The sequence below is a fragment of the Pantoea sp. B550 genome (assembly GCF_024158165.1).
GTDB lineage: Bacteria > Pseudomonadota > Gammaproteobacteria > Enterobacterales > Enterobacteriaceae > Pantoea > Pantoea alfalfae.
Map to the genome: position 1 here is coordinate 345,692 of NZ_JAMYXI010000001.1, position 115,343 is coordinate 461,034.

A 115,343-nucleotide genomic window follows, 5' to 3' on the forward strand; every position below is an offset into this window, starting at 1 on the left:
TTTCATTCCCGTAAATACATAATTTTCAGCCTGTTAACGAAAATTTTTCTGCAATTCAGGCTTTATAAACTCAGCGAACTCTGTCGACAATCGCATACTGGTTTAATCTTTTTTCCAGCATAATCATTAAGATAAACAGCTTCATATGACGGCTTATCTCAATACTGGCTTACTGTTTAATTGGGCAATATTTTATTACATTTGCTGTGTGTTCATATCTTATGCTGGTGAGTAAGACTACTAATTCACTATCGTTATCGGCTTCGACTTACTTTTCATTATATCGTAATAGCATGACACCGACGTGGGTATTAACCCACATTCAAAATGGTCGCTTAGCTCAGAGCAGATGAATAAGGATAGGTGGGGGAAAGTTACCTGTAATGTTCGTGGTCATAAAAGGATAAATAACGATACAGGCTGACAATGAATATTAGCAAAGGTAATGAGTCCCAAAGTTGTAAAACTGATAAAGCTTTTAATTATTAACGTTTAAATGTGTGCACAGCTGTCAAATAATGAGGTTTCTTAATGACCATTCATATCGTCATCCCAGATGATTATCAGTTTGCCACTCAAAAACTGGATTTTCTACATAGTGATAACAGCTTTCATTGCGCTGCTTTGGGCAATGTCAGCATGGACCCGATGGCAGAGAAATAGCTGTTATCGGCTGAAGCTTTGATATTTATCCGCGAAAGGACGGTTATTGACGAAGCCTTTCTGCGACGCACGCCACCTCTTAAATTGATCAGTCAGACGGGTAAGCTGACGAGAAATGTCGATAGTGATGCCTGCACGCGATCGGGTGTTGCCATTGTGGAAGGGAGTGCCTCACCGGTTGCGCCTGCTGAGCTAACCTGGTTGTTAATCATGGCTTCCCGCCGAAAATTTGTCTCGTCGGTGAATGCAATAGCCGAAGGGCACTGGCAGACAGAAATCGGATCTGCGATTCACAATCAGGTCATCGGCATTCTGGGCTATGGAAAATTGGTAAACGGCTTGCGTCCTATGCTGCCGTTTTTGGGATGCAGGTGCAGGTGCAGGTATGGGGAAGTTCGCGTGCGCAGGAAGAGGCACGAGCAGACGGATGGACGGTTCCCGAAAGTCGGGAGCAATTTTTCGCCACGCGCGATGTGTTAACCGTGCACCAGCGGCTGGTGGCTGCGACGCAAGGCAACATCACGCCAGCCGATCTCGCGCTGATGAAAACTGATGCGTTATTCGTCAATATCAGCCGGGCTGAACTGGTTCATGACGGCGCGTTGCACACTGCCCTGACACAGGGGCGGCCTGGATTTGCGGCGTTGGATGTTTACGAAGAGGAACCGCTTTACAACACCCGGCATCCTTACCTGCAGATGCCCAATGTACTGTGTACGCGGCACCTGGGATATGTTGAAAAGGCCAGCTATGCGCTCTATTTCAGAACGGCATTTGATAATGTTGCGCGTTATTTTAGCGGTGACAGGTCGCATGTGATTAATTTCTGACTCCTTTGCGAAACTTCAGGGTCTGACTCTTTGAAAAAAATTGCCAGTTCAGGGCCAGATAATTAAGCAAGTAACAGAATCAAATGCACAACGCGCCAGAGCGCCATTCTCACGCTTTCCATACACCTTTTGGGCAAAAACTGCATAATTTACTTCGTAAAAAGAGGTGAAAGATCTTTCACATCTCTGGCGCTCAGTCTTACTAAAACTCACTCTCTTATGGCATCCCTCTTCTATTAATAGTCTCTTCCCCAGAAATTATTGCGCCTCGCATGCTTCCTTACTGCAATTTTCATGCTCGCTGCCGATAAAGACGGAAGGGACCAGCGAGCCACAGGTGCGGAACGTCGGTAATAACTTAATAAATCAGACGTCGGAGTGTTCAGCGATGAGCAACAAAAAAACAAAATTAAGCGTTATGCTCACCGCAGCATTTCTCACTGTCATCTTAGCGGGCGTTTTTGTAACAGGTTTTGCCGGGTTTAAACTTAATACCGCCAGCGAACAGCAGGCGTTGACCCGCGCGCGCCTTGGCGATCTTCAGGCACTTCAAACGCTAAAAGATAACCTGACTCAGCAGGCGCTTCTTTTAGTCTCTGGGGCTGCAGGCACTCAGCCCCAGACAGAAGAAAAACTTAAAACGCAGTTTTTTGTCTTACAGACCACGAATGACAATACCACTGCGCATTTCCGGCAGCTGATCAACGGTGCTAAAAGCATTCCTGGAATTAATCTTGCTGAAGTTGAAGAGGCTTCCACGCAACTCAATAAAATTGAAGTAGCATCAGGTCCGCTTCGTCAGGCTGAGCAAAATGTGTTTACGCCAGATGCTATTGCGTTCCGGGATAAGCTTCGGAGCGAACTGATTCCTGCGCTTACTCAATATCATATCGCAGTGGACGGCATGGTGAATTATCAGGCGCGGGTTACAGGTAAAACGGCGGAAACCTCAACGCAGGCGCTCTCGGGTGTTTATGTAACGCTGGCGTTTCTGACGACCCTGTTTGTCATTTTGGGGTTTGTGATGAGTGGCCTGATTACCCGCTGGCTCAAGGTTCAACTGGGTGGCGAACCTTCTCATGCGCAGGGCCTGGCCGCCGCGATTGCTGCAGGGGATCTGACAACGACGGTGACACTTCGTCAGGGGGATACCGTCAGCATGATGGCGTCCCTGGATAGCATGCAAAATAATCTGCGCAAGTTGGTCTCCCATATCAAAGACTCCTCCGCTTCGGTAGCCATGGCTGCTGATGAAATTTCCCAGGGCAATACCGAACTTTCCTCCCGTACAGAACAGCAGGCTGCCGCGTTACAGGAAACTGCCGCCAGTATCGAACAGCTCACCGTCACGGTAAAAAGCAATGCAGCGGGTGCGCAGCAGACTGCGGACTCTGCACGCGAAACCGCTACCCTGGCGCGGTCGGGCGAGCACGATATGCAGCGGATGTCAGAGACGATGAATGATATTTCCAAAAGCGCAGTGAAAGTCCGGGATATTACTGCCGTTATCGAAGGAATCGCCTTCCAGACCAATATTCTGGCGCTCAACGCTGCGGTAGAAGCCGCTCGTGCGGGCGAACAGGGGCGGGGTTTTGCCGTCGTTGCCGGTGAAGTCAGGACGCTTGCTCAGCGCAGCGCCACGGCTGCCAGAGATATCAAACATCTGATTGAAGAAGCCGTAGCACAGGTTGAAAGTGGTGTTGTTGTCGCAACCGGAACAGGCAAGAGCATCCTTGATATCAATGCTATGGTCGGAAAACTGGCCGACGCGATGGACAACATCTCACTTGCCTCAGCAGAGCAGATGCAGGGCATTTCTCAGGTCAGTATTGCGGTCAATGAGATGGATGGCGTCACGCAGAATAATGCTGCACTGGTTGAGGAATCCTCTTCGGCATCGCAGTCACTTTCAGCCCAGGCACATTCGTTACGTGAAGCAGTGAATGCCTTTCGTCTGTAAGCGTCATGGTTTGAGTGCACACTAATTAAAGCCCTCTGACCGAGGGCTTTTCTCCGTGAGCATATTCAGGGCCGCTCAGAGAACTAAGGATCACGGTTAAGTAGAGTTATGTTCCCCGACGCATTTCCGCCAGCAGCCATAGCCTGAAAGCCTTTAGCGCCTTTTGTTTATGCCCGTTTAAACAGGTTTCTCTGAACAATACTTTTGCTGAGAGAGGCAGATCCAGGCCAGTTCCCGGTTAGCTCACCACCATCCAGCGCTGACTTTCACGCCGTACTCGCCCGCTAATGCCATGGCGGCAGTTGTTTTGCAGCGTTTTTACACTTCACCAGCCTCTTTTTACGCCATTTTTACGGGCCTCCCGGTTTAATTGACGGCACCGGGCGCTTGTGCGCCTCTTATCGGAAAGCCGTGAATGAAATGCATTAATAAGCCCTGGTCCATACCGGGCTGCCGCGAGGCGGCATTAGCCGATCTTGCTGAGCAGCAGCGCCTTCGCCTCATTTCGCCCCGCAAGTGGTTCCGGGATGCTATTGAGGCCAGTACCGATCCGTCACTGCTGAACTATCGTCTGGTTGCGCAATGGCTGGGCACAACGATACCCGACAGCCGCGCGCTGATTCTGGCCCTCAACAACAGCCTGTGCTTCGGGCTTTATCGTAATGGCCGACAAATCGGTTTTGCCCGGGTTGTAACTGACATGGCTGAAACCTGGGTAATCCGGAATCTGTTTATCTCGCCGGAGTATCGCTTTGTCGGGCTTGGATCCTGGCTGCTGCACTGCTGTGTTTCTCATCCGGGCACCAGAGGCTGCCGCCGTATTATTGCAATGGGTGAACCCGTGCCGGATTTTTTTGAGCGTAACGGATTCATCGCCTTTCCCTCACTGCCTGGCGTCTGGGTGACGACTCTGCACGATGGGATTAATGATTCAATCTGCGCCAGAAGCGCCAGCAGGCATTAAGCGGACAGGGCGCGCACTCATGAGCGGTTTTCTCCAGTTTATCCTCCGACCTCAGCTTAACAGCCGCAGGCTGCCAGGCTTGATCGCCTGTCCACAGCCTTCAATCAGGGAACACACCATGTCAGGCCTTATCCTTGTTTCTCATAATCAATCGCAACGCTCGACGCTTACTGCAGTTTATGACGGGATACTCTCCCGGCTGGGCGGCCTCTGGATTAGCTGGAATGGTGAAAGCACGGTTATCTCTCAGGATGCGTCAAGAGCCGATGTTGCGAAGCAGCACGATCGGTATGAAACCGTGACCTTCCCCTATACGCCGGGCGAGCTTAATGAGGGATACCATAATTACATTCATAAAGGGCTATGGCCTGTTTTCCACCAGCGTCCGGACATGGCCCGTTTTTCCACCAATGGTTTTCAGGAATATAAAAACATTAATAAAGCCTATGCGCGGGCCATCTGTGAAAATGCCACACCAGACGATGTTATCTGGATTCAGGATTATCACCTGCTGGGCTGTGCCCGCTACATCCGCGAAGAGGGCCTGCCCAATTCAGTCGGCATCTTTCTGCATCAGCCTTTCCCGGCTGGCAGAATGTTTGAAACCATACCCGAGTGGCGCTGGTTTACAGAGTCGCTGTTGTGTTGTGACCTGATTGGCTTTCAGACCGTGCAGGATATGAATAACTTCCTCGTCTGGCTGGAGAGCGAATTCCGGCTGGAATGGCTGGAAGCGCACAGCTTTCGCATTCATGGCCGGATCATCAACGTTGGTGTGTTCCCGGTCGGGATCGACCTCGACGATGTTGAGTCTCTGCGTGAGAGTAACAGCTGCGCCTATATGGAAATGCAGTGCCGCGAAAGTCTGCCCGAAAATAGCGTACTGAGCGGCGGCCATCTTGATGAGAGTTCAGGACTACCTTATCGAATCAGCACGCTGGAGGTGCTGCTGCGGAGGCATGATTGCTACCAGAAAAATATCACGCTGTTGCAGCTTGCGCCGCCAGCAGCCGGACACGCACATGATGCGTCACAACTCGGTCACGCTCTGGAAGCGCAATGTGGAGAACTCAATGGTGTGCATGGCACCATGAACTGGTATCCGGTGAACTATCTGACTCACGCTTACAGCCGGGAAGAGCAGGCCGGTATCTATCGTGCCTCACGCGTTGCGCTGGTTACGCCGCTCATGGCGGGCATGAGCCTGATGGCCAAAATGTACGTCGCGCTGCAGGACCCGAAAAATCCAGGGGTACTTATCCTGTCGCAGTTTGCCGGTGCCGCCGGGCAGATGGAAGGTGCCATCATCGTCAATCCTTATGATCCTGATGCCATGGCCAGTGCGGTCCATCGCGCCCTGCAGATGCCGTTACACGAACGGCGCTGTCTGCACGCCCGTCTGATGAAAGGCCTGCATATGCACAACAGCCATCACTGGGCTGCGTCATTTTTGCGGATGCTTAACAACGTGCCTGCTGACCCGGAAGCGTTGCCGCCGCCCGCGGCTTTTCCACGACTGAGTAGTAGCCGCGCGAGGTACTGAGTTGTCAGATTTCATAAAAACCAGCACTTCAGTAACCCGATCTTCGGACGTCAAAAAGTGAGCGTCACCGATGACAGCCAAAAGGTGATGTCCTTAGAACTTTTCCTGAAATAAAAGTGACCTGTTTTGTTAGTCCGTTTCAGGCAAGGTTCCTCATCGCAATGCGATGCAGGAACGCCATTTTGCTCAGCATCTTCAGGCGGACATCCGTGTCGCAGATTGCAAAGCAAATTAGAGAAATGTGTGGTTTCAGACAATTTACGTGGCTACGACTTCCCTGAACCGCCTCTGACGCCAGGCCTGAAGGCGTGCTTTTTCGCACGCCAGGCGATGACAAACGCAACAGCCATAAAGGCCAGAAGCGCCCAGGGGAATGACTCAGCACCGGCATTATTGAGCAGCAGCCCGCCAACGACCCCGCCGCTGGCAATGGCCAGATTCCATGCGGTAGTCACCATCGCCTGAACGACATCGACATAATTGCCCGCCGAGTCGGCAGCGGCCGTCTGCATCTGAGTTGACGCGCCGCCAAACGACCATCCCCAGACGATGACGGCCAGAAAGACGAGAACCTGTTGCCGCATGCCTGCGGCGAGCACCACAGAGACAACCGCCAGGGCCGCAAGGCTGAGCAGAACCAGATTGCGCAGATAGCGATCTACCAGCATTCCGGTAATCCAGATGCCGATAAGTGCCGCAATGCCAAAAACCAGCAGGATAAGTCCGACGTTTGCAGCCAGTCCCGACAGCTGCAGGAACGGGCCAATAAAGGTGTAAAGAATGTTGTGTGCCGTCATCCACAGAAAGATAACCGCCAGAACGGGTGTGACTCCGGGCATCAGTAAAACGTTCCACACAGGGAGGCCACGGCCTGACTGCTGCCCCGGCAGATCAGGAACCACGATCCATGTCCAGATGAACAGAATCACGGCCAGGGCTGCCATGATCCCAAAGGACACTCTCCATCCTATCAGGCTGCCCAGCCATGCGCCTGCCGGCGTACCTAGCGACAGAGCCACCGGTATGCCAACCATAGCAATAGCCAGTGCGCGACCCTGTAACGCAGCAGGAACGAGGCGGCGTGCATAGCCTGCCAGGATCCCCCATGCCAGTCCGGCTGCCACACCCGACATAAAACGGGCCGCCATCGTCAGCCAGTAACTGGACGAAAGGGTGGTCATGGTATTGAAAATCAGAAAGGTGCCGACGGCAAGCAGCAGAACTTTTTTACGCCGCCATGCACCGGTCAGCACCGTTAACGGGATCGCCGCAAGCAGCGATCCCAGCGCATAAATACTGACCAGCTGGCCCGCCATCACCTGAGTAACACCCAGGCCTTCGCCGATTTCCGGAAGCAGACCTGCCGGTAGTGTCTCTGTCAGGATGGCAATAAAGCCCGTCATGGCAAAGGCCAGCAGGGAAGCCAGAGGCAGACCCCGCTGGGGGGTGGTTTCATGGAATTCTGAAGTGGTGTGCACGTGAGCCCCTTTTTAAATCGTTGATAGCGTGAAAACCCTTGTGGCAGAAAATTTTCTGATTAATGTATCGATTGGTATATATCTGAAGCTATAGACCGGCCTGAGCCTTGTCAAGCACATATGTATCGATTAGTATTTAAATCTGACAGGTAAAAACAGGAGCGGATATGGCTCAGATGGGACGTCCACGGACATTTGATCGTGATGAGGCAATTCGTCAGGCGATGACCCTTTTCTGGCAGTATGGCTACGAGTCCACCTCGCTTGCCATGCTTAAGTCGAACCTCGGTAACGGTATTACCGCACCGAGTTTTTACGCTGCGTTTGGATCAAAAGAGGCGCTGTTTGAGGAGGTGGTTGAATGCTATGCGTCGACTTACGGCCAGGTTAACGATTGCCTGTGGGATGACACGTTTGAGCCTCGCGAAGCTGTCGAACTGGCATTGCGCCGTTCGGCAAAAATGCAGACAGAACCGGGGCATCCCAGCGGCTGCCTGATTGCGCTGTCCGTGAATACCTGTTCACCCGCTAATGATCACATCCGTGAAATTCTGACTGTGCAGCGCGAACGGACAAGGGCGGGATTTTTGCGATGTGTCACGAGAGCGAAAGAGGCGGGACAGCTGGCTGCCAGTACAGACGTGCGGGCGCTGGCGGTAACGCTCCACAGTTTTGAACTCGGCCTGTCAACGGAAGCCCGGGATGGGGCAAGCGGTAAAGAACTGGATGCGGCGGTATCCGCCGTGATGAAAGTCTGGGATGCGAATATCTCTGATGCTAAGAATTGATGAGTAAGATCGTTTTTAGCACGCAGCACGCGTGTAAAAGGTGCAGCTATACAGATGCGTAAAGCCGTTTCCCCCATCGACTTGATCTCCACTTCATTCCGATTATCGGCTATCTCAATGACCTGATCATCGAACCATCAGGCATCATGCTGGTGGTGCATCTCATTCCAGCCGAAGTCACGCATGAGCATCGGGAAAGCGCAGTGCAGGCCAGCAGAGGTCCTGTCAGTCGCATAACGGCGGGAGTATTTATCGTGATTTGGATAATTTGCGGCATCTTGCTGGTCAGCAGCGGATACGATTTTATGCCGCTAATCAGTCAGGCCATTGCAGAGATTAAGGCATGTTTTTTCTGAAAGCACGGTAATCGATTTCCCAGCCATTCAGTTTGTTGTATAACGCTGTTCGTGAAATGCCCAGCAACTGGGCCGACTGACGCAGATTCCCGTGTTGATCACTTACAACCTGTAAAATATGCATACGCTCAAGATTTTGCAGTGAGGATGGCATATCTTCGGACACATCACTGGGTAAATTCTCCTGCAGCGATTCCGGCAAATCGGATCGGGTAATTTCAAATCCTTCACTCAGGTTAACGACACGCTCAATAACATTTTCGAGTTCGCGCACATTTCCAGGCCAATCCCAGGATTGCAGACATGTCATTGCCTCGGGCGCGACCACCGGTGGAATACGCTTCAGACGCGTGCAGAGTGCCTGAATGAAAATGTTCACCAGTTCCGGAATGTCTTCACGACGATCGCGCAATGGTGGGATTTCCAGTGAAATCACATTCAGACGATAATAGAGATCGCGCCGGAACGCGTTTTTCTCTACGGCTTCAGGTAAGTTGCAGTGGGTTGCTACGATAATGCGCACATTAACTTTCACCGGCTGCGCAGCGCCAATACGCAGCACTTCGCTCTCCTGTAAAACACGCAATAAGCTGGTTTGCGCTTCAAGTGGCATCTCACCAATCTCATCCAAAAAAAGGGTTCCGCCGTCAGCCAGTTCAAATTTGCCCGGTGAACCGCCACGACGTGAACCGGTAAAGGCGCCATCGGCATAGCCAAACAGCTCGCTTTGCACCAGATCACGCGGGAGTGCGCCGCAGTTCAGAGCGATAAAGGCTTCCTGATGGCGTGGACTCGCATTATGAATGGCCTGAGCAAACAACTCTTTACCGGTGCCGCTTTCGCCGCTGAGCAGCACTGTGCTGTCGGTACGGCTGCTGACGCGTGCCTTATGGATCGCCTGCTGCAGGCGTGATGAGTGGCCGCGGATCATTTCAAACGTGTAACTGGCGTTCACACCCATTACACGTCGTGTAATCGCGCGGATACGCTGATTTTCACGCAGTGACAGCACGCGTCCGCCATCCGGAGCGGGCATTAACGATATCAGGCAGGAGAGGGGAGCGAGGCCTGCTGGCCTGAACTGCAGCTCAAGGTCATTACAGAAAGGCATGGTCAGCAGCGATCCGGCCTGCGGTCGCAGCAGTTCATCAATCGGAGTATCGCGTGGTTCCAGCCCGCTGAAAATCTGGCGCGCATAGCGGTTAAGCGTTTTGATGCGTCCCTGTTTATCACAGACAATAACGCCTTCATTCAGCGTCTCCAGAATGGACTGTTGTTCAGCCAGCAGGCGTCGTAACATCAGTTGCTGCCCGACAGCTTCCGCCGCCGCCTGAACCGTACCCAGCGTGTGGGCGTTAAAATTATCCGGCGTGGCGGTCAGGGTCAGCACACCAATCAACTCTCCATTTTCATTGCGGACCGGTGCCGCAGCGCACTGTCGGCGACGTTTGCGCAGATCAAACTTCCAGTTCTCACCGCTCAGCACGTACACCAGCCGCTGTTCAATGAGGCAGCGCGCGGTACAGTTAGTGCCCAATACCTCTTCACGCAGAATACTGCCGACCGGTGTCAGGTCGGCCCCGCAAAAATGGAGCGTTACCCCCTGTGCGTCGGTGAGGTTAATGTGCCCATCCGGATTATAGGCGAGCAAATTTTCCATGATGCTGCGCGCAACAAGAATCAGTTCTGCATTGTTTTCGAGAATTGCCGTCAGCTCACTGGCTGGCGGGGCGGTATAGATAAAGCAGTGCGGATCGATAGCGTACTGCTGCGAACGCTGCCAGGAATGCAGAATAGTTTGTCGCAGCGCAGGAGGCTGTTCGCCTTGAATGAAACGCTGCCAGCTCTGCCATAACAGCGCATCCCAGCCGTCAGCGTCTTCCCTGTCCGGCAGGCTGAAAATTGCTTCGCTCTCATCGCGTAATAACAGTTGCTGACTCACACGCCACCTCACGGGATCAAATGCCCATTTTATGGACATGTTAAGTTGACATGTAAATTTTGTTGCCAATTTGTGAGGTGGGGCTGTGGCAGCGCTCACAAAATTTCCCGGATTTCGGTTGGCATCACCTTTGCAACTGTGGATGCAGTTACCTGAACCAAACAAGCGAAGGGAAATAAGTTGTTATGTGCAAACATAATTTACGGCTGATTCTGTTTATCTGCGCCATTGCTTCACTCAGTGGCGTCATTCTGGGTTATGACGCTTCCGTTATCTCCGGCGTTATCGAGCCGCTGACAGAACATCTGTACTTAACCCCGTGGGAGAGTGGCTGGGCAGTATCGAATGTCATTACTGGCTGCATCGTTGGCGCATGGGGCGCGGGCTTCATTTCAGATCGTATTGGCCGCAAATCAACACTGATCCTCACCGCCATACTTTTTTTGCTCTTCGCAGTAGGTGCTGCGCTGGCGAGTTCTCTGACCGGGTTTGTTCTCTGGCGGCTGACAGGTGGGCTGGCAGTCGGGATGGCATCAGCGATTACGCCGCTTTATATCGCGGAGGTTTCACCGAAAGACTGGCGGGGCCGCATGCTCGGCCTGCAGCAGATGCTGATGGTCGGTGGACAGGTAACGGTCTATATCGTGAATTACCTGATTGCACGCGGTATGCCGCATCAGTGGATTGTCAGTGAAGGCTGGCGCTGGATGCTGGCCTCCGGCGTGGTGCCCTGTGCGCTATTCCTGCTGCTGGTGCCATTTATGCCGGAGTCGCCGCGCTGGCTGGCGCTGAACGGTAAAAAAAATCGCGCCCTCGACGTGCTGACCCGTCTTTCAAATGCCCGGCACGCCGAGCGACTGTTACAGGAGATCCTGACGTCACATCAGCATGACAACGCCCGGGCCAGCCAGCCCGGCATTCTGCGGGATGCACGGGCACGCTATATCCTGCTGATTGGCTGTGCCATTGCCATTTTGCAGCAGATCTCCGGTATCAACATCCTGCTCTATTACGCGCCGTCACTCTTACAAAACATCACCGGCAGTACCCAGTCTTCCCTGTTTCACAGCATTTTCCCTGGACTTGCGCTGCTGGCTGGTGTGGCCGTTTGTCTGAGTACCATCGATCGTCTGGGCCGGACGCTGCTGCTGCGCTGGGGGGCACTGGGATGTGTGCTCTCTATGGTCTTCACCGCCTGGGCATTTATCGCCGATGCTGGAGGGATGTTGCCAGTGATGGGGCTGTTAGCCTTTGTGCTGATATTTGGCCTGTCATGGAGCCTGGGTGCCTGGCTGTTGATCTCTGAAATCTTTCCTAATCGTATCCGCGCCGTAGCGATGGGCTTTGCGTTTGCCTCAATGTACGTCGCGAATTTTATCGTTACGCAAAGCTTCCCGATGATGAACCGCAGCCGGGTGCTGATGGAACACTTTCATGGTGCCTTCCCGCTGATGCTGTGTGCGGTGGGATGCCTTATCGCGTTCTGGTTTGTCCGTCGTTTTTTACCGGAAACCCGCGGCGTTTCGCTTGAGCATATTGAGCCGCTGATGCTCTCCAAATCCCGTCGTTTCGCCGCTGATGCGCAACCATCTCATCAACACCCGTCCTCGCCCGCCTGGGCTAAAGCGAAATAATAAGGAGTTTTTATGAACCATCAAACAGTGCGTGTGGGTTTAATTGGCGCAGGCCGCATGGGCAGTTTTCATGCCGAAAATCTGGCCTGGCGCGTGCCTGGCGCCACCCTGGCAGCCGTGGCCGATCCGTTTCCTGGCGCGGCGGAAAAGCTCGCCAGCCGGCTTGGGGTCAGCAAAGCGTACAGCGATCTGCATGCGCTGCTGCAGGATGATGAAATTGACGCTATCGCGATTGCGGCTCCTGCCCGGACACATGCAGAGTGGGTGATCGCTGCGGCTAATGCCGGCAAACATGTGTTCTGTGAAAAGCCAATGGCAGTGACGCTGGAGGAGGCCGATCGCGCTATCGCGGCGGCAAAACAGGCCGGCGTGGTGTTACAGGTAGGCTTTAATCGCCGCTTTGATTCCGGCTTTGCTGCGGCGATTGCGGCGGTGAAAAACGGCGAGAATGGTACGACGCAGCTCAGCCGATCGGTAACCCGTGACCCGGGCCTGAACGATCCCGCCCCGATTCCGCAGTGGACAATTTTCCTTGAAACCCTCATTCACGATTTTGACACCCTGCTGCACTTCAATCACGGCGCGAAGCCGGTTGAAGTCTATGCGCTGGCCGATGCACTGGTGCGGCCAGACTTTAAAGATAAAGGCCTGCTGGATACCTCGGTTGTCACTATTCGCTTCGACAACGGCGCCATCGCGATTGCTGAGGCAAACTTTCAGGCGGTGTACGGCTACGACGTGCGTGGCGAGGTTTTTGGCAGCAAAGGCATGCTTCAGGCGGGCCACATCAATGCCAATCACTGCGTGCGTTATACCGCCAGCGGAATTTCGGTCGATACGTCAAGACTGGATTCAGATCTGCTGCGCGAAGCGTACGTGGCAGAAATGAGTGAGTTTGCTCACTGTATCCGCAGCGGTGAAACGCCCCGCGCCACCGGCGAAGACGCGCGAAACGCGCTGGAAATCGCGCTGGCCTGTATCGAATCTGTGCAGCGCAACCTGCCGGTTAAGCTGGGAGCTCGCTGATGGCCGTTTATCAACTTTCCGTATGCGCTGAAATGGTATTTCTGGAACTGCCGTTTGTTGAGCGCGTAAAACGCATTCACGAACTGGGTTTTGGCGTCGAAATCTGGGGATGGGCCAGCAAGGATATCGATGCGCTGGTCGCGACCGGTGCGCGCTTTACCTCTATGACCGGTTATCTGAGCGGTAATCTGACGGATGAGACGGAAATCCAGCAACTGCTGCAAAGCGCTGAAGCGTCGCTGGCCGTAGCTGCACGTCTCGGCTGTCCGGTACTGAATCTGCATGGCACCGGGCTTGACGATCGCGGTCTGCCGGTAAAACCCGTGACAACGGTAACCGGCGCAATGTGGCTGAAGGCCGCCGATACGCTGCGGCAGGTTGCGCTTCTTGGCGAACGAGCCGGACGGGTTTTCACACTCGAGAACCTTAACCTGCCGGTCGATCATCCAGGCACACCCTTTGCCCTGGCGTCTGAGACGCTGGCGCTGGTCGAGGCGGTCAATAGCCCGGCGCTGAAGATGAATCTGGATCTCTACCATGCGCAAATTGGCGAAGGCAATCTGATTGAACTGCTGCGGCGCTGCGGTTCCGCCATCGGAGAAATTCAGGTTGCCGATGTACCTGGCCGCCAGCAGCCGGGCACCGGGGAGATCAATTACCGTGCTATCGCCCGGACGCTGCAGGAGATGGGTTACAGCGGCACAGTGGCTATGGAGGGCTGGGCCAGTGGCGATAGTACAGCGGCTATCCAGCAGTTCCGCGATCACTTTACGTTGTAAGCGCAGTGCGTCGGATATCTGCCTGTTGCCCGACGCAAAATAAAGTTAATGAAAACAATAACAACCTCAACCCTACAGGAACACACTATGAACATCAGAAACCTCCTTCTTTGCCTATGCGTCCTGCTGTTTAGTGTCAGTGGCAACGCCAAAACCCTTACCGTTGGCGTCGCACTGGCTAACTTCGACCTTAACTTTGTCTCTATACTTCGTAGCCGCATGCAACAGGAGCTGAAAGCCAGCCAGCTCAACAGCCAGTTTGTCGATGCCAAAGGTGATGTCGCGCTGCAGGTGCAGCAGGTAGATGACTTTATCAACCAAGGCGTAGACGCCATTATTCTTAATCCGGTCGATACCCAGGGCGTCTTGCCGATGATTAATGCGGCAAAAAAGGCCGGTATTCCGCTGGTTTTTGTGAACCGAAAACCGGAAGTGAAATTGCCCGAAAACATGGCGTATGTCGGCTCTGATTCGGCGCTGGGCGGCGAAATGCAGATGGAAGCACTGGCAAAAAAAATGAACTACAAAGGCAATGTGGCCATTCTTATGGGGGCGCTGTCGAATGAAGAGGCTCGGGAACGTACCCGCGCGGTAGAAGCCGTTATCAGCAAATATAAGAACATGAAAGTCATTGAGAAGCAGACGGCGAAATGGCAGCGCAATGAAGCGGTAGATGTCGTGTCAGGCTGGCTGCTGAATCAGCGTCCGATTGATGCCATCGCCGCAAATAACGATGAGATGGCAATCGGTGCCATCATGGCGTTAAGCCAGGCGAAGAATGAAAAAATTCTCGTGGCCGGTATCGACGGAACACCGGACGGTCAGCAGTTCATTAAAAACGGCAAGATGGCGTTGACTATTTTTCAGGATGCCAGAGGCCAGGCCACAGGTGCGGTCCAGGTGACCAAAGCGCTGCTGGATAAGAAGAAAGTTGAGACGCTTAACTGGGTGCCTTATCAGCTGATTACACCCGAAAATTACCTGACGTTTTCTGCTGAGCATGCCGGGTAGTTTTTCATCCAACGTAGCTGTACACCTTTGGTGCTGACGAGAACTTAATCACTCTTTATAACCAAAAATCATGATGCGCGCGAGTTCAGAACGCTTTCAGTAAAATGGGGGAAAACGGATTGTAATAAGCGCGCATATCGTGTTTGTTTGCGGTTCCCGTGTTTATTTGCACTTATTTATCTCTGATAGCATTGCTGATCAGATTTGGTCCTCTATGAATATTTCCCACAGTGCTTCAACAGCCCAGGACATTCTTGCCGCGTGTCTGAACAGCCTGAGCTCCAGGGGAACTCAACGCGCGCGCTCCTTATTAGCCTGATTTACAATCCCACCAGCGTAATATGTTTTTTCAGTGTCAGCGCTTTATATAACGCGTTCGCCAGGCTGCCTGACGCTATTTCAGGGTGAGCACCGTCTGAATCGGTCCAGAATGATTTAATACGCAGTAGGGTATTAATGCTGGTGACGCGCTCCATCTCAAGCACAGCCAGCACAGGGTAGCGCATTTCGCCAAGTTGCTCTGTTGTATCTGCCTCGATCACCGCGGCGCGGGACGCCTGACTATCAAAGATAACGTGGCATCGTGCGCCGTTCAGGTTGAGTATGTCGATAACTTCGTAAAGGCACTCAACAGCCTCTGCACTGTAGGTTGCGGGTACGTTAAACATAGCAAATCCCTCTGACGCAAAATGTCGTGAGCAGCCAGCATAGGCGAACTCTAATGAGAGGAGAAGTTACTGTTTTTGCATGAGAAATGTAGAGTTCTAAGGTTACGGTAACGCGCGTTATTTTTACTCTTATTTACGCTGGTACTAAAGTTAAGCGAGGCGCAAGCGGGTCATGGCGGCAGGGCGCGGATTTGACTTAAAGAAACATTCGCACAGGGCGGGCTAATCGTTCCAGTGCGGAGTGTATTTATGGCGGCACGCAGCGCGTCAGCTGCATGCTTTCGCCATTTTACAGGATGAACATCAGGTTAAGTTTAAGATTTATCGCTGTGTTAAATCATAAACTTCTTATACCCGCAGCGCTGAATGTTAAAGGCGTAATGAACTAAAAAGCCTGATTAGCCTTAGGGATTAACGGGATATTCATACGCATGAATTTGCTCAGTGGGTCTGCAGGACAAGAGGAAATCGAATGCTGAGCGCCGCAGGCAATATGTCAGCGGCAGGCACTCTTAACCACAGGCTATCTCTGTGGCACGTAGCTGATCCTGCGTTGCGTTTGAGGCAGATTGGTCCTTATCAGCCTGTATCATTAAGCCGTGTGGCCTGTCATAACGCGCCAGTAATCGCTTAATAAACATCTAATAAATAACTGGTATAGTGACGCAAAAAATAGTGACGGAAGTTTATCTATGCTGAAGAAATACCGGGGTTCGCAAATTCTTTTCCACTGGCTGACGGTTTTACTGATTATCGTCGCCTATGCCACCATCGAACTGCGCTGGATGGCAGAGAAGGGAACCTGGCAGCGAAATGCAGTGATGATCACCCACTTTTCCGCAGGCTTCTGTGTCATGATCCTGATGATAGCCCGCCTCTGGCTGCGTACCCGTGCTGTAACGCCGCCGATTACGCCGCCCGTGGCACGCTGGCAGATCGGTCTTTCACATCTGGTGCACACACTGATTTATGCGCTGTTTGTGGTCTTACCGATTCTCGGGCTGAGCTCGCGTTACCTGCGTGGCAAAGAGTGGGCCCTGTTTGGGATCAATATGCCTGTGGCGACATCGCCCGATCCCGCCACGGCCAGTATGCTGATTGGCTGGCACGAGACTCTTGCCCCGCTGGGATACTGGTTAATCGGTCTGCATGCGCTGGCGGCGCTGTTCCATCACTATTTTCTGAAAGATGACACGCTGCGCAGGATGATGCCGTAACTGCGTCTGCTGACATCCCGGAGCGGGACGATTGTAAACGGTCCGGCACTCAGGTGTCGGATGAACAGGAATATTGAGAACAATCAGGCTCTGGCTGATATCGAAATATGCTATCACGGCTTTTATGGTCGTGCTGATTTCAGAAGCGGCTAAACGTAGCGATCGCTTGGGCGGCTTACTTGCGGCCTGACCTCTGGTTACCGTGCTGGTGCTTATCTGGATGAAGGTAGAAGGACAGACCCAGGCAAAAATTAGTGCTCATGCCTGGTACACCTTCTGGTATGTGGTGCCGATACTGCCCATGTTTATTCTGTTCCCTTTTCTCTATCAGCGCACCGGCTTCTGGCTGACGCTGCTCATCTCCTGCGCTATCACTCTCCTGCTTTTCGCACTCTGGGCTTTGCTTCTGAAACGCTGTGGTATCGTGCTGATGTAGCGCTAAAGCCGCTAAGGTAAGCAAGTCGTCCTTATTCCATGCAAGCAGGCTAAAAACCGCCTCAGAGGGCGGTTAAAAGCATCTTACCGTGCGCTAAGCGGGCCGGACTCTGGCCTTTGTTGGATGCCCGTCACGCCCGTCATCATGGGTGTGGTCCGGGTCAGGCTCAATGATAACAATATAATCTTTGCCAACCCCGTCACGCGTTAACGTCACTAAATCGCCGGCAACAGGTTTGGAATCAAAATCATGTTCCTCTTCGACGCCAGTATCTTCAAATATCACACCGAATTTCATATTTCCGTCCTCTTTATGATGAGTCGCGCCGTTAACTCGGTTTTATGCTGACGCTTACCTATTGAATTCTAGCCTGGACTGAAAATGCCACTGAGCTCATTGGATTAGCGTGTCGCGATCTGGAATGTAAAAACGGGCGGGAGTCAGGAGACGCAAGGCCACCCGACGGTCACGTTCTGCCGTCATTAATGCCAGGGGCTTCGCGATTTTTCACTGTGGCTGGTTTGCCTGACTCTCTTTATGATGGATTTTCCCGGGTGATTATCGGGAACAATCAATGACTTAGGGAAGTACTCTTGCTATGACCTTATTAAATGACCTCGATCTGCGTCAGCTGGAAGCCTTCCCGGCCGTAATTTCTGCGGACAGCGTCACTGCGGCGGCCAAAGCACGGAACCGCTCGCAGCCCGCCGTCTCTCGCCTGATTCAGGAATTAGAGCAGTCGCTGGGTTATCCGCTGTTTATTCGCAATGGCCCGCGTATCCATCCGTCAGAAGAGGCGTTGCAACTGCATCAGTATGTGCAGAAAGCGCGGCTGTCATTGCACCAGATTCGCTTACGCGCACAGGCGATCGCGCATCAGCAGCATCGTCCACTCAGCATTGCTGCGACGCCCGCACTGGCTGCTGGTTTATTGCCGCAGGCACTGGCTGCGCTGAATGTGCAGAATAAAGTGCAAATCATCAGTGAATCCGCCGTACAGACGGCGCATGCGGTGATCACCGCAGAGGCTGTCATCAGATTATGCAGCTCGCTGCTGGAGCATCACGCGGTCGGATGCCGGCATCAAACTGCTGCCACAATATCCGTCAGCGAATAATCGACACTCAGTTCTATCTGAATGTCCGGAAAGCGTTTCAGCAGAGGCTTTAGTCGGGGCCAGAGAATGGAATCAATAGCGTGATCGTGCGCGGTCAGGATTTCAGCTGTCATTGTTGCATGCCCTGCACATAAGCATTCAGTTTTACCTGGCTTATCAACCAATCCTGCCAGGCCTACACTTAAAAAGTGCCGGGCGTGATGTCCGCGTCCGGCTTTTCCAGCTCTGGAAAACGGAGCCTGCATGAAGAGACTTGCCAATGCTGCAGTGTCCCTGGCACTGTCTGTTTCAGTCACCTACGCAAAGGAGATCACCCCGATGATTACGATTATGCAAAGCGGAGCAAAACCCTCCGTAAAAGGTTCGCCAGACTATTTCACCGGAACGGTTCGTATCGATTCACCTTTTCAGGGCACTGAGCCTGCGCGTATCGGCGGGGCTACCGTGACGTTCGAGCCTTCTGCCCGCACGGCCTGGCATACGCATCCGCTTGGTCAGACGCTGATCGTGACGGCTGGTGCTGGCCTGGTGCAGGAGTGGGGTGGTCCCGTGCGTGAAATCCGGCCCGGCGACGTGGTGTGGATACCGACCGGCGTTAAGCACTGGCACGGGGCCGCACCGGAGACTGCCATGACCCATATTGCCATCGCCGAAGCCCAGGACGGCAAGGTCGTTGACTGGATGGAGCAGGTCACGGATGAGCAGTACGCCTCAGCAGACAGGTCATGAACGTAACCTGATGAAACGGGGTCTCTGCTCCGTTGTCGTGCTGTGCGCTGCGCTGGCTGGAAAGGCGGTCAGCGGCCCCCTGTTCGGGTTTGCTCCGGCTGCCGACGCGTATCTGAAGACGTATCTTTTCGGTGATATTTTCAGTCGCGACGACCTGGACTGGAAAAGCCGCGAGCTGGCTACCATAGGGATGCTGGCCGCCATGTCCGGCACTGAGCCGCAGCTGAAAGCGCACCTGAATATGAGCATGAATGTCGGAGTCACGCCGTCTCAGCTTGCTGAACTGGTGGCTTTCTTTATGGAGAATGACGAGCAGGCAAGCGCTGACCGGCTGCAGGCCGCTCTCGATTCAGTCCCTGCCGGTTAAGTTCTTCCGTGTTACAGACATTTTGTTTTTGTCCGGATCCCCGGCCGGAAAGTGTTACAGGCGGTGTTACGCAGGCCAAAAGAACTGCTGATCGTGAAGGATGCAACGCATGTCGATTTATACGATCGTATGGGTAAAATTCCATTTGCGAAGATGACCGACTTCTTCAATCAATACCTGAGTTAGTAATCAGTGAGGCATGCAGTGTCTGCATGCCTTCACCACCGGGAATTAGCATCAACACCGGTCTCTTTTCTGCCCTCTGAAAAGGTCCTGCCGACAGTTACGGCAAAAACATGCAGCCTGACATGACAACGATGACCTTACGGATAACGGGCAAGGCACCCTGTCGGGTTAAGGACAGAGATGTGATCAGTGCTAATTTGAGCATGTCTCACTCAGGAATATCAGCTAATACGCTGACTCTGCTCACGGCGATACTTATGATAATCCTCGTCGCATTCAGCTGAGCAAAAAGCCGTTTCGGCCACGACAGCTTCATCTTTGCACCAGACGCATAAACCGTTGGGACTTATAAGTTTGGTCTTACGGGCTGCCAGAGAAGCGGCGAGATGCGCTTCTTCGCGCTCCTGGGCCAGATCAACATCATCCATAAAATTTCAGAGCCTCATCAACTTTCAAGGATTAAAACACAAACCGTTATGTACAGAGAACGCGTTTGTGTAAACGAATACGTAATTATACAGCAAATCAGACTCATACTTAATCACAGCGCTATATTTCCAACATCTTACACTGACTTTCAGAATTATCAGGAAACAGTACGCCTGAGCCCGCCATTTCTTACTTACTTCCATTAGAGGAAAATATTAATAGCTTCTGCTGAGCCAGCTGGCTTCACAGAAATAATGTTTCAGAGATGACTGTTAAAGCATTCAGTATTTTATTTGCGAGTTGACTCACTGATTCCGGATTATTAATTGTTGTGTAACTATGCAAATAGCCTGAAAGAGTCGCTTAAAAAGCGCGTCAGAGACAACGTTATAATTTATTGATCTCAGCATCAGGTGACGACTGTCTGCATAACACTTTGCGCTGACCTGTTTGACACTTTTCATGATTCAGCATTGAACCCACACCGGTACATTAAAAGTGTAAGAATTAATGCTTAGTGCAGGATTTTCACCTGATTTTAACTACAGTTGTTATCACTCCGATTAAACCACCATGGTTTTACGATGCCGACATCTTTAACCTCCACGCTTTATGCTCGTTTGAGACTGCTGATCTCCATCACTGCCGGACTGATCTGTTATTTTCTGCTCTCTGATCATCCCGGGCAGATGCAGCGGTTACTGATTAGCTGGAATGTCTGGGCCTGGCTCTATCTTGGTATTCTCTGGTTTCGCATGCTGCGTACCGATGCAACGGGCATCAGGCGCATTGCTCAACAGCAGGATCAGAGTGCTGCACTGGTGCTGGGCATTGTGATCGTGGCCTGTATCGTCAGCATTGTGGCCATACTGAGTGAACTCCCCACGCTTAAAGGTCTCACCGGCACGCCGAGACTGCTGCATTTATTGCTGACGGCACTGACGCTGATTGCATCCTGGGCCATGTTACCCAGCGCCTTTGCGATGCATTATGCCCATCAGCACTATCTTTACCGGGATAACAGCGTGAGTCCGCTGAGATTTCCGGATAAAACAAAAAATCCTGGCTACTGGGATTTTCTCTATTTTTCATTCACCATTGCGGTTGCCTCGCAAACGGCGGACGTCGCCACCGGAACAACAGAGATGCGTAAGCTGACGTTATTGCAGTCTGTTATCTCATTTATTTTTAACCTGGCTATTTTGGGTTTATCGGTCAATGTCGGTGCCAGTTTGCTTAATTAGGCTGTTGTCATCAATCGACAGCCGGGCAACGTTTATCCGACGTGAGCTTCTGAAATAATCTGGTCACCTGTCGTGATTATAACAATGTGTAATAAGGTGTTAGCTGCCTCTTCACCAGACACCCGCTGCCGTGTAAGTTCGTGGGTGATTTACGCTATTGGCCCCCAAATCCGATAAGGAGGAATAGAGTGAAAGCCACCGCCATGATCACTACAAGCCTGTTAATGCTGATGAGCAGTGCTCACGCTAAAGGTCTGACGACATCAGCAGAAGGTAACAAGCTTTCCGTCAGCTTTGGTCAGCCCACCATCAAACAGGTTCTGCACTATCGAAAAATGTATGACAAAAAACCATTTCCGGATGCGGAGATTTATTACTACGATAACGGCACCTATAAGATCATTTCTCAGGGTGAAAACCATTACGGCGTTTATGTCATGCAGGGCAGGTTTGAGGATGAAACCTTCACCGTACGCTTTATCTCACTGCCTTCATCCGACTGGGGCAATAAAACGGCCTTTCACCAGTTAACCTTTATCAGAAATGAAAAGCAGAACGTTTTTATTCAGAACGCGATTGTGGATACCGGCGAGGCTATCGCGCAGCAGAACGGCACCTATACGCAGGAAAAAAACAGCGTAACCAATCCGGTTTCAACAAGCTGGGAAAAAAAATAAGTCTCGCCTGGCATGTCTGTCACGCTTCCAGTTTTGACCGGCTGCAACATGGCCGGTCACAATTGTTCATCAAAAGATGAGCAGCCGCAGCGTAATGCCCTATGCTTTTCCTCTCAGTAGATGCCCCTGATGCGCTATTCCGGTTGTGTTTAAGGGCAGGGAAGTACACTACCGGTAATCAGTCTGTGAGTCATAACGCCCGCTTTTTACGGATACTAAACTCCAGTCATTCTGAATTTTGTCAGGCCCCGAGGCGTAAATATGGACAGAGCTTTGCCCCTGCTGGCTGTGCAGGATGTGACTTTTTCGGTTGGGGACCGCCAGTTACTGCGACCGGTATCTTTACAGTTAAATCAGGGCGATTATGTGTTACTGACCGGTCCATCCGGCAGCGGAAAAAGCACGCTTCTGAAAATCCTTGCTTCACTTATTACCCCAACGACAGGTCAAATCCTTTTCAGGAACAGTGACATCACCACGCTAAAAGCCGAGACCTATCGTCAGCAGGTTTCGTACTGTTTTCAGACGCCACAACTGTTCGGCCAGACAGTTTATGACAATCTTGCGCTGCCCTGGGAGATTCGCCGTCAGAATCCACAGCGGGACAAGCTCGTTGCTGCGCTGGAAAGCGTTAAACTTTCGCCTGACATGCTGGAAAAATCGGTTGAACAACTTTCAGGCGGAGAAAAGCAGCGTGTCGGACTGCTCCGCAATCTGCAGTTTATGCCTGACGTACTGTTACTGGATGAAGTGACCAGCGCCCTTGATGAGGAGAACAGGCTGGCTGTACTTTCACTGATTAACCGGATCGTAGCTGAAGAAAAGGTGGCCGTGGTACGGATCAGTCATGATGTCAGCGATATTCAGCAGGCCGGGCACGTGCTGCGCCTTGAACCGTCAGAGAAGGAAAACGAGCGTGAATCAGCATAATATCAGTGACACTTCGCTGTTGCTGTCACTGACGCTGGTCGTCATCGCGCTGTTGATCAGCCAGAAAGAAAAACTTGGCATGGGCAAAGATATTGTCTGGAGTGTTTGTCGGGCGATTGTTCAGCTGGTCATCGTCGGCTTTGTGCTGAAGTCGATTTTTGATGTCAATAACCGCTGGCTGACAGTATTGATGGTGCTGTTTATCTGCGTGAATGCCGCGATTAACGCCCGCAAACGCAGTCAGAATATTGATAACGCGTTTGCGATAGCGCTTGTTTCAATCTTCAGCGGCACCGTCATAACACTGACGATTCTGGTACTGAGCGGCGCGATAGCGTTTGTGCCGATGCAGGTCATTCCCATTACAGGCATGATCGCCGGGAATGCCATGGTTGCAGTGGGGCTCTGTTTCAGCAACCTGAATCAGCGCTTCAGTGACAACCACCAGAAAATTATGGAGATGTTGAGCCTGGGTGCATCGGTGAAGCTCGCCTCAGGCCGGATTATTGCTGACAGCATTCGCACAGCGATGATCCCGACAGTGGATGCAGCCAAAACCGTCGGACTGGTCAGCCTGCCCGGCATGATGTCCGGACTGATTTTCGCCGGAATCGATCCGCTCAAGGCGATTAAGTATCAGATTATGGTGACGTTCATGCTGATAGGCACCGCCAGCCTGTCAACCATCATCGCCGTCTGGTTATCCTATCGACGTTTCTATAATGCCAGGGCGCAGCTGAAGATATCGGGTACAAAGCAGAATTAATCGTGCTGATGGCTGTGGTAAATATTGCAGTCATTGAATACATCATTTTTTAAAATCAGAATTAAACATTTAAGCGTGCGGATGTGATCAGGACTATGGGAGATATTGGTTGCCTCCGTTTACCCGATTAAGATTGCTTTTATAAAGGACAGGGATTCTCCCGAAATGCTGAACTAATCGCGCTGGGTCAGCCATTGAAATTAGTTACATCATACATAATGCCGTGCTTTCAGGAGCGTTCCAGGCGGCTATATCGCCTGGAAGTAAGTCAGACGTCTGTAAACAGGGTTTAGCAGCCTGCCAAATTTAGTACTGTAGTGAAAATTATCTGGCCCGATTTACCCGCCTGCGGTCGTCTTTTCGGGGCGAGGAATAGAGACGGATTGCGTCTCAATCTTTAAGAACTGAGTTAACAATGGTCATGCCTGCCGCATTACTACGTTTGGTAACACTAAGCATTCCTCCACCAAAATAATTTCCCGCAGGTTCGCACACTTTAATCCGTCTTTGCAGATCTGGATCGTTAACATCTACGCCAGAACAGCTGTTACGACTGCCAGCCGAAAACTCGCTATATGCCGTATAGGTGCTGATGGTACCCGGAAGTAGCCAGATTAGGGTGGTGAGCAGCATGTAACCTAAAAAGATAACCATCAGAACGGCACCTGCGAAAAGTTTGATGTTATTCATCATGCCTTTCACAGGCTCCCCCTTACCCCATTTTTTTATGATCAAAAAAACGGACAGTCCCAGAGGGAGAACGGCGCACCATAGTGCTTTAAGTACGGGTTGTGCCAGAAAGGTAGTGCGGTCGATTTCATTGAGCCACACAAAAAAAGTAAATATGCAGCCCAAAGCACTGGTGATTATCAGCGCCAGACGAGGTGTCGAACAGGAATTCATCTGTAACTCTCTCCATGAGTCAGTTTTAAGCAGTACGAGTCACGAGATTAACGCCGCGACTGGCACATTCTCTGAACCTGCAGGTAGTAAGGTGGGGCATGGATCAGGCGAAATTATTTTGCGGTTAAAGATTATCATGTTGCTCTTACCATAGACAAAGAGCATAAACTTTTTTTATGTTTTATATCGTTCCACAACATGAGGAGAGCGAAATGATTGTCAGAACATGGCACGGATGCGTACCGCTCAGGCATGCGGAGGGCTTTGCGGCTCACCTGCAAAAGACCGGTGTCGAACATTCAGAAGGGACACCAGGAAATCTGGGAGCCTGCGTGCGCAGGGAAACGCAGGGTGAATGGGAGCATTTTTTTCTTGCTACATACTGGGAAAACGTCGAGGCGATTAAAGCCTTTGCAGGCGAAAAGTATCAGATTGCCGTGACATATCCGGATGATGAGCAGTTTGAACTGCTCTCCGATCCCTACGTTTTTCAGCATGAGGTGCAGAAAGTAATGCCTTTATAATTATTTCCCCGCTGCCGCCCGGCGGCGGCTTATGTCTGATTCAGCAAATTTTCTCAGAAGACGTATTGGCCTGGTTCAGTAAAATCAGTCACTTTCCCCCCGGGCGAAGAACATCCCTCCGAGTTGACAATCTTTAGCCTTTTATTCAGAGGATCGCCCGATTTTATTCTGCGTTAACGTAACCTCCTCACTTCTGGAGGAAATCATGAATAACAGAAAAATCGTCTTTTCTCTGTGTATGGGCATGATGATTTTTTGGGTTAGCGCATCTGAAGGTAAAACATTTAAGCAAACCGATGATCAGATTCGCCAGCTCATCATAGAGGATTCAATCGACTCATACCCGGGTGTTTGTGCATGCCCCTTTAACTCCGCACGTAACGGCAGTAGCTGTGGCAGGCGCAGCGCATGGAGCAAGCAGGGCGGATATGCACCGATTTGTTATAAAAAAGAAGTCTCAAAGGAGCGAATTGAAGAGTGGCGTAATAGCCACGACGCTTAGGCCGTCGAGCGAATACATCTCAGGGAAGGAAATAACGTAATAGTCAGCTAAGAACATACCTGAATAGCCGGTTATGGTTTAAGTCTGCTACTGTTATTTTTTAACGAGTCAGTATAAAAAGAATATTGCCGGTCAACGTGGCTCCTTTTACACCTGATAAATCTGAAAGATAATATCCCGCAAACTGTCAAACCTCTTATCTGCTATTTTATAAAAAAATTAGTCTTACGCGATTGCCGGACAACAGCGTGTCCGGCAATCAGCTATTTTACATCAGAACCAAAGCTCAGCTTAATTCTGCGCCGGCTGATTTTTCTCGGCCTCTTTCTGTTTTTTCTTCGCCATATGGTGACCGACTGCGCAACCGGCTGCGGCCCCGGCAACACCATGATGATGAGCAACATGACCTGCCACGCCGCCGACTGCGGCGCCTTTCAGACATCCTTCGGCGTTAGCCTGTAAATTCACAGACAAAAACAGACCGGTAGCCATAACAATAACTGATAATTTTTTCATCTTTTTATATCCTGATAGTCATAGTTGCAGGTTGAACTCCGCTGAGCATAGCCAGGCTTTGAGATGTTACGCTCGCCAGGATACACGAATCACGAAGTTAGTTACCTGTCGTTACGCTTTTAGGGCAATGACCAGGGCAATGACAAATGCAGGTGATGCATTATTAATCATGAAGTCAGGCTGGCATCATTTTCAGATGGGATATAAGCGAGAAATGATGCGCATCAGGACAAGATGACGGGGTTGAGCACAGGTTGACTTGTTTTAGCATCGGGCAGCCAGAAAGAGAATCGCGTACCGTTTAATTTGTTTTTTTCGCAGCAGACTTTTCCACCATGGGCCAGCACGATGGCTTTTACAACCGCCAGACCCAAGCCTGTCCCGCCACTCAGGCGTGAACGGGAATCATCGGTGCGCACAAACGCATCCCATATCGTCCTGGCAAAATCCTGATCGATTCCCGGCCCCTCATCGTCTATGTGCACAGCGACGCCTGCTGCATCCTGCTCACAGGAAATCATGACAACGCCCGGGATGGAATAGCGGCGGGCATTTTCCAGAAAGGCCAGCATCACCTGTCGGAAGCGTAAAGCATCGCATTCAATAATAGCCGGATTCACTTTCAGCACGAGTGAGTGGTGACTGGCTTTGAAATCCTCTTTCACCAGTTCAGCTAACGATTCAATCTCTCTTTTGATATTCACGCGCTCATAGTGAATATGCAGATGTCCCGACTGCGCCAGACTCAGGGTTCTGAGATCCTCAATTAACCGCGTCAGACCATCAGTCTGATGAATCAGATTAACGAAGAGCTTATGATCGGGCGCAAATATGCCGTCCGCTAAGCCTTGAAGTCTCCCACGCAATATCGTCACCGGGGTTCTTAACTCATGAGCGATAGCGGCGTTCCAGGTCCGGCTATCATTTGACAGGGTTTCCAGTGTTTCCGCCATGCGGTTGAAGTCTTTGACCAGCGCATTAATCTCGCCAATTTCTATGGCACCTTGACTGGCTCGCGCGCTTAAATCCCCTTCAGCCACGCGTTTTGCACTGTGAGTCAGCGACTCCAGCGGAACGATCATCTGGCGCGCAAAGCGGGCAGAAAAAAACACCGAGACGGCTATCGTTAACAGCGTCGACACCAGCGTGGTAATCCAGTCGCCGGTTGTCCCCATGTCTAAGTCGAGTGGCAACAGCTGACCTGAAAATAATCCGATAACGGTCGGGTAAAGTGAATAGGTGGCAAAGGAGGTCAGAAAAGAGTAGATCGTGACTTTGACGATGAGCCAGTTCAGTTGCCCGCTAAGACCACGTTGCTTCATTTACTCTCTCCCAGGCGATATCCGAAGCCTCTCACATTCTGCAGCAGTCCTGACGCACCCGCATCATCGAGTTTCTTGCGTAATTTACTGATATGGCTGTCAACAGTTCGCGGTAATGTGTCACCTTCCGGAAAACACGCTTCCAGCAGTTCATCCCGGCTAAATACCCGGCTGGGTTCGCGCACGAACTGGGTGATTAGCCTGAACTCGGTTGTTGTCAGGCGTGAGGCAATATCCACCCCGTCAGGTTTAACAACAACGCTGTGCTGCTGTAGGTTAATGGAAAGCGATCGGGTCGAGTAAATATCTTTCGAGCGTGTGATAACCTGGGTACGTCTTAACACGGCCTGAACTCGTGCCACCACCTCAGCAGGATTAAACGGCTTAACGACGTAATCATCGGCTCCGATGCGTAATGCAGAAAGTTTATCCACATCATCGTCATTAGCCGTGAGCATAATAACCGGGATATTTCCCCGGCGACGCACTTCGGCCAGGACCTGCCAGCCGTCCATAATCGGCATACGGACATCCAGTACGATCAAATCAGGTGAGGATGTTGCACAAAACGCTAATGCTAACGCTCCGTTTTCCGCATGGCTCACCGTGAAACCTGCATTCTGCAGATAGGCGGTTAATATGGCGGCTATTTCGACATCATCTTCGACGATTAAAATCACGCTGCTATTCATCCTTATCCTGTCATCGATCTGAATCGGCCCGGACGGCGGCTCAGCGCTTATTCTGAAGAGCGCCGCCGGGTGCGCTATAAACGCTATTGTGTTACAGCCGTTGCCATCATGATATCAGGTCTGTGAAACAATAATTCAGACGAGATACCCGCTTGAAGCGCAGTTTGCATATCATTTTTCATGAGTGATCAGCTTATTTCGCAGAGTCATCACGATGACAAAAAACAGCGGTATAAAAATAACGGCCAGAATCGTAGCACTGATGATGCCGCCAAAAACCCCGGTGCCGATAGCATGCTGGGTTTCACTGGCGGGTCCGGAGGCAATGATTAACGGGACGACGCCCAATCCGAAAGCCATTGACGTCATGATAATCGGACGCAGACGCATTCTGGCCGCGGTGATTGCTGCTTCCCGCAGGCTCTTGCCCTCCTGGTATAACTGTCTGGCAAATTCAATAATCAGCACGGCGTTCCTGGCCGATAGCCCGATAACAGTAATCAACCCGACCTTGAAGAACACGTCATCAGGCAATCCGCGAATCATCACGGCAGCGACAGCGCCCGCGATCCCCAAAGGAATCACCATCAATACGGAGAGCGGAATGGCCCAGCTCTCATAGAGCGCAGCTAACACCAGGAAGATCACCAGGATGGAGAGCACCATCAGCATAGGTGCCTGTGCAGCAGACTGCTGTTCCTGCAACGACTGGCCGGTCCATTCAACCGCGAAACCCGGCGGCAACTGTTTTGCCAGCGCTTCCATCTCTTTCATAGCATCACCACTGGAAACACCCGGCGCAGCACTGCCTGAGAGCCTCATCGCGGGATAACCCTGATAGCGGACCTGCTGGAGAGGCGCGGATGACCATACCGGTGTAACGAAGGCTTTCATCGCGACCATCCGGTTTTCACTGCTTCGGACATACAAATTGAGGATGTCATCAATCTGCATACGATCTTTCGCCTCAGCCTGAATAATCACCTGCTGCATTCGACCTTTATTGGGGTAATCGTTGACGTAGAGCGAACCCATCGCAGCGGAGAGCGTGTCGCTGATGCTGGTGAACGAGACACCCATGGCATTGGCCTTTTCACGATCGATATTCAGCCGGACAGTCGTTCCCGGCGGCAAGCCGTCAGGATAAACCTGCGTGACTTTGCTGCTTTTAGCGGCAAGCTGCAAAAGCTTAGTCTGTGCAGCTTCCAGCGCTGCATAACCCTGATTCGCGCGATCCTCCAGCCTCAGCGTAAAGCCTGAAGAGTTTCCCAACTCCTCGATAGCCGGGGGCATCATCGTCATGATGGTGCCTTCCGGTGAGTCGCGCATCGCCTGCCCGACAAATTCAACTTCCCCCCGGGTGGTGTTATCACCGCGTTCCTTGCCCTCTTTCAGGACGGTGAAAGCCAGTGCGGTGTTTGCCCCAGCGCCGGAAAAGCCAAAGCCAATGATGGATTGATTAGTTGCGATGGCGGGACGCGAACTCAGGGCATCTTCATATTTTTTCACCACAGCCAGTGTCCGCTGCTGCGTTGCCTCCGCTGGAAGCTGAAACGCCGTCATGAAGTAGCCCTGATCTTCTTCGGGGAGAAAAGCGGAAGATAGCTGACTGAATGCCAGTCCGGTTCCTGCGCACAGTGCAATAAACAACAGCATCATTCGGCCGGAGCGTTTCAGGGTAATGGCTGTCCAGCCGGAATAGCGGCTAGTCAGTCGATCAAAGCCGCGGTTGAACATGCCGAAAAAACCGCGCCGGGCATGATCGGAAGGCATTTTAAGCAGCGTGGCGCAGAGTGCGGGGGTCAGTGTCAGCGCCAGCAATGCGGAAAACAGAATTGCGGTCGCCATTGAGAGGGCAAACTGACGGTAGATAATGCCGACTGAACCGCTGACGAATCCCATGGGGATAAAGACCGCCGTGAGCACCAGCGTAATGCCGGTGATGGCACCCGTTATTTCGCGCATCGCTTTTGAGGTCGCCTCGCGGGGGTTGAGGTTCTCCTCACGCATGATGCGCTCAACGTTTTCAACCACGACAATCGCATCATCAACGATGAGGCCGATGGCGAGCACCAGTCCAAACATCGTGAGAACATTGACGGAGAAGCCAGCGAGCAGCATGACGGATAGCGTGCCCAATAAGGCAATCGGCGCGACAATGGCGGGTATGAAGGTATAGCGGATGTTCTGTAAAAACAGATACATCACCACGAATACCAGCACCATCGCTTCGAGAAGGGTGTGGATCACCTTCCCGATTGAGAGCTTTACGAAGGGTGCGGTATTGAAAGGGAGCGCGTAACGAATATCCTCCGGCATCGACAGACTCAGTTCTTTCATCCGGGTCGACACCGCCTCTGCGGTCTTTACCGCGTTGGCACCGGGCGCCAGCATAATCGCTGCACCCGTTGAGTTCTGACCATTTTCACGCATCAGCATGCTGTAACTCTGAGAACCGGTCTCCACTCTTGCCACGTCAGAGAGCTTGACGCTGGAGCCATCCTGATTCGCGCGCAGCACAATGCGGCCGAACTGCTCAGGCGTGGTTAGCTGACCCTCCACCGTTAAGGGAAGGGTAACCATCTGACCGGGCAACGCGGGCTCGTCACCGACCCGTCCCGGGGCGATTTGGGCATTCTGCTGAGTGATGGCGGCAGAAATGTCGTTCATCGTCAGGTTGAGTGAAAGCAGTCTGGCGGGATCGATCCAGACGCGTAGCGCGCTTTCCGCGCCGAACAGCTGAACCCGTCCTACGCCAGGCAGTCTGCGCAGTTCTTCAACCACATTTCTGGCCATGTAGTCACTTAACGCTTCACTGTCTTTTTTCCCGGCTTTGGAGGTCAGACTGACAATCATCAGGAAGCCGGTGTCAGCCGATTCAACCTGAAGCCCATTCTGCCGCACCGTCTGCGGCAGGCGGGATTCCACCGTCTTGATGCGGTTCTGTACATCAACCTGAGCCAGTTCGGCATCTGTGCCTGGTTTGAATGTGACCGTAATGGTCGCCTGACCCGAGGTGTCCGTGGATGATTCAAAATAGAGCAGATTCTTGACGCTGGAGAGTTCGCGCTCAATCAGGCTGACGACGGTGTCGTTCATCGTCTGCGGCGAAGCGCCTGCCCAGGTCGCGGTGATGGTGACATTCGGTGGTGCAACCGAGGGGTAACGGGCCACCGGCAGTTTGGGGATCGCAATGATCCCGAACAGAATGATGAACAAGGCGACAACCCAGGCGAAAACCGGGCGCCTGATGAAAAACTCAGCCATATTACTCTCCGGCCTTCATGGTCAGATTTGCAGGGGAGGCAGTTGAAATCACTGCCGCGACTTGGGTGCCGTTGCTGAGCTTATCCATGCCCTGGACAACAACACGGCTGCCGGCAGGTAATCCTTCGGCAATGCGATAGGCGCCATGGATTAATTCCCCGACGTGCACGTTGACCTGACGGGCCTGTTGCCTGTCGTCAACTACCCAAAGCGCAGCGTGACCCTCCTGAAGTGATACAGCCTGCTGGGGAACCAGCAGCGCATCGTCATAGTGCTGACGCAGGATCTCAACCCGAACAAACATGCCGGGCAGGAGTTCGCGGTCAGGATTACTCACTTCAATGCGCACCATAACGTCACCCGTTGCGGGATCGACGCTCATGCCGGAGAACAGGATCCTGCCTGGCTGGTGATAGACAGCGCCACCGGGTAACAAAATCTTTACCGGCACGCCTGTAGCGGCATTCTGCTGACTCACTGCCTGCTGGCGCAGCTGGTGGTAAACGTCAGCGGGCTGGTGGACGTCCACATAAATAGGGTCTGTCTGGTAGATGCGAGCCAGCGGGGTGCTATCACTGGCTGTCACATACGCCCCTTCGGAAATCAGAGCCTGATCAATACGTCCGGATATCGGTGCTTCAACGGTGGCAAAACTCAGATCAAGCGCTTTGCGCCTGAGCGCAGCGCTGGCCTGCGCGACATCTGCCGCCGTCTGGCGGGTATTCGCAATGGCTTCATCAAAGCTCTGACGGCTCACTGCGCCCGTTTTCATTAGTGGTCGCAGACGCGCAGCCTGCTGCTGGGCTTTGTCATTGCCGGCTTTGGCACGCAGTAAACCGGCCTGAGCACTGGCAACTTCCGCTTCAAAAGGCGCCGCGTTAATCTGGAAGAGTGGCATGCCTTTTTTAATGTCTGCGCCCTGTTCAAACAGCCGGCGCTGAATAATACCGCTGACCTGCGGCCGTATTTCTGCAGTGTGCAGCGCATTAACGCGACCTGGAAGCGTCTCGCTGACCGATAAAACCTGTGGCTGGATCACCTCAATGGCAACCTGAGGAGCAGGGGCTTCAGTTTCCATAATCGCTTTTTCATCGCAGCCCGTCAGCGCGGCAATCAGGGCAACCAAAAGTAAAGGCAGCGAAAAAAGTTTGCGGGATAACATGGATTTCTCGTCTCTAAAAGTGATAACCCATGTTATCGGACACGCGTTTATTCTCAGTTGAGGGTGTGTTGAGATTGTGTGTAGACGCTAAATTATTTAACGTTTAAAAGATGATTGCATTGCCGGGATGAAATTCAGTTTGCAATGCAATCACCTAAAAGGATCTCGCTTCAGAATAGCGTACGGCCTGAGGGCATAATATCGCACCACTGTTTTTTATAATGCCAGCCTGGGTTGTAAGCCCCCAGAGAAAAAATAAATTTCTTATCCGATGACGCCGCTAACGCTCTGGCGTGCTGAATGTTTTCCCAGAGTAAGACAGAACCCACCCCCATCGATTTAAACTGCGGGTCAATTCCGCCATTAACGTCCTCGAAATAAAACCATGATGGGCATTCAACTTTATAATTGAGGTCAAAAGCGCAGGGTGAGTCATTGATGAATAAGACTTTGCCGAAAATCATATCTCTGAACGTAGTGAACGTCTCAGTCAGGATGCTGGTGTCAGTACACTTAAGGGTGTTTTGCCACCGCAAATCGAACAGGTGCTGATAAATAGCCGACAATTCAGCAGGGGAAAAAGAGGAGACATCTTCGACTGTTCCACCCGCTTTTCTGAATCGCCGTACCTCTCCGGTACGCTTCTTAGCGGTTTTCATGGAAAAGTCGGACTTGATGTGAGCTATTTTTTTCTTAAACAGGTTGTGACGGATGCTGTTAAAAATTACGCCCTGAGAATGGGGCGATAACCGTTTGGTTTTAAAAGGGAGGATAATTTTCTCACCCGATTTAATCGGGAGGATTAAATCATCAAAAACAAAGGGAAGCTTTGATTTTTTATATTCCAGAGAGCCATTAATTGAAAATACCCCAGCAATGGGTTGTCCATGTCGCCTTTTTATATAGTACTGAATACAGACGCCTTCACGCTCAGAAAGATAGGCGAGAACACGGGGATGGGTGCATACGCTTCCCCCAAATGCAGTGTAAAGCTGAGCATAAGCAGAAAGGGTGCACTCTTCCCAGCCGGTATTTTTAAGTTTTAAGTGTGTTGTAAACATGCCTGTCACCTGAAGTGCAATGCGAGAATGCGCCGGAGAGTCTGCCCGGAAATATTTTATAACGGCCAAGGGTGTAATTGATGAACATTAAACAAGGGATAAACAAGTGCAGGGATTTATATGATAAACCGTTTTTGTTTAGCTTCTACACATGTTCTACACACAGTCTGAACTGACTCTCCATAAATAACCCACCAACAAACTTCATTCTTTAAATTTATAATAAGTTCAGGAAAAAAATTTTAAATAAATCTTGATCCCAAATGGCAAAAATTGTTCAAATCAGATCGTGAGTTCAACAGAGGGTGTAAATATTTAAAGGTGGCACTCTGATCATGGAATATAAACAGAATCTAAATGAACAAGTTTAATGAAATATCTTCAGTCTTGTTGAGCCTGACGATAGTTATTACCTTTATACTGGTCTGGTTCTCAGGCTGAGAAGTGTTTAAGTCGTCAGTTTAGGATTTGGCGTCAAACCTTAATTTATCTTTAAGACCACCATAAATATGGTAACCACAATAATTTTTCCTGTTCGGGAAGCGTTCTGTTAATGCTTTCCTTTGATCAACCAGATTAAATGGCACTATCATGAAAAAAATCCTTATTACCGGTTCTACAGGTTTTTTAGGCGGGGCTGTCGTCGCAAATTTATTACAGAACAGCGTTAAGGATCGACTGCTGCTGCTGGTCAGAGGCGAGACCGTTGATGAAGGGTTGAAGAGGCTTACAGCCAACCTGAAGAATTTTGGCTTAAAGGAGTCAGTAATCAATTCGATAGCACCTGAAAATATTATCCTGGGTGACCTGGCATTTACGGATAATTTTATTCATGACTCACGACTTAATGACGTTACCCATGTCATTAACTGCGCCGCCGTCGCCTCATTTGGTAATAATCCTGCCATCTGGAAAGTGAACGTTGAAGGCACGTTCCGGTTTGCCGAACGAATGAGCCGGGTTGAAGGCTTGAAAAAATTTATCCACGTTGGAACCGCTATGTCCTGTGCGCCGGAACCTGGCTCACTGGTGACTGAGGGCGGACTCAACTCCAGTCGGGATCAGCATATCGTTGAATACACATGGAGTAAGGCTTCGATTGAAAAGCTGATGACAGAGAAATTGCCAGGCCTGCCACTGGTGATTGCCCGTCCGTCGATTGTGGTGGGTCATTCCGATCAGGGATGCCTGCCTTCAGCCAGCATTTTCTGGGTATTCAAAATGGCACTGGCGTTGGGTAAATTCACCTGCGACCTTGACGATCGTATTGATGTGGTTCCGGTTGATTACTGCGCGGATGCACTGGTTCTGCTGCTCGACGCAGATAACGTCATTAATGAAGTCATTCACATTTCTGCCGGAACACACAGCAGTGTTACGTTTGCAGAAATTGATGAGGCGATGGCCAGAGCGTCAGGAAACAAGGCGCTGGGTGTGGATTATCAGAAGGTGTCCTATAAACAGCTGTCAGATAGCAGAAGAATGTTTAAGGATCTGTTTGGCCCCTGCAATGAACGCATCATGCTGCGCGCGATGAACCTGTATGGGCACTTCTCAAACCTGAATGTGGTGTTTGATAACACCAAACTGCTGCAGCTTGGCATGAATAAGCCTTCCAGATTCACCGAGTATCTGGATCGCTGTGTGCTGACAACACGTGATTCAACAATTGCCGAATTGATGCAGGTCGATTTTAAGTAGTTGGGAACGAAGTAAGGGAAGAGGGTTGTTTTTCCTGAAAAAAGCGCTTCCGGCTGGAGGCGCTTCGGTTAATTAAAACGTCATGGTCAGACCCGCATAATAAGCACGGCCTGGTTCGTTATAGGTCGATGCCCCATCTGCTTCCCGGTAGAGTTGCTTATCCAGCAGGTTATTGATGCCGGCGTTGGCCCGCAGATTTTTGGTAATGTCATAATTGAAATTAACCCCGAATACCGAGTAAGCCCCGACTTCCCGAGTCGACATTGAGCCATTTTCTGTGCGGGATTCCGCATACTGCCTTGGTTTCTGGCGGCCATACATTGTCCAGTTCAGGTTGGTAGAGAAATCCTGCGTCACCTGCCAGTCCAGCATGGCGTTGATGGTGTATTCCGGAATAATCGACAGCGGATTGCCGGTCTTTTTATCCTTTGACTGGATCATGTAAGTGGCATTAGTCCGCCACTCAAGTTCGTCACGGACCAGCGGTATCGTAACATTACCTTCCAGACCTTCAACCACCGCTTTGCCGCCGTTGCTCCACTTCAGAATGTTGTTGCCATTAGAGGCGTAACCCAGCACATCGGTCCCGGCGACGATCTTGTTCTTATAATCATTGCGGAACCAGGTAAGACCCGCCACATATCCACTCTGACTGAACTCAATACCCAGCTCTTTATTGACGCTGACTTCAGGATCAAGATTTTGATTGCCCAGCAGATAGCAACTGCCACGTGTAATGTTGACCGGACAACCATTACCTCGTGTAGCCAGTAAATAGCCTTCGCTGGACTGATAGAGGTTAGGGGCTTTAAATGCACGGGCGATACCGGCTTTCAGGGTAAAACTTTCTCCCAGCGCCTGAGAAATATTCAGCGACGGACTCCAGTTAGCCCCAAAGGTATCGTGATAATCAAAGCGCAGACCCGGGATCACCTCAGTACTGTCGGTCGCGGCGATATTATCTTCGAAATAGAGCGAACTCAGCGTCGCACTGTTTTTACTGTTGCGGCTGCCCGCATCACCACTGATACCGTCAATCGAAACGCCTGGCGCACTGGTGCCATTCATGGAGTTGGGATCGTTCAGCTCATCACGGTTCCACTCGGCGCCCAGCGTAACGGTCTGTTCACGCAGCAGTTCCAGCGGGAAGCTGACTTCACCTCCTGCCCGGTAACTTTCAAAGCGGCTGGTCGAAAACGTACTGCTGTTGATTCGGCCTTCGCCCGCGCCCGCGGTGCCTTCGTTCAGACGGGTGTTATTGGTCTTCTCATAGTTAAAAGTCAGTTTTGACTGTCCCCAGTCCCAGATGCCATTGTGCGAGAGGCCCCAGGTCTGACGGTAAAGACGATTAGTTTCCGAGCCGTCGAGAGATTCGATAAGCTTATTACCGGCTCCGTTACTGTACTGGGTATCCCCGGCGTAAATATTGCCCTGACGACTGTAGCCATAGCTGAAATCCAGCACCTGCAATGGCGTAATCTTCCAGGACAACACGCTATTGATGTCTTTATTGCGAACGCCTTCACGACCGGCCGCGCCGGAGCCGTTATGCGACTGATTGATATCGAAAGCATCGCTGTCGGTTTTATTGATGTTGCCATAAAGCCGCATAGTCAGTGCATCACCCGCCAGCGGGCCACTCAGGTTAAAGTTGGCGCGTCGGGTTGCCCCTTCTTTATCATCTTCCGGCTGGTTGGTGTAGAGCGACAGCGATCCGCTCCAGTCATTTGTCGGACGTTTGGTAATGATGTTAACCACACCCCCAGCAGCGCCTGAACCGTAACGGGCTGCCGCTGGTCCACGAATAACTTCAATCCGTTCAACCATTTCCGGCGGTACCCAGTTGGAGTCGCCACGGGAATCACGCTCGCCGCGCCAGCTGTAACGCACCGAATTGCGAGAGGTTGTTGGCACACCGTCGATCAGAATCAACGTGTTTTCCGGTCCCATACCGCGAATATCGATTTGACGATTGTTACCGCGCACACCATTGGCGCTGTTACCGGTAAGATTGACGCCCGGCATTTTACGGATGATGTCGGAGAGGTCGTTGACCGGCGGATTCTTTTCAATGTCCTGTGAGGTAATCACTGAAACACCGGGCTGCTGTTTTAATTCCTGCTCCGCGGTGACCAGCATTGTTTCATCATCAGCCAGCCTTTCTGTCTCCTCCTGAGTAGCGCCGTTAGCAGAAGTACTTAACAAACCTGCCAGCAGCAGAGCGGCAGGGCGCTTATGGACACGCATGGTTACATTCACTTAGAAAATCTCCCTGAATTATTAAGGTCTGTAAACAAATGCGTATGATAATGATAATAGTTATCATTGTATATCTCGTTAAGGCATTTTTTACATCCCCTGACAGTGGGCTTTTTATTCATCAGTCTGATCACGCAGATGAGCAAAACAGCGCATAAAAATGCTTCTTTGTCATGACCCGAAAAGTTTCTCAGAATGGCTCAGAATACGTCATTGTGACTCCAGACTTATTAGGTCTGGAGTCATAACTTAACGATGGGTAGAATGGCGGCTTTTAAACGGGCAACAGGTAATAATGTGATAACAGATTCGACAATAACCACAGCGCGTTCAGCACATGTTGGCCGTCATGTCCTTATCTGGCTGGAGCAGGTTAAAGCGGCTTCGCTGAGCGAACTGGATAATTTTGGCGATGAAGGCACGGTAGAGCAGGTGATGAAGGTCTGGGTAAAACTGTCACTGTTGATCAGCCGGCGGCGTCCTGAGATCGCCATTTCGTCTCTGCTGAAACATGTTCTGCCCAACATCGGATCGCAGCCGCTCAAAACGCTGAACCGTTTGCGCCTTAACCGGCTTTACAACATCCTGATTGCCGACGGTAAAAAGGAGGAGGCGCGTCGGGTGTTCGCGCTGACCAAACAATTTCTCGCCTGGGCCGAGATGCAGGGCTATCTCGATCATTCGCCTATTGCCTCGATGAAAAAACGGGATGTCGCAGGCCGCGCTACGCCACCGCGCAATCGGCAACTCACCGATGCGGAAATCTGGGTTTTCTGGCACGGTCTGGATAACTGGGCATTATCGGAACAGGCACGCTGGGCGCTGCGCTTATGTCTGGTCAGCGCCCGACGGCCGGATGAGATTGTGCAGGCGCAGAAAGGGGAATTCGATCTGCAGTTAGGATTGTGGATGCAGGGCACCCGTAATAAATCACAGCGCGAGCATGTGTTGCCGATTTCACCGCTGATGCGGCTGTGCATCGAAGCGTTACTTAATGCTGCCGATCCGGATTCGCCCTGGCTGGTGCCCGCACCACGCGATCCCCAACAGCCGCTGTCAAAAGGTGCGCTGAATCAGGCGCTGCGCCGGATGATCCGCGCTCCGCGTGGGCTGGGACTGGAGCCGTTTACCCCACGCGATCTGCGCCGAACCGCCCGATCAAAACTTTCAGCCCTCGACACGCCTAATGATGTCGCCCGCAAAATCATGAACCATGCGCTGGAGGGGATTGATCGGGTCTATGACACCCATGACTATCTGAGCCAGATGCGTAGCGCAATGAATACCTTTTCAGATGCGGTTAAGCAGATTATTGAATGCGAAAGTTATCATCTGCTGCGACATCGCTATGATGGCGAGACCCTCACTTTGAGCAATCTCTCCATCATGTCGATGTCACGCTAAGGCTGCGGTTTTCACGATCAGAAGTGGTAGCGCAGCCAGGCAAAATAGACGTTACCGTTATTATGCGTACCCGGTATGTAGGTCATCTGGAAATCGAGATCGCCATAGCCGATTGAGGCCAGCGGCAGCAACGCAGGCACCGGTATATAGTCCCAGTTATGCCGGGCGGTAACGCCTGCCGTGTAACCTGCACCCCAGTGAAAATTCTGGTCAGCCAGCGGACGCCATGTGGCTACCCAGCCATAACCTCCAAAGGGCTCCCATTTATTGAAGGAGTCTTTGAACGCCATTAAATAGATGCCGTTCCAGTTGCCTTTTTCATCGTAGCGGGAAATCCCCCCGCCTGCGCCCCAGGGCCTTTCATTATATTTATTGATGTGTTCCCGATCGTACGTGGCACGGTTGTGCCACGTAATCGCAGGCAGATAAAAGTCGATTCCCTCTGGCTGCTGCCATGTTGTGGCAACCTTATCACTGAAGCTTTCCCAGCCTGCGCTGACATTCTGAACCAGTGTGGCGGAGTGAGCTGTAAAAGCAGTGAGAACGGTGGTTGTCATCATCAGCGCTTTAAGAGTTGAAGTTTTGCGCATGTGCGAATACCTGTTAAGTCTGGTGTTAAATAAGGAAATAAAAGCTTTAAGACGAGTATTGTCGCACAAAGAGTGGCAACTTAAGGTCAATGAGCGGTTGATGCAGGATTTTATAATTAATAAAAGCGATGTGGCATTTCTGCTGCTCAGATCGTTCGTTTATCCATCGGCTATTTTAAGACTCTCTCCTTAATAGCAGGCTTTGAAAAAGCTTAACGTGCAGACGATATCCTGAAAAAACTCGCATTATTTGTTAACAAAATCTTGCAATGATAATCGCAATGCGTATATTTCTCATTTGCTTTGAAAGTTCATCACACCCGCGCACAGGCGCTCACGGAAAGGGTTTCTGGTTCCTCAAACCCAAAGCAGGGCAGCGATGCCCGCAGGATGCAAGGTCGTGACAGTGGCAGCATAAAAACATAAAGATAATTGAGGAATTAATGAACGCTTTCGATCTTCAGGACCCCAGGGCTACAGGGGCGTCTGCGCTGCAACGCCCATTCCGATTCTCCTTACTGGCCGCCATCATCGCCTCGTCGCTGACGCATAACGCCGCCAGTGCCGCAGAAACGTCCACACCCGCTGCCAGCGATGGTCAGACGCTAACAGTCAGCGCGTCAGCCGACAATGCCGTGACAACGTCACCGCAAACGGATTACAGCGTTCCGGTTACCCGTGCTGGCACCAAAATGCTGGGCACCGTACGTGATGTGCCGCAGTCCGTCAGCATCGTCAGTACTCAGCGTATGGCCGATCAGCAGCTCCAGTCACTGAATGATGTGCTGTCCAACACCACCGGCATTCATGGTATCAGTGGCGATATGGACCGCACTAACTACTATGCGCGTGGTTTTTTGATCGACAACTACATGGTTGATGGCATTCCTACCGCCTTTGCGGAGCGCTGGAATCTGGGCGATGCTCAGACCGATATGGCGCTGTATGAGCGCGTTGAAGTGGTACGCGGGGCGACCGGGCTGTTGACCGGGCCGGGCAATCCGTCTGCTGCCATCAACATGGTGCGCAAGCACGCGGACAGCAAAGCGTTCGGTGGCACCGTTTCCGCCAGTTACGGCAGCTGGAACAAACAGCGCTACGTGGCCGATCTTTCCACGCCACTCAGTGAGTCCGGCAATGTTCGTGGCCGCATGGTCGCCGGCTGGCAGGACAACAACAGTTTCATTGAGCGCTACGGTGCTAAAAAACAGTTTTTCTATGGCGTGATTGATGCCGATCTCACCGATTCTGCCACGCTGTCGGTGGGTTATGAGTTCAGCCAGGTCAATACAGACTCGACGATGTGGGGCGGCGCACCGCGCTGGTACACCGACGGCACGCAGATACATACCCGACGCGGCTATAACACGGCGCCAGACTGGGCCTACAACGATAAAGAGAACCGTAAAGTCTTTGTGAACCTGAAGCAGGACTTCGACAACGGCTGGAACCTGACGTTAAACGGCACGCACACCGATATGCGTCTGGACAGTAAGCAGATCTATCTTGATGGCTATTTTGATCGTAGCACGGGTGCGGGCGTCTCTTCCTATGCCAATTATCCTGTGGTGGGCGGAACCGGTTATAACACCGGGAAGCGCAAAGTAGATGCCGTCGATGCCTTTGCCAGCGGCCCCTATGAACTGCTGGGCCGTCAGCACGAGCTGATGGTGGGCGTCAATTATACCCGCCAGGATAACAAGTACTTCAGCACCTTTGAGAATATTTCCTCTGAGTCGCTGGGCAACTTCAACGATTTCAATGGCCAGTACCCGGAATCTGACTGGACGCCACGTCTGCCCGCCAGTGATACCCAGCTGGTTCGCCAGAAGTCGACGTACATGGCAACCCGACTGTCGCTTGCCGATCCGCTGCACCTGATCCTCGGCGCACGCTACACCAACTGGAATCGTGAAACGCCAGGCGGGGAAGCGGAAGAAAATAACATCACCCCGTATGGCGGGCTGATTTATGACTTTGCTGAAAACTGGTCTGCTTATGCCAGCTATACCTCGGTGTTCCAGCCTCAGGATTATCGTGATGCCAGTGGCGCTTATCTGTCACCGGTTATTGGGAAAAACTACGAAGCCGGGCTGAAATCTGACTGGATGGACAGTCGCCTGACTGCCTCTGTTTCTGTATTCCGCACTGAACTGGATAACGCTGGCGAGGCGACCACCCAGACCATTCAGGGTTCAGGTGATGTGGCCTACATTGGCCGTAAAGGCGTAGTGAGTCGTGGCGTCGAGTTTGAGGTCAATGGCGCATTGACCGACAACTGGCAGATGACCTTTGGCGGCACGCGCTACATAGCGGAAAACCGGGACGGCAGTACCTTTAATCCACAGTTACCGCAGACCAGTTTTAACCTGTTCAGCAGCTATCGCCTGCCGACCCTGCAGCAGCTTACGCTGGGCGGCGGCGTGAACTGGCAGACACATATCTGGAACGACGTCGGTGGACCGGAAGGCAACGGCACATGGCGCGCCCGACAGGGCAGCTATGCACTGGTTGATCTGTTTGCCCGCTATCAGGTGAGCAAAAATCTGTCGCTGCAGGGCAACCTTAATAACCTGTTCGACAAAGAGTATGACACCAACGTCGCCAGCTCCGTTGTCTACGGCCAGCCACGCAACTTCGCGGTAACCGCCAGCTATACCTTCTGATTTATCTGCGGGTAAGCCTGTGAAAAACGCCTCGGTTGAGGCGTTTTTTTTATCCAGCCAGCTATCTCTCGCCTCTGTTGGCACAATTTTTCCAGAAAAGATTTCAGAGCACAGGCAGGATTATCGTCCGACAGAAAACTGCAATGTTGCCTGTGCATTTCGATGATTCTTATCAGTAACCCTTCATCCATTCTCATATTGGTGAAGCTTCTGCCAGATTTTTACATCAGCTTAAGGCGCATTAAGTACTCGGGAACCAGCAGGTTTCTGTGTTTCCGGCTTGTCAACGCTCAGCCGTTTTGAGAAGATGGTTTCCATAATGGAAACATTCAGGAGCCAATGGAATGCATGTTATTTCATGCGTGCCGTTTGACGAGGCGGCCAGAAAACATCCCAATGCAGCGGCAGCACTGGATCTGCTTTACCGTCACCTCAGACAGGGCAATTTCAGTGGTCCTGACGATCTCAGGGCGCTTTATGCAAGCCTTGATCGTATGAAGTATCGCGCTAAATGGTGGGTCATTGACGTCAGTGGCAACCATTTGCGCGTGATATTCTTCGCGGATTTTGAGCGCAGCAAAATCTTCATCAAACATATCTGCACGCACGCTGAGTACGACAAGCTTGTTAAGAAATATCGGGAGGTAACCGAATGAATACTGAAGCTATCAGGCTGTCAAACCAGCTGGCAGAAGCGGTGCCGCTGCTGGCCGGCAGCAAACAGCGACATGATTATCAAGAAGCACTGGAACTGGTCGAATACCTTATTGAACATGAGCCGGATAATCCGCTGGTAGATTTGCTTTGTGCCCGCATTGCTCATTATGAAGATAATGATCCTGCGATGGCCGACTTCAATAGCCGCCAGCGTGAAATCAGCACCGGACCTGGCGTTCTGAGGGTATTGATCGAGCAGCACAACCTCAGCCTGAGTGACTTCGAAAATGAAATTGGCAAAAAGTCGCTGGTCAGCCGAATCCTCAGCGGCGATCGTCAGTTGACCGTGTCACACATACGGGCGTTGTGCGCGCGATTTGGCCTGTCACCATCGTTGTTTTTTTGATTTAAGACGACGCCAAAAGTCATTATGACTTATCACTCCGATTGATAAAAAACGCCTCAGCCGAGGCGTTTTTCATCACAACGCAGGCCCGTGCTTCACGTAAAACGCAGGGCCAGATTAAATCCTTCACCTGACTCCACGACAATCGCCTCAGGGTGCTCCTGAAACGCAATATCACCTGCCTGCAATGCGATTCTGACCTGCGCGAGATCGCCAGTCTCAAAGCCCAGCGCGACCATGCGGGCGCTACCATCATAGTCTTCGGGCAGCGGACCAAAGCGACGTTGCGCATACTCTGCTGATGCAAACCGAACTGTGGCGGCACCGGCGCGCAGGACAAAGGCGCCTTCAGGGCAGGCAAGCACTGTTGCGGCACCAAAGAGACGACTATAGACCTGAGCCGAGTGCGCCGGGTCCTGCGCCACAATGACAAATTCACTGATGTTCCTAACGCCATTGGGATGGCGTTGCCAGGCAGGCTGCCATACCGCTTCAGGCGTCAGGTGCTGGCAAAAAAAGCTGCGGCCATTGGGTATCAGCGAAGGGCGCAGCCGCACGGTACGAAAGCGCGCTTCAGTTACCGTACCGTCGGGCAGATCGACCGGGCGATGAAAAGAGGCGGGTGGATCACCATCCAGATCCTGACGTTCCAGATGCTGAAACTCACGGTCGGCGTCACTGCTTTTCCATACCAGGCCACTCAATCCTAATGGCGATTGCCAGAGATCGGCGCGCTGGCTGCCTTTACCGGATTCATAACCAAGTAGTTCAAGATAATTTTCGCCAAAGATGGCCAGATGATTGCTCGAACCCAGCGAATGATGACCGCGTTCTGTGAGCTGAAAGCCAAGCCGCCGGAAGCGCGCACTGGCGCTGTCGAGCTGGTCGGCAACGTTAATCACCGCGTGATCCAGAATCGGTTGCGGAACCGGAACGGACATCGCTACACTCCTTTTTTTGGTCATTGCGCCGCCACAATCTGCAACGCGCGCGGGACCAGCTGCGTGAAGTATTCTACTGCCGGGCCGATCAGTGCTTCGTCCGGATCGAAGGCGGCGTGATGCAGGCCAAATTCGCTGGCGCTGCCGATACTGACAAAAGCGCCCGGCACCTGTTGCAGATAGAAGGCAAAATCTTCTCCGCCCATCTGCGGTGACTCAGCATGCTCCGCGAGATAACCGCTCTGCTGTGCGATTTCCAGTGCCAAATCCACCCAGCCTGGGGTGTTAATCAGGGCAGGTGGCCCCTCGGTCCACGCCAGCTCCGCGGTCGCGCCAAATCCGGCGGCGATGCCCTGAATCAGCGAGCGGATGCGGTGTGGGATCTGCGCCCGGATCTCACCATTGTGGGTGCGCACGGTGCCTTCCAGCTCAACGCTTTGCGGCAACACGTTCCAGGTATTTCCGGCGGTAAAGCGCGTCACGCTCAGCACCACCGTCTCCAGCGAGCTGAAAACCCGGCTCGGCAGCGTCTGTAAAGCGGTCACAATATGGCTGGCAATCACAATCGAATCGATGCCCTCCTGCGGTCGTGCCGCATGCGCGCCTTTACCTTCAACGCGGATCACAAAGCGATCGACGTTGGCATAAAACGCGCCCGCCCGACTACGCAGTGTACCGAGCGGCAGGTCGGGCGCATTGTGCAGGCCAAATATTGCCTGTACGCCTTCCAGCGCACCGGCATCAATCAGCTGACGTGCGCCATCAAACGTCTCTTCGGCGGGCTGAAACAGAATCCGTACACGGCCTGGCAGCGAGGCTTCCTGCTGTTTAAGCTGCAGGGCAACGCCCAGCATCACCGCGCTGTGAAGGTCATGACCGCAGGCGTGCATGACGCCCGGCGCCTGAGATCGCCACGGGCGATCGGTGATTTCATCAATCGGCAACGCATCAATATCCGCGCGCAGGGCAATCAGTGATTCACCGTGACCAATTTCTGCCACCACGCCAGTTTTCAGTCCCAGCGGCAACAGCCGGATACCCGCCTGTTCAAGCCAGCCGGCAATACGCTCAGTTGTGGCAAATTCATGGTTTGAAAGTTCCGGATGCTGATGCAGTTCGCGACGCCACTGCACCAGTTGTTCAGTTAAAGGCAATGTCATGTTTATCCCTGTTTTTCCGGCAGAAAAGGCTCGCCCAGCGTCAGCATCAGGCGATTGGCCCAGGCAAAGAAGGCGGTGGACTGAATCAGGTCGAGCAGGTCGAGCGTATCCAGGCCCTGCTCACGCAGTGCAGCGATCTGCGACTGGGCAGGTTGCGCAGGGGTCAGCGACAGCGCTGCCGAAAAGGCGATGATCGCCTGCCAGCGGGCAGTGTGTCCGTGGGATAACACTGCGCCGGGCGCAACATTCAGCAGCTTCTGTACTGCGTCATCCTGCTTCGAAAGCTGGCTGGCTTTACGCGCATGAACCGAGGCGCAATAAATACAACCGTTGACCTTACTGACCACCGTGGCGGCCAGCTCACGCTCGGCGCGCGGCAGCCCGCCAGCGCTATAGAAAATGCCTTTGTCGGTCAGGGTACGCTGCTCCAGCAGCGGCAGGTTACGCCCCAGCAGACGGAAATAGTCGGAATCGGTGTGACCGAATTTTGCCAGCGTCGCCTGCTCCTCCTCACTGAATTCAGCCAGCGGTCTGGCGGGCAGCCACGGTTCCCAGCCGAGTTCCAGCTGCGTAAACGCGGTCAGCGCCGTTTTGCCGCTGGCGGTCTGCAGTGCCTCATGCCAGTGACCGGCGACGACCGGTGCAGCTTCAACCGCTGCTTCATGGCCCTGCAGGCTGCGCAGGCCTGTGATTAAACGGCTCTGAAAACTGACGAACGCCACCAGTTGCGCCAGCGTGACAATGCCACGCGGACTCCAGCCCGCCTGCTTCAGCGCCTCCAGATCGGCAGGTGTGGCGGCAACCGGCTCGAAGGTGAGGCGATGCGCGAAATTCAGCGCGGCACTAATCCGATCACTATCGGGCACGGGCTGCTGCGGCTGATAGTGCGCCTGCAGACCAGGCTGTCCATGCCAGTCTGCGACCTTTGCCGCCAGAAGGCGCCGCTCGGTTAACGGAAAATCGTCATCGCCCTGGCTGAACAGCACCTCGTAGCTGCCCTGGGCATGGCGCGTCGCGGCGTGGCGTGTCTGGCGCGCGTGGGCCAGTCCGGAATCGGGGTCGATATCCGCCAGTGTGGCAATCAAATCGTCAGGTTGACTCATGAAATTCTCCTGTCTGGTTCGCCAGCAGCACGAAGTGCGGGCGCAATATGTCCGGCAATCAGCTCAATCGAGCGCAGCGTATCGGCATGCGAAGGCTCTGCTGAATGCACCTGGAATGAGATGTCGGTGACGCGAGGCAGCACGCTGTCCTGCACCAGCGAGCGCGCGACCTGATCGATGCCGCCAACATGGGCATCAAACTGTGCCAGCAGGTCATCAAAGCTTTCCCCGCGTATTTCGCCACGGTACTGAGCAGCCTGCTTGCGAATGCCCGGTTCAGCGATCTGACGCGCGTAGTGGTCTGAATCCGCGACAAATGCAGTGCGGGAGGCAAGAATACGCGGCTCAATTCCCGCCGGAAGTGCCGCGAGATAGGCATCAATCAGCGGATTCTGCAGCGCATCGAGCGGAAGTCCGGCCTGGCCTGCTGGCCGTGGCTGGGTGCGCGACAGCATCAGACCGTGTCCGCCCTGGCCGGCACGGATTGCGCCCTCAACCGAAAAGGTGGCGATCCACACGCGTCCGGCGAGCTGCGGCGCGGCAGGATAAAGATGATTATCAGGATGACCCAGCGAATCACCGCGCCAGGCACTAAGCAGCGTATGCAGATTCTCTGCAAATGCCGCGCCGCGTTCGCCAGACGTCAGCCCAAAGGGTAAAAACGAGTCCGGCGTGCCGCCCGAACCCAGCCCGATCTCCAGCCGTCCGTCCGACAGCAAATCCAGTACTGCGGCATCTTCTGCGACCCGTAGTGCATTTTCCATCGGTAGCGTGATGATGGCAGTGCCGAGCCGTATGGTGCGGGTATGGGCGGCGGCGTGCGCCAGAAAAACCAGTGGCGAAGGCAGTCCGCCCTCATCCTCATGAAAGTGATGTTGAGCAATCCATGCCGTATCAAAGCCACAGTGCTCGGCATGCTGAATCTGCTCAGTGGCCAACTGATAGCGCTGTTTAGCCGGGACGTTATCCAGCAGTCGGGTAAAAAATCCGAGACGTCGGCTCATGCTGACTCCTTATGCGTTAACGGAATGAGCGGAGGAATCGCACCGATCAGTTCGCGCGTGTAGGGATGCTGAGGTGCGCTGAATATTGTGACAACGTCACCTTGCTCTACCGCTTCGCCCGCTTTTAATACGGTGATGCTGTCGGCAATCTGTCGCACCGTCGCCAGATCGTGCGTAATAAAGAGATAAGTCAGCCCCAGTTCGGCCTGAAGCTGCTGCAACAGGTTGAGGATTTGTGCCTGCACCGTGACATCCAGCGCCGACGTCGCCTCGTCCAGCACCAGGATTTCAGGCTCACAGATCAGCGCTCGCGCCAGGGCGACACGCTGCCGCTGACCGCCCGAAAGTTCATGCGGCTGACGTGACAGCAGAGAGAGCGGCAGTGCCACCCGCGAGGTGATCGCTTCCACCCGTTCGCGGCGCTGGCTGCGGTTCAGCCGGTCAAAGTTACGCAGAGGTTCTTCGATAATCGCATAGACCGTCTGACGGGGATCGAGCGAGGAAAACGGGTTCTGATAGACAACCTGGATCTTACGGCGCAGTTGACGCATTGCCGCGCCGCGCAATCCATTGACTACAATGCCGTTCAGCGTCACTGCGCCTCTATCGACGGTTTCAAAGCCCAGAATGATACGTGCCAGCGTCGTTTTTCCGGATCCGGATTCGCCGACCAGCGCATGCGTGGTGCCACGTGCCACCTGAAAACTGACGTTATTCAGCGCCTGTAACCGCTGCTGTTTACCCAGCGAAAAGCTTTTCATCACGCCGGTTGCCCGAATTGCCGGAGCAGAAAAACGGGCGGCCGCAGGTTTTACGCGGGCCGGTCGCTCTGGCGCAGCATCGTTCAGTAACTGACGGGTGTAGGGATGTGATGGCGCGCTGATGACCTGGGCGGTGCGTCCCGCTTCCTGAATTTCACCGTGGCGAAAAACAATGATGCGGTCTGCACGCTGTGCTGCCAGCGCCAGGTCATGGGTGACAAACAGCACGGCGGTATTAGACTCCTGCCGCAGGTTATCCAGCAGATCGAGAATGCGCTTCTGCACCGTGACATCCAGTGCGCTGGTCGGCTCATCCGCAATAATGATCTCCGGCTGCAGGGCGAGGGCGATAGCGATCAAAACACGCTGCTTCATGCCGCCTGAGAGCTGATGTGGTAACTGCCTGACCCGCTGTTCCGGGTGGCTGAGACCGACGCGGGTCAGCAGATCAATGACCCTTTGCTTGCGCTGTGCTGCCGGTAATCGCAGATGCAGGCGCAGGATCTCCTCCACCTGTTCGCCGACAGTTTTAACCGGATTCAGTGAGTTGCCGGGATCCTGCGGCACCAGGCTGATGCGCGCACCGCGCAGCGAGTCGACGCGCTTCTGTGACCACTGGCTGATATCAACGCCGTTGAGCCGGATTTCGCCCGCTTCGCGGCGGCCGTTTTCTGCCATCAGGCCCATAATGGCCTGTGCCGTGGTGGTTTTGCCGGAACCGGATTCGCCGACCAGTGCCACCATCTCACCGGCGTGCAGTTCGAAGCTGACGTTATTCACCACCGGCTGCCACTGGTTGCCGCGGCGATAGCTTAACGTCAGGTTGTTGACGGCGAGTAACGGCTGAGCGCTCATCGGCGTCCTCCTGAAAGTTGCTGACTGATGCGGTTCGCAGCGAGCACGACAGCCACTACCACCACACCAGGAAATGTGGTCAGCCACCAGGCGGTAGCCAGATAATTACGGCCTTCAGCGATTAACAGACCCCATTCCGGAATCGGCGGCGGCGTGCCGTAGCCGAGAAAACTCAGGGTCGACAGCGCCAGAATAGCCTGACCAAACTGCAGGGCGGCATAGGCGATCACCGGCGTCAGTGCATTGGGCAGAATGTGACGCCACAGCACGCTGAAAAAGCGGCCGCCACTGCCATATGCCGCCTCGATATATTCACTGTGGCGAATGCGCACCACTTCGGCCCGCGCCAGCCGGGCAAAGCTGGCAATGGAGGCGATGCCCACTGCGAGCGCGGCATTCAGGGTGCCGAAGCCGAGCAGAATCAGCACGCTCAGTGAAAGCAGCAGGGACGGGATCGCCAGCAGCACATCCACGGCGCGCATCACGATCGATTCAGTTTTGCCGCCCGTGGCGCCTGCCAGGACGCCCAGCGCGGTTCCGGCCAGCAGGCCGATGGCCACTGACATGACGGCGGCAGAGAGGGAATGTGACGCGCCGTAAACGATGCGGGCAAAGAGATCGCGGCCGAGTTGATCGGTGCCGAGCCAGTGTCCGGCCTGCGGTGCCAGCCGCTGTGCGCCCGCGATGCCTTCCAGCGGGTTGGCCTGGGTAAAAAGGGCCGGGAAAAGGGCCGCCAGCACGGCCAGCACCATCACGAATAGGGCCAGCCACAGGCCCGGCGCGAAGCGGTAACGCCTGGACGGGACGGATTGCCGGGCGGCCGCGTAATCAACCAGACTCATGTTGCACCTCTTAAGAGCTGTAAGCGCGGATCAAACAGCGGCATCAGCAGATCCACCAGCAGGTTGATCACCACAAAACCCAGCGCGGAGATCATCACCACCGCCTGCAACACCGCCACATCCTGATTGTTCACCGCCTGCTGCGTCAGCTGACCCAGCCCCCCCAGGCCAAACACCGTTTCGGTAATCAGCGCGCCAGCAATCAGTTCCCCGAGCAGCAAACCCGCCACGGTAAGCACCGGCAGCATCGCGTTACGCAGGATGTGCCGCCACAGGACATAGTGCTCGCTGGCGCCTTTGGCACGCGCCACCGCCACGAAAGGCCGGGTGGAAACCTCATCAATGCTGCGCAGCAGAATCTGTGCCAGCGGCGCTGAGATTGGAACCGCGACGGTGATAATGGGCAGAATCAGTCCCTGCCACGGCGAGGGATTGATGACCGGGATCCAGCGCAGCTGGAATGAGAAGAGCTGAATCAGGGCGATGCCGAGCCAGAAGGTCGGCACGGAGATAAACAGCGCGGGCAGGGACTGCAGCAGATTCCGCAGGAAGCGCAGGGCGGGCAATCTGGAGAGGGTCGCCAGCACAAAAGCCAGCAGCGTTGCCAGCAGAAATCCGCACAGCGCCAGTCGCAGCGTGCCGGGCAGGTTGCTGATCAGCAGTTCACTGACCGGTACGCCCGCCTGCACCGAATAGCCGAAGTCACCATGCAGCATCGCCGCCAGCGTATGCAGATATTGCTGCCACAGCGGGCTGTCTGCGCCATAGGCCTGACGCATTTCAGCAATCTGCTGTGGACTCAGGCCGAGATCCGGATTCTGAAACTTTATCAGCACCGCATCACCCGGCAGCACCTGCAACAGCACAAATGACAGGGTAAAGGCAGCCCAGAGTACCAGCAGTCCCAGACCGGCGCGTTGCAGCAGATAGTGGCGCATCCTCACCTCCGGTTACTGTTTTTCCAGCCAGGCACCATAGAGTGCCGGACGGCCTACCGCCTCAAAACTGACCCCCTTCAGCCAGGGCGCGCCCGCATAAACCTGCGGCTCTTCAAAGATCGGAATCACATAGGCCTGGTCCAGCAGATAGCGCTGAACATCACCGGTCAGCTGCAGTCGTTTTGCCGGATCAACTTCGGAGGAGACATCCACCAGCAGCTGATTGAGTTTGTCATCACGGAAGTTTTTTACTTTGTCGCTGGAGCCGCCTTTCTGCAGCAGGTTGTCGCGGTTAGCCGGGTAGAAGCTGCTTTTAATCACGTCGGGATCGGCGCGGCCAACTTCCGTGACATTCAGCGGCGTTTTCAGAGGATCCAGGTTATCCAGCGTTTTGCTGCCTGCATCACCGGCTTTCACAGTGAGGGCAACCCCCGCCTGTCGCCACTGCTGCGCGACCAGTTGCAGCACCTCTTTGTTCTGCGGCTGCGGCAGGGACTCATAGACGGTTAACGCCAGCCGCTGACCCGCTTTCTCACGGATGCCATCTGCGCCGGGTTTCCAGCCTGCCTGGTCAAGCAATGCCTTCGCTTTTGCCAAATCAAACGTCAGTTTGTCCGCCAGATTGACGTAGCCGGCAGCGGTGGTCGCGACGACCGAGGTTGCCTGCGGATAGTTGGGAGAGAAGAGCGTTTCAACCACCTGCTTCGCATTGGTGGCGTGCAGCAGCGCCTGACGCACCCGGATATCACTCACCAGCGGATTATCAGGACGGAAGCTCAGGCTGTCGTTGACGCCACGGGTCGGCGCGGCATAAACCGGGAAGTTCTGATCTTTCGCCTGCTTCTCATCATAACCCTGCACCTGACGAATCAGTCCCGCCTGGCCCGCCAGCAGCGCACCGATGCGCACGCTGTCTTCCGGCGTCACAATCACTTTAATTCCGTCGAGGTTAGCCGGACCCTGCTGCCTGATGTTTTTCGGGCCCCACTGGTACGCTTTGCGCGCCACCAGATCCACTTCGCGACCGAGCTTCTCATCACTGACCACAAATGGTCCGGAACCAATGATATGCCGGGCATCACCCAGCTGATCGAAACTGCGCGCCAGGGTACTCAGCGACACCAGGCCGGAGCCAATGGTGGCGGTGCCCTGCAAAAATCCAGGCGAGGGTTTTTTGAAATAAAACTTCACCGTCAGCGGGTCAATCACTTCACTGTGGTCGTAGTTATTAATCACTTCCGAAACCGGCAGGCGCAGCGCTTTATTTCCCAGCCCGTAGGTATCAAAGTTTTTCGCCACCGCGTTGGCATCTAATGGTGTGCCGTCAGAAAAAGTCACACCCGGACGTAATTTAAAGGTGTATTCCGTTTTATCGGCATTGGTGGTCCAGCTTTCCGCAATCCAGGGTTCAACCTGTAAAGTTTCAGGATTCTGCCAGGTTAATTTATCGGTGATCTGATTGAGAATGCCGCCATTAGGGTAAAAGCCCCCGGCTGGCGGATAAAGGTTGGTATGTGCCTGCTGTTCAAGATAAATCAGCGTGCCGCCTTTAACCGGCGCGGCCACTGCATTAAAGGTGAGAATCCCAGTAAGTAAGGTAAAAACCAGCGTCTGTGCGCGTGGTTTAAGGGGAAATAACGTCGTCATGGTGAATTCCTTTGTTATCAATTGCCTCAGCAGGCGGAATCATCATCGAATGACGCAACTCACAGATAAAGTAACGATTTGGTCAAAGCTTATCTGAAAATAATAAATGCGGGAGTGGGTGGGTTTTTATGAATGTTTAATATGCGGAATGGCAAATAAATATCTGCCATTCCGCGGATTTATATTTTCTTAACGACATGCAGGGGCGTCATTACAATTCGGCACATAATTTACGTTGTCCAGCACGCAGGAACGCACTCACCAGTCCCAGCCACAGCAGCCCGCAGATCAGGTTCACCAGGCTAAAGCCTCCGGTTCCAAAGCTGAAATATGCGGTTTTGGCGGCTTCAATGCCCAGCGCAATAATCAGGATGCTTACCATACCCAGCATTGCCGCCACGCTGCCTTTTCCGGCGCTGCTTGAAAACAGCGTCATGCGATACAGTCCGGCATTAATCAGCCCGGTGCCGAAGCCGTAAAGACTCATTCCGGCGGTGAGCCATAGATAACTTTGCGGATCCAGCAAAGTAGCGACCACCGCAATAGCCAGTCCGCAGACCACGGGCCAGGCACCAAGCCGTACCGGCTGTTCAATCGGCAGACGGCTGGACAATCGCCCCAGCATCAGATTGCCCGCAATCATCGCGGCAAAGACCGGCAGCTGAAGCAGGGCATAGTGGATGCGGCTAAGTTGCGCGCCGTGGATCAAAATCACAGGTGATAGCGCCACCCAGGCGATGCAGGGTACGGTGACCAGTCCGATAGCCAGTGAACCACGCATCACCTGACGATCCTTCAGCAACGCCGCGTAACCACTGATGATCGATCGCAGCGACAGCGGTTTCTGACGATCGCCCGCCGTTTCAGGCATGGCATACCACAGCCCGGCCAGCGCCAGCGCCGCAACCGCGCCAATCAGCCAGAACAGGGTGCGCCATTCTCCCACGGTCAGAAAAGCCGCGCCTGCCAGCGGCCCAGCCAGCGGGGCGAGCAAGGCGACGTTGGCCATCAGCGCCATCATTTTGATGCTCAGCGACTCCGTGAACGCCTCCTGCACCGCTGCGTAACCCACCGCACCGATAAAGCAGAGGCTGATCCCCTGCAGAAACCGCAGCAGGACAAACTGCTCAATGCTTTGCACCCAGTGGGTCGCGATGCAGGAGAGCATAAAAAAGGCCACGCCGCTGAGCAGTACCGGACGCCGCCCGATGCGATCCGAGAGCGGACCCAGCAGCCACTGCAGCAGTATGCCACCGAACAGATAGGCAGTGAGCGAGGTGGAGACCCACTCTGGCCCGACTTTAAATTCCTGGGTCACCAGCAGCATGCCGGGCTGGATCATGTCATGGGCGATATAGGTAGCGAACTCGAACAGCACCAGAGAAAGCGGAAAGATCAGATGTCGCCGGGTCAGCGTTGCCAGCGGTTGAAAAGAAGCCATTAAAGATTCCTGCAATAAAACCATTAAAAAAAGCGGCCACCAGGGTGACCGCATAATTATTAAGTGACAGTGTAACGGTTAACGCCAGCGGGCAATCGGGTTGACCAGCGTACCGGCGAACTTAAGGTTCTCGGCGGGATCGGAAAGGTTGATCATCTGCTGGTTATTCGCCAGCTGCAGGCGGTTCAGGCAGGAGCGGGTAAACTCAGGCGCGAACATGTCATAGCGCGCGAACTTAGTCGCATGCTCCGGATGCGCCTGCTGGTAATCCTTCACGCACTGCGCCACTGCCTGCCAGAAATCGTCTTCCGGCAGCGTCTCTGACTGATCGAGAATCGCGCTGATAAAGCGGAAGATGCAGTCAAACACATCGGTGAAGATAGAGAGCAACTTAAGCTCCTCCGGCACCTCGACGGCCAGGCGATGCACGCCTTCCGGCAGCACCGCGTCAGGGTTCATCACGGCGATCTCTTCGCCGATATCCTTCATATAGGCGCTGACCGGCACGTTGTTTTCCAGCAACATGATCAGGTTTTCACCGTGCGGCATAAACACCAGATCGTGCTGGTAGAAGCAGTGCAGCAGCGGGCTGAGATAGCAGGTCAGATAGCGTTCAATCCACTGCTTCGCAGGTAAACCGGAGTCCGCGATCAGCGCGGGCAGCAGTGGCTGCTGGTGGTGATCGACGTGCAGGAAAGAGGCCATCGTCATCAGACGCTGGCCTGGTTGCAGGCTGGCGGCTGGATTATCGCGCCACAGCGCAGCAAACATCTTTTTATAGGCGGAGTCGCCTTTGATGGCCTGCTCGTAGTAGCGGTTGTGATAGCCAACCGACGCAACTTCACGCAGGATGCGGAAATCACAGCGTTTCAGCCAGTCATCGCCCGCCACCAGTTGTTCCAGCCAGCCGTTTATCGCGGGTGTTGTCGCCATGTAATAGGGCGACAGGCCGCGCATAAAGCCCATGTTAAGTACTGACAGCGCGGTTTTCACGTAACGCTTTTCAGGCTGGCTGCGGTTAAAGAAGGTGCGGATGGACTGCTGCGCCTGGTATGCGTCGTCGCCGGTGCCGAGATAAACAATATCGTGACTGGCAATATCGGCCGCAAACACGGTCAGCAGTTTGTTCTGCCACTGCCACGGATGCACCGGCATCAGGATATAGTCCTCCACCGCCAGCCCTTTGTTCACCAGCTGCGCATTGAACTGTTCCACGGTAGTGTCGCCCAGCTCATCACGCATCAGCTGCTCATAGCTCAGCTCGCTGAGGCTGGAGAAATGGGCGTTGCGGCGGTGGACCGCGACCCAGATAAGATGCACGGGCGCGGCCGCTTCCGGCGCATAGGCCAGATAGTCCTGTGCATCGAAGCCAATACGTCCGTTGTTGGCAACAAAGCAGGGATGGCCTTCGGTCATCGCCGCTTCTACCGTCTGGAAATCAGCTGCGACCAGCGCATGGCTGTCGGGGTTATTCTTCTGCAGCTTATAAACGCTGCTGCACAGCGTGCTGCTGATCTCTTCCATGTAAGTTGCCAGCAGCGCCTGCGGAATCCCGATCTCACCGTTGAACTCCACGATAAACTTCAGCGCATCCAGCGGCAGCGCGTGACCGTTCTCCTGCTTGCGCAGGGAATCTGCGTCGATCTCCCAGTGATCCAGCGCCAGCCGCGACGCCCGGAAATGGTAAGTTGCTTCACCGCCCGGCACCGCCAGCTGATAACTGCCATCGCCCGTTTCCTGCGGCGCAATGATTTTTTCATGCGAGAACTCAGCAATTGCTTTGCGGATCAGCATGCGGTTTGCCTGCGCCCAGTGGTCGCCCGTCAGATGCGTGCCGTCTGTCAGTGATGAGAGGGTGTTCATGGTCTGCGACTCCTGCTGTAACGCGTGTTGATAATCTTCCCGCTGGCAGAAGGCCAGCCAGGCGGTTTTATGGCCCATGTCGATGGTGTGCTGGTAGCGGAATCCGGCGCGTTTATTCAGCACGTGAATTTTTTCATTGCGCACGTCTGGCTCGACCACCACGCGACGCACCTCTGGACGGCTGAACATGTAGTCCATCACCAGCGTGAAGACCTGCCAGCTAAAGGCTTTGATCGGCTGGCTGGCTGGGGCAATCAGAATATGCATGCCGTAATCATCGGACGCGGCCGGATAAAACTTGCCAACCTCGTCGTCACCGGCGCGGTAGCACTCAATCAGGCAGACGGGCTGATCATTGCAGCAGCCAATCAGCGCTGCATGGGGATCCGTTGCCGTCAGCGTCTGGTAGAACGCCGCGACCTGCTCCAGGCTCTGCTGCTGCATGCCCCAGAAGCGGGCGTAATCGCGGGTAACCCAGCTGTGGATTAGCGGCGCATCACTCTCAAGCATCGGTCTCAGGGTAAACCGTCCTGCGGGGCGGTCGGCACTGAACAGTGTTAGTGATTTCATCTCAGTGCTCCGATTTTGCCGGGAAGGTCTGGAAGGCGATCTGGCGCTCAATCGGATAGACCTCGCGTCCGGTCAGTTCACGCAGCAGTACAGAGTTGCGGTAGCAAGCCATGCCGAGGTCCGGCGTGACAAAGCCGTGGGTATGCAGTTCGGCGTTCTGTACGAAAATCTGATTATGATGATCGATGCTGTAGTTGCGCTGCACGTCGTAGCGGCCTTTGTCATCCCAGCGCAGGCGTGCGGTAATGCCCTCTAAAAACATCGGTGGCTGATAGTGATAGCCGGTCGCCATCACCAGTCCTTCAGTGCGACGGGTGAAGGTGCAATCCTGCTCCTCCTGATGCAGCGTCAGCTCGAATTCGCCCTGCGGCAGCCAGCGCATCGCGGTCAGCGCCGAGTGGGTAAACAGGTTGACGTTGAGATCGCCGTCGAGCTGTTTGACATACATCAGGTCATAAATGTCATTGATTAAGCTGCTGTTGATGCCTTTGTAGAGATTCTTATGGCGCGCATTCAGCTCATCACGGGTGGTGGCGGGCAGGGCGTGGAAATAGTCGACCCACTCTGGTGAGGTCATCTCCAGCGTGAGCTTGGTGTACTCCAGCGGATAGAAGCGCGGCGCGCGGGTGATCCAGTTGAGCTGATAACCAAAGCGGTCAATATCGGTCAGCAGGTCGTAGTAAATTTCTGCGGCGCTCTGGCCGCTGCCCAGTACGGTAATTGAACGCTTCTGCTGCAGTTCTGCTTTGTTAGCCAGATAGTGGCTGGAGTGCGTCAGGCGCTGACGATGCGGCTGGCTGCACGCTGGCATCCAGGCTTTAGGCCCGGTGCCGAGAACCAGATGACGCGCCTGATAGCGCAGTTTTTCACCCGTTCGGGTGTCGGTCACCTGAAGGTGATAGATCCCGGTGGCCTCATCATGGCTGACATACTCGACATGACTGTTCCAGCGCAGATTGGAGAGCCGCGAGCTGGCCCACTGGCAGTACTGGTTATACTCTTTGCGCATCAGGAAGAAATCTTCACGGATATAAAAAGAGTATAACTTTCCCTTTTCCTTCATGTAGTTGAGCAGACTATACGGGCTGGTGGGGTCGGCAAGCGTCACCAGGTCGGCCATAAACGGCGTCTGAAGATGCGCATTTTCCAGCATCATGCCGGTGTGCCAGTCAAAGCCCGGATTCTCATCCAGGAAGAGACCATTCAGCCCCTCAACCGGCTCGCTCAGACAGGCCAGGCTCAGGTTGAACGGGCCGATGCCGATACCAATAAAATCGTAAACAGGATTATTCATTTCAGATCTCTCCATGATTCGCCGCGCTCAGCGCAGAGGCACGCACCTGTTCGCGGCCATAGTGCGCAATCAGGCTCAGTACATCTTCAATGTCGGCAGTGGTCGTGGTGGGATTTAACAGGGTAAATTTCAGATACTGACGCCCGTCGACTTTTGTGCCCGCAATCACCGCATTACCGGAACGGAACAGCGCTTTACGGATGGCAGCGTTGATCTCGTCGATCTGCGCGTCGCTGGCATGTTTGCCGGGAACGTAGCGGAAAATCTGGGTCGTCAGCTCAGGCGCATGCAGCACTTCAATGGCAGGATGCGCCGTTAACAGCTGGTGCGTGGCCTGGGTCAGATCTATCAGCGTATCGAAGGCGTCACCCAGCGCCGCGGGGCCCATCACACGCAGTGTCAGCCACATCTTCAGGGCGTCAAAACGGCGGGTGGTCTGAATACTTTTGTTCACCAGATTGGGCGTGCCTTCCTGCTGAGCGCTGAGTGGATTCAGGTAATCTGCATGGTGCGTGACATGCTTCAGGTCATGACTGTCGCGCACAAAGAAGGCGCCACAGCTGACAGTCTGGAAGAACGATTTGTGATAATCGACAGTGACGGAGTCAGCATGCTCAATGCCGTTAAGCCGTGCGCGATGATTCTCAGAAACCAGCAGGCCGCAGCCGTAAGCGGCGTCAACATGCATCCAGAGACCGTAATCGTCACAGAGACGGGCGATGTCGGGCAGCGGATCGATGCTGCCAAAGTCTGTGGTGCCGCTGGTGGCGACTACGGCAATCGGGATTAGCCCTTCACTGCGGCAGCGTACGATCTCTTTTTCCAGGCATTTTGCATCCATTCGGTAGTGGTCGTCGTGATCAACGGCGATAACCGCGTCATAGCCCAGACCCAGAATCGCCATCGACTTCTGAATGCTGAAGTGGCTGAGTTTCGAGGTAAATACCCGCCACTTCGGCGCTGTCTCCGGCAGGCCGCGATGTTTGATCAGATGCCCCGGATGATGTTCCGCGCACCAGCTGTCACGCGCCAGCAGCATTGCCATCAGATTGGACTGGGTGCCGCCGCTGGTAAAGATCCCATCCGATCCGGCAGGCAGACCAATACGGCTCAGCGTCCAGTCGATCACCTTCTGCTCAATCAGCGTGCCGCCGGCACTCTGATCCCAGGTATCGACCGAACTGTTCACTGCCGCCATAATCTGCTCGGCCATCAGAGAGGGCAGCACGACCGGGCAATTCAGATGCGCCAGGTATTTAGGGTGGTGGAACCAGACAGCGTCACGCAGATAGAGCTGACTCAGCTCTGCCAGCGCGTCATCGTTATTGCCCAGCGGACGATCGAGATCGACATCGCTGAACGCCGCCGCCAGTTCGTGGGGCAGAATCCCGCTGAAAGGCTTCTCTACGCCAGTAACGGTGCGCGTCATCAGCGACAGCACCTCCTGAGTCTGCTGCGACCAGGCCGCCAGTTGCTGATCGTTAAAAATAGCCGTTTCGGCTCCGCTGGCATTGGAGGCTGGCGCGAGGTCCAGTGCCGTCTGAGTGGATGAGCGTAAAAGCATTTTCAGTTCCTGTGCGTGAATATCAGTGACCCTGCCGACACCGCGTCAGCAGCGTTAGAAATCCGCTCAACAACTCCAGTAAACATAAAACTAACTAACCAGATAAAAACCCTGACCATTACGTGGGTTAGGGTTTTCACCTTAAAAAGAGAAAATACCGCATATTATTTGTGGATTTGGCAGCGTTTAACGCTTTGTTATATGCGGATGAGAGTGTAAATGTTAATCATTATCATTCAAATGTTTTGTTGTTAAATTTTATTTATTAGTATGTCTAATGTTGAAAATGTGACTCAGATCACTTTTTACGTTCGGAATAGTCCTTTTTTTATGGAAAATCAGGACCGGGTTGAACCAGAAATGAGGGGAGCAGTGGCGTTGTGCGTCAGCGTACGGGCAAAACAAAGGGGAGAAATGACTTTAATCGATATCAGGATTGGCGCGCTGCAGCCAGTAAGTGTGGGAATACCGGGGGTTCGGTCAGTCTGGTCGGGTGTGAAAAACCGGAAAAGGCGGAGGGCCTTTTCCGGTTAGCATTACAGCGGCTGATTACACTTCATTTGTTTCAGCAGGAACTTTCTTTTTGGCCATGAAGTTATAAACCACAAGCAGGCCAAAAATGCCGGTGATAATCAGGGTAATGGTTCCCTTATCCATAAAGTGCGCCATATTACCGAGCAGGATGCCTGTTACGCCAAAGTCCGTATCCGAGAAAGTGGTGTTTGTCAGTCCAATCTGTCCGAGCACCGGCAACAGGGCGACAGGCAGGAAGGTGATTAACAGGCCATGAGCGAAGGCGCCACAGATTGCTCCGCGTTTGCCGCCGGTCGCATTACCAAACACGCCAGCTGTCGCACCACAGAAGAAGTGAGGAACCACACCAGGCAGAATCAAGACCCAATGCAGCTGACCCAGGACAAACAGTCCGACCAGACCACCGACAAAGCTGGAGATAAAGCCAACCAGCACCGCATTCGGCGCATAGGGGAAGACAATCGGGCAATCGAGCGCGGGTCTGGCTTCCGGCACCAGTTTTTCTGAAAAGCCGGTAAAGGCCGGAACGATTTCAGCCAGAATTAAACGCACGCCCTGCAGGATAATAAAGACGCCTGCGGCAAAGGTAATGGCCTGAATGAAGGAATAAACGAGGTAGTTCTGACCATTGCTGAAGTTAGACTCTACGTACTCTTTACCGGCAGACACCGACAGGATTAAGTAAATAATCATCATCGTCAGGGAGATAGAGATTGTACTGTCGCGCAAAAAACTCAGGTTTTTTGGCATATTCATCTCTTCGGTGGATTTCGAACCTTTACCAACTAAAGAGCCGATCCAACCTGATAAGACATAACCTATTGTCCCGGTATGCGCCAGCGCGACATGGTCACCTCCGATGATCTTGCGAATATAGGGCTGAGCGATAGCCGGGAAGGTGGCCATCAGAATACCTAACAGCAGTGACCCGGTATAAATAAGCTGAATACCTTCAAAACCAGCAACCGATAAAATAATCGCGATCATACAGGCCATGTAAAACGTCACATGTCCTGACAGGTAGATATATTTGAGTCGGGTGAATCGGGCAACCACAATGTTGGCAACCATGCCGAAGGCCATGACCATGGTGGTTGGCGCGCCATATTTAGCCAGCGCGATAGAGACCATTGCTTCGTTATTTGGAATGATGCCCTGAACATCAAACGCATGTTTGAAAATGTCGCCCAGTGGCGTCAGGGAACCGACCAGAACGGTCGCGCCACCTGCCAGCACCAGAAAGCCCAGAATAGTTTTTACCGTGCCCTTAATCACATCTGGAAACGGCTTTTTCTGCGCAATCAGTCCGAAAAATGCCACCAGTCCGACCAGGATTGAGGGCACTTTCAGTACATCGACGACGAACTGCAAAAGATTTTGAGTAAACATATTAACCTCGAGGTAAGGCGTTTATCTGATTATTAGCGTCAGTTTTTCTCAAAATACTCGCGTATTTTTTGCTCCACTTCTTTCAGGTCGATAATATTGTTGATGATGATGACCTTCTGTTCCGGCAGGTTTGCGCTGTAGGCAATATCTTTTGCCATCACAAAAACATCCGCCACATCAGGCGTAACAGAACCAAGATCTGAATGTTCAACTTCCGCTTCAACGCCGATTGTTTTAAGCACTTTTTTGATGTTCATTTCCATCATAAAGCTGCTACCCAGGCCTGAACCACACACTGCCATAATCTTCATATCAAACCTCATTAACTGTTGATTAAAAGTCGCTTTTAACGGGCGGATCAGACGTCTGATAAAATCGTCATGAGCGCGTCCTGGCTGCTCGCATTAAAGATCCGAGCCATGATCTCTTCATCGGACAGCACTTCCGCCAGCTGGGAAATCATTTCGATATGGCTATTACTGTCCGGTGCCGCAAACATAAAAATCGCCTTTACCGGATCGTTCTCTTCAGAGTCAAAATTTACAGGTGTGCCCAGCAGCACAATCGACAAACCCAGTTTGTGCGCGCCCTGTTCCGGGCGCGCGTGAGGCATGGCAATCTGCGGCGCGATAACAAAAAAGGGACCGATCTCCTCTTTCTGTCGAATAATGGCATCAATATAATCCTGCGATATTGCGCCTTCACTGAGCAGAGGTCGCCCGGCTATCGCTATCGCTTCCTGCCAGTCCGCAACGCGTTCAACGTACTGGACTTTCTCATTGTTTAACCACTTCGCCAGGTGTGACATCGCTTTGATCTCCCTCAAAATGCCTGAGTATGTACAGTCAGTTTTTCAAAACTCCTGCTTCACCACTTTTTAACTGAGCCTGCTGACAACCGAAGCTCAGGATAATGAAGGGCTTAAGATGATTAAAAAAGCCTCTTCTCATAGTGTTACGAGAAAGTTCGTTGCTGACCGTGGACGTAAGGTTGTATTTCATCTTCGTCATCACATCTGTACATGTTGAAGATGTCTAGTCATCCTGATGATGTCCCTCGATGTGTATGGACACAACCTGTAAAGTCAAAATATCGCTGAATAGCCTTAACATCAGTGCCAACTTGATAAGTTGGTCACATATTCAGGTCGCCGAATTAGTACTTATCCGGCAATGTCAGGCAGAACTGTACTGATACGGATTGATGGCGTTCCACCTTCACGCATACAGGAAGACATTCGATGGCTGATGGCATCACAGAAAAGCAAAAAGAGGTTGTTGATTACATCCTCAATAAAATTAAGGATAATGGCCTTCTCCCCGGAGAAAAGCTGGATACCGAAATATCCATCGCAAAAAATATCGGCATTACCCGTGCGACGGTTCGTGAAGCGACACGTATTCTGGTTGAGCAGCAGAGAATTTATCGCGTCAAAGGTTCAGGTATCTTTGTGGGCTCTACTGAAGTGAGCAGTCAGGCGCACAGATATCATGTGCTTTCACCGTTTGATTTTCAGGCGCAACGAAAGGGGCATAAAGGCGTCAGGAAAATCATTTCGGTCAGCATAATTAAAGTCCCTTCAGCCGATATGGCGCAGGCGCTCCGTATTAAAAACAGCGATCAGATTTATAAAATTTTACGCCTGATGTGTTTCGATGATATCCCCGTGGCTCTGGAACATATTCACCTGCCGGTGAATATGTTTAATAGCCTGGAATTCAGCAAGCTGGAGGTCTCAAAATATGGCTATATTGAAGAGGTTACCGGTAAGAAAGTGCAGCTCAGGGATCAGCATCTGACGGCCGTGAATCTCGCTGATTCACAGACGCTGACTCTGCTTAATTTAGCGGAAGGGGATGCTGTCATTCAGCTCAATGAAACCGTTTATCTCGACGACGGCGTTCCCTGTGAAGTGAATGTGGCGCTTATCAACACCCGCTTTTTCCCGTTGAAACAAAACTCGCAACGGCCTTAGAAAATACGCTTTAGACACCTGTTTTTACGTATATCAACGCTATTACTTTGCGCAGACATCAACAGGCAAGCGATCCTGAATCAGCTGACTCCGGGATAGAGTTTGCGCTTTGGCGTGTAAGCAAGTATGCCAGGCAGCATGCTTTAATCAGCCGCTTTCGGTATCATCAGACAAAATGATCTTTCATCTAAAAATGAAATTGTTCAATATCATTATGATTTTAATTTACATGAGTAATTACTCGATGACTTAACTTGTTTTTTCGCTAAAACCCAAAGAAATGCCATCACTTGATTGATATCAAAAAATCTTCCAATACTCTCTTGCTAAAAAGATATAACAGATGATTATTACACTGTCTGATAATAAAAGGGAGTTAGTAATGGCTATTCCAGTTTAGCTATGGCTTATGGATGATAGTGGTAAGACCATAAAAGGAAGCGTTGATGTAAAAGGCAGAGAGGGAAGTATAGAAGTTAGCGAACTAATGCACTCTATTGAACAACCTACAGAGACTTTAACCGGAAAAATCACCGCAAAATGCTTACATAGTTCATTCTCATTTATGAAAGAAATTGATAGTTCTTCTCCCTGGCTTTACAAAGCCCTGTCTACGGGGCAGACACTAAAGTCAGCAGTATTTAAATTCTATAGAATAAATAATAACGGACAGGAGGAGGAGTATTTTCGAACCAGCCTTGAGAACATTAAGGTTACAGAAGTAGATTCCCTGATGATGGATGTTAAAAAACACCAGTGGGCCAGGCACAATCATGTTGAGTTTATTGATTTTTCCTATAAAAAATTACATGGCATTATCTGGACGGTAATGTCATTTATTCTGATTCATGGAATGAGAGGAAGGGATAATGGCATGGGAATATGATGTCACATCACACACCTTCAGCCGCAATGGTGAAACATACACCGCAGATTACGCCGGGGCGACAGGTTATAAGAATGATTTTTCTCAGGAATGTGTAAGCAGCAAAGGCCCACTACCCAGGGGTAATTATACCATTGGTTCTCCGCATAATTCAGTTCACACCGGAAAATATATTCTCGATCTCACACCCGCTTTGAGCAATGCCATGTGTGGCCGCTCTGCGTTTCGTATTCATGGAGCAAGCAAGAAGCATCCACTGGATTCATCTGAAGGTTGTATAATCGCTTCACTCAGTGTACGAAAAAGCATATGGGCAAGTGGTGACAGGGAGTTAAATGTTAAATGAAATCACTTCTTATCATTACAATATTTTCTCCTGCTGTGATGGCTGCTCAGATGACTGGCTTCGGCGCCAGTTATTATGATGACAAATCATCAGTCACTTATCACGACACACGCAAAGAATTAGTTCCCGAAGTAATCATTGGTGACAGGCTTTTTGCCATGGAGTTTAGCCGCCTTGAAGACATTGCAAAACAAACCGGAGCTGTAGTTAACCACGATAATCAGGCATCGTGGTTCTGCCTGACATCCAGAAATGTAAACTTCTGGTTTATTTCAGATAACGAGATGGGGCAGGGAGACTTAACGATGATAGCCATTGCGAGCGAGGGAACGAAAAAAGAGTGTTCTGAATATCAAGGGTATTTGAATGTCTCTGTTACAGGCATCCCTTTACTCAACGCATCTTCAGACACTCTGTTCTCGATGTTCTCCAGTAAGCCAGAAGGGAAAATTAACCAGTAATGCAATAATTCACGTCGATACGGAGAATTTACTCAGTTGAATTGCCTTCAATATTATCGTGAAAACAGCACAATCAAGGGCGTAATGATCAGCCAGGTTACGGCCAGTTAACAGTATTCCGGAGGCTACATGCTGTGTAGCCTCTGACTTGTACGAATGCTTACAAGACTTATTTTCCTGTCTCATTTTTCTGCCCCGTTAAGAGTCGACTCAATAATGCTCCATCCCTGATGAATGAAATTCCTGCAGTCGCGGCTAATAACAACTGTCATCTCTCCATACGTAAGACGATTTTCTGCAGACCTTTGCCAGTTCGCCGATTTTACTTACCTGAATATCAGGCATCGAAAAACGTTATACGCAAAATATCTGCCTGATTCCCTGTTTCAGAGCCCGTTTTCCCTCTTTCACTTCTCACTGTTCCCCATTATGACGAATTCAATAAAGCATAAAACAATATGATGTTTTACCAATTATCGACTGCGCAGCACACTGGTCCGCAACCGGAATGAACAAGGACCAGGTGAATGGCATATCGATTAAGTCTGTTAGATAAGGCGCCCGTGCTGCAGGGCGAGTCGCCTGTAGCAGCACTGCAGCGTACGCTGCAGTTGGCACAGCTAGCAGAGGAGTGGGGTTATCACCGCTTCTGGCTGGCGGAACATCACAACACCGCGCAGCTGGCCAGTCCTTCACCTGAGGTATTGATTGCCTGGATCATTGCCCAGACCCGCCATATTCGTGTCGGATCGGGCGGGGTGATGTTGCAGCACTACAGCCCGTATAAAGTGGCGGAAAACTTTAACCTGCTCGCCTCACTGGCACCGGGCCGCATTGATATTGGTGTCGGCAAAGCGCCGGGCGGACTGCCACTTTCCACACATGCACTGCAACAGGGTGTCGATGCGGCTAAAAAAGGGAGCTTTGCCGAACAGCTTCAACTGCTGGATAGCTGGCTTAAACCCACACAGGCGCAGCCTGATGTCGAAGGTTTAGCCGCGACGCCGCTGCCATCACGTCCTGCTAACCGATTTTTGCTGGGCGCCAGTGAAGAGAGCGCCCGGCTGGCGGCAAGTCTGGGCTGGCAGTTTGTCTTTGCAGCTCATCTCAATGGCGACCGCCAGTTGCTGGAGCATGCACTGAGTACTTTCTCTCACCTCAGTAACGGCCAGCGCGCTCTGGTGGCTGTTCAGGTAGTGGTGGCCGACTCGCCCGCCCAGGCTGACCTGCTGGTTTCCACGCTGCGTCATTATCATGTGTCGGTGAAAGGCGGACCTGGCGTTAACGTCGCGAGTCTGGAACAGGCTGAGCGCTATGTGCGGCAGGGTGGATATCGCGATTATCAGATTGAGCCGCGCACACCGTCACTGCTGAAAGGCACCGCAGCACAGGTTCATGCCCAGCTTGATGCGTTGCACCATAATTTCGACATTGATGAGTTCGTTATCGACACGCCGATTACCGAGCCGGTTGCCCGCCTGCAGTCACTGGAGTTGCTGGCTACACATCATCTGGTTGCAGCCTGAGTCTGAGTGGAGAGTCATCATGAGCAATGCATCACAACTGATTGAATGGCGGCGTGAACTGCACACCTGGCCAGAGCTGTCGGGTCAGGAGTTCGCCACCACCGCCCGGCTGCGGGGCTGGTTGCAGGCGTCGGGCATCAGGCTGCTCGACTATCCCCTTGAGACGGGTCTTGTGGCGGAAATTGGCAGCGGAGAGACCGTCATCGCCCTGCGCGCCGACATCGATGCGTTGCCAATCCATGAAGCGAGCGGTGTGCGTTTTCACTCCCGTCATCCCGGTGTGATGCACGCCTGCGGTCACGACCTCCATAGCGCTGTGATGCTGGGCGCGGCGTTACAGCTTAACGACCAGGCCGATCAGTTGCCTGGTCGGGTGCGCATCCTCTTTCAGCCCGCTGAAGAGATTGCTCGCGGAGCACGCCAGTTTATCGAGGCGGGCGTGCTGGATGAGGTGCAGGCTATTTTCGGCATGCACAACGAGCCTTCACTGCCTGTTGGTACGTTTGCTACCCGCAGCGGGGCGTTTTACGCCAATACGGACAAATTTATTATTCGCGTCACCGGCAAAGGCGCACATGCCGCGTATCCGGAGCAGGGCGTGGACAGTATTGTCACCGCCAGCCAGATCATCCAGGCCTTACAGGGACTCACCAGCCGCAGCTTTAGTGCGCTGGACAGTCTGGTGCTGAGCATTACCCGCATCGACGGCGGCAAAAGCTGGAACGTATTGCCGGGCGGCGTTGAGTTTGGCGGCACCGCCCGCACGCACGATTTACAACTGCGTGCCGAACTGGAACAGCGGGTGCGTACGCTGGTTGAGCACTTTGCTGAAGCCAATGGCGCGCAGGCGACCCTGAGCTGGCATCCCGGCCCGCCAGTGCTAATCAACGATGCGCACTGGGCAACCTTCAGCAGTGACGTCGCGCAGCAGGCTGGCTATCGGGTGCAGTCCGCCGAACTGCATCTGCTGGGTGAGGATTTTGCGTTCTATCTGCAACAGGTGCCAGGCGCGTTTGTCAGTATCGGCAGCGCCAGTGATTTTGGTCTGCACCATGCCAGTTTTACCCCGGATGAGGCGCTGATTGCCCCCGCCGCCGACTACTTCGCCCGACTGGCACGCCAGGCGCTGCAACACCTCAATGCGCGATGTCGGGACGCCATTCTGAACTGAATTCATCTGCAGCCCGCCAAAACACGGGGGTTCTGAGAACCCTCGTCGGGCATCGCTACGACTAAAAAAGAGAGAGCATCATGACCACAAGACAACTTCGGCTGGGCACTATTCTGCATGGCGCATCGGGAAACATGTCTGCCTGGCGCCATCCCGCGGCGCAGGCCGATGCCAGTATTAATCTGGAGTACGCCAAAAAAATCGCCCGCAAGGCGGAGCAGGGCAAGCTCGATTTTCTGTTTGTTGCCGACGGGTTGTTTATCAATGAGAAATCGATCCCGCACTTTCTCAATCGTTTTGAACCGCTGACGCTGCTCTCTGCACTGGCGGGCGTTACAGAATATCTGGGGCTGGTCGGCACCGTTTCCACTTCTTATAGCGAGCCGTTCACGGTAGCGCGTCAGTTTGCCAGCCTCGATCACCTCAGCGGCGGGCGTGCGGGCTGGAACGTTGTTACCTCGCCGCTGGAGGGTTCCGCCAAAAACTTTTCCCGCGAGAAACACCCGGAACACGCGTTGCGTTACCGCATTGCCGACGAGTATCTGCAGGTAGTGAAAGGCTTGTGGGATTCGTGGGAGCAGGATGCCTTTGTGCGCAACAAGGAGAGCGGGCAGTTCTTCGATCCGGCGAAGCTGCACACGCTCGATCATCATGGCGACTTCTTCCAGGTGCAGGGACCGCTAAACATCGCCCGCACGCCGCAGGGCCGTCCGATTATCTTCCAGGCGGGTGCGTCCGACGACGGTAAAAAGCTGGCGGCGCGTCATGCTGACGCCATCTTTACCCATCAGCCCACCCGCGAAGAAGCGCAGGCGTTTTATCAGGATGTGAAACAGCAGCTGGTAGCGAACGGTCGTCAGCCAGAGGATCTTCACATCTTCCAGGGTGTCAGCGTGATCGTGGGCGATGATGCGGAAGACATAGAGCGCCAGTATCAGACCACGGCGGCGCTGGTATCGATTACCGATGCCCTTAACTACCTTGGTCGTTTCTTTGACCACCACGACTTTTCTCAATATCCGCTGGATCAGCCGTTCCCGGACATCGGCGACATTGGTCAGAACAGCTTCCGCAGCACCACCGACGAGATCAAACGCAAAGCACAGCAGCATGGCCATACGCTGCGCCAGGCGGCACTGGAAGCCGCAACGCCACGTCCGCTGTTTCACGGTACGCCGGAAGAGGTCGCGGATGGCCTGCAGCTCTGGTTCGAAACCCACGCCACAGACGGCTTCATTATCAATGGCGGCACACCCGACACCTTTGAACGGTTTGTTGACCGCGTGGTGCCGATTCTGCAGGCTCGCGGCCTGACGCGCCGCGACTACCCGGGCAGTACGCTGCGCGACAGCTTCGCCCTGAAGCAACCCGTTAATCAGTTCACCTCACAATAAGAGCCTGCGTCATGAAAAAAACATCGCGTCTTCTTGCCCTGCTTATTCTGACCGCCAGCAGCCATGCGCTGGCTGAAGGCACCAGCGTGTCCTATAACGGCCAGCGCGTCAGCCTGGAAGCCAATAAAGCGCCGATTAATACGGTGAAGAATCCTGACGCCATCGCGCAACTGCCCGCGGGACATCACTTTGTAGTGCCGGGCTCCTTTACCGTGGCCGTGGCGGCGCAGAACTCTCCGCCGCTGACGGTATTTTCCGATGACAACAAAACCTTGCTCGGCAGCGAGGTGGATATTGCCCGACTGGTTGCGGATAGCCTGGGATTAAAACTCAATGTCGTGCCGACGTCGTGGGAAGGCTGGCCGCTGGGTGTGGCCTCGGGCAAGTATGATGCGGCGATCTCCAACATTACCGTGACTAAAGAGCGCAAAGAGAAGTTCGACTTCGCCACCTATCGCAAAGACTCACTCGGCTTCTATGTCAAAACCAGCAGCCCGATTAAGTCACTGACCAAAGCGGAAGACATTGCCGGATTGCGGATCATTGTGGGATCCGGCACCAATCAGGAGGCGATTCTGCTGGCGTGGGATAAAGAGAATCAGGCAAAGGGTCTGAAGGGCTTTACCCCGATCTACGCCAAAGATGACGCCGCCCAGACGCTGGCACTGCAGGCGGGGCGGGCCGATGCCTGGTTTGGTCCTAACGTCATTGGTGCCTGGAAAGCGGCACTGACCGGTAAAACCCGGCTGATCGGCAGTGTGGATGGTGGCTGGCCAAAAGCGGCGCACATTGCCGTTACGGTGAAAAAAGGCAGCGGCCTTGCAGAACCGATCAGCACTGCGCTGAATGGCGTCATCAGCAATGGTGATTATCAGAAGGTGCTGAACCGCTGGGGTGAAGGCGTGGAGCATATCGATCGTTCTGAAATTAACCCCGCCGGGCTGGGCGACTAAGGAGCTGAGCATGAGTGAATCGACTTTCCGCGAAGTTTCGCCCGAGGCCCCCGAGCTGCAACCGATTCTGGGTGGTCTGTTTGGTGAATATTCGGCACGTTATGGCGACTTCTTTTCCCGCCGTAACGAGCAGGAGCAGGAGCTGACGGAATGGTATCTGCCGCCGCAGGGGCTGTTTATTGTGCTGGAACGCGACGGCGAAATCATTGCGATGGGCGCTTATAAACCTTATGACCCACAGACCGCTGAGCTGAAGCGCATCTGGACCCGCAGCGATCTGCGCCGTCAGGGGCTGGCGCTGGTGGTGTTGCAGGAACTGGAACGGCGCGCGCTGCAGGCGGGCTATCAGCGGCTGTTTCTCACCACCGGCTTTCGCCAGCCAGAGGCGGTGCGGCTTTATACCGGTCACGGCTATCAGCCACAGTTCGATCTGAGCGGCGATCTGGAGCGTTACGGCCAGCCGCCACATGACGGGCGACTGCGTTTTATTAAAGTAATCGGCGTTTATAACGTCGCTGAGGCGAGTTAAGGAGTGACGATGAGCAAACATCAACATCTACAGGTGGTCCCGGCACGTTATCCGGCGCGCACCGCCGGCGCTATTCTGGCGCTGTTTATCCTGGCGGGTGTGGTGCAGTCAGTGGCCTTTAACCCGCGCTGGGAATGGGGCGTGTTTGCCCGCTGGTTTTTCGATCCGGTGATCCTGCACGGTCTGGGTCAGACGCTACTGCTGACCCTGCTGGGCACGATATTCAGCCTCTTTTTCGGCGGTCTGCTGGCGCTGGCACGTCTCTCCTCATCGTGGCTGCTGAGCACGCTGGCGTGGGGCTACATCTGGCTGTTCCGTTCGCTGCCGCTGATCGTGGTGCTGATCATTCTCTATAACTTCTCCTACCTCTACGACACGCTGTCGATCGGCATTCCATTTACCGGCCTGTCGTGGGGCGCATTTCAGACGATTAATGTGCTGGGCCAGTTCCCGGCGGCGGTAATTGGTCTGACGCTGGTGCAGGCGGCTTACAGTGCAGAAATTATCCGCGGCGGGATCCTCGGCGTCGATCACGGGCAGGTTGAAGCCGCCTCCGCGCTGGGGCTTTCCGCCTCACGCCGGACCTTCCGCATCATTCTGCCGCAGGCGCTGCGCGCCATTATTCCGACCGCATTCAACGAGATCATCAGTCTGGCAAAAGGGACTTCGATGGTTTACGTGCTGGCGATGCCGGAGCTGTTTTATACCATTCAGATGATTTACAACCGTAATCAGGAAGTGATCCCGCTGCTGATGGTCGGTGCCGCCTGGTATCTGATTATCACCACCGTCCTGTCCGTGATTCAGTATTACGTTGAGCGCTGGCTGGCCCGCAGCGTGAACCGTGAGCCGCAGCCTTCGCGCTGGCAACAATGGCGCAATCGCGTCACGCCACTTCATCCGACCGAGGAGATCAGCCATGTCCGAAGCCATTGATTACCGCACTTCTCACACAACAGGTGCCATCACTATTACCGGCGTGACCAAGCGTTTTGGTAAACACAAAGCACTGGATGATGTTTCGCTGTCGCTGGAACCCGGTTCGGTCACGGTGATTCTGGGGCCATCCGGCTCCGGCAAATCCACGCTGCTGCGCACCATCAATCATCTGGAGCGGGTCGACGAGGGATTCATTCAGATCGATGGCGACTATATCGGCTATCAGCAGCGCGGCGACAAGCTGTATGAACTCAAAGAGAAGGCGATTCTGCGGCAGCGTATCAACGTCGGCTACGTGTTCCAGAACTTCAATCTGTTTCCGCACCTCAGTGTGCTGGATAATCTGATTGAAGCGCCGATTGCCCATCGTCAGCTGACGAAATCTGAAGCGATAGCGCGGGCGGGTGAACTGCTGGACATTGTCGGCCTGCGCCATAAATCCGATGCCTGGCCGCGTCATCTGTCGGGCGGGCAGCAGCAGCGTATCGCCATTGCGCGCGCACTGATGCTCAATCCCCGCGTGATGCTGTTCGATGAGCCGACCTCGGCGCTGGATCCGGAGCTGGTCGGTGAAGTGCTCGACGTGATCAAAAAGCTCGCGCGTTCCGGCTCCACGCTGGTGATTGTGACCCATGAGATCGGCTTTGCCCGTGAAGTGGCGGACAACGTGGTCTTTATGGTGGATGGCCGGATTGTTGAGCAGGGCAGCACGACGCAGGTACTGAACAATCCGCGCCATGAGCGCACCCGCCGTTTCCTGGCGCGCGTGTTATGAGGGCGCTGACCTTAACAGCGCTGACGCTGCTCCCGGTGCTGAGCTGTTCGGCTGCGGAGAAGCTCGATGTGCTGAAAAATGAGACGCCAATCCATGCCCCGGCGAATCCGCAGGCGATCGCGAAAATCCCGGCTGGCTTTCACTTTATACAACCCGGTACGCTGACGGTGGCGACCGCCGCGACTAATTCTCCGCCGCTGTCGCTGCTGGCGTCTGACAACGTCACGCGGATCGGCAGCGATCCGGACATTGCCAGGCTGCTGGCTGACAGTCTGGGGTTAAAGCTGAAGCTGGTTCCGGCCTCGTGGGAAGACTGGCCGCTGGGCATCAGCGCCGGACGTTATGATGTCGCCATGTTTAATATTGCCGTTACCGAAGAGCGTAAGAAGAAGTTCGATTTCGCAACCTATCGCGCTGATAACCACGCCTTTGCGGTAAAAAGCGACAGTAAAATCAGCCAGATAAACAGCCCGCCTGATATTGCCGGTAAGCGGATTATCGTTTCGTCGGGCACCAATCAGGAGCGCATCTTGCTGAGCTGGGATCAGCAGAATCGGGCCAATGGTCTGCCTGCGGTGACGCCAGTCTATCTAACCGATGATGCCTCAGCGACGCTGACGCTGCTGTCGGGACGAGCCGATGCGATCTTTGGTCCGCACTCGATGGCCGCCTGGAAAGTGGCCTCACGCGGACAGACAAAGCTGGTTGGCAGCGGTCCATTTCGCGCCTGGGTTGCCGTGACCACCAAAAAGGGCAATGGGCTGGCACCGGCTTTACAAGCCGCTCTGGATGGCACCATTACAGGTGGGCAGTATCAGCAGGTGCTGGCCCGCTGGGGTGAACAGGATGAAGCGGTTACACACTCCACGGTGAATCCACCGGGCATTGTTTACTGAGGCTACAGAACCGGCTCTCCTGCTGAAGCCGGTTCTGCAATTTAATGCCCACAGAATTGAACTACACTCTCCAGCGTTAGTGATTTATCCTGCCCGCCTGTTTTCGTAAAAATCCTCACTGCGTGGCGGAGTAATTGACCTGGAAGCCCCATGAAAATCAGATTCCTTTCTGCCAATGAGCCAAAACTGGCTGAGGTGCGCAAAATACTCGAACCCATCGGGGTCGAAGTTCTGCCCATCGCCCGTCGCATCGAAGAAATTCAGACTGAAAACGAGCTGGACCTGGTGCGCGATAAACTGACCAAAGCTTTTTCGCTGATTGGGCGGCCACTGTTTGTGGAGCATACCGGCCTCTATCTGGACGGCCTGAATGGTCTGCCGGCCGGTCTGACCCGCATCTTCTGGAACCGCCTGGACGCAGAGCGCTTTACCGCGCTGGTGCAGGGGCTGGACAGCCAGGCCGTGACGGCCAAAACGGTGCTCGGCTACTGCGACGGCCGCAAAATGTATCAGTTCTCGGGTGAACTGCGCGGCACCATCGCCCCTAAACCTGCAGGAACGCGCGGCTTTCAATGGGATTGCGTGTTTATTCCCGAAGGCTATGAGCAGACCTTTGCAGAAATGGGCGAACTCAAGAACGAGATCTCAATGCGGCGCATCGCGCTGGATCGCTTCGCCACCTTTTTAAAAACCTCGCGGGGAGTGGCATGAAACCTGAACTCAAACGCGCCTATGATTCCGGCAAACTGATTCTTTTTGCCGGTGCCGGTATTTCGCGCAATTTTGGCTTACCCGAGTGGCATGAACTGATTGCTCACCTCGCAAATGAGCTGGGCTACGATCCTAAGATTTTTAATACCTACGGCACGCATCTGTCGCTGGCGGAATATTACAAACAGAAGAAAGGTTCACTTGGCCCGCTGCGCAGCTGGATGGATCGCGAGTGGCACCGCCCGGATATCGATGTCCGGTCTTCAGAAATTCACACCATGATTACTCAGGGTAATTTCTCGCGTATCTACACTACCAACTACGATCGCTGGCTGGAAGCAGCGCACGATGCGCACGGTGTTCCCTATTATAAAGTGGCGAACGCCGCTGACCTGGTCTCACTGACCGAAGATAAACGTCACATTATCAAACTGCACGGTGACTTCGATGATGACACCTCTATCGTGCTTGATGAGAGCAGCTATTTTGAACGCCTCTATTTCGACTCACCGCTCGACATCAAACTGACCCATGACGTAATGGGCAACTCTGTGCTGTTTGTCGGCTATAGCATCAGCGATTTCAACATCCGCCTGCTGTTTTACCGTCTGACCAAGATGTGGGGCCGCACCGGGCTGGCGACAGCCCGGCCCAAATCGTATCTGTTCACTAACCGTAATAACCCGGTAGCCAAAGAGGTGCTGGGGCAGTGGGGGATCGAGGTGATCGTTTCCGAAGAAGACGATCCGCGTAAGGCGCTGGCGATGTTCCTTGAAGAGCTGCTGGTGTAGTCAGCCTGGCTTCTGGCAGAGAAGCGGCAGGAAAAAGAAAAAAACCTGCGCCCGGTTAAGGTTAGCCTGCGCGTAGCAAGTAAACTTGATTCTCTGCTGGCAAAGCATAACCGGCATGATATACTGTATGTATACACAGTACCTGAGGGCGAAAAGATGGCTGTTGAAACAAAATTTGTTGTAGTCAGAAAGGGTGAAGAGAAGATGACGTTTGCCAATAAGAAAGAGGCCGATGCCTACGACAAAATGCTCGATATGGCCGAAGCCTTTACTGACTGGCTGTTACAGCATCAACCTGCACTGGATGAATCTCAGGCAGAAACGCTGGGCCTGCTGATTGCAGAGCAGAAAGACACAGTGCAGCATATTCTGCGTACCAGCAAACTGCCGGACGTGTCCGCAGGCGCGACGAAGCCTGAAGCCGTGGCAGATAATGGTGCGGATGAGCAGGTGGAAGAGCCTGCTGCGAAGAAAGTACGCCCCGTTAAAGCTGCGTAATTGCCACAACGCCGGAAGCGACCCTCCCGGCGTTGTTGTTTCTAATTAACGGATTTATCCGACCTTTTGTCAGGACATACAAAACACATCCTCCTGTCATTTCCTTGTGCTGAATGCCCGCCTGCAATCTCCCTGTAAATCACGCAAATCAACCAGCTACATTTTTGAACTCAGCGCTATAGCATCAATCAGGATTCAATAATCTGGATTTTTGATCATTCATTTTTAAGCTTTGACGCCGTTTGCGTATTTTAACTCTACGCATAAACATCATCAGTCTTAATTGAATGAATTAGCAAGAAAACTAATATGATATTCTCCTGGTGATTTCTTACCTCATTTTAAATATTAATTAACACCAGTCACATTAAATAAGAGATATTAATTGTTAATCGGCTCACATTTTCTTGTGAAATAATCCGGCAGTGCTATTCAATTTTAAAAAGCAATGTTAGGTTAGAGCCGTTTTCAGCGTAGGGTTGTTACTGGATAACAGGCAAAACCTAAGCGTTCCACAGTCTTAACCACTGTGGGGGGCTTAGGTTTTTTTTTGCCATAAATTTACTCCGTCATAGCGTAAATCATTAATAACCATAGCGATAACGAATCGACCTATTCAGGCCAGGGAAACATGACGTTGAGCAAAGCAGGTTCAGGGCTCTCCTGCGAACCGTACATCATTAAAATCAAAAACAGGTTGCTAAGATGAAATATAAAAGCATGCTGTGCGCACTCTCATTATTGACCTTTTCACCCTTGTCGACAGCGCAGGAATGGAGCGGAACGGTATTAGGGTTTGAATCTCCACCGGATCCCGTTCTGGGTGATATGTATGGTCTTCGTAAATCGCTTAACAATAATGGATTTACCTTTAACCTGGGTTATCTGAATGAAATTGGCTGGAATGGCGGCGGTGGATACAATCATGCGTCACACGTCGCTTATATCGATCAGTTTGCTTTGACCTTTAATCAGGATTTGTCGCGCTGGACAAATATTCCCGATGCACGTATTGAAGCGAACATTGTTAACCGCAATCACAACGATGATCTGACCACGCGACGGGTGCAGGATCCTCGCGTGAATGTTAACGATCTCACGCAGGAGAGCTGGGGCGGACAATCTATTACCCGACTGGGCTGGCTGACCTTTGCCCGAAGTTTTGATGATCGGCGTATAACATGGCGTATCGGAATGATGAACAAGGTTCAGACCTTCGATCAGATTATACCCTGTGATTTCCAGATGCTTTCACAGTGTGGCGGAAAATCCGCGAACTCACTAACCTGGAATAACTGGAACGTTCATACATGGGGAACCACGCTCGAATACCGGTTAACGCCCATTGTCACTTTGAAAGGCGGCGTGATGGAGCAGAACCCGGACGCTTCCAGTCGTCATCACGCCTGGAGTGGTTCCACCCGACGCAGCAAAGGTGTCCTGCTGCCGGTTGAGATCGAAGCCCGCCCAATCATTAATGGCCTGCCGGGAGCCTACAACCTGGGCGTAGTTTTTACCAATGCTCCGCAAACTGAACTCTATCGCGGCCGGTCCGGTGGCGCGGGAGTCAGTGATCCCGGTGGTGATGAGAAGCATAACCGGACAGGGTTTCTTTACGCCGGACTTAATCAGCAACTGACGCGACATCAGGATGACGCAAGTCGCGGGTTAAGTACTTCATTCAGTATGAGCCTGGCCGATCAACGCACTAACTACATGCACTCGGTCTATGCGGCTTCGCTCCGCTATCGGGGTCTGTCTGACGCTCGTCCTGAAGACTGGATAGGTTTTGGCCTGACCTGGACAGATATGAGCAATCAATACGCGCGTAACCAGCGCTACATGAACACGATCAGTGGTATTTCTGACTACAACGATGCGGCTTATCATCCGGTGCCTGGCCATTCACTGAATGGAGAATTCTATTACCGATTCCGCCCCGTTTCCTGGCTGGAACTGCAACCCGGGCTTCAGTACTGGCATCGTCCGGCGGGTATTGCCCATACACAGGGTGCCTGGGTGACTGAACTCAAAACGGTGGTTACTTTTTAAGTTAATAAGCGGATTTCGATCGCTGTCACGCTTTTTACCCGGACAGATTGAGGTCACGAATAAAACTGATAGAGTGCCCGGACTGGATTGTTACTGCTTAGGCAGGCAAAACCTGATTTCTGGCCTCTGCCGGATGTCAGGTTTTTTTGTTTCTGGGGTTCCGATGAAAATCGCCAAAATTCTGAATAATAACGTGGTGATGGTTCAGGATGAGCAGGGGCGCGAGCAGGTCGTCATGGGACGTGGGCTGGCCTTCCAGAAGCGCGTCGGCGACAGTCTCAATGACGCGCAAATTGAGAAAGTGTTTGCACCACAAAGTGATCTGCTGGTCCGTCGGCTGGAGGAGTTGTTACATCAAATCCCGCCTGAAGTGATGACGACCTCCAATTGCATTATTGATCTTGCGATACAGCGTCTCGGGAAACTGCAGGAGAGTCTGTATATCACGCTGACCGACCACTGCTTCTTTGCCATTGAAAGACAGAAAAAAGGTCTGGCGATTAAAAATGTGTTGCTGTGGGACATCAAACGTCTCTATCCCAAAGAGTTCGAACTGGGGCAGGAGGCCAGGGCAATCATCTCCCGTCGTCTTAATGTCGAACTACCTGAGGATGAAGCCGGGTTTATCGCGTTACATCTGGTGACGGCACAGCTCAATAACGAAATGCCGGAAGTGATGCATGTTACGCGGGTAATGCAGGAGATTCTGCAACTGGTGAAGTATCAGTTGCGGCTGGAATATAACGAATCGTCGCTGAGTTACCAGCGTTTTGTCACCCATCTGAAGTTTTTCGCGCAGCGTATGCTGACGCGAACCGTAGTCGACGATGACGATGTTTCATTGCATACGGCAGTAAAAGATAACTACCCCAAAGCCTGGAAATGCGCGGTGAAAATCGCGCAGCATTTGCAACAAAGCTATCAGCGTGAGCTGACCGCAGAAGAGATTATGTTTCTCGCTATTCATATTGAGCGGGTGAGGAAAGAGGGGCACTAAGCCCCATCAAACAGGATTGTTACTGCTTAACGCAGGCAAAACCTGAGCGCGGCCTCTGAAAGGAGGACGTTCTCGGGTTTTTTTATTTTTGGCTCAGTCAACGGATGTCCATGGACATCGGTTTAAGGAAATCGAGATGGAATATCACACGCTGGCGCAGGATATCCTCGGCCATATCGGTGGCAGAGATAACATCGTAAGTCTGGTTCATTGTGCCACCCGGCTTCGCTTTAAACTGAAAGATAACCATAAAGCCGATGCGGAAGGACTGAAGAAAAATCCGGGGGTGATTATGGTCGTCGAAAGCGGCGGTCAGTTTCAGGTGGTGATTGGCAACCATGTTCATGATGTCTGGCAGGCTGTCCGTGCTGAAGCGGGACTTTTGGATGAGGCCCCTGCATCAGCCGAAGATAAGGCGTCAGGTAACCTTTTCAGTCGCCTGATCGATGTTGTGTCTGGCATTTTCACGCCGTTTATCGGGATACTTGCCGCCTCGGGTATTCTCAAAGGCTTGCTGGCTCTGGCCGTGGTCTGCGGCTGGCTTTCTGTTGAAGGTGGAACATATAAAATCTGGTTTGCGGCAAGTGATGCACTGTTTTTCTTCTTTCCGCTAGTGCTGGGCTACACCGCCGGAAAAAAGTTTGGCGGGAATCCCTTTATTACCCTGGTGATTGGCGGGGCGCTCACTCATCCGACGATGATTGCCGCCTTCAATGCCAGCCAGCAATCCGGCGCCATGACGGAAGCGTTTCTCGGCATCCCTGTGACCTGGTTTAATTACAGCGCGTCGGTGATACCCATCATCCTCGCCGCATGGGTGAGTTGCTGGCTGGAAAAACAGAGTACCCGTCGGCTGCCCGCCTCCATGAAAAACTTCTTTGCGCCACTGATCTGTCTGAGCATCACTGTGCCGCTGACCTTTCTGGTGATCGGTCCACTGTCCACGGCCTTAAGTCAGATGCTGGCGAATGGCTACCAGTGGATTTATGCGCTGGCCCCCTGGCTGGCTGGCGCCGCCATGGGCGCGCTATGGCAGGTCTGTGTAATTTTTGGTTTGCACTGGGGACTGGTACCTCTGATGATTAACAATCTTGCGGTACTGGGGCATGACTCGATGCTGCCTATGCTGTTGCCTGCTGTCATGGGCCAGGTTGGCGCGGCGCTGGCCGTTTTTTTGCGCAGCCGGGATGCGCGGCAGAAGATGCTGGCGGGTTCATCCGTGACCGCTGGGATTTTTGGTATTACCGAACCGGCCGTCTATGGGGTTAATCTGCCCCTGCGTCGTCCCTTTATCTTTGGCTGTGTGGCGGGCGCTATCGGCGGTGCCATTGTCGGTTTCAGTAGCACACACGTTTATTCCTTTGGCTTTGCCAACATCTTCACTATCGCCCAGATGATCCCGCCTGGCGGTGTCGACGCCACGTTATGGGGTGGTATTGCCGGGACCACACTGGCGCTGATACTGGGCTGTAGCCTGACGCTGGTAGCGGGTATGCCTGCTACCAGTGTGCCAGTTACGGCAACCCCGGTGATAACTGGCGAAGATGACATTCTGTCACCGATGACCGGTACCGTAATCGCGCTTGATCAGGTGCCCGACCCGACCTTTGCCAGTGGCCTGCTGGGACAGGGCGCAGCCATCATTCCTTCCGACAACAAAGTCATTGCGCCTTTCGCGGGTGAAGTTGCCTCTCTGTTTCAGACCCGGCATGCCATCGGCCTGTTGAGTGACAGTGGGATTGAGCTGCTAATCCATGTGGGTATCGATACCGTCAGGCTTGATGGCAAACCTTTTACGGCACATGTAAACGTGGGCGACACGGTTAAGCCCGGCGATCTGCTGCTGACGTTTGATCGTCAGGCCATTCTTGATGCCGGATATGACCTTGCAACACCGATCATTATCACTAACAGCGATGCGTATCATGAAGTTTTGACGGTGGCAGGGACAGCTGTCACCGCAGGAACGCCATTACTCAGCATCATTCATCAGTAAAAGGAGCACAGGATGAAAACTTTCCCGGATACATTTTTATGGGGTGGTGCGGTCGCCGCTAATCAGGTTGAAGGCGCCTGGCGTGAAGAGGGGAAAGGCCTTTCCACCTCTGACGTCCAGCCACAAGGGATTTTTGGCCCGGTAGTCGATCGCGTTGCGGGGAGTAAGAGCCTTAAAGATGTGGCGATCGATTTTTACCACCGCTATCCGGACGATATCAGGCTGTTTGCAGAGATGGGATTTAGCTGTCTGCGGGTTTCAATTGCCTGGACGCGTATTTTCCCGAACGGTGACGAGCAACAACCTAATGAAGCAGGCCTGGCCTTTTATGACCGATTATTCGATGAGCTGGCAGCACATAACATTACGCCACTTGTGACGCTGTCACATTATGAGATGCCCTGGAATCTGGTTCAGCAGTATGGCGGCTGGGGAAACCGCCGGGTGATTGGCTTTTTTGAGCATTACGCGCGTACGGTGTTTACCCGCTATCAGAAAAAAGTCAGGTTGTGGCTGACCTTCAATGAAATCAATATGTCTTTACATGCGCCGATGACTGGCGTAGGCCTGCCAGAAACCAGCAGCCTGGGCGAAATTTATCAGGCGATTCATCATCAACTGGTGGCCAGTGCTCTGGCGGTTAAAGCCTGTCACGAAAGTAACCCTGAAGCCAGTATCGGTAATATGCTGCTGGGTGGGCTGGTCTATCCGCTGAGCTGTAAGCCTGATGATGTGCTTGAAGCGCTGCAGGAGAACCGGAAATGGCAATTTTTTGGCGATGTACAGTGCCGGGGAGCTTATCCGGGCTATATGTTGCGCTTCTTCCGCGAAAACGATATCCAACTGGATATTACCGATGCCGATCGCCAGATACTCAAATCGACCGTCGATTTTATCTCTTTCAGCTATTACATGTCCGGCTGCATCACCGCCGATGAGGCGCTGAATCAGCAGATGCGCGGTAACATTCTGAGCATGGTGCCTAATCCCCACCTGCAGAGCTCTGAATGGGGCTGGCAGATTGATCCGGTCGGGTTGCGTACCTTGCTGAATCTGTTGTGGGATCGTTATCAAAAGCCGCTGTTCATCGTTGAGAACGGACTGGGGGCCAAAGACATTCCGGATGCCACCGGCGTCGTGCAGGATGACTACCGCATCAGCTACCTCCACGATCATCTGGTTCAGGTGCGGGAGGCCATTGAAGATGGCGTTGAGGTCATGGGGTATACCAGCTGGGGTCCAATCGATTTGGTCAGCGCATCCAAAGCCGAACTCTCTAAACGTTACGGCTTCATCTATGTTGACCGCGATGATAATGGCGAAGGCTCGCTGGCGCGTAGCCGCAAGAAAAGCTTCTACTGGTATCAGGAGGTTATAGCGACAAACGGAGCCTCACTTAAAGGGTGAGATGACTGCCTGTTAATACCCATCATTGTGGCTCACGACAGGTCGCGATGCCACATTGATGTTTGTCAGTAAAACGATTACGGGATGATGAAATGAAACTGATCGTGACGGACAATTATAATGAAATGAGCCAGATCGCAAGTCATCATATGTTGGGTTATATGACACAAAACCGACGTGTGAATCTGGCGATAACGGCAGGTCGTACGCCTGCTAAATTGTACGAATATCTTGTTTCAGCCATCGGCGGACGCTCCGGCTATTCACATGTTCATTACTATAACTTTGATGAAATTGCGTTCAAAGGTCAACATCGTGAGGGCGTTACGATATCCAGTCTGCGTCAGCTTTTTCTGTCACCAGCACAAATTAAAGAAACGAACATTCATAAACTCACCGATGACAATTTTCTGGATTTTGAGCGTCTGTTAAAGCAGGAGGGTGGATTAGATTTAGTGCTAATGGGACTGGGGTCAGATGGACATTTTTGCGGCAACATCCCTGGCCTGACCCGATTTCATCACCCGGTGGTTAAGCATCCCATAGAGGGTGATCTCGCTGAATTCATTGCCCGGACTGAAATGAAGGGTGATTTAAGCTCTGTGCCTGATCATTATGTAACTATGGGGCCGATGAGCGTTATGGCAGCAAAAAATCTGTTACTCATTGTCAGCGGCGAAAATAAAGCCTGGGCTTTGGCACAGGTTATTGAGGGAGCGGTGACGGAGCAGATTCCTGCATCCGTTCTGAAATTACATCCTTCTTTGTTAATTATCGCTGACAGGGCTTCTGCCTCTCAATTAAGTACTGAGTCGCTTGAGCGTTATGTTCAGGGTTAAACTAACCTGGTAGTTAACGTTACAGAACATCACGTGATTAACGCTATAGCTTTTTAGCATCTGTTACTACCTGATAGCGGGTGCTTCTGCCGCCACCCTCAAGCCGGTAAAGACAACCTTTCTCTACCAGGTCCGCCAGATGACGGGTCGCGGTCGCTTTACTCACTTTAGCCACCTTCTGATACTGACTGGCGCTGATCCCCCGTTCGAAACCCTGCTCGCCACCATCCAGCAGCCGGTTCAGCACTTTCACCTGTTCCGCGCTTAATCCCATCCCCTGGTGACGTAGCCAGAAACGCGCTTTCATCTGGGTACGATCGATGACGTGCATCGCCTGCTTCAGGCTCTCATCCAGGATATCAAGAAACCACACCAGCCAGTCTGTGATATCAAGGCCGCCTTTCTGCGTCTGCTCCAGGATGCGGTAATAACCGGCACGCTGCGCCAGGATAGCGGGTGACATGGCATAAAGGCGAATGCTCTGACTGTCGGCCTGCGCCAGTGCCAGATCGGTTAGCGCACGGGTGATACGGCCATTCCCATCGTCAAATGGATGCAGCGTAACAAACCAGAGATGACAGATGGCAGCGCGCAGCATCGGGTCCAGCATCACATCCTGCTGACTGCTGTTGAACCACTCAATAAACTGCGCGAGCTGCGGCTCCAGTCCGTGTCGCGGTGGCGCTTCAAAATGCACCGTGGGGCGATCAATGCGACCTGATATAACCTGCATTGGCTCACTGCCGCGCAGCGTGCCGACGCTCAGACGCTGCACCGTCCATTCATCGGCCGGGAAGAGCCAGTGATGCCACTGAAATAATCGGTCGAGCGTCAGTGGCTGACTGCGGTTGTTGATGGCATCCAGCATCATGGCGGCCAGCCCTTCTGAGCGATCAGAGACCGGATAAGGCTGTTCTTCTGTGACGCCTAACCGGCGTGCCAGCGATGAGCGTACTGACTGTACGTTTACCCGCTCCTCTTCAATCGCGGAAGAGGAAAGGATATTACTTAACAGAGTATCCAGCGTCTGCGAATCACTGTCTGACTGCAGGCTGGCACGGCCCAGCAGCAATCCGCGCTGCTGCTGCAGATGGCGCAGGCGCGGTAACAGCACGGCATCCTGCCATTGAAAATCGGGCCAGTCCGGCTGTTGCCAGATCCAGGTAATGCTCATATTCGGCTCACGCTAAGGGTGGATGAGCCGAATAAAGGAGGCTATTCGGCTCACAGAATGAGCCGATAATAGCGAGTATTTGGCTCACAGGTCAACCCGGCTGAATTGAGGGCAAAAAAAAGGACCCGAAGGTCCTGTTTGCTTAGCGGGAGAACTGCATAAAGGTGTCTGAATAGTAGTGAACGATCCAGGCGACATACGCCAGCCAGACAACCATCCCGATAGCTAATCCTGATTTACCGATCATTGTTCTATCTCCACTGCGATAAGGGGGCTACAGCAACTGTTGACATAAACTGACAGTAATGGTGGGCACCAGTATTGTTGCAGATCAAAAAAAGGCCGTTCATTAGCAGCGCCATAATCCCTTTGCGATCAACTTCCCGTAATCACGCTCTGTGAGACCCCCATCACGGCGGTGAAATGGCCATTAAAGTTCAAAAAAACGCCGCCGATAGATGATCTCAGGAGCACCATAACTACTAGGAGGTATTGAGCCAGGTAAATTTCAGGGGATCACTATGGCCAGTCAGTTAACACATAAGAAAAGAATGAGTACCCGTGCGCAGATGCTGATCATGGGTGGTTTGACAATTATGCTGGGATTTACCGTGACCATCGGCGTCCTCAGCTGGCAGTCGGGTAAAGAGCAGAAGGTGCTCGCAGAAAACTATCTGCAGCAGATTGCACAGAGCCGTGCGCTTCAGGTGCAGCAGGAGCTGGGGCATGCCCGTGATGTTGCCAGTCATCTCGGGCAAAGTCTGATCGCGTTGCCTCAGGCCGCTATTACCGACCGTAAAGTGGCCGATAAAGTCATGGAGTATGCGCTGCGCGCCAACCCTGATTATCTGTCGATGTCGGTGATATTCGAACAGAATGCGTTTGATGGCCGCGATGCGGAGTTCGCGTCACAGCCGGGCCAGGCGCCACAGGGACGCTATGCCTTTTTTGTGGATCGTGACGCATCAGGTAAATACGCGATGCATCCGCTTCTCTCCTATCTGACACCGGGTCAGGGCGATTACTATCTGATCCCGCAAAAATCACAAAAAGATACGCTTACCGAACCTTATAGCTATGCCTACAACGGCGTGCCGACATTGCTGACTTCCGTAGCTGCCGCGATTATCGATCAGGGGACCTTAAAAGCGATCGTCACCTCTGACATTTCACTGGCCTCACTGCAGCAGAAAGTGAATCAGATCAAACCCTGGCAGGGCAGCGGCTATGCGCTATTGCTCTCGAATGGCGGGAATGTGGTGTCCTCACCCGTGAAAGAGGAAGCCGGTAAGCCCTGGAAAGGCGAAAAAGATGGTTTTACGACGAAAGTCGTACAGCATTTTGATGCCGTGCTGGGCGAAGACGCATTAGTCACCTGGCAGCCGGTGGTGATTGGTAACAGTGACAAACCCTGGTATCTCGGCGTTGTCGCACCGGTCAGTCAGGTGATGGCTGCTGCCAACCGGCAACTGATGTGGGCACTGCTGCTGATGGTGGTCAGTATTCTGCTGGTCGGCACCGTACTCGGCATGCTGTTCAGTCGTAAGGTGCTGCGGCCGATTGGCGGCGAGCCGATTGAAGCGGCAAATATTGCGCTGGCCGTCGCGGATGGCAAGCTGGATAACGCAATTGCAGTGAAAAACGGCGATCGCAGCAGCCTCTTCTTTGCGCTTCATACTATGCAAAGCCAGCTTCGGCAGATTGTCGGGCAGATTAAAGATTCCAGTGAATCAGTACGACAGGGCGCGGGCGAAATTGCCAGCGGCAACCTGAATCTGGCGTCACGCACCGAAGAACAGGCCGCCGCGCTGGAGCAGACTGCAGCCAGCATGGAGCAGATCAGCGCCACGATCCGCCTGAATGCCGACAATGCGCAGCAGGCGACCAGCCTGACTGAAAACGCGACGCACATTGCCAGTCGCGGTGCCTCGCTGGTAGGCGAAGTGGTGCAGACCATGGCGCAGATCGATGACAGCTCGAAAAAGATTGGCGACATTACCACGATGATCAATAGCATTGCCTTCCAGACCAATATTCTGGCGCTCAACGCGGCGGTAGAAGCAGCACGCGCCGGTGAGCAGGGGCGCGGTTTTGCGGTGGTCGCCTCAGAAGTGCGTAATCTGGCCCAGCGCAGTGCTAATGCGGTGAAAGAGATCGGCGCACTGATTGAAGAGTCGAGCGTACGGGTGGAAAGTGGCGTCCGGCTGGTGAACGATGCCGGTAAGACCATGCAGGAGATGATGCAGGCGGTAAATTCAGTGCAGGGAATTATCGGTGAGATCGTTACAGCGTCAAGCGAACAGGCACGTGGCATCAGTCAGGTAACGATAGCGGTTAATGAAATGGATGGTGTTACCCAGCAGAATGCCGCGCTGGTGCAGCAGATGTCGGCGGCTGCCAGTTCACTGGAAGATCAGGCGCAGCAACTGTCACAGACGGTGGAGCAGTTTCATCTGGCGTAAAGCGGGCTGATACTCCTGAAAAACCGTCGCTGCTGGATAAAGCGGCGGCGGTTCAAATAGCATACGTCCTTCGCAAAGAGATAAGAGCGCCATCCCTTTTCGCTAACACTGATAGGGTGATTAACTACCACCGGTGAAGCAGAGTACGCCCGTCTTCGTCCTTGTGGCCATTGCCACACTGAAACTTATTTAGCAGCACATGGTCCCAGCGTCACCTTTTATGCCAGCAAATCCAATTCATACTGCATATCTGAAACTAATCCTGTTTATTAATTCATCGGGGGATAAATCCCCAAACATAAAAAGCCAATTCTCGGGAAGCTTAATACTTCTGTATTTTCATTATTTAAGTTTGTCTGCACTTTATGGGTAATACAGCAAGTTGCGATAAAGCGTGCAGAGCTATACGTTTCAGCGGAACTTAAGCTGTCAAAGCGATAAGGTCTTGCTACATTGATGCTCTCTGTCCCTTTTAATCGTCGTGACAAATGTCTGCCGAACTCATATCCGCTCGTGTTGACGCTGCGGGAATTGAGGTCAGACATGAGTTTGCTCTGGCATATTTACTGGCTGCGGCTGTTATATATAAAACGAATGCCGGGCATAGAAAATGAATACACGGTTCTTCAACGTATTGGCTAAATTTGTCTGTTTTGTGGACACAGAACTATTCTTTTGTGCCAGGAAAGTAAGGGAAATTGCCTGTTCTGAAGAGGTATAACAGGAAAGAAGACAACCTTATCTAATAAATGAAACGCAACTATGTTGAATACCAGGGACAGTGTAGTATTGAAATGACGAATTGACTGAGTTATTTTCAATATCACTGGCAAACCACCAGTCTTACTGGCGCGTGCAGTAGAAGGGGTTTTTTAACATTAATGACTAAAAAGGCAAGGCGATGAAGTTCAGATATATAGTCCTGATGGGAATGGTAACACTTAGTCTGGTCTTCGCACTATTACTTCCTGGTGTATTTTCACAGTTAAGAAATACGCCTGAAATTAATTATTATAAAGGTCATGCTGATCTGGCTTATAGTGTATATAGTGGTTGTAAAGATCATCCGGCCAACATTGATGACTGCTATGCGGCATACAGTGCGGCCGTTTATCTGGCAAGCTCAGGAGATTGCACTCCTGCAGGTAAAGAAGTAAAGCGTAGGTTTAAGATCCTTGTTGAAAACATTAGTGAGAAAAATGTTACTGAAGAAATAATATCTGATTGTCAGGTTAAAGATGAGGAGCATTTATTTAAAAAAATGATGAAGAAGTTTAGCTGACGTTATTGGCGAAGAAATAGCGATAACATCCAGTGGCTCTGCCGTCCACTATTTAGATCGGCCACCGTTCAGAAAAAAATTAATTCGGGCAATCCCGTTCCCCCCCCTGAAAACGTCTTTAGCGACGACTGGTTGCTGTTGAAGTTGGGGGGAGTGTTAATCAATAATTTCGGCGACGGTCAGATGCGGATAAAGCGCATAGCTCTGAAACATCCTGGCAATATCCCAGTCAGCGGGATTCAGGTCGTTGAACTGCTTTTTATCCAGCAGAATTGCCCCGCCAGAGACGCTATCCAGACCGGCGAACGTGTTCACGGTACGGCGCGCCATCTCAACCTCAACTCCTTTATCTATCTCTATATCGGTACCGGTCTGGGTGCCGCCATCTTCACCGATGGCCACATTTATACCGGTCACGCCCATAATGCGGGCGAGATTGGCCACATTGTGGTGGAGCCAGGCGGCCGCGAATGCTACTGCGGTAATCAGGGTTGCCTGGAACGTTATGTCTCGTTGCAGGCCGCCTATGAATTCTGTGGTCTCGATCCGATGCGGGCGCTGCCTGAAGATCTGCTGCAGATTGAACCTGCGCGTTTCCTTGCATGGATAGAGAGCGTAACAACGCCGTTGCGCCAGGCAATCAATATTCTGGAGTCGGTGTTTGATGCAGAGGCAGTGATTATTGGCGGGATGATGCCTGCGCCATTGCTGGAACAGATGGACGCGCGCTTGCCGCCGCTTTATCAGTCGGTACGTGGACGTTACCTGTTAGATATGCGGCTGAAGAGGGGCATGACCGGCAGCGATACCGCTGCACTGGGAGCCGCGTTACCGATTTTTGATGAGTTTAACCCGAAGTTTCAGGTATTAATGAAATAGGCGAGAAAAGGGCGCTGTTACCTGCAACAGCGCCCTAAGCATTAACCCGGGTAGATACCGCGATCTTTACGCGCCATCAGGATCCGTTCACACGCCACGATATAAGCCGCAGTACGTAGCGAGCAATCCTTCTCCTTTGACTTCTCCCAGATATGAACCATCGCTTCGGTCATAATCTTATCGGAGCGACGATTGATCTCATCTTCACTCCAGAAGAAGCTGGCCATGTCCTGAACCCATTCAAAGTAACTGACGGTCACGCCGCCGGCATTACAGACCACATCCGGCACAACGATAATGCCGCGGGTTGCCAGCATGTCATCAGCATCCGGATAGGTCGGGCCGTTTGCGCCTTCCAGCACGATTTTGCAGCTCAGGATCTCCGCGCGCTCGCGGGTAATCTGACCTTCCAGCGCGGCTGGGATCAGGATATCCATCTCAGTGGTCCAGAACGCCTCTTTATCAATGCTCTGCGCACCAGGGAAACCGGCAATCTGCTTGTGGGTGATCTGCCATTCGCTCAGCGCGGCCATATCAATGCCATCTGAATTATAAATCGTTGCAGTGTGATCCTGAATCACCACCACGCGCGCGCCTGCTTCATCAAACAGACGTGCCGCTTCGCTGCCGACGTTACCGAAGCCCTGAACCGCCACACGGGCGCCTTCGATGTCAATACCTGAGCGACGAGCCACTTCACGGCCAGTAATAAACACCCCACGGCCGGTCGCTTTTTCGCGGCCCAGTGAGCCGCCCAGGTGAATCGGTTTGCCGGTCACCACTCCGGTAATCGTGGTGCCGTGGTTCATGGAGTAGGTATCCATCATCCACGCCATCACTTTGCTGTTAGTGCCGACGTCCGGTGCCGGAATATCTTTCTGCGGTCCAATAATGATGCCGATCTCGCTGGTATAACGACGGGTCAGCCGCTCAAGTTCACCATCGGAGAGTTTGAAAGGATCAACACGAATGCCGCCCTTGGCACCGCCATAGGGCAGGTTGACTGCCGCACATTTGATCGTCATCCATGCAGATAGCGCCATGACTTCATTAAGATCGACATCAGGATGATAGCGAATACCGCCTTTACCCGGGCCGCGTGAAAGGTTGTGCTGAACGCGATAGCCTTCAAAATGGCGAATCGAGCCATCATCCATCTGAAGAGGAATGTCGACAATCAGTGCGCGTTTTGGATGCCGCAAAGTATCTATCCAACGTGAAAGATCGCCAAGATAGGGCGCAACCCGGTCGATTTGCTGTAAGTAGGTGGACCAGGCAGATGTGCTGCTTTCAGACGCATAAGATAACTTATCCATAAAAAACCTTTCTTAATGAAGTTATTTATTGTGTGGAGCCGTGGATGGTGAGCGCATTGTAAGGCGCGGACATAATCTAACACTTCTGAAACAAATAAGATGGGGTATCCGCCCTGGAAAAGTGCAGACATGCCCCTTTTTGGGGCGCGTGTAGTGAATAGATTTTGAGAGATGCCCTTTAAAGACGAATAATAATGCGCTACGGGTGCGTACAGCCTGCATATAAGGGGGGGCTCGCTATCTTTCAATTCTTTGAGGACGTTCAAAAAGTTAAATAATTGATCTTAACTTCATTGACTTTGCTGCACCAATTAAGTGCATGAGAATAAGTAATAGAAGGATTACCTTAAGTAATGGGTTGAGCGGAAAATAAGCAGCTTAATCATCTGGTTAGAACAGACAGGAATGATAAGGCGAGGAAAATAAAATTGGCGGGCCAGCGCCGCAAGGCTGGCCCCGAAGCATTACTGCCGCAAAGCCTGTTCGGCTTCTTTCAGCTCTTCACGCGCTTCTGCCAGCTTATCTTCGCGCTTCTGAATCTTGCTGGCACTACGTCCTTCCGCTTTCGCTTCTGCCAGCTCCTCTTCACGCTCCTGCACCTTAAACTTTTTCTCTGCTACTTTTTCCTGGCGCTGCTTTAACAGGCTCTCTTCAGTGCAGTTCTGATCCACTTCACGCAGCGCTTTTTCAAGGCCGGCAACCTGATGGGTATTATTGTGCTGGCGGGCAAAGGAGAGCTGTGTCTCAATCTCCTGCTTTTTAGCAGCACAACCGGTCAGATTAGAAGCCGCATGCGCAGCGGTGAAAGCGAGTGGTGACAGGCACAGAGTCAGGGTCAGGGTCAGTAAAGTCTTTTTCATCGTAGTCTCGTCAATGAGTCAGGGTTGAGACTCCAGTATACGTAGCTACCTTAAGAGATTCTTAACGAAAAAAATTATTTACTGGCGCGGAAAAGCAGGGGAATAGTGAAGCTGCCTGCTATCAGGCAGCGCTGGAAGAGGAGGTTTGTGAAAAATGCAGATTACGATCAGGTCCACTGAGCATGATCGGAAAACCATCCTGACTCTGCTGGTCATAATAGTCCTGCATCACCTGACTGATCCCCGCACCACACCACATCACATGATGCTGATGAATGGCGGTTTTAATGGCAGGCTGTCCAGTGGCACGCGAGTCAACCGCGACATTAAAGCCCAACGCCGTCAGACGAATTGCCTCCAGCCAGATTTCCGTTTTATCCAGTACGCTTACCGCTTCCAGAAACAGAGGAACGGACGATTCACTGCGCGATGAGACACGCATCACTTTGTCCGCCTGCTGCTTAACGGTTTTCTCAAAACGGTCAAGGCGTCGTGCCGCGCCCTGACGGTGGTCGGCATAGAGCCAGACGCTCAGCGGTCGCAGCAAATTAATGATTAAATCATCACCGCTATAGTTACTAGACATGTCGTGCATCTGACGTGAAAGCGACAACGGTGTGCCAAATTCAAGCTGCCAGAGCATGTCGCCCTTGCGCGCCGCCCAGCCGTAGGTCTTAACCGATGAGGCGTCCTGCTGACCCTGCCTGATCTCATTAAGTGTTGCACCGGTTGCCGTCAGGCCAACCAGAGTGTGGATTTCGCTGAGATGAGCATTGCTCCACTCGTCAGCATTCTGCTGTGATGTCAGTAATCCCTGCTTCATCCAGCGCTTCAGATTCGCAGGATGCGTGCCGGTTATCGCACAAACAGTATCAGTAGTATGAAATTGCATATCGTGCCCTCTGCTGAGGGAAAGGCCGCCGGAATTAACCGGGGATGAACAACCACTATGAACCTTATAATCGTTAATTAACAGCGTTAACGCCTGTTAAAAGCGCTAAATAGCACCAATCACGCTGCGCTTATTCGGGTTTTTGAACAGGTTAAATTCAGGGTGATCAGCAGGTTAAATGCGTGATGACTCATCATAAAAAGACTGTGTATTTATTCAGTAAATATTCTTTACGCAGATAGTCCGCAAAAGCAGCGCTGTTTTATCCATTTTAAGAGCATGCTGACTTCACACCCCCTTACATCCGGCCTGCAAACCGCTAAAATAGTTGGTTCTGATGATCAGGAGAAAGAGTGTCCAATGCGTTATCGTTTTACTCTCGCCGTTATGACGGTTGCTGCTGTACTGACCGGCTGTGCGAAACATGCCGCCAGCGAAGCACCAGATGAATTTGCTGCTGGTCCGACACAGATCGATGTCTCGCATATCAAGACCCGTGCGGATGATGGCTCCAGTGTATTCCTGACGGTAGATGGCAAAGACGCTGGCAGATTGCCGAATGGTGAAAGCAAACTGCTGCATGTGCCGGCGGGTAAGCATCAGGTCGGTGGGTATGTGCCGACGCTGTTTGGTATGGGCCGTGTCACTATTGCGCCAGTTGAAGTGACCACGTCACCTGAAGATGTCAAAAAAGTGGCCTATACGGTCACCCGCAATAAAGCGACCTTTGTCGAGAACAAGGGCGAGCAGGGCTGAGTTATTAACGGCGGAGAGCAGCGCTCTCCGCTGGAAACGGCTGTTATAAACCGAGCTCGCTTAGCGAAGGATGGTCATCCGGGCGACGCCCCTGTGGCCAGTGAAACAGCCGCTGTTCTTCGCTGATTTTCAGATCGTTAATGCTGGCAAAACGCTGCGTCATCAAACCCTGCTCATCAAACGCCCAGTTCTCGTTACCATAAGAGCGATACCACTGTAGCTGCTCGTCGTGCCATTCATAGGCAAAGCGCACCGCAATCCGGTTCTGGTCAAAACTCCACAGCTCTTTAATCAGCCGATACTGGTGCTCCCGCTGCCATTTTTGCTGCAGGAACGCGACAATCTCTGCCCGGCCGGTCAGAAAGGTATCGCGATTACGCCACCGGCTATCTGCGGAATAGGCCAGCGCCACACGTTCAGCATCGCGACTGTTCCAGCCATCTTCAGCGAGCCGTACTTTTTCCATTGCCTGTTCAGGCCGTGTAAATGGCGGTAAGGGCGGGCGTGAATTTTTCAACTTTCTCTCCTCAACGGCGCGGGCAGATGCGTTATCCGCATCCATGACAGGTTAATCAGAGGTCGAGCGCGTGGATCTGACAGACAGCGCGTGCCGCTTCCTGACCTTTTTTAACAAAGTGCTGGGTATAGAAATCGATGAACTCGGCCGATGGCTGGAAATTATGTGGTGTGAGTGACACGGAGAAGACGGGCACGTTAGTCGTCAGCTGCGCCTGCATCAGACCACTCACGACCGCCTGAGCGACGAAATCATGGCGATAGATGCCGCCATCCACCACCAGTGCCGCACAGACAATCGCATCGTAATTGCCGGTCTGTGCCAGACGTTGCGCCAGCAGCGGCATTTCAAAAGCGCCAGGAACATCCCATGTTTTAATCTCGTATGAGGCTCCGCGACTTTCCAGTTCCTGTTCAAACCCGGTCAGAACCTGAGAAACAATTTCGCTGTGCCAGTTAGCTTTGATAAAGGCGACTTTCAACGGCTGCATGACTTACTCCAGTAATAGATAACATTCAGTGGTAACGGGCCAGACTGAGCCTCAGCACACCGAATCAAAATAGTGAGCATCGCAGGTCAGTAACCTGCTGAGAGCCTTCACTATACTGCAATGTAAAGAGTCTGTGTCCATCATTGTGATTATATGTAAATAACAGATGACATCATTAGCCTTACTGGCCGCATGAAAAAAAGTACGCCTGCCATCGATAGCTCGTCCTGAACACGTCTCCCAGACCGGAAAACGCTTTCTGCTCCCATGTTTGCGTAACCGGTTCCATTTACGTTATTGCTTAAATAAAATACTGGATATTTGAACAGGTGTTTGTATAATAAATGGACTGCCCGCCGGGTATTGGTAGCGTTAGCGAGGGGTGAACCCATGATGATTTCGACTGAAAGCCTCAAATCTCTGGAACAATCGGTCACAATGAGCAGCCGTGAACTGGCTCAGATGACCGGCATTACACACGGAGAAGTGAAGCGGTTAATCAAAAGTCTGGAAACGGCTCAGCGTCTTTCTCAGCCACTCAAAGTAAATGACTATGAGCGGGATGGAGAAGTGCGCCAGGAGTATCGTCTCAGCAAGCGTGACTCTCTGCTGGCTGTAGCACGTCTTTCCCCGGGCTTTACGGCTGAAGTGCTGGACCGCTGGCAGGATCGTGAAAAAACCACGCATCTGCCTGACTTCACTAACCCGGCTGAAGCGGCTCGCGCATGGGCTGAGCAGTTTGAACAGCGTCAGGCAGCTGAGCAGCAACTGGCCCTTTCGGCTCCCAAGGCGGCGTTCTTTGATAGCTTCGTGGAAGTTGACGACTCGCTGGGCTTTCGTCAGCTCTGCAAGATGCTGAAAGTGAAAGAACCAGAATTCCGCCAGTTCCTGCTGGAGCGCAACATCATGTACCGCGCCAAAGGAACCCTGACGCCGCAACACTACCATATGCAGGCGGGCTACTTTACGCTGCATACCGGCACCGGTGAAAACCAGCACGCTTTTTCTCAGGCGCGCTTCACCTCAAAAGGGGTGAAATGGGTGGCGAGTCTGTGGGCAGGGCATCTCTCTGCTCAGCCTAAAGGTGCAGCTGCGTAACTTCACCTCTGGCTTTCCTGACGGTCGCCTGTACGCAACCGTGCCGACAGACGTGCAGATTAAAGGGCAGATATAAAAAAGGCCGCATCAGAGTGCGGCCTTTTTTGATCGTTCAGGGTCGATTAAGGGCGATTTACCAGCCTTTAATAGCATCACCTTTATAGACTTCTTCCGCTTTCGCCGCGACTTCCGGTGACTGCAGCGCAGACTTCAGCTTCTGAATTTTGTCGCTGTCTTTATTATCTTCACGTGATACCAGTGCATTGACGTAAGGCGACGAAGCACTTTCCATAAATAAACCATCGCGGTGCGCTGATAATCCAGCCTGAGCCGAGAAGTTGGTATTGATGATGGATAAAGAGACGTTCGGATCATCTAACGTGCGGGTCAGCTGTGGCGTGTCCACTTCAACCAGCTTCAGATTTTTTGGATTTTCGATGATATCCAGCGAGGTCGGTAAATAACCCACACCGTCTTTCAGTTTAATCAGACCCTGCGCCTGAAGTAACAGCAGGCTGCGTCCCAGTGTCGTCGCCTCGTTAGAGATCGTCACAGTAGCGCCATTCGGCAGTTCACTGATGTTTTTGATTTTGTGTGAATAGGCCGCAATCGGGAACACGAAAGTCTTACCTACCACCGCAAATTTATAGCCGCGCTCTTTCGACTGGTCTTCAAGATAAGGGAGGCTCTGGAAGGCGTTGGCATCAACCTCTTTGTTATTCAGTGCTTCGTTTGGCAGCACATAATCATTGAAGTTAAGGACTTCGACATCAAGCTTGTATTTATCTTTGGCAACCTGCTGTACGACCTGCCAGATTGCTTCATCCGGCCCGGTATTAATCGCGACTTTAACTTTGTTATCGTCGTCTTTAGAGCAGGCGGATAATAATAAAACAGAACTGGCGAGTAATGCCGTAAACAAACCTTTCATTATCAGAAATCCCTCAGATAGTAGATGGCTTCAAAGATAATACAGAACGCACAGGTTGCGTACTGACGGCGGAATATATCTTATAACCGCAAAGCAAATTTCGAACATTAATTAACCACCCACTCTGCTGGCCCAATCATTCCCGCTATTTTTTTGCACTGGCGGACTGATCGTTTACTGGTTCATCACGTATGAAACCCTCAGCGCCATTTTCTTCTACGCTTACTGCTCAGTCACTACTGGCATTCTATTAATTAACAACAGGGATTAACCATGTCAAAGCAGGATAACAAGATTAACGCAGTCGAAGTGATGCGCAGCGGCCAGGCCTGGAACGGTGAGGTGATTAATGCTTATCCCACCGGCGAACCTGAACTGACAGTGATGCGACTGTCACTGCCTGCCCATACGTCATTGCCCTGGCACACCCACCCGATGCCGAATGCGGCGTTTATTCTTTCCGGCACCCTGATTGTTGAGGATAAAGAGAGCGGCGAACAGCGCACGTTCACAGCAGGTGAAGCTCTGAATGAAACGGTTAACAGCGCGCATCGTGGTTACACTCTGGATGAACCCGCTGAACTGGTGATCACGTATGCCGGTGTGAAAGGACAGGAACTGACCGAGCCGCTGCCGGGAGAACCTGAAGAGTTTTAGGTGGCGGCTTTTGACATAACTCATGACGGCCGTGTTTCCGCTGCCGCTTTTTAGCCCTGAACTAAACCCCGCCCGGATTTGATTCGGATCAGTAAACGGTGTGCCTGCACAGACCAGGATGAACATTCTTTGCTCCATCCACACCCACAATGTAAAAGGATTTTTCATGGATAAGAACGTTGCCCTGCTGCTCGCGCCCGGTTTTGAAGAAGCTGAAGCCATTATCACGCTCGATATTCTTTCACGGCTTGGCGTTCGCGTGACCACTGTGGCCTGTCAGCCTTACCGGGAAGTGACCAGCTACCATCAGGTGAAGGTCGTGGCTGATGAGCTGCTGGAGGAGAATTGCGAGCGGCTGTTTGATGCGGTGATTGTGCCAGGCGGCCCGGACGGCAGCAAAAATCTGTCAGCGAATGCTGCGGTGATCGATTTTATTCGCCGGCATGATGAAGCGGGTCGTCTGGTCTGCCCAATCTGTTCCGCAGCGGCCAGAGTGCTGGCACCTCACGCGCTTTTAAAGGGACGGCGTTATGTCAGTTCCGGCACCTCTTCAGAGGGTGTGACCGATGGCGTTTATGTTAATGCATCGGTTGTGAAAGATGGCAATCTGCTGAGCGGACAGGATCTGGGCGCGGCGTTTGATTTCGCCTTCGCCATCGCTTTTACTCTGACAGGTGAGGGCGACAAAGCCACCGAACAGGCGGAACACATCAGTCATAAGCTTAAGGTGGATTTCGCTAAGCTCTGATTCGATTTTTCGCCCCCGAAGCGTCAGGCTGACGGGGCGCAAAGTCATAGCAAGAACGCTTTTTATTCACAACCAAATCCCGCATCCCGTAATACCCCTTTTGCCTGCTCTGAACCTAAGAACGTCGCCAGCCTTTGCGCCTCTGGCGTGATGACCGCACAGGCATAGCGTGCAACAGGATTAACAGCCGCCGGAATATCCACAACCGTCAACCCCGCAGCCCGACTCAGGGCTGTCCGATAGCTGGCATAGCCGATAAACAGATCCGCCATATCCGCCTGAATAATCCACTCTGCTGCCAGCCTGCCTGTGGGAATTACTGGTGAGTCACGCCCGCCAGCAAGTGGGTGGGCGCGCTGGCGCACCGCTTCACCGGCATTACCCATCCGGGAGAAAAGAACCTGCGTATAGTCACCCGACGGGTCGGTACCAGGTGTGGACGTGGCGATTCGCAGCGAGTCACGGGTGAGCAATGTGAACCAGTCGTCTCCAGGCAGAAGACAATCGCTGCGCACCGTAATGCAGAGCCGGTTGCTGGTAAACGGCATGACTGCCAGCGCGCGTCCGGCAGCCAGCAGCGTCTGCGGATGATCCTCACTGGCTGAAGCAAAGAGGTCGCACGACTCACCGGCCTCAATCCTTTCGCGGAGCAGGCCGGCGGGACCAAAACGGGTTTCAACCGGCGCCGGAAAGTACGCCATTAGTGCTGGCCAGACGCCTTTCAGGCTGCCCGCCGCCAGTATCTGCATCACTCTGGCCCCTGATAAGTGGTGCGATAAAAATGCTGATACCAGCGGTTAGCCAGCGTGCTCATGTCGACATCCTGAAACTTCTGCGGATAGAGTTTTTTTGCCATCCACAGCTCGCCAATCCCCATCGCTTCCGGCATCGGATAGCCCCAGGCTTTTGCGTAGTCAGGCATCAGATAAACGCGATGATTTTTTACTGCATCAATGGCCTGCCATTGCGGCGAACTGTTGATCTCATTGATGACAGAAGGATAGCGATCCTGGACAAAAATCACCTGCGGATCCCAGGCGATCACCTGCTCCATCGACACAGTTTTAAATCCTTTCACGGTCGCCGCAGCAACGTTAACCGCTCCCGCATGCTGCATCATCAGACCGGTATATTTCCCGGAACCATAAGTAGTCAGTTCCGGATTTGCCATATAGGCGCGAATACGTTTTTCCGCCGGAATATCTTTCAGCCGGTCGCTGACGATTTTGCGCCCCTGATCGGTAGCCTCAATCAGCGCTTTCGCTTCAGCGGGTTTATTGACGATCTCGCCAATCAGCGTAATGCCGTCGCGCAGACCTTTGTCATAGGCCATTTCCTCATCAGTGAGGGTCGGATTCATTTTGTCCTGTTCACACGGCAGGCCATGACGCAGCGAGATAGCCACGACAGGGATCCCCAGCGCGGTAATACTGTCGATCATCTCATGCGGGGCATAGTTGGTGACAAACACCACCTGCGGATGCAGCGCCACCAGCTTCTCCGGATCAACGTGCGTCAGATCGCCAAGCGTAGCCATAGGGTTCAGCTCAGGGGCCAGTCGGGCATAGCCGTCGCCGAGTTGCTGCTTCCAGTTCGCCATCACCCCGACGATTTTATCGGTGGCGTTCATCTGCACCAGCAGGTTCAGCGTCTGATGCTGAAGCACAACAACGCGGTCAACGTGGTCAGGAATCGTAACCTGGCGGCCAATCTGGTCGGTGATCTGGCGTGAGGCGTGGGAAGAGAGCGGAAGAAATATCAGTAAACCGAGTGTGCATACCTGCCAGAAGCGCTTCATTAACTATCCTCGAAAATCGTTATGCATAGGATTATATAGCGATAGGTGATGCGCGTCACGGTCTGGGGCATTATTTTGGGAAAGCAGGACGAGGATAAACCAAATTGTTACAGATAAGACTCACGTCAGCTCGACATTTTCTACTCCACGGTCAATAAAATCCTGAGCGAATCATGATGATTTGCCGCTTTCCCTGTCTGTCATCAACGTTTGTATAATTAAAAATGCGTTAATCTGCGACCTCTTGGATTTCAGACCTGACAGGAAGTCAACTGCATGATAATCAGCCCACCATTTGTTCGCCCGCGGAATGCCGGAGAAAGTGACGTATCATGGGTCAGCCGAATGATGCCCGTGGATATCAACCGGGATTTCCCGCTCAACCGGCACGCATCATGGCACGGGGGCGTGCACGTCCTCCACACCGACCGCACTGAGGAAGGCTATGACCGCGTTGAGTTTGTCCGCGCGATTGCGGATGGGGAAGTTGTTTCTTTTCGTTCTCCATCTTCCACACACAAACGTGATACTTTTCCGCTGCATTATGATGGCAGAACCGATGACGGTTATGTCCTGCTAAAGCATCAGACCGATATCGGTGAAAACTGTCGTGTCGTGTACTACTCCCTGTACATGCATCTCATGGACCGGCTGGACCCGGCAATCAGAGCCGGAGCAAAAGTCTGGCGCAAGGACCGTATCGGGCAAAGTGGTATGGTCAGCGAAACCAATGCCTTTCACTTTGAGGTGTTCTGTGACAACGAGAACATGCTGAAGCTGACCGGACGCATCACTCCTGAACTCGATATCACCCGTGACGGCAGAACCGACACCCTTTACGGCGATATCCATTTTTATCTGCCGCCCGGTACACACTTTTATGAATCGGTGACTGACGCTGCCTCACCGGACACGGACCGCCTGAATTCAGTTCATACCACCACGGAACCGTTATTCGTCAGCATGACCTTCGAAAAAGGCGACTGCACGATGGTAACCCGCAGGCAGAACACCACCACGGCGGCACGTTTCGACACAGTGGGGGAGCCGCTGGTGAATGCAGATGCCAGTCCGGCAGACAATTCCATTGCCGAAACATATCTTAAATATGAATACAATCTGTACCGGACAGCGTGCCGTCTGTACCCGCAGAATCCGTCTGCCGGGCTCGAATTGCTCCGTTTCGGGCGGGTCATCAGCACTGAACATGAAACCCTGACGCCTGCTGATGCCCCGTTATGGCGTACCGTCAGGTTCCCCGGCGGAACGGGCATGGTTAACCTGGCTTCCCCTGACATCAAAAAATTCAGCGATGCCGACTTCCCGCACTGGACAGGGTGGCGGATGGTGGACGATGACACGGACAACAACAGTCAGTGTAATTCTCCCCTTATCGCCGGATTGCAGGACAGCGGGCATTTCGGCGACCTGAGCAGCCGTCTGGTCTGCCATTTTCCGCTGGAGTGGAATGCTGCCACCTTTGACCAGCGCTATGCCTGGCTCAGAACCGGCTCTGACGATGTTCCTGCCATGTCTGAAGAAGACTATGAACGGCTGAAAAGTCATGCCTCAGCGCTGTGCTTCAAGACCGGTGAACACGGCACCGGCAGGCTGTGGCATTTCCATCCAGTGGCCTTCATTACCCACTTTCGCAAATGCTGCTGGCTGAGCAAATCAGAGCTGAAGCAGCTTGTTCCACAGAACGCATTAAGAGCGGCCGGGCGGAATGATTACCGCTGGGAGGCCATAAATTACCGGGATGCTGCTGGCAGCATCCCGGACACTATCCGTACGCACATAAACAGGACGATGCAGAAATACCTGATAACCACCCCGCTGCGCATCGCCTGCTTCCTGGGGAACGGCATTCAGGAAACGGGCTGGCTGGGATCGATGGAGGAAGGGTACCGCTATACGGAAACAGACCCGCGCACGCGTCAGGTCATCCGGCGCTACAACATCTGGTACTACCCGTGGTACGGGCGCGGCCTGTTACAGCTTACCAGCCCGGTGAACTACTTTGATTATTTCAGCTTCCGGGGACGGACCTGCCCTGAAAATATTAAAAACATCCTGATAAATGAATACCGACGCCTGTATTCATACCGGCCTATTCGCTACTCCGACAATCATCTGTCTGATACCGAAAACCACGTCCCGGAAAATATTATCCGCTGGAGGAATAAAGTCAGCAGCGACCTCCATGAGGCGGCCAGCAGCGCCGGGTTTTACTGGGTGGCAAGGGATATGGCCCCCTACGCGGATGCCGAACATGTGCTGGAGCGGTGCAGCGTCACTCCCCGGCGGAGCGGGATAAAGATTTACTACCGCAGCCCGGCCTTCTGGCGGGCCAGCGCCGCCGTTAACCTGCCAAACCAGGTCAGCAACACTGATTATCAGGGGCTGAATGGTTTTGAGACCCGCTGCTGTGTTTACGGTAGTGCAATAGCTGTCTTCACCGAGCAGAAATTCCCGGACAGCCATAACAACCCGGTCAACGAAAAACCCGAATCAGATCAGTTAAAGAGAGGGTAATGGAAAGGTTTTTAATTTTTCTAACTCTGGCATTGTTAGCACAAAAATCTGTGGGCTCTATTACTCCAGAGATACATATCCCCTCTGCTTTCAACAAAGACAGGTTTGTTAATTATTACAAAGTTATATCCAGTAACAGCGGAAATAGTTCATGCGATAACATTTCATTTAAAAATTTCCACCCTCCGGAATACGCAACATTAAAAATAAAACGACCTCCATTTAATACTTGGTTTTGCCTGTATTCTGCCGATGTCCTGCATAATGGGTACGGGCCGGGAAGAGTATCACCTGAAAAAGTGTACTTTGATACAAATAAAGGATTATGGAAAAAGAAAAATTACACATTAAGTAAAGAAAGTAGCAGGCTTTCTCTGAACGTTTATGATATTAAAAACTTGAGCGAGTTGCAACCTGTAGAACTCTATAATATCCAGTCAGTCAATGCTCGCGGTTATGCGGTTATCGACAGCAATATCCCCAAGCAGGAAAAACAAAACGGGGTAAAGAAAAGTCTGTCATTCTGCCTGATACGTGACGAAGCTGCATTTTGTGCTTCAGGCTCAATGATCAACCTCGTCGATGGTAAGGAAGTCGATTTCACTCCCTATATGCTTAAATCTCTTGAGACAGTTGAAATGGGATACCGGCGAAATCAAATAATTGACAGTTACTAAATTCGCCATATGCCTGATTCAAATTCATATAAACAGCTAAGATGCTCACAAGCAAAAGGATCTGATAAGGATTCTTTTGCTTGTCCAGGTCTATCCTGAATTCTTACTCTACGTTTACATTCTACAGAGCGTCAGCCGCCCTCATAGCTTCACCCCCACAGCACTGATTATGTGCAATGCCCGTTGCTGGTTCACCATCCCGGTGCTTCCTGTACCAAAACTCGTCTACCTTACTGATATGACTTATTTTAATTTCTGGCACGCCATTTGCTCAAGTCTTAGCAGTAAGCAGCGTATGACACATTGATAGCAAATAGCTGGCTAGGGTTCCGGTTCACGCAGGTGAATGTCTGGTCCGAGAGCTGGCGACCTCTGCGAGGTTACACGGCGGGACAAAAGCCCGGGAGACAGCGGCACCATCTGGTGTCCTGCGCTGCTCCCGTTTTTTTGTGCCAACCAGAGGTCAACCATGAAGAAATCTCCCCTCGTGACGCTAATTCTGTCTCTGACGCTGCTGGTCAGCGCGCCGTCTTTCGCCGCCGTCAAAAAAGAGTTCAACATCTGCTGGACCATTTACGCGGGCTGGATGCCCTGGGGCACCATCAGCAATGAGAAGATCATTGATAAATGGGCCAGCAAATATGGCATCAAAATTCATATCACTCAGCTCAATGACTACATCGAGTCGATCAACCAGTACACCGCAGGACAGTTCGACGGCTGCACTATGACCAATATGGATGCCCTGACGATTCCTGCGGCAGGTGGTGTTGACTCCACGGCGCTGATAACGGGTAGCTATTCTGATGGTAACGACGGCGTAGTCCTGAAAGGTGAAAATAAAAAGCTCAGCGATCTGAAAGGGATGTCGGTCTATCTGCCTGCGCTGTCGGTGTCGCACTATCTTCTGGTCCGCGGGCTGGAGAAAGCCGGGCTGCAGGAAAAAGACGTTAAAGTCGTAAATACCTCCGATGCCGATATTGTCTCAGCGTTCGGCACCAGCCACGTAAAAGCGGCTGTGGCCTGGAACCCGCAGCTTTCGGTCATCAAAAAGACCCCGCAGACGACAGAAGTGTTCAGCTCATCGGCCGTGCCGGGTGAGCTGATTGACATGATGGTGGTGAATACCGACACCCTGAAAGATAACCCCGCACTCGGCAAGGCGCTGACCGGTGCCTGGTTCGAGATGATCGCGAAGATGCAGGCCGGAGACACCCAGGCGCTTAGTGCCATGGCGGCCGATTCCGGTACGGACCTCACCGGTTATAAGGCACAGCTGAAAACGACCCACCTGTTCTGGACTCCTGCCGAAACCCAGACCTTTGTCTCTTCCCCCGATCTGGCAAAAACCATGCAGCGTGTCGCTGCGTTTTCCTTTGATAAAGGGTTGCTGGGCGAGGGCGCGCAAAGCGCTGACTTCATTGGTATGAGCTTCCCTGGCAACGTCACCGTCGGTGATACCGCAAACATCAAACTGCGCTTTGACGACAGCTATCTGAAGCTGGCCGCTGCGGGCAAGCTGTAATCACCGGACTCAGGAGTTTCTGCCATGCGCCACATCAACCGCTATCCCCGGCAGGGAATGCGCCTGACGCTGATGCTGTTACCGTTTGTGTTGCTTATCGCCGCGTGGTTTATCAGTTCGGCAGTGCGTCTGGAAGCCAATCCCCACGACAAACTGCTGCCCGGCCTGTCGCAGATGATCGCGGCCATCGACCGGATGGCGTTCACGCCGGACAAGCGCAGCGGGGAGTATCTGCTGTGGGTGGATACGTGGATTAGCTTGACTCGTCTGCTGACTGGCCTGGCGCTCTCTTCGGTAATTGGCTTGTGCATCGGCATTGCTGCGGGCGTCTTTCCGATGACCCGCGCGGCGCTGTCACCCTTCATGACCGTGGTGTCGATGATCCCGCCGCTGGCGCTGCTGCCAATGCTGTTTATCGTCTTCGGGCTGGATGAGCTGTCAAAAGTGATGCTGATCGTCATCGGCATCACACCGATGCTGGCACGCGATCTGGAACATCGGGCGCGGGAAATCCCCGCAGAGCTGTTTATCAAAGCACAAACCCTGGGGGCGAACAGCTGGACGGTGGTGCTGCGAGTCGTGCTGCCGCAGCTGTTATCCCGGCTGATTACGTCGCTGCGTCTGCTGCTGGGATCGGCATGGCTCTTTCTGATCTCCGCCGAAGCCATCTCCGCGACTGCCGGGCTGGGTTATCGCATCTTCCTCGTCCGCCGCTATATGGCGATGGATGTGATCATTCCTTATGTCATCTGGATCACGCTGCTGGCGTGGCTGATGGACCTCGCGCTGCGTCAGCTGCACAAAACCTTTTTCCCCTGGGCGGAAGGAGGCCGGGAATGAGTTTTATCGATATCAAAAATATCTGGCAGGAGTATGGCGACCACGTGGTGCTGGAGCGCATCAATCTGCAGGTGAAAGAGGGCGAGTTCTGCTCGCTGGTGGGTGCGTCCGGCTGCGGTAAGTCGACGTTTTTACGCCTGCTGCTCGGTCAGGAGAAGCCAACGCGGGGAACGATCACGCTGGATGGCGAGCAGCTGCCCGGAGAGCCGGATCGCAGCCGTGGCGTGGTGTTTCAACGCTACTCGGTTTTCCCTCATCTCAACGTGCTGGATAACGTCACCATTGGCCTCGAACTTCCGGCGTCACCCTTTATCGGGCGGCTGTCTGGCGCCCGGAAACGCCAGGCCCGTGAGCAGGCAAAACAGATGCTGGAGAAAGTCGGGCTGGGCCATTCGCTGGATAAATATCCGGCGCAGCTTTCCGGCGGAATGCAGCAGCGGCTGGCCATTGCGCAGGCGTTTGTGATGCAACCACGCGTGCTGCTGCTGGATGAGCCGTTTGGCGCGCTGGATCCCGGCATCCGCAAAGATATGCATGCGCTGCTGCTCCAGCTGTGGAGCGAAACCCGGATGACGGTGTTTATGGTCACGCATGACCTTGCCGAAGGCTTCAATCTGGGAACCCGGCTGCTGGTGTTTGACAAAGTGCGCATCGACCCGCAGGCCCCCAATGCGTGGGGTGCGCGTATCACTTACGACATCCCGCTTAATGAAACGCGGCTGTCGCAGCTGACGACCGGCAGCAGAAACAACATTTACCCTTTAAAGGAGGCCGCTCAATGACAGATCTTTTTCATTCAGCCCCGAGCGTGCGCGAAGAGCCGCTGCCCGGTGGCGCGCATACCTCGCTGATTCTGCGTAAAGGGCAGATCCTGCGCCTGACCGACATTGAGGGCGGTGCGAACGTCAGCATGATGATGCTCAATCCCCACGAGAAAAGTGAACGGCTGAATCTGCCGGACACCCTGAAAGGCCAGCACACCGCCCGGCTAACGACCGGCTACTGCTTCTACTCCGATATGGGGCGCGTGATGGCCGGGATCGTTGCGGATAGCTGCGGCTGGCACGATCCGTTCGGCGGCGTACTCAACGCGGCGGAAACACAGGAAAAATACGGTGCCGGGCGCTATCAGGAGCTGCGCAACGGTTTCTATCGCAACGGCGTAGATAATCTGCTGGTTGAGATGGGCAAATGGGATCTGGGTCTGGAAGATCTGCTGATGGTCGTTAACTTTTTCAGCAAGGTCACGGTTGATGACCAGGGCCGCTTCGGGTTCAGCGCAGGCAATAGCCAGGCGGGTGATTTCGTTGAGCTTTACGCGCCCATGGACGTGCTGATGGTGCTGACCGCGCTGCCACATCCGCAGGATCCCGCCACTGACTATCTCCCGCGTCCGGTCCAGTTGAGCTGGTATCAGGCTGACGATATGCAGGTTGTAAGCGATGCGATTGCGAATCGCGGTGAAAACCAGCGTGCATTTCACAACACTCAACTTTTTGCCCTGTGAGGAGGCTGCGATGACCCTTATTAACTCTGATCGTCGTCCTGAAGATGCTGTCTATCGCCACGTAATCCCGGCAGGCGAGCCGTGGCTGTTCGAAGTCAAAAAAGGACAGACGCTGCGCCTGCTCGACCTCGAAGGGAATCAGGCAATTGATACCCTGTTTTACAACAGCGATAACCCGCGGGAACGCTACGATCCTCAGCGCACGCTGCGTCGTCAGGGAAACGTCTATCTGACCACCGGCAGCGTGCTCTATTCGAATCTCGGCAATCCGCTGCTGACGATCGTCGCCGACACCTGCGGTCGTCACGATACCCTGGGCGGAGCCTGCTCGCAGGAGAGCAACACCGTGCGCTATGCCCAGGGTAAGCGCTACATGCACAGCTGTCGGGATAACTTTCTCTGTGCCTGCCTGCACGATGGCCGCCTTCACAAACGTGATATCGGTGCCAACATCAATTTTTTCATGAACGTTCCGGTCACGCCTGAAGGCGGTCTGACCTTTGAAGACGGCTTATCTGCGCCCGGCAAATATGTCGACCTGGTGGCTGAATGCAACGTAATGGTGCTGATCTCCAACTGTCCGCAGCTGAATAACCCCTGTAATGGCTGGAATCCGACACCCGCCGAAGTGCTGGTGTGGAACTGATATGGCCTTGCGCACTGACCTTCTGAACATTCCGCCGACGCACGCCGCTTAAGTGCCGGTCAGCCCCGGGGACGGCCCCAGGGAATATCGAATTTTGCGGGACGACCCGCATCCCTGAGAGTTCGCCTATGTTTGATACCTTACTGATTGCCAATCGCGGCGCGATCGCCTGTCGCATCCTGCGCACGCTGCGGCCCATGCAGATGAAAGGGGTCGCCGTTTACTCCGAAGCCGATCTGAGCAGTTTACATATCCGCGAGGCGGATGTGGCGCTAAGCCTTGGCGAAGGCCCGGCTGCACAAACCTATCTGGTGACGGAAAAGATCATCGCCGCCGCGCAGCAGAGCGGGGCGAAAGCGATCCATCCTGGCTACGGTTTCCTTTCGGAAAATGCCGCCTTTGCTGAGGCGTGCGAGGCTGCCGGTCTGATTTTTGTCGGCCCCACACCGCAGCAGTTGCGGACTTTTGGCCTGAAACATACGGCCCGCGCGCTGGCGAAGGCCGAAGAAGTGCCATTGCTGGAGGGCAGTGAGCTGCTGGCGGATGTCAGCGAAGCCTGCCGCGCCGCAGAGCGTGTCGGCTATCCGGTCATGCTGAAAAGCACGGCGGGCGGTGGTGGTATTGGGATGCGCGTCTGTCGTGATGAAAATGCGCTGTCAGAGGCGTTTGAAACGGTCCAGCGCCTCGGCCAGAACAACTTCAGCGATGCCGGAGTATTTCTCGAAAAATATATCGAACGCGCCCGTCATCTTGAAGTGCAGATTTTCGGTGACGGGAAGGGCGAGGTAATCGCGCTGGGCGTACGCGACTGCTCGGTACAGCGGCGTAACCAGAAAGTGATCGAAGAGACGCCAGCGCCGAATCTGCCCGCAGGTATGGCGGAGGCTTTATGCGCGGCGGCTATCGCGCTGGGAAAAGCGGTGAACTATCGCAGCGCCGGAACGGTTGAATTTGTTTACGACAGCGCATCACAGCAGTTCTATTTCCTTGAAGTGAATACCCGCCTGCAGGTTGAACATGGTGTGACAGAGCAGGTGTGGGGCGTGGATCTGGTGCAGTGGATGATTGAGCTGGCGGCAGGCAATCTTCCGCCGCTAAGCGTATTAGCCGCCACGCTGAATCCACAGGGCCATGCCGTGCAGGCGCGCATCTACGCGGAAGATCCGGGACGGCAGTTCCAGCCTTCACCCGGACTGTTAACTGAAGTCCATTTCCCGGCGGCCGACGGTAAAAACCTGCGCATCGACCGCTGGGTGGAGGCCGGATGCGAAGTCCCGCCATTTTTTGATCCAATGCTGGCCAAAGTGATTGCCTGGCATCCCACACGCGAAAAAGCTATCGCCGCACTGGCACAGGCACTGACGGAAACCCGCCTCTATGGCGTTGAAACCAACCGCCTCTATCTGTTGCAGATCTTAGCCTTTGCGCCTTTTACCGCTGGCGACCCCTGGACACGCTGCCTGGAGCAGCTCGGCTATCAGGCTACAACGGTTGAGGTATTGAGTGCCGGCACCCAGACCAGCGTGCAGGATTATCCCGGACGACTGGGATACTGGGCGGTGGGCGTGCCGCCATCAGGGCCGATGGACGATCGCGCCCTGCGCTCAGGCAACCGTCTGCTGGGCAATGACGAGAGTGACGCCGCGCTGGAAATCACGCTGAACGGGCCCACCCTGAAATTTAACACGGAGATTCAGGCGGTGGTCTGCGGTGCGCCGCTCAGTGTCACGCTCGACGGCGCTGAACAGGTAATGGACGCCGTATTTACTATCCCGGCGGGCGCCACACTGAAGCTGGGCGCGATGCGTGGTGCAGGCGTCAGAAGTTATCTCTGCCTGAGCGGTGGTATTCAGGTGCCGGACTATTTAGGCAGTAAAAGTACCTTTACGCTCGGTCAGTTTGGCGGACACGCTGGTCGTGCGCTGCGCAGCGGTGATGTGCTGCATCTCGCGCCGCGGGCTACGAACACAGCCGCAACACAACTGCCCGCGGCGCTGCGCACAGACCTCGCCACAATCCGCACGCTGCGTGTGATTTATGGTCCCCACGGTGCGCCAGAATTCTTTGCGCCGGACTATATTGCGACATTCTTTGCCACAGAATGGGAAGTGCACTTTAACTCCAGCCGAACCGGCGTGCGCCTGATTGGGCCAAAGCCGATCTGGACACGCGACAGCGGCGGCGAAGCGGGACTGCACCCCTCGAATATTCATGACAATCCTTATGCCATTGGCGCGGTCGACTTTACCGGTGATATGCCAGTCATTCTGGGACCCGATGGTCCCAGTCTCGGCGGGTTTGTCTGCCCGGTGACGGTCATCGAAGCGGATCTCTGGCAACTGGGCCAGCTGAAAGCCGGTGACAAAGTGCAGTTTGTTCCGGTAGATATCCCGACGGCACGGCGGCTGGCAGAGGGGCGGCGTATTGAGCTGACCACGCTACAGCCACAGGACATTCTCTGGGAGCCTGCGCCACTGATGTCGCCGATAATAATGACCTGTGGTGAAGCGGATAAACGTCTGGTCGCGCGGCTTTCAGGCGATACGCATCTGCTGCTGGAGGCAGGCGAGCCGGAGCTGGATCTGGTGCTGCGTTTTCGCATTCACGCGTTAATGCAGGCGCTGGAAGCGCAAACACGCCACGGCATTATTGATATCACGCCGGGCATCCGCTCGCTGCAAATCCACTTTCAGCCGGAGACGCTGACGCCACACGTGCTGCTGGCGTGGGTGCGCGGTGAATGGGAAACGGTCTGCATGAGTGACGACCTTCAGGTCCCCACACGCGTAGTCCATCTGCCGCTCTCCTGGGACGATCCCGCCTGTCAGAAGGCGATTGAAAAGTATATGACCACCGTGCGTCCGGACGCGCCCTGGTGCCCGAGTAATCTTGAGTTTATTCGCCGGATAAACGACCTGCCAGATGAGCAGGCCGTCTGGAACACCGTGTTTGAGGCCCGTTATCTGGTCATGGGGCTGGGCGATGTTTATCTTGGCGCACCGGTTGCCACACCGCTGGATCCCCGTCATCGGCTGGTAACGACGAAATATAACCCAGCCCGCACCTGGACGGCGGAAAACTCAGTTGGCATCGGCGGCGCTTATCTATGTATTTATGGCATGGAGGGGCCGGGCGGCTATCAGTTTGTGGGCCGCACGCTGCAGATGTGGAACCGATATCACGAAGTCGCCGATTTTGGCGGAAAACCCTGGCTGCTGCGCTTTTTCGATCAGATCCGTTTTTATCCGGTCTCTGCTGAGGAACTGCTGCAGATTCGTCGCGACTTTCCACTGGGTCGCTATCCGCTGCGCATTGAGCACAGCACGCTGAGGCTGGCGGCGTATCAGGATTTCCTTACGCGTGAAGCGGAAAGTATTGGCGAGTTTCGTGAGCATCAGCAAAGCGCATTCAATGCTGAACGTGACCGCTGGATAGCCAGCGGCCAGGCCCATTTCGACAGTCAGGAAAACGTAGCGGATGAAGGCGGTGACGCACCGCTGCAACCGGGCGAGCAGGGGGTTGAAAGTCCGGTATCCGGCAATCTCTGGCAGGTGCAGGCGACCGCGGGCAGTCGGGTGCGGGAAGGGGATATCCTTGTGGTGCTGGAATCGATGAAGATGGAGATCCCGCTTCTGGCTCCGTGCAGCGGCATAATTCAGCAGGTCAGCGTCCAGCCAGGCAGCGCAGTGCGTGCAGGACAACGCGTGGTGGTAATCGTTGAAGACAATGCGTAACGACGATCACAACCGACCAGCCGGATAAGGTCATGCTTAAGTAACAATCTGCCGCTGCGCCCGTCAGCGGCTACATGCTGGCGGGCCATCACAGCAGCTGGGTATCAGCACCGCGCGCCCAGTTCTTTTAACCAGCCGATCATCGCCTCACTGCCAGGCTGACTCAGCGTGCGTTGCGGCCAGACAAGGTAATAGGGTTTGCTCAGCGGCAGGCAAAGATCATCCACTACCACCAGATCGCCCCGCGCCAGTTCCGCCGCAATAAGGCGTCGCTGCCCCAGCAGCACACCAGCTCCCGCGACAGCCGCATCAATCGCCAGCGAGGTCAGATTGAAGCTGAACGCGGGCTGCGGCAGCGGTTCATCCATGCCTTTTGCCTGAAACCAGCTTCGCCAGTCAGGCAGAAAACGGCCTTCATTGCCCCAGTCGAGGTGGATCAGAGGCGCCTGGCTTAAGATCGTTTCCGGCGTAAAACGATGTAACAGAGCAGGGCTGGCCACCGGCAGCACGTCATCATGAAACAACTTCAGCTTATCTGACTGCGGGTAACGATCCTCACCAAAGCAGATCACAAAATCGGCGTGCATCGCGGTGAAATCGACCTGAGAATGCGTACCGTGTAACGAGAGATCGATATTCGGGCAATGGTCGCGCCAGCTCGCCAGCTGGGGCAACAGCCATTTGGACGCCAGCGCCGGTAATGTGTAAACCGTGAGTTTTGGCGTGCTGGCCGCATGGCGGATGTTCTGCTGACCCAGGTGCAAAATATCAAAGGCTTCGGTGACATAGCGCAGATACTCTTTGCCGGTTTCAGTCAGCATCACGCCGCTCTGCGTGCGCAGAAACAGCGCGCTGCCAAGTTGCTCTTCCAGCTGGCGAATCTGCTGACTGACCGCCGCCGGGGTTAAAGCCAGCTGGGCGGCGGCTTTTGCCAGGCTGCCCAGTTCGGCGGCCACTTTAAAGGACTGAATGACGCTGATTTTGGGCAACCTTGGCAATTGGGCAGGCATTAACTCTTCCTTATCAGGGTATTAAGTTTTTATCGTTACGCAGCGTGGCAGGCGACAGGTAGAGTAACATCACACCTGCCCATCATGAGAGCTGTTGCTATGTCTGAATCCCTTGTTCGTCTTGATCTTCATCCGCTGACCGACCAGGGCTGGCGTCAGCGCTGTCGTGAGCAGTTAAACCACTCCGGCGCGCTGGTACTGCGTCAGTTTTTACAACCACACGCTTTAGAGGCGATGATCGAAGAGGGCAATGCCCGGCGTCATCTGGCCTATCACACCCGTAGTAAACACAATGTCTATCTGATGAAGCCGGATGAGGCGTTCAGTGCGGATCATCCGCGTAATCGGGATGTGCTCAGCACCAAAGGCTGTATCACGGATGATGTTATCGCTGCCGACTCGCCACTGCGCCAGCTTTATAACGATGACCTGTTTAAACGTTTCCTGTGCGATGTGCTGGGAGAGGAAGCGCTCTATCCCTACGCCGATCAGCTTTCGTCGATTAACCTGCACTATGCGCCTCACGGTCAGGAGCTGGGCTGGCACTTCGACAACTCCTCCTTTGCTATCACCTTACTGGTCCAGAAACCGCTGGCGGGCGGCGTGTTTCAGTATGTGAAAGATCTGCGGGATGCCGATGCCGGTGATATGAACTTTGCCGGTGTCGACGCAGTGCTGGAAGAACGCCAGATCGTTGACGCGCTGGAGATAGATGCCGGGGATCTGGTGCTGTTTCGTGGCCGTAATTCCCTGCACCGCGTGACCCCAACTGAAGGCGAGGTCACCCGTATGCTGGCCGTGCTGGCTTACAATACGCAGCCGGGTATTGAGTTGTCAGAAACCGCGCGTATGACCTTTTACGGCAGACTATGACATCATGGCGTGTCTGCAAGGGCACCCCAGCCGCGCAGAAAGATTTGCTGCGTGCGGAAAGCCACTAATGCACGCCAGTCCGCATCTTCGGGCCAGAATCCCTCGACAGTTAGCTTTACCGGTCAGATACCCCTGGATTAGGACAGATACTGGCTGTCTGCCCCGACACAAGACAATGCGCACAATCTATCTTATGTTAAATAACATATCGCACATGTATTCAGGTAGCTTAAGTAATCTCAATTCCCCCCCTTCGGGTTTTCACTTCAGACACAGGAGGCTGTGTCGCAACTAATCTGCAGGATTATTTATTGGATGATTACTACGGACGGCACGCTCTGACGTTTACGGTAGGATTCTGCTCAGCGAGAGCTTCCCGGCGTCTCCTGTTCAGAGAACAGCGTGATAATATCCCGCGAACCATGTAGCAGCCTCTCTATACGGACTTCCGTGTCCAGCACCCTGAACACGATGAGATACCGCCCGTAAGTACAACTTATGACGCTCTGTCCCAGTTCCGGTCTTTCTTTGTAGATAACCGGCGACTCGGCTATCAGCAAGCATTGCTGGTATAGTTCTTCCGTGAAACTCACCGCGCGCACCGGGTTTTCCTGCGCGATATAATCACCGATGACCTCCATATCCTGTTCTGCCAGAGGCGAAATACCCAGTTTCATTACGCTTTACCACCTTCGACCTGCCGCCGATATTTTTGCGACAGGCGACCAAATACCTCTTCCGCGTTTTTGCTTTCGCCGCTGTTTATACCTGCGCTGACTGCTGTTTGCAGAGCATCAAGTTTCATCTGCTGCTCCCGTTCTTCCAGTGCCCTGAGGCCCGCACGGATCACTTCACTGGTGTTGTTATATCGCCCGCTTTCTATCTGTTCGCGGATGAACGCTTCGAAATAAGGACTGAGTGCTACGCTGGTTGGCATGATTCCTCTCCCGCTGAGTTACTATCAGTTATTAACTGTTAGTATTTCAGGGTTACTCTTCTCTTTCAACTTCCGGCTTAACACCCTTCCACAGGTTTGCCGGATGTTTACCTGCGTGTAACTTTGCGTTGACCAACCCCGCGACCTTATAGCATCGCCAGTATCCTGTGCAGATCTTTGCCACTTTCTCGCATTTGTGATGTCATCCCGTGACGGAACGCTGGCCTGTAAAGTAAAAACCCCAACAATTTAGCTGGGGTTATGATGGGTCGTTACTCTTTCGCTATTGGCGTCTCGCTCACATCAATCTTCGTTTCGCCCTGAATGCCCTTAATGCGTTTCTCAACGTCATTCACCTGCTCGCTGCTGTGCAGCAAGGTGTACGTCAGATCAAATGCCGTGCTCGCGCCCGATTGCAGTTGCTTCACACGTTTTTGTTCACGTTCAATGGTGACCGGATAGGCGTAACTGGTACCAGGTTCGATGCCGGTCACGTAGCCCTGTTTCAGGGTGTCGGTATTTTTCCATAAGGTCAGCATCGGGAGTTGACGCGTATCGAACTGAATGGATGCGCCGCTGTTGCCCGCTTTATTTATCACCGCAGCAACGGTCTGATGATTGCTGTCGGAAAGCGGCTTGATGTTGAACACCATCTCATCGAAATCTTTGGTCGGACCTTTATAGGTCTGCCACTCTTTTAGCCCGGCTTTCGCGTAGTCATTGAACGGGCTGATGCCGGACATCGGTGCCATGAAGCGTGCGCCCTCTTCCAGAATAGGCTGGCCGAAGTTGCTGTGATAGATGATCTGGTAATCGTGCGGATAGTCGGCATGGTTGGTTAACACATCATGCAGGCTGAAACTGTTGCTGCCTGGCACGTAACGCAGCTCGGTCATGGTCTGCAAATCAGCTTTTTTAAAGGTGCTCTCTTTAATCAGGCCGCGAATACGGATTTCGTGTGGTGCCGCATCTGCCACTTCAACTTCCAGCTGGGAAACCGGCGTATTCCCCGCTTTACCGTGCAGCGTATAGATTCGTCCTTCATCGGTGACCGGATGACCGGTCCATTCGTAGCCGCAGCGCACCATCATCTCGTTGAAGCCGTCCAGCCAACCCAGACCGTTGCGGCTCTCAAGATTGATGTAGGCAGGATTGACGACCTCTTTCACTGGTGAATCCCAGCCCATGCGGGTGCCAAAACCCTCAACATGCAGTAAGTTCATGCCGCGGGTCGGACTTAACGTAATTGTCAGGCCATCCTCACTGCGGATCGTCAGAATTTTACTGCCTTCCTGCTTGCCGCCATGCAGGACTTTCTGTTCGATGCTGAACGGTTTGCCCTGAGACTTCAGCTCATTGCTGGAAATCTTCCAGTTTCCCTGCTCGGTGCCCTGTTCAGCACTCGTCAGCACCCAGGTTTTCGCCGCTGCTGAACCTGATACCAGAACCGCCAGTACTGTTAATGCCAGTTTAATCTTCATCATTCGCCTCATTTGCTGAATCGTTTTTTCATTCCATAAATGGAATTTACTGTCTGAAGCCGAACAGAAACGTGACGATGCTCACCTGCCAGAAAACCGGCGCTTTTTAGCAAAATTATTGCGGCTCAAATCACATAAATTTTACTTAATCAGGAATAACCACGATGCAATCTGTGACTCAACGACGCATGAGCTGCACTCGATTCAGCAAATGATGCAATGACCACCTGAAAATTGTGGTTAACGTCCTCTTAAATAAATCGTTAAAAAAATTTCAAAACCGCGCAACTTTTTCTCGTTTTAAACGAACCTTAAAAATGAGACGTCAGACAACCCCGTCTGCTCGTTAATGGAGAGAGTCACGCCAATGAAAAACACCCTGAAAACCCTGGCCGTCGCTACGCTGCTGGCACTGAGTGTTCCGGCAACATCCGCTTTTGCAGCGTTACAGGTCGGTGAAAAAGCCCCGGATTTTAAACTCGACGCCGCGCTGGCGGGCAAATCGACCACCTTTTCATTACAGCAGGCGCTGAATAAAGGCCCGGTTGTGCTTTACTTCTTTCCGGCAGCGTTCAGTGCGGGTTGTACGCTTGAAGCGCATGACTTTGCTGAAGCGACCGATGAATTCAAAAAACAGGGTGCGACCGTCATTGGTGTCACCGCCGGTAATACCGATCAGATTGCTAAATTCTCGCAGCTTGAATGCCGTGACAAATTTACCGTAGCCGCCGACCCGGGAGCCAAAGTCGCCGAAGAATATAAGAGCACCATGGAGATGAAAGGTCAGAAGCTTTCAGACCGGACCTCTTACGTGATTGCGCCCGATGGCAAAATCCTGCTGAGCTTCACCGATAAAAATCCTGATACGCATATCCAGAAAGCGATGGATGCCGTTAAAAAATATCGTCAGGCCAATCCGGCATAACTTCATCATCTGAGCAGGTACACCATGCTGACTGCGATTGTAGCCGCCTTCCTGGGCGGCATTATTCTGAACCTCATGCCCTGCGTGTTTCCGGTGATCTCACTGAAAGCACTGAGCCTGATCCGCCACCACGAATCCCCCTCCCACGCCCGGGCAGAAGGCCTGGCCTTTTTGCTCGGCGTCGTGGTGACGATGGTTGCCCTGACCGCCGTATTGCTGCTGGCCAGGGCGGGTGGTGCATCGGTGGGCTGGGGATTTCAGCTGCAATCGCCGCTGGTCATTGCAGCGCTGATTCTGGTGATGCTGGGTTCAGCACTGAATTTGCTCGGTCTGTTTGAAGTCGGACTGTCGATTCAGCGGGTTGGCGAAGTGG

101 protein-coding genes, 8 pseudogenes and 1 riboswitch (2 of these 110 running past the window's edge) are annotated in these 115,343 nt (G+C 53.1%); of the genes and pseudogenes, 64 read left to right on the forward strand and 45 right to left on the reverse strand.

Going from position 1 to position 115,343, the window contains the following annotated elements:
- A protein-coding gene (locus tag NIM72_RS01640) for an EAL domain-containing protein (RefSeq protein WP_253418094.1) crosses the window boundary here: on the reverse strand, nucleotide 1 shows a 1-nt sliver of it. 1,163 nt of this gene lie to the left of the window's left edge; just 1 of its 1,164 coding nucleotides falls inside the window; only part of the start codon is in view: it crosses the left edge, with 1 base visible at nucleotide 1; the stop codon falls past the left edge of the window.
- 530 nt (nucleotides 2–531) lie between these two features.
- On the opposite strand from NIM72_RS01640, the pseudogene NIM72_RS01645 reads away from it, so the two are divergent.
- The 4 genes and pseudogenes from NIM72_RS01645 to NIM72_RS01660 all read left to right on the forward strand — a co-directional run bounded on the left by NIM72_RS01645 (nucleotide 532) and on the right by NIM72_RS01660 (nucleotide 5,960).
- Nucleotides 532–1,493 (forward strand): annotated as a pseudogene (locus tag NIM72_RS01645) (D-2-hydroxyacid dehydrogenase family protein).
- A gap of 388 nt (nucleotides 1,494–1,881) precedes the next feature.
- Entirely contained in the window at nucleotides 1,882–3,453 is a 1,572-nt protein-coding gene (locus tag NIM72_RS01650; RefSeq protein ID WP_253418356.1) for a methyl-accepting chemotaxis protein, read from the forward strand.
- Nucleotides 3,454–3,868: 415 nt separating this feature from the next.
- The gene (locus NIM72_RS01655) at nucleotides 3,869–4,417 is read left to right on the forward strand and encodes a GNAT family N-acetyltransferase (protein ID WP_161736483.1); all 549 of its coding nucleotides are present in this window, start codon (nucleotides 3,869–3,871) and stop codon (nucleotides 4,415–4,417) included.
- 118 nt (nucleotides 4,418–4,535) lie between these two features.
- The gene (locus NIM72_RS01660; RefSeq protein WP_161736484.1) at nucleotides 4,536–5,960 is read left to right on the forward strand and encodes a trehalose-6-phosphate synthase; all 1,425 of its coding nucleotides are present in this window, start codon (nucleotides 4,536–4,538) and stop codon (nucleotides 5,958–5,960) included.
- Nucleotides 5,961–6,226: 266 nt separating this feature from the next.
- On the opposite strand, the gene NIM72_RS01665 is transcribed toward NIM72_RS01660, so the two are convergent.
- Nucleotides 6,227–7,438, reverse strand: coding sequence for an MFS transporter (locus NIM72_RS01665; protein ID WP_253418096.1), 1,212 nt, complete (start codon nucleotides 7,436–7,438; stop codon nucleotides 6,227–6,229).
- A gap of 167 nt (nucleotides 7,439–7,605) precedes the next feature.
- On the opposite strand from NIM72_RS01665, the gene NIM72_RS01670 reads away from it, so the two are divergent.
- Nucleotides 7,606–8,226: a TetR/AcrR family transcriptional regulator gene (locus NIM72_RS01670; RefSeq protein ID WP_222925779.1), complete on the forward strand. Its 621-nt coding sequence runs from the start codon at nucleotides 7,606–7,608 to the stop codon at nucleotides 8,224–8,226.
- A 336-nt stretch (nucleotides 8,227–8,562) separates the two neighbouring features.
- Here the strand turns inward: NIM72_RS01670 and NIM72_RS01675 are convergent, their stop codons facing one another.
- Nucleotides 8,563–10,524, reverse strand: coding sequence for a sigma-54-dependent Fis family transcriptional regulator (locus tag NIM72_RS01675; protein WP_371876257.1), 1,962 nt, complete (start codon nucleotides 10,522–10,524; stop codon nucleotides 8,563–8,565).
- A 185-nt stretch (nucleotides 10,525–10,709) separates the two neighbouring features.
- Between NIM72_RS01675 and NIM72_RS01680 the strand changes: the two genes are divergently transcribed.
- The 4 genes from NIM72_RS01680 to NIM72_RS01695 all read left to right on the forward strand — a co-directional run bounded on the left by NIM72_RS01680 (nucleotide 10,710) and on the right by NIM72_RS01695 (nucleotide 14,974).
- The gene (locus NIM72_RS01680; protein WP_253418098.1) at nucleotides 10,710–12,158 is read left to right on the forward strand and encodes a sugar porter family MFS transporter; all 1,449 of its coding nucleotides are present in this window, start codon (nucleotides 10,710–10,712) and stop codon (nucleotides 12,156–12,158) included.
- 12 nt (nucleotides 12,159–12,170) lie between these two features.
- Complete coding sequence (locus NIM72_RS01685; protein WP_161736489.1) at nucleotides 12,171–13,184, forward strand: Gfo/Idh/MocA family oxidoreductase; 1,014 nt, start codon at nucleotides 12,171–12,173, stop codon at nucleotides 13,182–13,184.
- Complete coding sequence (locus NIM72_RS01690; protein WP_253418100.1) at nucleotides 13,184–13,963, forward strand: TIM barrel protein; 780 nt, start codon at nucleotides 13,184–13,186, stop codon at nucleotides 13,961–13,963. Before NIM72_RS01685 ends, NIM72_RS01690 begins: the two co-directional genes overlap by 1 nt.
- A gap of 87 nt (nucleotides 13,964–14,050) precedes the next feature.
- Complete coding sequence (locus NIM72_RS01695; RefSeq protein WP_253418102.1) at nucleotides 14,051–14,974, forward strand: substrate-binding domain-containing protein; 924 nt, start codon at nucleotides 14,051–14,053, stop codon at nucleotides 14,972–14,974.
- Nucleotides 14,975–15,294: 320 nt separating this feature from the next.
- Here NIM72_RS01695 and NIM72_RS01700 read toward each other — a convergent pair whose 3' ends face one another.
- A complete protein-coding gene (locus NIM72_RS01700; protein ID WP_161736492.1) occupies nucleotides 15,295–15,642 on the reverse strand; it encodes a hypothetical protein in 348 nt (115 codons plus the stop codon).
- Between the two features lie 692 nt (nucleotides 15,643–16,334).
- Between NIM72_RS01700 and cybB the strand changes: the two genes are divergently transcribed.
- On the forward strand, nucleotides 16,335–16,859 hold the full coding sequence (gene cybB, locus NIM72_RS01705) for a cytochrome b561 (protein WP_222925784.1): 525 nt from the start codon (nucleotides 16,335–16,337) through the stop codon (nucleotides 16,857–16,859).
- Nucleotides 16,860–16,983: 124 nt separating this feature from the next.
- Nucleotides 16,984–17,295: pseudogene (locus tag NIM72_RS01710) on the forward strand (DUF3147 family protein).
- A gap of 93 nt (nucleotides 17,296–17,388) precedes the next feature.
- On the opposite strand, the gene NIM72_RS01715 reads toward NIM72_RS01710, so the two are convergent.
- On the reverse strand, nucleotides 17,389–17,592 hold the full coding sequence (locus NIM72_RS01715) for a hypothetical protein (protein WP_013196355.1): 204 nt from the start codon (nucleotides 17,590–17,592) through the stop codon (nucleotides 17,389–17,391).
- A 301-nt stretch (nucleotides 17,593–17,893) separates the two neighbouring features.
- On the opposite strand from NIM72_RS01715, the pseudogene NIM72_RS01720 reads away from it, so the two are divergent.
- Nucleotides 17,894–18,367, forward strand: a pseudogene (locus NIM72_RS01720) (LysR family transcriptional regulator); the annotation flags it as partial.
- On the opposite strand, the pseudogene NIM72_RS01725 reads toward NIM72_RS01720, so the two are convergent.
- Nucleotides 18,357–18,657, reverse strand: a pseudogene (locus NIM72_RS01725) (LysR family transcriptional regulator); the annotation flags it as partial. The pseudogenes NIM72_RS01720 and NIM72_RS01725 sit on opposite strands and share 11 nt — an antisense overlap.
- On the opposite strand from NIM72_RS01725, the gene NIM72_RS01730 reads away from it, so the two are divergent.
- The 3 genes and pseudogenes from NIM72_RS01730 to NIM72_RS01740 form a co-directional block, all read left to right on the forward strand.
- Nucleotides 18,656–19,141, forward strand: coding sequence for a cupin domain-containing protein (locus NIM72_RS01730; RefSeq protein ID WP_253418104.1), 486 nt, complete (start codon nucleotides 18,656–18,658; stop codon nucleotides 19,139–19,141). The pseudogene NIM72_RS01725 and the gene NIM72_RS01730 sit on opposite strands and share 2 nt — an antisense overlap.
- Nucleotides 19,110–19,508 (forward strand): carboxymuconolactone decarboxylase family protein, encoded by a 399-nt coding sequence (locus NIM72_RS01735; protein WP_253418106.1) that lies wholly within the window; start codon nucleotides 19,110–19,112, stop codon nucleotides 19,506–19,508. Before NIM72_RS01730 ends, NIM72_RS01735 begins: the two co-directional genes overlap by 32 nt.
- A gap of 72 nt (nucleotides 19,509–19,580) precedes the next feature.
- Nucleotides 19,581–19,694 (forward strand): annotated as a pseudogene (locus NIM72_RS01740) (alpha/beta hydrolase); the annotation flags it as partial.
- 221 nt (nucleotides 19,695–19,915) lie between these two features.
- Here NIM72_RS01740 and NIM72_RS01745 read toward each other — a convergent pair.
- Nucleotides 19,916–20,122, reverse strand: a complete 207-nt coding sequence (locus NIM72_RS01745) for a hypothetical protein (protein ID WP_222925786.1) — start codon at nucleotides 20,120–20,122, stop codon at nucleotides 19,916–19,918.
- Between the two features lie 585 nt (nucleotides 20,123–20,707).
- On the opposite strand from NIM72_RS01745, the gene NIM72_RS01750 reads away from it, so the two are divergent.
- From NIM72_RS01750 to fetB, 4 genes are all read left to right on the forward strand, one after another.
- On the forward strand, nucleotides 20,708–21,367 hold the full coding sequence (locus tag NIM72_RS01750; protein WP_161736497.1) for a DUF1345 domain-containing protein: 660 nt from the start codon (nucleotides 20,708–20,710) through the stop codon (nucleotides 21,365–21,367).
- Nucleotides 21,368–21,555: 188 nt separating this feature from the next.
- Entirely contained in the window at nucleotides 21,556–22,044 is a 489-nt protein-coding gene (locus NIM72_RS01755; protein ID WP_222925787.1) for a hypothetical protein, read from the forward strand.
- Nucleotides 22,045–22,305: 261 nt separating this feature from the next.
- Nucleotides 22,306–22,974, forward strand: coding sequence for an iron ABC transporter ATP-binding protein FetA (gene fetA / locus NIM72_RS01760; protein ID WP_161736939.1), 669 nt, complete (start codon nucleotides 22,306–22,308; stop codon nucleotides 22,972–22,974).
- A complete protein-coding gene (fetB, locus tag NIM72_RS01765) occupies nucleotides 22,961–23,740 on the forward strand; it encodes an iron export ABC transporter permease subunit FetB (protein WP_161736938.1) in 780 nt (259 codons plus the stop codon). Before fetA ends, fetB begins: the two co-directional genes overlap by 14 nt.
- Before the next feature lie 390 nt (nucleotides 23,741–24,130).
- On the opposite strand, the gene NIM72_RS01770 is transcribed toward fetB, so the two are convergent.
- Nucleotides 24,131–24,643, reverse strand: coding sequence for a hypothetical protein (locus NIM72_RS01770; RefSeq protein WP_253418108.1), 513 nt, complete (start codon nucleotides 24,641–24,643; stop codon nucleotides 24,131–24,133).
- Nucleotides 24,644–24,855: 212 nt separating this feature from the next.
- Between NIM72_RS01770 and NIM72_RS01775 the strand changes: the two genes are divergently transcribed.
- Entirely contained in the window at nucleotides 24,856–25,167 is a 312-nt protein-coding gene (locus NIM72_RS01775) for an antibiotic biosynthesis monooxygenase (RefSeq protein WP_253418110.1), read from the forward strand.
- 205 nt (nucleotides 25,168–25,372) lie between these two features.
- Nucleotides 25,373–25,669, forward strand: a complete 297-nt coding sequence (locus tag NIM72_RS01780) for a hypothetical protein (RefSeq protein WP_371876258.1) — start codon at nucleotides 25,373–25,375, stop codon at nucleotides 25,667–25,669.
- Between the two features lie 291 nt (nucleotides 25,670–25,960).
- Here NIM72_RS01780 and NIM72_RS01785 read toward each other — a convergent pair whose 3' ends face one another.
- The 6 genes from NIM72_RS01785 to NIM72_RS01810 form a co-directional block, all read right to left on the reverse strand.
- On the reverse strand, nucleotides 25,961–26,185 hold the full coding sequence (locus tag NIM72_RS01785) for a hypothetical protein (protein WP_161736935.1): 225 nt from the start codon (nucleotides 26,183–26,185) through the stop codon (nucleotides 25,961–25,963).
- Between the two features lie 224 nt (nucleotides 26,186–26,409).
- On the reverse strand, nucleotides 26,410–27,507 hold the full coding sequence (locus NIM72_RS01790; RefSeq protein ID WP_161736934.1) for an ATP-binding protein: 1,098 nt from the start codon (nucleotides 27,505–27,507) through the stop codon (nucleotides 26,410–26,412).
- Nucleotides 27,504–28,199: a response regulator gene (locus tag NIM72_RS01795; protein WP_253418112.1), complete on the reverse strand. Its 696-nt coding sequence runs from the start codon at nucleotides 28,197–28,199 to the stop codon at nucleotides 27,504–27,506. The genes NIM72_RS01790 and NIM72_RS01795 overlap by 4 nt, the downstream gene beginning before the upstream one ends.
- 171 nt (nucleotides 28,200–28,370) lie before the next feature.
- Nucleotides 28,371–31,466: a multidrug efflux RND transporter permease subunit gene (locus tag NIM72_RS01800; protein ID WP_253418114.1), complete on the reverse strand. Its 3,096-nt coding sequence runs from the start codon at nucleotides 31,464–31,466 to the stop codon at nucleotides 28,371–28,373.
- Between the two features lies 1 nt (nucleotide 31,467).
- Nucleotides 31,468–32,628, reverse strand: coding sequence for an efflux RND transporter periplasmic adaptor subunit (locus NIM72_RS01805; RefSeq protein WP_253418116.1), 1,161 nt, complete (start codon nucleotides 32,626–32,628; stop codon nucleotides 31,468–31,470).
- A 170-nt stretch (nucleotides 32,629–32,798) separates the two neighbouring features.
- Entirely contained in the window at nucleotides 32,799–33,689 is an 891-nt protein-coding gene (locus tag NIM72_RS01810; RefSeq protein WP_253418118.1) for an antimicrobial resistance protein Mig-14, read from the reverse strand.
- A gap of 591 nt (nucleotides 33,690–34,280) precedes the next feature.
- On the opposite strand from NIM72_RS01810, the gene NIM72_RS01815 reads away from it, so the two are divergent.
- Nucleotides 34,281–35,390: an SDR family oxidoreductase gene (locus NIM72_RS01815; protein ID WP_253418120.1), complete on the forward strand. Its 1,110-nt coding sequence runs from the start codon at nucleotides 34,281–34,283 to the stop codon at nucleotides 35,388–35,390.
- A 72-nt stretch (nucleotides 35,391–35,462) separates the two neighbouring features.
- On the opposite strand, the gene NIM72_RS01820 is transcribed toward NIM72_RS01815, so the two are convergent.
- Nucleotides 35,463–37,637, reverse strand: coding sequence for a TonB-dependent siderophore receptor (locus tag NIM72_RS01820; protein ID WP_202605063.1), 2,175 nt, complete (start codon nucleotides 37,635–37,637; stop codon nucleotides 35,463–35,465).
- A 276-nt stretch (nucleotides 37,638–37,913) separates the two neighbouring features.
- On the opposite strand from NIM72_RS01820, the gene NIM72_RS01825 reads away from it, so the two are divergent.
- Entirely contained in the window at nucleotides 37,914–39,053 is a 1,140-nt protein-coding gene (locus NIM72_RS01825) for a site-specific integrase (RefSeq protein ID WP_253418128.1), read from the forward strand.
- A gap of 17 nt (nucleotides 39,054–39,070) precedes the next feature.
- Here NIM72_RS01825 and pagP read toward each other — a convergent pair whose 3' ends face one another.
- Nucleotides 39,071–39,643, reverse strand: coding sequence for a lipid IV(A) palmitoyltransferase PagP (gene pagP, locus NIM72_RS01830; protein ID WP_161736328.1), 573 nt, complete (start codon nucleotides 39,641–39,643; stop codon nucleotides 39,071–39,073).
- A gap of 443 nt (nucleotides 39,644–40,086) precedes the next feature.
- Between pagP and fhuE the strand changes: the two genes are divergently transcribed.
- The 3 genes from fhuE to NIM72_RS01845 all read left to right on the forward strand — a co-directional run bounded on the left by fhuE (nucleotide 40,087) and on the right by NIM72_RS01845 (nucleotide 43,372).
- Nucleotides 40,087–42,309: a ferric-rhodotorulic acid/ferric-coprogen receptor FhuE gene (gene fhuE / locus NIM72_RS01835; protein ID WP_253418130.1), complete on the forward strand. Its 2,223-nt coding sequence runs from the start codon at nucleotides 40,087–40,089 to the stop codon at nucleotides 42,307–42,309.
- Nucleotides 42,310–42,653: 344 nt separating this feature from the next.
- A complete protein-coding gene (locus tag NIM72_RS01840) occupies nucleotides 42,654–42,965 on the forward strand; it encodes a type II toxin-antitoxin system HigB family toxin (protein ID WP_253418132.1) in 312 nt (103 codons plus the stop codon).
- The gene (locus NIM72_RS01845; protein WP_253418134.1) at nucleotides 42,962–43,372 is read left to right on the forward strand and encodes a type II toxin-antitoxin system HigA family antitoxin; all 411 of its coding nucleotides are present in this window, start codon (nucleotides 42,962–42,964) and stop codon (nucleotides 43,370–43,372) included. The genes NIM72_RS01840 and NIM72_RS01845 overlap by 4 nt, the downstream gene beginning before the upstream one ends.
- Before the next feature lie 95 nt (nucleotides 43,373–43,467).
- Here NIM72_RS01845 and NIM72_RS01850 read toward each other — a convergent pair whose 3' ends face one another.
- From NIM72_RS01850 to NIM72_RS01920, 15 genes are all read right to left on the reverse strand, one after another.
- Complete coding sequence (locus tag NIM72_RS01850; RefSeq protein ID WP_253418136.1) at nucleotides 43,468–44,313, reverse strand: VOC family protein; 846 nt, start codon at nucleotides 44,311–44,313, stop codon at nucleotides 43,468–43,470.
- A 20-nt stretch (nucleotides 44,314–44,333) separates the two neighbouring features.
- Nucleotides 44,334–45,473: an amidohydrolase gene (locus tag NIM72_RS01855; protein WP_253418138.1), complete on the reverse strand. Its 1,140-nt coding sequence runs from the start codon at nucleotides 45,471–45,473 to the stop codon at nucleotides 44,334–44,336.
- Nucleotides 45,474–45,475: 2 nt separating this feature from the next.
- On the reverse strand, nucleotides 45,476–46,576 hold the full coding sequence (locus NIM72_RS01860; protein ID WP_253418140.1) for an alkylhydroperoxidase domain protein: 1,101 nt from the start codon (nucleotides 46,574–46,576) through the stop codon (nucleotides 45,476–45,478).
- Nucleotides 46,573–47,580 (reverse strand): putative FMN-dependent luciferase-like monooxygenase, encoded by a 1,008-nt coding sequence (locus tag NIM72_RS01865; protein WP_222925728.1) that lies wholly within the window; start codon nucleotides 47,578–47,580, stop codon nucleotides 46,573–46,575. Before NIM72_RS01865 ends, NIM72_RS01860 begins: the two co-directional genes overlap by 4 nt.
- Nucleotides 47,577–49,196, reverse strand: a complete 1,620-nt coding sequence (locus NIM72_RS01870; RefSeq protein WP_253418142.1) for an ABC transporter ATP-binding protein — start codon at nucleotides 49,194–49,196, stop codon at nucleotides 47,577–47,579. The genes NIM72_RS01865 and NIM72_RS01870 overlap by 4 nt, the downstream gene beginning before the upstream one ends.
- Entirely contained in the window at nucleotides 49,193–50,038 is an 846-nt protein-coding gene (locus NIM72_RS01875; RefSeq protein WP_253418144.1) for an ABC transporter permease, read from the reverse strand. The genes NIM72_RS01870 and NIM72_RS01875 overlap by 4 nt, the downstream gene beginning before the upstream one ends.
- Nucleotides 50,035–50,976: an ABC transporter permease gene (locus NIM72_RS01880; RefSeq protein WP_161736337.1), complete on the reverse strand. Its 942-nt coding sequence runs from the start codon at nucleotides 50,974–50,976 to the stop codon at nucleotides 50,035–50,037. Before NIM72_RS01880 ends, NIM72_RS01875 begins: the two co-directional genes overlap by 4 nt.
- Before the next feature lie 12 nt (nucleotides 50,977–50,988).
- Nucleotides 50,989–52,623: a TIGR04028 family ABC transporter substrate-binding protein gene (locus NIM72_RS01885; protein WP_253418146.1), complete on the reverse strand. Its 1,635-nt coding sequence runs from the start codon at nucleotides 52,621–52,623 to the stop codon at nucleotides 50,989–50,991.
- 211 nt (nucleotides 52,624–52,834) lie between these two features.
- Nucleotides 52,835–54,064: an MFS transporter gene (locus tag NIM72_RS01890; protein WP_253418148.1), complete on the reverse strand. Its 1,230-nt coding sequence runs from the start codon at nucleotides 54,062–54,064 to the stop codon at nucleotides 52,835–52,837.
- A gap of 78 nt (nucleotides 54,065–54,142) precedes the next feature.
- Entirely contained in the window at nucleotides 54,143–56,497 is a 2,355-nt protein-coding gene (locus NIM72_RS01895) for a GNAT family N-acetyltransferase (protein ID WP_253418150.1), read from the reverse strand.
- A 1-nt stretch (nucleotide 56,498) separates the two neighbouring features.
- The gene (locus NIM72_RS01900) at nucleotides 56,499–57,791 is read right to left on the reverse strand and encodes a lysine N(6)-hydroxylase/L-ornithine N(5)-oxygenase family protein (RefSeq protein ID WP_253418152.1); all 1,293 of its coding nucleotides are present in this window, start codon (nucleotides 57,789–57,791) and stop codon (nucleotides 56,499–56,501) included.
- Between the two features lies 1 nt (nucleotide 57,792).
- Nucleotides 57,793–59,355, reverse strand: a complete 1,563-nt coding sequence (locus NIM72_RS01905) for an aspartate aminotransferase family protein (protein WP_253418154.1) — start codon at nucleotides 59,353–59,355, stop codon at nucleotides 57,793–57,795.
- A gap of 549 nt (nucleotides 59,356–59,904) precedes the next feature.
- Nucleotides 59,905–61,278: a PTS ascorbate transporter subunit IIC gene (locus NIM72_RS01910; protein WP_253418156.1), complete on the reverse strand. Its 1,374-nt coding sequence runs from the start codon at nucleotides 61,276–61,278 to the stop codon at nucleotides 59,905–59,907.
- A gap of 38 nt (nucleotides 61,279–61,316) precedes the next feature.
- Nucleotides 61,317–61,589: a PTS sugar transporter subunit IIB gene (locus NIM72_RS01915; protein WP_003855084.1), complete on the reverse strand. Its 273-nt coding sequence runs from the start codon at nucleotides 61,587–61,589 to the stop codon at nucleotides 61,317–61,319.
- A gap of 47 nt (nucleotides 61,590–61,636) precedes the next feature.
- Nucleotides 61,637–62,086 carry a PTS sugar transporter subunit IIA gene (locus NIM72_RS01920; RefSeq protein ID WP_222925736.1) on the reverse strand — a complete coding sequence of 150 codons (450 nt, stop codon included), beginning with the start codon at nucleotides 62,084–62,086 and terminating at the stop codon, nucleotides 61,637–61,639.
- A gap of 432 nt (nucleotides 62,087–62,518) precedes the next feature.
- Between NIM72_RS01920 and NIM72_RS01925 the strand changes: the two genes are divergently transcribed.
- The 20 genes and pseudogenes from NIM72_RS01925 to NIM72_RS02020 all read left to right on the forward strand — a co-directional run bounded on the left by NIM72_RS01925 (nucleotide 62,519) and on the right by NIM72_RS02020 (nucleotide 82,420).
- Entirely contained in the window at nucleotides 62,519–63,253 is a 735-nt protein-coding gene (locus NIM72_RS01925; RefSeq protein WP_253418158.1) for a GntR family transcriptional regulator, read from the forward strand.
- 409 nt (nucleotides 63,254–63,662) lie between these two features.
- Nucleotides 63,663–64,123, forward strand: a pseudogene (gene tssD / locus NIM72_RS01930) (type VI secretion system tube protein TssD).
- Nucleotides 64,123–64,485, forward strand: coding sequence for a tlde1 domain-containing protein (locus tag NIM72_RS01935; RefSeq protein ID WP_253418160.1), 363 nt, complete (start codon nucleotides 64,123–64,125; stop codon nucleotides 64,483–64,485). Before tssD ends, NIM72_RS01935 begins: the two are co-directional and overlap by 1 nt.
- The gene (locus NIM72_RS01940) at nucleotides 64,482–64,946 is read left to right on the forward strand and encodes a hypothetical protein (protein ID WP_253418161.1); all 465 of its coding nucleotides are present in this window, start codon (nucleotides 64,482–64,484) and stop codon (nucleotides 64,944–64,946) included. Before NIM72_RS01935 ends, NIM72_RS01940 begins: the two co-directional genes overlap by 4 nt.
- A gap of 527 nt (nucleotides 64,947–65,473) precedes the next feature.
- On the forward strand, nucleotides 65,474–66,472 hold the full coding sequence (locus NIM72_RS01945) for an MsnO8 family LLM class oxidoreductase (protein WP_222925740.1): 999 nt from the start codon (nucleotides 65,474–65,476) through the stop codon (nucleotides 66,470–66,472).
- Nucleotides 66,473–66,491: 19 nt separating this feature from the next.
- Nucleotides 66,492–67,643 (forward strand): amidohydrolase, encoded by a 1,152-nt coding sequence (locus tag NIM72_RS01950; RefSeq protein WP_253418163.1) that lies wholly within the window; start codon nucleotides 66,492–66,494, stop codon nucleotides 67,641–67,643.
- Nucleotides 67,644–67,723: 80 nt separating this feature from the next.
- Nucleotides 67,724–69,037: an LLM class flavin-dependent oxidoreductase gene (locus NIM72_RS01955; RefSeq protein ID WP_253418165.1), complete on the forward strand. Its 1,314-nt coding sequence runs from the start codon at nucleotides 67,724–67,726 to the stop codon at nucleotides 69,035–69,037.
- Nucleotides 69,038–69,048: 11 nt separating this feature from the next.
- The gene (locus NIM72_RS01960) at nucleotides 69,049–69,990 is read left to right on the forward strand and encodes an ABC transporter substrate-binding protein (RefSeq protein WP_161736790.1); all 942 of its coding nucleotides are present in this window, start codon (nucleotides 69,049–69,051) and stop codon (nucleotides 69,988–69,990) included.
- A gap of 10 nt (nucleotides 69,991–70,000) precedes the next feature.
- Nucleotides 70,001–70,519, forward strand: a complete 519-nt coding sequence (locus tag NIM72_RS01965; protein ID WP_098050091.1) for a GNAT family N-acetyltransferase — start codon at nucleotides 70,001–70,003, stop codon at nucleotides 70,517–70,519.
- A gap of 9 nt (nucleotides 70,520–70,528) precedes the next feature.
- Nucleotides 70,529–71,455: an amino acid ABC transporter permease gene (locus NIM72_RS01970; protein ID WP_253418167.1), complete on the forward strand. Its 927-nt coding sequence runs from the start codon at nucleotides 70,529–70,531 to the stop codon at nucleotides 71,453–71,455.
- Complete coding sequence (locus NIM72_RS01975) at nucleotides 71,439–72,233, forward strand: amino acid ABC transporter ATP-binding protein (RefSeq protein WP_253418169.1); 795 nt, start codon at nucleotides 71,439–71,441, stop codon at nucleotides 72,231–72,233. Before NIM72_RS01970 ends, NIM72_RS01975 begins: the two co-directional genes overlap by 17 nt.
- Nucleotides 72,230–73,129, forward strand: coding sequence for an ABC transporter substrate-binding protein (locus NIM72_RS01980; protein WP_161736793.1), 900 nt, complete (start codon nucleotides 72,230–72,232; stop codon nucleotides 73,127–73,129). The genes NIM72_RS01975 and NIM72_RS01980 overlap by 4 nt, the downstream gene beginning before the upstream one ends.
- A 150-nt stretch (nucleotides 73,130–73,279) precedes the next feature.
- Nucleotides 73,280–73,840 (forward strand): non-canonical purine NTP pyrophosphatase, encoded by a 561-nt coding sequence (locus NIM72_RS01985; protein ID WP_161736794.1) that lies wholly within the window; start codon nucleotides 73,280–73,282, stop codon nucleotides 73,838–73,840.
- Nucleotides 73,837–74,631 (forward strand): SIR2 family protein, encoded by a 795-nt coding sequence (locus NIM72_RS01990; RefSeq protein ID WP_003855101.1) that lies wholly within the window; start codon nucleotides 73,837–73,839, stop codon nucleotides 74,629–74,631. Before NIM72_RS01985 ends, NIM72_RS01990 begins: the two co-directional genes overlap by 4 nt.
- A 156-nt stretch (nucleotides 74,632–74,787) precedes the next feature.
- A complete protein-coding gene (locus NIM72_RS01995) occupies nucleotides 74,788–75,129 on the forward strand; it encodes a YebG family protein (RefSeq protein WP_161736795.1) in 342 nt (113 codons plus the stop codon).
- A 720-nt stretch (nucleotides 75,130–75,849) separates the two neighbouring features.
- Nucleotides 75,850–77,181, forward strand: coding sequence for a carbohydrate porin (locus tag NIM72_RS02000; RefSeq protein ID WP_253418375.1), 1,332 nt, complete (start codon nucleotides 75,850–75,852; stop codon nucleotides 77,179–77,181).
- A gap of 163 nt (nucleotides 77,182–77,344) precedes the next feature.
- Nucleotides 77,345–78,178, forward strand: a complete 834-nt coding sequence (gene licT, locus NIM72_RS02005; protein WP_161736808.1) for a BglG family transcription antiterminator LicT — start codon at nucleotides 77,345–77,347, stop codon at nucleotides 78,176–78,178.
- 136 nt (nucleotides 78,179–78,314) lie between these two features.
- Nucleotides 78,315–80,174 carry a PTS beta-glucoside transporter subunit IIABC gene (bglF, locus tag NIM72_RS02010; protein WP_253418171.1) on the forward strand — a complete coding sequence of 620 codons (1,860 nt, stop codon included), beginning with the start codon at nucleotides 78,315–78,317 and terminating at the stop codon, nucleotides 80,172–80,174.
- Nucleotides 80,175–80,186: 12 nt separating this feature from the next.
- Nucleotides 80,187–81,581 carry a glycoside hydrolase family 1 protein gene (locus NIM72_RS02015; protein WP_253418173.1) on the forward strand — a complete coding sequence of 465 codons (1,395 nt, stop codon included), beginning with the start codon at nucleotides 80,187–80,189 and terminating at the stop codon, nucleotides 81,579–81,581.
- A gap of 92 nt (nucleotides 81,582–81,673) precedes the next feature.
- Nucleotides 81,674–82,420 (forward strand): glucosamine-6-phosphate deaminase, encoded by a 747-nt coding sequence (locus NIM72_RS02020; protein ID WP_161736811.1) that lies wholly within the window; start codon nucleotides 81,674–81,676, stop codon nucleotides 82,418–82,420.
- A gap of 43 nt (nucleotides 82,421–82,463) precedes the next feature.
- On the opposite strand, the gene NIM72_RS02025 is transcribed toward NIM72_RS02020, so the two are convergent.
- Complete coding sequence (locus tag NIM72_RS02025) at nucleotides 82,464–83,594, reverse strand: Fic family protein (protein ID WP_253418175.1); 1,131 nt, start codon at nucleotides 83,592–83,594, stop codon at nucleotides 82,464–82,466.
- 521 nt (nucleotides 83,595–84,115) lie between these two features.
- Here NIM72_RS02025 and NIM72_RS02030 point away from each other — a divergent pair.
- Nucleotides 84,116–86,056: a methyl-accepting chemotaxis protein gene (locus NIM72_RS02030; RefSeq protein ID WP_161736813.1), complete on the forward strand. Its 1,941-nt coding sequence runs from the start codon at nucleotides 84,116–84,118 to the stop codon at nucleotides 86,054–86,056.
- Between the two features lie 901 nt (nucleotides 86,057–86,957).
- On the forward strand, nucleotides 86,958–87,338 hold the full coding sequence (locus tag NIM72_RS02035; RefSeq protein ID WP_253418177.1) for a hypothetical protein: 381 nt from the start codon (nucleotides 86,958–86,960) through the stop codon (nucleotides 87,336–87,338).
- Between the two features lie 168 nt (nucleotides 87,339–87,506).
- On the opposite strand, the pseudogene NIM72_RS02040 reads toward NIM72_RS02035, so the two are convergent.
- Nucleotides 87,507–87,641, reverse strand: a pseudogene (locus NIM72_RS02040) (ABC transporter); the annotation flags it as partial.
- On the opposite strand from NIM72_RS02040, the pseudogene NIM72_RS02045 reads away from it, so the two are divergent.
- A pseudogene (locus NIM72_RS02045) lies at nucleotides 87,639–88,217 on the forward strand (ROK family protein); the annotation flags it as partial. The pseudogenes NIM72_RS02040 and NIM72_RS02045 sit on opposite strands and share 3 nt — an antisense overlap.
- A gap of 41 nt (nucleotides 88,218–88,258) precedes the next feature.
- Here NIM72_RS02045 and NIM72_RS02050 read toward each other — a convergent pair.
- The 3 genes from NIM72_RS02050 to NIM72_RS02060 form a co-directional block, all read right to left on the reverse strand.
- Nucleotides 88,259–89,533 carry a Glu/Leu/Phe/Val dehydrogenase gene (locus NIM72_RS02050; protein ID WP_161734684.1) on the reverse strand — a complete coding sequence of 425 codons (1,275 nt, stop codon included), beginning with the start codon at nucleotides 89,531–89,533 and terminating at the stop codon, nucleotides 88,259–88,261.
- A 464-nt stretch (nucleotides 89,534–89,997) separates the two neighbouring features.
- Nucleotides 89,998–90,393: a DUF1090 domain-containing protein gene (locus NIM72_RS02055; protein ID WP_253418179.1), complete on the reverse strand. Its 396-nt coding sequence runs from the start codon at nucleotides 90,391–90,393 to the stop codon at nucleotides 89,998–90,000.
- 121 nt (nucleotides 90,394–90,514) lie between these two features.
- Nucleotides 90,515–91,285, reverse strand: a complete 771-nt coding sequence (locus tag NIM72_RS02060) for a MerR family transcriptional regulator (protein WP_161734678.1) — start codon at nucleotides 91,283–91,285, stop codon at nucleotides 90,515–90,517.
- Nucleotides 91,286–91,645: 360 nt separating this feature from the next.
- Here NIM72_RS02060 and NIM72_RS02065 point away from each other — a divergent pair, with 360 nt between their 5' ends.
- On the forward strand, nucleotides 91,646–92,041 hold the full coding sequence (locus NIM72_RS02065) for a hypothetical protein (RefSeq protein ID WP_222925750.1): 396 nt from the start codon (nucleotides 91,646–91,648) through the stop codon (nucleotides 92,039–92,041).
- 43 nt (nucleotides 92,042–92,084) lie between these two features.
- Here NIM72_RS02065 and NIM72_RS02070 read toward each other — a convergent pair whose 3' ends face one another.
- The gene (locus tag NIM72_RS02070; protein ID WP_161734671.1) at nucleotides 92,085–92,558 is read right to left on the reverse strand and encodes a nuclear transport factor 2 family protein; all 474 of its coding nucleotides are present in this window, start codon (nucleotides 92,556–92,558) and stop codon (nucleotides 92,085–92,087) included.
- Nucleotides 92,559–92,613: 55 nt separating this feature from the next.
- Nucleotides 92,614–93,048, reverse strand: coding sequence for a 6,7-dimethyl-8-ribityllumazine synthase (locus NIM72_RS02075; protein WP_033735722.1), 435 nt, complete (start codon nucleotides 93,046–93,048; stop codon nucleotides 92,614–92,616).
- Nucleotides 93,049–93,438: 390 nt separating this feature from the next.
- Between NIM72_RS02075 and NIM72_RS02080 the strand changes: the two genes are divergently transcribed.
- Nucleotides 93,439–94,146, forward strand: a complete 708-nt coding sequence (locus NIM72_RS02080; RefSeq protein WP_161734668.1) for a phage antirepressor KilAC domain-containing protein — start codon at nucleotides 93,439–93,441, stop codon at nucleotides 94,144–94,146.
- 133 nt (nucleotides 94,147–94,279) lie between these two features.
- On the opposite strand, the gene NIM72_RS02085 is transcribed toward NIM72_RS02080, so the two are convergent.
- On the reverse strand, nucleotides 94,280–95,077 hold the full coding sequence (locus NIM72_RS02085) for a MetQ/NlpA family ABC transporter substrate-binding protein (protein WP_161734665.1): 798 nt from the start codon (nucleotides 95,075–95,077) through the stop codon (nucleotides 94,280–94,282).
- A gap of 273 nt (nucleotides 95,078–95,350) precedes the next feature.
- Here NIM72_RS02085 and NIM72_RS02090 point away from each other — a divergent pair, with 273 nt between their 5' ends.
- Both NIM72_RS02090 and NIM72_RS02095 read left to right on the forward strand, forming a co-directional pair.
- Nucleotides 95,351–95,734 (forward strand): cupin domain-containing protein, encoded by a 384-nt coding sequence (locus tag NIM72_RS02090; protein ID WP_161734662.1) that lies wholly within the window; start codon nucleotides 95,351–95,353, stop codon nucleotides 95,732–95,734.
- Between the two features lie 166 nt (nucleotides 95,735–95,900).
- The gene (locus tag NIM72_RS02095; RefSeq protein WP_161734659.1) at nucleotides 95,901–96,482 is read left to right on the forward strand and encodes a DJ-1/PfpI family protein; all 582 of its coding nucleotides are present in this window, start codon (nucleotides 95,901–95,903) and stop codon (nucleotides 96,480–96,482) included.
- 62 nt (nucleotides 96,483–96,544) lie between these two features.
- On the opposite strand, the gene NIM72_RS02100 is transcribed toward NIM72_RS02095, so the two are convergent.
- Nucleotides 96,545–97,231 carry a molybdate ABC transporter substrate-binding protein gene (locus NIM72_RS02100; protein ID WP_253418379.1) on the reverse strand — a complete coding sequence of 229 codons (687 nt, stop codon included), beginning with the start codon at nucleotides 97,229–97,231 and terminating at the stop codon, nucleotides 96,545–96,547.
- Complete coding sequence (locus NIM72_RS02105) at nucleotides 97,231–98,280, reverse strand: ABC transporter substrate-binding protein (protein ID WP_253418181.1); 1,050 nt, start codon at nucleotides 98,278–98,280, stop codon at nucleotides 97,231–97,233. The genes NIM72_RS02100 and NIM72_RS02105 overlap by 1 nt, the downstream gene beginning before the upstream one ends.
- Before the next feature lie 276 nt (nucleotides 98,281–98,556).
- Between NIM72_RS02105 and NIM72_RS02110 the strand changes: the two genes are divergently transcribed.
- The 8 genes from NIM72_RS02110 to uca all read left to right on the forward strand — a co-directional run bounded on the left by NIM72_RS02110 (nucleotide 98,557) and on the right by uca (nucleotide 109,744).
- A complete protein-coding gene (locus NIM72_RS02110; RefSeq protein ID WP_253418183.1) occupies nucleotides 98,557–100,815 on the forward strand; it encodes a M23 family metallopeptidase in 2,259 nt (752 codons plus the stop codon).
- A complete protein-coding gene (locus NIM72_RS02115) occupies nucleotides 100,815–101,492 on the forward strand; it encodes a hypothetical protein (protein WP_253418185.1) in 678 nt (225 codons plus the stop codon). The genes NIM72_RS02110 and NIM72_RS02115 overlap by 1 nt, the downstream gene beginning before the upstream one ends.
- 310 nt (nucleotides 101,493–101,802) lie before the next feature.
- A riboswitch (guanidine-I (ykkC/yxkD leader) is annotated at nucleotides 101,803–101,901 on the forward strand.
- 60 nt (nucleotides 101,902–101,961) lie between these two features.
- Nucleotides 101,962–103,017 (forward strand): putative urea ABC transporter substrate-binding protein, encoded by a 1,056-nt coding sequence (locus NIM72_RS02120; protein ID WP_253418188.1) that lies wholly within the window; start codon nucleotides 101,962–101,964, stop codon nucleotides 103,015–103,017.
- A gap of 24 nt (nucleotides 103,018–103,041) precedes the next feature.
- Nucleotides 103,042–103,857 carry an ABC transporter permease gene (locus NIM72_RS02125; protein ID WP_161734650.1) on the forward strand — a complete coding sequence of 272 codons (816 nt, stop codon included), beginning with the start codon at nucleotides 103,042–103,044 and terminating at the stop codon, nucleotides 103,855–103,857.
- Nucleotides 103,854–104,639 carry an ABC transporter ATP-binding protein gene (locus NIM72_RS02130; protein ID WP_253418202.1) on the forward strand — a complete coding sequence of 262 codons (786 nt, stop codon included), beginning with the start codon at nucleotides 103,854–103,856 and terminating at the stop codon, nucleotides 104,637–104,639. The genes NIM72_RS02125 and NIM72_RS02130 overlap by 4 nt, the downstream gene beginning before the upstream one ends.
- Entirely contained in the window at nucleotides 104,636–105,364 is a 729-nt protein-coding gene (locus tag NIM72_RS02135) for an urea amidolyase associated protein UAAP1 (RefSeq protein ID WP_253418205.1), read from the forward strand. Before NIM72_RS02130 ends, NIM72_RS02135 begins: the two co-directional genes overlap by 4 nt.
- A 10-nt stretch (nucleotides 105,365–105,374) precedes the next feature.
- Complete coding sequence (locus NIM72_RS02140) at nucleotides 105,375–106,010, forward strand: urea amidolyase associated protein UAAP2 (protein WP_253418208.1); 636 nt, start codon at nucleotides 105,375–105,377, stop codon at nucleotides 106,008–106,010.
- Between the two features lie 128 nt (nucleotides 106,011–106,138).
- On the forward strand, nucleotides 106,139–109,744 hold the full coding sequence (uca, locus tag NIM72_RS02145; protein WP_253418211.1) for an urea carboxylase: 3,606 nt from the start codon (nucleotides 106,139–106,141) through the stop codon (nucleotides 109,742–109,744).
- 104 nt (nucleotides 109,745–109,848) lie between these two features.
- Here uca and NIM72_RS02150 read toward each other — a convergent pair whose 3' ends face one another.
- Nucleotides 109,849–110,754, reverse strand: a complete 906-nt coding sequence (locus NIM72_RS02150) for a LysR substrate-binding domain-containing protein (RefSeq protein WP_253418214.1) — start codon at nucleotides 110,752–110,754, stop codon at nucleotides 109,849–109,851.
- Nucleotides 110,755–110,853: 99 nt separating this feature from the next.
- Here NIM72_RS02150 and NIM72_RS02155 point away from each other — a divergent pair, with 99 nt between their 5' ends.
- Entirely contained in the window at nucleotides 110,854–111,627 is a 774-nt protein-coding gene (locus NIM72_RS02155) for a 2OG-Fe(II) oxygenase family protein (protein ID WP_253418217.1), read from the forward strand.
- A gap of 362 nt (nucleotides 111,628–111,989) precedes the next feature.
- On the opposite strand, the gene NIM72_RS02160 is transcribed toward NIM72_RS02155, so the two are convergent.
- The 3 genes from NIM72_RS02160 to NIM72_RS02170 form a co-directional block, all read right to left on the reverse strand.
- Entirely contained in the window at nucleotides 111,990–112,304 is a 315-nt protein-coding gene (locus NIM72_RS02160; RefSeq protein WP_161734628.1) for a type II toxin-antitoxin system RelE/ParE family toxin, read from the reverse strand.
- On the reverse strand, nucleotides 112,304–112,564 hold the full coding sequence (locus NIM72_RS02165; RefSeq protein ID WP_253418220.1) for a type II toxin-antitoxin system ParD family antitoxin: 261 nt from the start codon (nucleotides 112,562–112,564) through the stop codon (nucleotides 112,304–112,306). The genes NIM72_RS02160 and NIM72_RS02165 overlap by 1 nt, the downstream gene beginning before the upstream one ends.
- Nucleotides 112,565–112,836: 272 nt before the next feature.
- The gene (locus NIM72_RS02170; RefSeq protein ID WP_253418382.1) at nucleotides 112,837–114,045 is read right to left on the reverse strand and encodes an aldose 1-epimerase family protein; all 1,209 of its coding nucleotides are present in this window, start codon (nucleotides 114,043–114,045) and stop codon (nucleotides 112,837–112,839) included.
- 367 nt (nucleotides 114,046–114,412) lie between these two features.
- Here NIM72_RS02170 and NIM72_RS02175 point away from each other — a divergent pair, with 367 nt between their 5' ends.
- On the forward strand, nucleotides 114,413–114,970 hold the full coding sequence (locus NIM72_RS02175; protein WP_253418223.1) for a peroxiredoxin: 558 nt from the start codon (nucleotides 114,413–114,415) through the stop codon (nucleotides 114,968–114,970).
- A gap of 24 nt (nucleotides 114,971–114,994) precedes the next feature.
- A protein-coding gene (locus NIM72_RS02180) for a protein-disulfide reductase DsbD (RefSeq protein ID WP_253418226.1) crosses the window boundary here: on the forward strand, nucleotides 114,995–115,343 show its 5' end (the start). The gene runs 893 nt beyond the window's last position; only the first 349 of its 1,242 coding nucleotides appear in the window; it begins with the start codon at nucleotides 114,995–114,997; its stop codon lies beyond the right edge, outside the window.

Coding starts and splice junctions, on each gene's coding strand:
- NIM72_RS01650 (WP_253418356.1), top strand. CDS start 1,882: ATGAGCAACAAAAAAACAAAATTAAGCGTTATGCTCACCGCAGCATTT.
- NIM72_RS01655 (WP_161736483.1), top strand. CDS start 3,869: ATGAAATGCATTAATAAGCCCTGGTCCATACCGGGCTGCCGCGAGGCG.
- NIM72_RS01660 (WP_161736484.1), top strand. CDS start 4,536: ATGTCAGGCCTTATCCTTGTTTCTCATAATCAATCGCAACGCTCGACG.
- NIM72_RS01670 (WP_222925779.1), top strand. CDS start 7,606: ATGGCTCAGATGGGACGTCCACGGACATTTGATCGTGATGAGGCAATT.
- NIM72_RS01680 (WP_253418098.1), top strand. CDS start 10,710: ATGTGCAAACATAATTTACGGCTGATTCTGTTTATCTGCGCCATTGCT.
- NIM72_RS01685 (WP_161736489.1), top strand. CDS start 12,171: ATGAACCATCAAACAGTGCGTGTGGGTTTAATTGGCGCAGGCCGCATG.
- NIM72_RS01690 (WP_253418100.1), top strand. CDS start 13,184: ATGGCCGTTTATCAACTTTCCGTATGCGCTGAAATGGTATTTCTGGAA.
- NIM72_RS01695 (WP_253418102.1), top strand. CDS start 14,051: ATGAACATCAGAAACCTCCTTCTTTGCCTATGCGTCCTGCTGTTTAGT.
- NIM72_RS01700 (WP_161736492.1), bottom strand. CDS start 15,642: ATGTTTAACGTACCCGCAACCTACAGTGCAGAGGCTGTTGAGTGCCTT.
- cybB (WP_222925784.1), top strand. CDS start 16,335: ATGCTGAAGAAATACCGGGGTTCGCAAATTCTTTTCCACTGGCTGACG.
- NIM72_RS01715 (WP_013196355.1), bottom strand. CDS start 17,592: ATGAAATTCGGTGTGATATTTGAAGATACTGGCGTCGAAGAGGAACAT.
- NIM72_RS01730 (WP_253418104.1), top strand. CDS start 18,656: ATGAAGAGACTTGCCAATGCTGCAGTGTCCCTGGCACTGTCTGTTTCA.
- NIM72_RS01735 (WP_253418106.1), top strand. CDS start 19,110: ATGAGCAGTACGCCTCAGCAGACAGGTCATGAACGTAACCTGATGAAA.
- NIM72_RS01745 (WP_222925786.1), bottom strand. CDS start 20,122: ATGGATGATGTTGATCTGGCCCAGGAGCGCGAAGAAGCGCATCTCGCC.
- NIM72_RS01750 (WP_161736497.1), top strand. CDS start 20,708: ATGCCGACATCTTTAACCTCCACGCTTTATGCTCGTTTGAGACTGCTG.
- fetA (WP_161736939.1), top strand. CDS start 22,306: ATGGACAGAGCTTTGCCCCTGCTGGCTGTGCAGGATGTGACTTTTTCG.
- NIM72_RS01770 (WP_253418108.1), bottom strand. CDS start 24,643: ATGAATTCCTGTTCGACACCTCGTCTGGCGCTGATAATCACCAGTGCT.
- NIM72_RS01775 (WP_253418110.1), top strand. CDS start 24,856: ATGATTGTCAGAACATGGCACGGATGCGTACCGCTCAGGCATGCGGAG.
- NIM72_RS01780 (WP_371876258.1), top strand. CDS start 25,373: ATGAATAACAGAAAAATCGTCTTTTCTCTGTGTATGGGCATGATGATT.
- NIM72_RS01785 (WP_161736935.1), bottom strand. CDS start 26,185: ATGAAAAAATTATCAGTTATTGTTATGGCTACCGGTCTGTTTTTGTCT.
- NIM72_RS01790 (WP_161736934.1), bottom strand. CDS start 27,507: ATGAAGCAACGTGGTCTTAGCGGGCAACTGAACTGGCTCATCGTCAAA.
- NIM72_RS01795 (WP_253418112.1), bottom strand. CDS start 28,199: ATGAATAGCAGCGTGATTTTAATCGTCGAAGATGATGTCGAAATAGCC.
- NIM72_RS01800 (WP_253418114.1), bottom strand. CDS start 31,466: ATGGCTGAGTTTTTCATCAGGCGCCCGGTTTTCGCCTGGGTTGTCGCC.
- NIM72_RS01805 (WP_253418116.1), bottom strand. CDS start 32,628: ATGTTATCCCGCAAACTTTTTTCGCTGCCTTTACTTTTGGTTGCCCTG.
- NIM72_RS01810 (WP_253418118.1), bottom strand. CDS start 33,689: ATGTTTACAACACACTTAAAACTTAAAAATACCGGCTGGGAAGAGTGC.
- NIM72_RS01815 (WP_253418120.1), top strand. CDS start 34,281: ATGAAAAAAATCCTTATTACCGGTTCTACAGGTTTTTTAGGCGGGGCT.
- NIM72_RS01820 (WP_202605063.1), bottom strand. CDS start 37,637: ATGCGTGTCCATAAGCGCCCTGCCGCTCTGCTGCTGGCAGGTTTGTTA.
- NIM72_RS01825 (WP_253418128.1), top strand. CDS start 37,914: ATGGCGGCTTTTAAACGGGCAACAGGTAATAATGTGATAACAGATTCG.
- pagP (WP_161736328.1), bottom strand. CDS start 39,643: ATGCGCAAAACTTCAACTCTTAAAGCGCTGATGATGACAACCACCGTT.
- fhuE (WP_253418130.1), top strand. CDS start 40,087: ATGAACGCTTTCGATCTTCAGGACCCCAGGGCTACAGGGGCGTCTGCG.
- NIM72_RS01840 (WP_253418132.1), top strand. CDS start 42,654: ATGCATGTTATTTCATGCGTGCCGTTTGACGAGGCGGCCAGAAAACAT.
- NIM72_RS01845 (WP_253418134.1), top strand. CDS start 42,962: ATGAATACTGAAGCTATCAGGCTGTCAAACCAGCTGGCAGAAGCGGTG.
- NIM72_RS01850 (WP_253418136.1), bottom strand. CDS start 44,313: ATGTCCGTTCCGGTTCCGCAACCGATTCTGGATCACGCGGTGATTAAC.
- NIM72_RS01855 (WP_253418138.1), bottom strand. CDS start 45,473: ATGACATTGCCTTTAACTGAACAACTGGTGCAGTGGCGTCGCGAACTG.
- NIM72_RS01860 (WP_253418140.1), bottom strand. CDS start 46,576: ATGAGTCAACCTGACGATTTGATTGCCACACTGGCGGATATCGACCCC.
- NIM72_RS01865 (WP_222925728.1), bottom strand. CDS start 47,580: ATGAGCCGACGTCTCGGATTTTTTACCCGACTGCTGGATAACGTCCCG.
- NIM72_RS01870 (WP_253418142.1), bottom strand. CDS start 49,196: ATGAGCGCTCAGCCGTTACTCGCCGTCAACAACCTGACGTTAAGCTAT.
- NIM72_RS01875 (WP_253418144.1), bottom strand. CDS start 50,038: ATGAGTCTGGTTGATTACGCGGCCGCCCGGCAATCCGTCCCGTCCAGG.
- NIM72_RS01880 (WP_161736337.1), bottom strand. CDS start 50,976: ATGCGCCACTATCTGCTGCAACGCGCCGGTCTGGGACTGCTGGTACTC.
- NIM72_RS01885 (WP_253418146.1), bottom strand. CDS start 52,623: ATGACGACGTTATTTCCCCTTAAACCACGCGCACAGACGCTGGTTTTT.
- NIM72_RS01890 (WP_253418148.1), bottom strand. CDS start 54,064: ATGGCTTCTTTTCAACCGCTGGCAACGCTGACCCGGCGACATCTGATC.
- NIM72_RS01895 (WP_253418150.1), bottom strand. CDS start 56,497: ATGAAATCACTAACACTGTTCAGTGCCGACCGCCCCGCAGGACGGTTT.
- NIM72_RS01900 (WP_253418152.1), bottom strand. CDS start 57,791: ATGAATAATCCTGTTTACGATTTTATTGGTATCGGCATCGGCCCGTTC.
- NIM72_RS01905 (WP_253418154.1), bottom strand. CDS start 59,355: ATGCTTTTACGCTCATCCACTCAGACGGCACTGGACCTCGCGCCAGCC.
- NIM72_RS01910 (WP_253418156.1), bottom strand. CDS start 61,278: ATGTTTACTCAAAATCTTTTGCAGTTCGTCGTCGATGTACTGAAAGTG.
- NIM72_RS01915 (WP_003855084.1), bottom strand. CDS start 61,589: ATGAAGATTATGGCAGTGTGTGGTTCAGGCCTGGGTAGCAGCTTTATG.
- NIM72_RS01920 (WP_222925736.1), bottom strand. CDS start 62,086: ATGTCACACCTGGCGAAGTGGTTAAACAATGAGAAAGTCCAGTACGTT.
- NIM72_RS01925 (WP_253418158.1), top strand. CDS start 62,519: ATGGCTGATGGCATCACAGAAAAGCAAAAAGAGGTTGTTGATTACATC.
- NIM72_RS01935 (WP_253418160.1), top strand. CDS start 64,123: ATGGCATGGGAATATGATGTCACATCACACACCTTCAGCCGCAATGGT.
- NIM72_RS01940 (WP_253418161.1), top strand. CDS start 64,482: ATGAAATCACTTCTTATCATTACAATATTTTCTCCTGCTGTGATGGCT.
- NIM72_RS01945 (WP_222925740.1), top strand. CDS start 65,474: ATGGCATATCGATTAAGTCTGTTAGATAAGGCGCCCGTGCTGCAGGGC.
- NIM72_RS01950 (WP_253418163.1), top strand. CDS start 66,492: ATGAGCAATGCATCACAACTGATTGAATGGCGGCGTGAACTGCACACC.
- NIM72_RS01955 (WP_253418165.1), top strand. CDS start 67,724: ATGACCACAAGACAACTTCGGCTGGGCACTATTCTGCATGGCGCATCG.
- NIM72_RS01960 (WP_161736790.1), top strand. CDS start 69,049: ATGAAAAAAACATCGCGTCTTCTTGCCCTGCTTATTCTGACCGCCAGC.
- NIM72_RS01965 (WP_098050091.1), top strand. CDS start 70,001: ATGAGTGAATCGACTTTCCGCGAAGTTTCGCCCGAGGCCCCCGAGCTG.
- NIM72_RS01970 (WP_253418167.1), top strand. CDS start 70,529: ATGAGCAAACATCAACATCTACAGGTGGTCCCGGCACGTTATCCGGCG.
- NIM72_RS01975 (WP_253418169.1), top strand. CDS start 71,439: ATGTCCGAAGCCATTGATTACCGCACTTCTCACACAACAGGTGCCATC.
- NIM72_RS01980 (WP_161736793.1), top strand. CDS start 72,230: ATGAGGGCGCTGACCTTAACAGCGCTGACGCTGCTCCCGGTGCTGAGC.
- NIM72_RS01985 (WP_161736794.1), top strand. CDS start 73,280: ATGAAAATCAGATTCCTTTCTGCCAATGAGCCAAAACTGGCTGAGGTG.
- NIM72_RS01990 (WP_003855101.1), top strand. CDS start 73,837: ATGAAACCTGAACTCAAACGCGCCTATGATTCCGGCAAACTGATTCTT.
- NIM72_RS01995 (WP_161736795.1), top strand. CDS start 74,788: ATGGCTGTTGAAACAAAATTTGTTGTAGTCAGAAAGGGTGAAGAGAAG.
- NIM72_RS02000 (WP_253418375.1), top strand. CDS start 75,850: ATGCTGTGCGCACTCTCATTATTGACCTTTTCACCCTTGTCGACAGCG.
- licT (WP_161736808.1), top strand. CDS start 77,345: ATGAAAATCGCCAAAATTCTGAATAATAACGTGGTGATGGTTCAGGAT.
- bglF (WP_253418171.1), top strand. CDS start 78,315: ATGGAATATCACACGCTGGCGCAGGATATCCTCGGCCATATCGGTGGC.
- NIM72_RS02015 (WP_253418173.1), top strand. CDS start 80,187: ATGAAAACTTTCCCGGATACATTTTTATGGGGTGGTGCGGTCGCCGCT.
- NIM72_RS02020 (WP_161736811.1), top strand. CDS start 81,674: ATGAAACTGATCGTGACGGACAATTATAATGAAATGAGCCAGATCGCA.
- NIM72_RS02025 (WP_253418175.1), bottom strand. CDS start 83,594: ATGAGCATTACCTGGATCTGGCAACAGCCGGACTGGCCCGATTTTCAA.
- NIM72_RS02030 (WP_161736813.1), top strand. CDS start 84,116: ATGGCCAGTCAGTTAACACATAAGAAAAGAATGAGTACCCGTGCGCAG.
- NIM72_RS02035 (WP_253418177.1), top strand. CDS start 86,958: ATGAAGTTCAGATATATAGTCCTGATGGGAATGGTAACACTTAGTCTG.
- NIM72_RS02050 (WP_161734684.1), bottom strand. CDS start 89,533: ATGGATAAGTTATCTTATGCGTCTGAAAGCAGCACATCTGCCTGGTCC.
- NIM72_RS02055 (WP_253418179.1), bottom strand. CDS start 90,393: ATGAAAAAGACTTTACTGACCCTGACCCTGACTCTGTGCCTGTCACCA.
- NIM72_RS02060 (WP_161734678.1), bottom strand. CDS start 91,285: ATGCAATTTCATACTACTGATACTGTTTGTGCGATAACCGGCACGCAT.
- NIM72_RS02065 (WP_222925750.1), top strand. CDS start 91,646: ATGCGTTATCGTTTTACTCTCGCCGTTATGACGGTTGCTGCTGTACTG.
- NIM72_RS02075 (WP_033735722.1), bottom strand. CDS start 93,048: ATGCAGCCGTTGAAAGTCGCCTTTATCAAAGCTAACTGGCACAGCGAA.
- NIM72_RS02080 (WP_161734668.1), top strand. CDS start 93,439: ATGATGATTTCGACTGAAAGCCTCAAATCTCTGGAACAATCGGTCACA.
- NIM72_RS02085 (WP_161734665.1), bottom strand. CDS start 95,077: ATGAAAGGTTTGTTTACGGCATTACTCGCCAGTTCTGTTTTATTATTA.
- NIM72_RS02090 (WP_161734662.1), top strand. CDS start 95,351: ATGTCAAAGCAGGATAACAAGATTAACGCAGTCGAAGTGATGCGCAGC.
- NIM72_RS02095 (WP_161734659.1), top strand. CDS start 95,901: ATGGATAAGAACGTTGCCCTGCTGCTCGCGCCCGGTTTTGAAGAAGCT.
- NIM72_RS02100 (WP_253418379.1), bottom strand. CDS start 97,231: ATGCAGATACTGGCGGCGGGCAGCCTGAAAGGCGTCTGGCCAGCACTA.
- NIM72_RS02105 (WP_253418181.1), bottom strand. CDS start 98,280: ATGAAGCGCTTCTGGCAGGTATGCACACTCGGTTTACTGATATTTCTT.
- NIM72_RS02110 (WP_253418183.1), top strand. CDS start 98,557: ATGATAATCAGCCCACCATTTGTTCGCCCGCGGAATGCCGGAGAAAGT.
- NIM72_RS02115 (WP_253418185.1), top strand. CDS start 100,815: ATGGAAAGGTTTTTAATTTTTCTAACTCTGGCATTGTTAGCACAAAAA.
- NIM72_RS02120 (WP_253418188.1), top strand. CDS start 101,962: ATGAAGAAATCTCCCCTCGTGACGCTAATTCTGTCTCTGACGCTGCTG.
- NIM72_RS02125 (WP_161734650.1), top strand. CDS start 103,042: ATGCGCCACATCAACCGCTATCCCCGGCAGGGAATGCGCCTGACGCTG.
- NIM72_RS02130 (WP_253418202.1), top strand. CDS start 103,854: ATGAGTTTTATCGATATCAAAAATATCTGGCAGGAGTATGGCGACCAC.
- NIM72_RS02135 (WP_253418205.1), top strand. CDS start 104,636: ATGACAGATCTTTTTCATTCAGCCCCGAGCGTGCGCGAAGAGCCGCTG.
- NIM72_RS02140 (WP_253418208.1), top strand. CDS start 105,375: ATGACCCTTATTAACTCTGATCGTCGTCCTGAAGATGCTGTCTATCGC.
- uca (WP_253418211.1), top strand. CDS start 106,139: ATGTTTGATACCTTACTGATTGCCAATCGCGGCGCGATCGCCTGTCGC.
- NIM72_RS02150 (WP_253418214.1), bottom strand. CDS start 110,754: ATGCCTGCCCAATTGCCAAGGTTGCCCAAAATCAGCGTCATTCAGTCC.
- NIM72_RS02155 (WP_253418217.1), top strand. CDS start 110,854: ATGTCTGAATCCCTTGTTCGTCTTGATCTTCATCCGCTGACCGACCAG.
- NIM72_RS02160 (WP_161734628.1), bottom strand. CDS start 112,304: ATGAAACTGGGTATTTCGCCTCTGGCAGAACAGGATATGGAGGTCATC.
- NIM72_RS02165 (WP_253418220.1), bottom strand. CDS start 112,564: ATGCCAACCAGCGTAGCACTCAGTCCTTATTTCGAAGCGTTCATCCGC.
- NIM72_RS02170 (WP_253418382.1), bottom strand. CDS start 114,045: ATGAAGATTAAACTGGCATTAACAGTACTGGCGGTTCTGGTATCAGGT.
- NIM72_RS02175 (WP_253418223.1), top strand. CDS start 114,413: ATGAAAAACACCCTGAAAACCCTGGCCGTCGCTACGCTGCTGGCACTG.